Annotated in this window: 101 protein-coding genes and 3 pseudogenes; 43 read left to right on the forward strand and 61 right to left on the reverse strand. The window is 54.9% G+C overall.

Annotated elements, in window-relative coordinates; all coding sequences use genetic code 11:
- A partial coding sequence (locus L383_RS18045) for a DinI family protein (RefSeq protein WP_032628912.1) occupies positions 1–235 on the reverse strand: 235 nt, incomplete at its 3' end.
- Positions 236–334: 99 nt separating this feature from the next.
- Here L383_RS18045 and L383_RS18040 point away from each other — a divergent pair.
- Positions 335–574 carry a hypothetical protein gene (locus tag L383_RS18040; protein WP_023330253.1) on the forward strand — a complete coding sequence of 80 codons (240 nt, stop codon included), beginning with the start codon at positions 335–337 and terminating at the stop codon, positions 572–574.
- A gap of 400 nt (positions 575–974) precedes the next feature.
- Here L383_RS18040 and L383_RS24830 read toward each other — a convergent pair.
- Positions 975–1,169: pseudogene (locus L383_RS24830) on the reverse strand (PTS sugar transporter subunit IIBC); the annotation flags it as partial.
- Positions 1,170–1,346: 177 nt separating this feature from the next.
- Here L383_RS24830 and L383_RS18035 point away from each other — a divergent pair.
- Positions 1,347–2,375 carry a Mal regulon transcriptional regulator MalI gene (locus L383_RS18035; protein WP_023330256.1) on the forward strand — a complete coding sequence of 343 codons (1,029 nt, stop codon included), beginning with the start codon at positions 1,347–1,349 and terminating at the stop codon, positions 2,373–2,375.
- Between the two features lie 104 nt (positions 2,376–2,479).
- On the opposite strand, the gene L383_RS18030 is transcribed toward L383_RS18035, so the two are convergent.
- Complete coding sequence (locus tag L383_RS18030; protein WP_023330257.1) at positions 2,480–4,012, reverse strand: YdgA family protein; 1,533 nt, start codon at positions 4,010–4,012, stop codon at positions 2,480–2,482.
- Between the two features lie 99 nt (positions 4,013–4,111).
- Complete coding sequence (manA, locus tag L383_RS18025) at positions 4,112–5,287, reverse strand: mannose-6-phosphate isomerase (protein ID WP_023330258.1); 1,176 nt, start codon at positions 5,285–5,287, stop codon at positions 4,112–4,114.
- 199 nt (positions 5,288–5,486) lie between these two features.
- Between manA and fumA the strand changes: the two genes are divergently transcribed.
- Together fumA and fumC are read left to right on the forward strand one after the other, a co-directional pair.
- Positions 5,487–7,133: a class I fumarate hydratase FumA gene (fumA, locus tag L383_RS18020; protein ID WP_023330259.1), complete on the forward strand. Its 1,647-nt coding sequence runs from the start codon at positions 5,487–5,489 to the stop codon at positions 7,131–7,133.
- Positions 7,134–7,272: 139 nt separating this feature from the next.
- Positions 7,273–8,667, forward strand: coding sequence for a class II fumarate hydratase (gene fumC, locus L383_RS18015; RefSeq protein ID WP_023330260.1), 1,395 nt, complete (start codon positions 7,273–7,275; stop codon positions 8,665–8,667).
- Here the strand turns inward: fumC and tus are convergent, their stop codons facing one another.
- The 7 genes and pseudogenes from tus to rstA form a co-directional block, all read right to left on the reverse strand.
- Complete coding sequence (tus, locus tag L383_RS18010; protein ID WP_023330261.1) at positions 8,668–9,597, reverse strand: DNA replication terminus site-binding protein; 930 nt, start codon at positions 9,595–9,597, stop codon at positions 8,668–8,670.
- 73 nt (positions 9,598–9,670) lie between these two features.
- A complete protein-coding gene (gene rstB, locus L383_RS18005; RefSeq protein ID WP_023330262.1) occupies positions 9,671–10,969 on the reverse strand; it encodes a two-component system sensor histidine kinase RstB in 1,299 nt (432 codons plus the stop codon).
- A gap of 128 nt (positions 10,970–11,097) precedes the next feature.
- Positions 11,098–11,502: a DUF4406 domain-containing protein gene (locus L383_RS25645; RefSeq protein WP_050595720.1), complete on the reverse strand. Its 405-nt coding sequence runs from the start codon at positions 11,500–11,502 to the stop codon at positions 11,098–11,100.
- Between the two features lie 101 nt (positions 11,503–11,603).
- Positions 11,604–13,028, reverse strand: a complete 1,425-nt coding sequence (locus tag L383_RS18000; protein WP_023330264.1) for a protein kinase domain-containing protein — start codon at positions 13,026–13,028, stop codon at positions 11,604–11,606.
- A 737-nt stretch (positions 13,029–13,765) separates the two neighbouring features.
- Positions 13,766–13,915: pseudogene (locus L383_RS26305) on the reverse strand (SOS response-associated peptidase); the annotation flags it as partial.
- Between the two features lie 361 nt (positions 13,916–14,276).
- Complete coding sequence (locus L383_RS17995) at positions 14,277–14,537, reverse strand: hypothetical protein (RefSeq protein ID WP_014883594.1); 261 nt, start codon at positions 14,535–14,537, stop codon at positions 14,277–14,279.
- Between the two features lie 237 nt (positions 14,538–14,774).
- Entirely contained in the window at positions 14,775–15,491 is a 717-nt protein-coding gene (gene rstA / locus L383_RS17990; RefSeq protein WP_014883595.1) for a two-component system response regulator RstA, read from the reverse strand.
- A 128-nt stretch (positions 15,492–15,619) separates the two neighbouring features.
- On the opposite strand from rstA, the gene L383_RS17985 reads away from it, so the two are divergent.
- On the forward strand, positions 15,620–15,955 hold the full coding sequence (locus L383_RS17985; RefSeq protein WP_014883596.1) for a GlpM family protein: 336 nt from the start codon (positions 15,620–15,622) through the stop codon (positions 15,953–15,955).
- On the opposite strand, the gene folM is transcribed toward L383_RS17985, so the two are convergent.
- The 3 genes from folM to ydgH all read right to left on the reverse strand — a co-directional run bounded on the left by folM (position 15,952) and on the right by ydgH (position 19,227).
- Positions 15,952–16,674 (reverse strand): dihydromonapterin reductase, encoded by a 723-nt coding sequence (gene folM / locus L383_RS17980; protein WP_014883597.1) that lies wholly within the window; start codon positions 16,672–16,674, stop codon positions 15,952–15,954. The two genes, L383_RS17985 and folM, sit on opposite strands and share 4 nt — an antisense overlap.
- A 40-nt stretch (positions 16,675–16,714) precedes the next feature.
- Positions 16,715–18,097 carry an amino acid permease gene (locus L383_RS17975; protein WP_023330267.1) on the reverse strand — a complete coding sequence of 461 codons (1,383 nt, stop codon included), beginning with the start codon at positions 18,095–18,097 and terminating at the stop codon, positions 16,715–16,717.
- A 185-nt stretch (positions 18,098–18,282) separates the two neighbouring features.
- The gene (gene ydgH / locus L383_RS17970) at positions 18,283–19,227 is read right to left on the reverse strand and encodes a DUF1471 family protein YdgH (protein WP_014883599.1); all 945 of its coding nucleotides are present in this window, start codon (positions 19,225–19,227) and stop codon (positions 18,283–18,285) included.
- Between the two features lie 535 nt (positions 19,228–19,762).
- Between ydgH and pntA the strand changes: the two genes are divergently transcribed.
- From pntA to L383_RS17955, 3 genes are all read left to right on the forward strand, one after another.
- Entirely contained in the window at positions 19,763–21,292 is a 1,530-nt protein-coding gene (gene pntA, locus L383_RS17965) for a Re/Si-specific NAD(P)(+) transhydrogenase subunit alpha (protein ID WP_023330268.1), read from the forward strand.
- 10 nt (positions 21,293–21,302) lie between these two features.
- Positions 21,303–22,691: a Re/Si-specific NAD(P)(+) transhydrogenase subunit beta gene (pntB, locus tag L383_RS17960; protein WP_023330269.1), complete on the forward strand. Its 1,389-nt coding sequence runs from the start codon at positions 21,303–21,305 to the stop codon at positions 22,689–22,691.
- 107 nt (positions 22,692–22,798) lie between these two features.
- Positions 22,799–23,908: a mechanosensitive ion channel family protein gene (locus L383_RS17955; protein ID WP_014883602.1), complete on the forward strand. Its 1,110-nt coding sequence runs from the start codon at positions 22,799–22,801 to the stop codon at positions 23,906–23,908.
- 40 nt (positions 23,909–23,948) lie between these two features.
- Here the strand turns inward: L383_RS17955 and uspE are convergent, their stop codons facing one another.
- The 7 genes from uspE to L383_RS17920 all read right to left on the reverse strand — a co-directional run bounded on the left by uspE (position 23,949) and on the right by L383_RS17920 (position 31,123).
- Complete coding sequence (gene uspE / locus L383_RS17950) at positions 23,949–24,899, reverse strand: universal stress protein UspE (protein WP_014883603.1); 951 nt, start codon at positions 24,897–24,899, stop codon at positions 23,949–23,951.
- Positions 24,900–25,008: 109 nt separating this feature from the next.
- On the reverse strand, positions 25,009–25,191 hold the full coding sequence (locus L383_RS17945) for a hypothetical protein (protein ID WP_014883604.1): 183 nt from the start codon (positions 25,189–25,191) through the stop codon (positions 25,009–25,011).
- 146 nt (positions 25,192–25,337) lie between these two features.
- A complete protein-coding gene (fnr, locus tag L383_RS17940) occupies positions 25,338–26,090 on the reverse strand; it encodes a fumarate/nitrate reduction transcriptional regulator Fnr (protein WP_006174991.1) in 753 nt (250 codons plus the stop codon).
- A gap of 183 nt (positions 26,091–26,273) precedes the next feature.
- The gene (ogt, locus tag L383_RS17935) at positions 26,274–26,789 is read right to left on the reverse strand and encodes a methylated-DNA--[protein]-cysteine S-methyltransferase (RefSeq protein WP_014883605.1); all 516 of its coding nucleotides are present in this window, start codon (positions 26,787–26,789) and stop codon (positions 26,274–26,276) included.
- Positions 26,790–26,799: 10 nt separating this feature from the next.
- The gene (gene abgT / locus L383_RS17930) at positions 26,800–28,326 is read right to left on the reverse strand and encodes a p-aminobenzoyl-glutamate transporter (RefSeq protein WP_023330270.1); all 1,527 of its coding nucleotides are present in this window, start codon (positions 28,324–28,326) and stop codon (positions 26,800–26,802) included.
- Positions 28,327–28,367: 41 nt separating this feature from the next.
- Positions 28,368–29,813, reverse strand: coding sequence for a M20 family metallopeptidase (locus tag L383_RS17925; protein WP_023330271.1), 1,446 nt, complete (start codon positions 29,811–29,813; stop codon positions 28,368–28,370).
- On the reverse strand, positions 29,813–31,123 hold the full coding sequence (locus tag L383_RS17920; RefSeq protein WP_023330272.1) for a M20 family metallo-hydrolase: 1,311 nt from the start codon (positions 31,121–31,123) through the stop codon (positions 29,813–29,815). Before L383_RS17920 ends, L383_RS17925 begins: the two co-directional genes overlap by 1 nt.
- A 175-nt stretch (positions 31,124–31,298) precedes the next feature.
- On the opposite strand from L383_RS17920, the gene L383_RS17915 reads away from it, so the two are divergent.
- Positions 31,299–32,222, forward strand: coding sequence for a LysR family transcriptional regulator (locus L383_RS17915; protein ID WP_023330273.1), 924 nt, complete (start codon positions 31,299–31,301; stop codon positions 32,220–32,222).
- A 340-nt stretch (positions 32,223–32,562) separates the two neighbouring features.
- Positions 32,563–33,126, forward strand: a complete 564-nt coding sequence (gene smrA, locus L383_RS17910; protein WP_023330274.1) for a DNA endonuclease SmrA — start codon at positions 32,563–32,565, stop codon at positions 33,124–33,126.
- 38 nt (positions 33,127–33,164) lie between these two features.
- Here the strand turns inward: smrA and L383_RS17905 are convergent, their stop codons facing one another.
- Complete coding sequence (locus tag L383_RS17905; protein WP_023330275.1) at positions 33,165–34,826, reverse strand: methyl-accepting chemotaxis citrate transducer; 1,662 nt, start codon at positions 34,824–34,826, stop codon at positions 33,165–33,167.
- Between the two features lie 144 nt (positions 34,827–34,970).
- Here L383_RS17905 and L383_RS17900 point away from each other — a divergent pair, with 144 nt between their 5' ends.
- From L383_RS17900 to L383_RS17885, 4 genes are all read left to right on the forward strand, one after another.
- On the forward strand, positions 34,971–35,849 hold the full coding sequence (locus tag L383_RS17900) for an aldo/keto reductase family oxidoreductase (protein WP_014883612.1): 879 nt from the start codon (positions 34,971–34,973) through the stop codon (positions 35,847–35,849).
- A 109-nt stretch (positions 35,850–35,958) separates the two neighbouring features.
- Positions 35,959–36,393, forward strand: coding sequence for a translesion error-prone DNA polymerase V autoproteolytic subunit (gene umuD / locus L383_RS17895; RefSeq protein WP_023330276.1), 435 nt, complete (start codon positions 35,959–35,961; stop codon positions 36,391–36,393).
- Positions 36,377–37,639: a translesion error-prone DNA polymerase V subunit UmuC gene (umuC, locus tag L383_RS17890; protein WP_014883614.1), complete on the forward strand. Its 1,263-nt coding sequence runs from the start codon at positions 36,377–36,379 to the stop codon at positions 37,637–37,639. The genes umuD and umuC overlap by 17 nt, the downstream gene beginning before the upstream one ends.
- Before the next feature lie 68 nt (positions 37,640–37,707).
- Positions 37,708–38,154: a hypothetical protein gene (locus L383_RS17885; protein WP_032628920.1), complete on the forward strand. Its 447-nt coding sequence runs from the start codon at positions 37,708–37,710 to the stop codon at positions 38,152–38,154.
- A 17-nt stretch (positions 38,155–38,171) separates the two neighbouring features.
- Here L383_RS17885 and L383_RS17880 read toward each other — a convergent pair whose 3' ends face one another.
- A complete protein-coding gene (locus L383_RS17880) occupies positions 38,172–39,608 on the reverse strand; it encodes an aminotransferase-like domain-containing protein (protein WP_023330278.1) in 1,437 nt (478 codons plus the stop codon).
- 95 nt (positions 39,609–39,703) lie between these two features.
- Here L383_RS17880 and L383_RS17875 point away from each other — a divergent pair, with 95 nt between their 5' ends.
- Positions 39,704–40,471 (forward strand): arylamine N-acetyltransferase family protein, encoded by a 768-nt coding sequence (locus L383_RS17875; RefSeq protein ID WP_023330279.1) that lies wholly within the window; start codon positions 39,704–39,706, stop codon positions 40,469–40,471.
- 50 nt (positions 40,472–40,521) lie between these two features.
- On the opposite strand, the gene yajD is transcribed toward L383_RS17875, so the two are convergent.
- Positions 40,522–40,869, reverse strand: a complete 348-nt coding sequence (gene yajD, locus L383_RS17870; protein WP_006808895.1) for an HNH nuclease YajD — start codon at positions 40,867–40,869, stop codon at positions 40,522–40,524.
- A gap of 77 nt (positions 40,870–40,946) precedes the next feature.
- A complete protein-coding gene (locus tag L383_RS17865; RefSeq protein ID WP_014883618.1) occupies positions 40,947–41,840 on the reverse strand; it encodes a PhzF family phenazine biosynthesis protein in 894 nt (297 codons plus the stop codon).
- A gap of 195 nt (positions 41,841–42,035) precedes the next feature.
- Here L383_RS17865 and L383_RS17860 point away from each other — a divergent pair, with 195 nt between their 5' ends.
- Positions 42,036–43,061: an LLM class flavin-dependent oxidoreductase gene (locus L383_RS17860; protein ID WP_014883619.1), complete on the forward strand. Its 1,026-nt coding sequence runs from the start codon at positions 42,036–42,038 to the stop codon at positions 43,059–43,061.
- 110 nt (positions 43,062–43,171) lie between these two features.
- Here the strand turns inward: L383_RS17860 and L383_RS17855 are convergent, their stop codons facing one another.
- Positions 43,172–44,206, reverse strand: coding sequence for an AI-2E family transporter (locus L383_RS17855; protein ID WP_014883620.1), 1,035 nt, complete (start codon positions 44,204–44,206; stop codon positions 43,172–43,174).
- Positions 44,207–44,629: 423 nt separating this feature from the next.
- Between L383_RS17855 and mdtJ the strand changes: the two genes are divergently transcribed.
- The gene (gene mdtJ, locus L383_RS17850; protein WP_014883621.1) at positions 44,630–44,992 is read left to right on the forward strand and encodes a multidrug/spermidine efflux SMR transporter subunit MdtJ; all 363 of its coding nucleotides are present in this window, start codon (positions 44,630–44,632) and stop codon (positions 44,990–44,992) included.
- Positions 44,979–45,308, forward strand: a complete 330-nt coding sequence (gene mdtI / locus L383_RS17845) for a multidrug/spermidine efflux SMR transporter subunit MdtI (RefSeq protein WP_014883622.1) — start codon at positions 44,979–44,981, stop codon at positions 45,306–45,308. The genes mdtJ and mdtI overlap by 14 nt, the downstream gene beginning before the upstream one ends.
- A 37-nt stretch (positions 45,309–45,345) precedes the next feature.
- Here mdtI and L383_RS17840 read toward each other — a convergent pair whose 3' ends face one another.
- The 8 genes from L383_RS17840 to puuD form a co-directional block, all read right to left on the reverse strand.
- On the reverse strand, positions 45,346–46,167 hold the full coding sequence (locus L383_RS17840; protein ID WP_014883623.1) for a trypsin-like serine peptidase: 822 nt from the start codon (positions 46,165–46,167) through the stop codon (positions 45,346–45,348).
- Between the two features lie 278 nt (positions 46,168–46,445).
- A complete protein-coding gene (gene asr / locus L383_RS0123835) occupies positions 46,446–46,763 on the reverse strand; it encodes an acid resistance repetitive basic protein Asr (protein WP_032628922.1) in 318 nt (105 codons plus the stop codon).
- Positions 46,764–46,912: 149 nt separating this feature from the next.
- The gene (locus L383_RS17835; RefSeq protein WP_023330280.1) at positions 46,913–48,400 is read right to left on the reverse strand and encodes a carboxypeptidase M32; all 1,488 of its coding nucleotides are present in this window, start codon (positions 48,398–48,400) and stop codon (positions 46,913–46,915) included.
- A gap of 123 nt (positions 48,401–48,523) precedes the next feature.
- The gene (gene puuE / locus L383_RS17830; RefSeq protein ID WP_023330282.1) at positions 48,524–49,795 is read right to left on the reverse strand and encodes a 4-aminobutyrate transaminase; all 1,272 of its coding nucleotides are present in this window, start codon (positions 49,793–49,795) and stop codon (positions 48,524–48,526) included.
- A gap of 25 nt (positions 49,796–49,820) precedes the next feature.
- Positions 49,821–51,101, reverse strand: coding sequence for an NAD(P)/FAD-dependent oxidoreductase (locus L383_RS17825; protein ID WP_014883627.1), 1,281 nt, complete (start codon positions 51,099–51,101; stop codon positions 49,821–49,823).
- Complete coding sequence (gene puuC, locus L383_RS17820) at positions 51,098–52,591, reverse strand: aldehyde dehydrogenase PuuC (protein ID WP_023330283.1); 1,494 nt, start codon at positions 52,589–52,591, stop codon at positions 51,098–51,100. Before puuC ends, L383_RS17825 begins: the two co-directional genes overlap by 4 nt.
- A gap of 155 nt (positions 52,592–52,746) precedes the next feature.
- Entirely contained in the window at positions 52,747–53,304 is a 558-nt protein-coding gene (gene puuR, locus L383_RS17815) for an HTH-type transcriptional regulator PuuR (protein WP_013096835.1), read from the reverse strand.
- A 25-nt stretch (positions 53,305–53,329) separates the two neighbouring features.
- Positions 53,330–54,082 (reverse strand): gamma-glutamyl-gamma-aminobutyrate hydrolase, encoded by a 753-nt coding sequence (puuD, locus tag L383_RS17810; RefSeq protein ID WP_196238017.1) that lies wholly within the window; start codon positions 54,080–54,082, stop codon positions 53,330–53,332.
- A 226-nt stretch (positions 54,083–54,308) separates the two neighbouring features.
- On the opposite strand from puuD, the gene L383_RS17805 reads away from it, so the two are divergent.
- Entirely contained in the window at positions 54,309–55,727 is a 1,419-nt protein-coding gene (locus L383_RS17805; protein ID WP_023330284.1) for a glutamine synthetase family protein, read from the forward strand.
- 356 nt (positions 55,728–56,083) lie between these two features.
- Complete coding sequence (locus L383_RS17795; protein WP_014883631.1) at positions 56,084–57,475, forward strand: APC family permease; 1,392 nt, start codon at positions 56,084–56,086, stop codon at positions 57,473–57,475.
- A 75-nt stretch (positions 57,476–57,550) separates the two neighbouring features.
- Here L383_RS17795 and L383_RS17790 read toward each other — a convergent pair whose 3' ends face one another.
- Entirely contained in the window at positions 57,551–58,804 is a 1,254-nt protein-coding gene (locus L383_RS17790; protein WP_014883632.1) for an MFS transporter, read from the reverse strand.
- A gap of 121 nt (positions 58,805–58,925) precedes the next feature.
- On the opposite strand from L383_RS17790, the gene L383_RS17785 reads away from it, so the two are divergent.
- From L383_RS17785 to bioD, 3 genes are all read left to right on the forward strand, one after another.
- Positions 58,926–59,831, forward strand: a complete 906-nt coding sequence (locus tag L383_RS17785; RefSeq protein WP_023330286.1) for a LysR family transcriptional regulator — start codon at positions 58,926–58,928, stop codon at positions 59,829–59,831.
- 120 nt (positions 59,832–59,951) lie between these two features.
- Positions 59,952–61,172 carry a sugar metabolism global transcriptional regulator Mlc gene (gene mlc / locus L383_RS17780; RefSeq protein WP_023330287.1) on the forward strand — a complete coding sequence of 407 codons (1,221 nt, stop codon included), beginning with the start codon at positions 59,952–59,954 and terminating at the stop codon, positions 61,170–61,172.
- A 130-nt stretch (positions 61,173–61,302) separates the two neighbouring features.
- Positions 61,303–61,998 (forward strand): dethiobiotin synthase, encoded by a 696-nt coding sequence (gene bioD, locus L383_RS17775; RefSeq protein ID WP_014883635.1) that lies wholly within the window; start codon positions 61,303–61,305, stop codon positions 61,996–61,998.
- Here the strand turns inward: bioD and clcB are convergent.
- From clcB to L383_RS17735, 8 genes are all read right to left on the reverse strand, one after another.
- Positions 61,933–63,243, reverse strand: a complete 1,311-nt coding sequence (gene clcB / locus L383_RS17770; protein WP_023330288.1) for a voltage-gated ClC-type chloride channel ClcB — start codon at positions 63,241–63,243, stop codon at positions 61,933–61,935. The genes bioD and clcB overlap by 66 nt on opposite strands.
- A 102-nt stretch (positions 63,244–63,345) precedes the next feature.
- Positions 63,346–64,494 carry an osmoprotectant ABC transporter ATP-binding protein OsmV gene (gene osmV, locus L383_RS17765; protein ID WP_023330289.1) on the reverse strand — a complete coding sequence of 383 codons (1,149 nt, stop codon included), beginning with the start codon at positions 64,492–64,494 and terminating at the stop codon, positions 63,346–63,348.
- Positions 64,494–65,141, reverse strand: coding sequence for an osmoprotectant ABC transporter permease OsmW (gene osmW / locus L383_RS17760; RefSeq protein ID WP_014883638.1), 648 nt, complete (start codon positions 65,139–65,141; stop codon positions 64,494–64,496). Before osmW ends, osmV begins: the two co-directional genes overlap by 1 nt.
- 8 nt (positions 65,142–65,149) lie before the next feature.
- Positions 65,150–66,049, reverse strand: coding sequence for an osmoprotectant ABC transporter substrate-binding protein OsmX (gene osmX, locus L383_RS17755; RefSeq protein ID WP_023330290.1), 900 nt, complete (start codon positions 66,047–66,049; stop codon positions 65,150–65,152).
- An 18-nt stretch (positions 66,050–66,067) separates the two neighbouring features.
- Positions 66,068–66,778 carry an osmoprotectant ABC transporter permease OsmY gene (gene osmY / locus L383_RS17750; protein ID WP_023330291.1) on the reverse strand — a complete coding sequence of 237 codons (711 nt, stop codon included), beginning with the start codon at positions 66,776–66,778 and terminating at the stop codon, positions 66,068–66,070.
- Between the two features lie 273 nt (positions 66,779–67,051).
- Positions 67,052–67,795: a YoaK family protein gene (locus L383_RS17745; protein WP_014883641.1), complete on the reverse strand. Its 744-nt coding sequence runs from the start codon at positions 67,793–67,795 to the stop codon at positions 67,052–67,054.
- 169 nt (positions 67,796–67,964) lie between these two features.
- Positions 67,965–69,164, reverse strand: a complete 1,200-nt coding sequence (locus tag L383_RS17740; protein WP_032628928.1) for an MFS transporter — start codon at positions 69,162–69,164, stop codon at positions 67,965–67,967.
- A 50-nt stretch (positions 69,165–69,214) separates the two neighbouring features.
- Positions 69,215–70,342: an alpha/beta hydrolase gene (locus tag L383_RS17735; RefSeq protein ID WP_032628930.1), complete on the reverse strand. Its 1,128-nt coding sequence runs from the start codon at positions 70,340–70,342 to the stop codon at positions 69,215–69,217.
- A 114-nt stretch (positions 70,343–70,456) separates the two neighbouring features.
- Between L383_RS17735 and L383_RS17730 the strand changes: the two genes are divergently transcribed.
- Together L383_RS17730 and catA are read left to right on the forward strand one after the other, a co-directional pair.
- Complete coding sequence (locus L383_RS17730) at positions 70,457–71,341, forward strand: LysR family transcriptional regulator (protein WP_023330294.1); 885 nt, start codon at positions 70,457–70,459, stop codon at positions 71,339–71,341.
- Positions 71,342–71,453: 112 nt separating this feature from the next.
- A complete protein-coding gene (gene catA / locus L383_RS17725; protein WP_023330295.1) occupies positions 71,454–72,128 on the forward strand; it encodes a type A chloramphenicol O-acetyltransferase in 675 nt (224 codons plus the stop codon).
- Between the two features lie 11 nt (positions 72,129–72,139).
- Here catA and L383_RS17720 read toward each other — a convergent pair whose 3' ends face one another.
- Entirely contained in the window at positions 72,140–72,454 is a 315-nt protein-coding gene (locus L383_RS17720; protein ID WP_014883646.1) for a YebG family protein, read from the reverse strand.
- A gap of 69 nt (positions 72,455–72,523) precedes the next feature.
- Positions 72,524–72,877: a helix-turn-helix domain-containing protein gene (locus L383_RS17715; RefSeq protein WP_014883647.1), complete on the reverse strand. Its 354-nt coding sequence runs from the start codon at positions 72,875–72,877 to the stop codon at positions 72,524–72,526.
- Positions 72,878–73,213: 336 nt separating this feature from the next.
- Between L383_RS17715 and L383_RS17710 the strand changes: the two genes are divergently transcribed.
- Positions 73,214–74,389 (forward strand): efflux RND transporter periplasmic adaptor subunit, encoded by a 1,176-nt coding sequence (locus tag L383_RS17710; RefSeq protein ID WP_023330296.1) that lies wholly within the window; start codon positions 73,214–73,216, stop codon positions 74,387–74,389.
- 24 nt (positions 74,390–74,413) lie between these two features.
- Positions 74,414–77,566, forward strand: a complete 3,153-nt coding sequence (gene oqxB / locus L383_RS17705; protein ID WP_014883649.1) for a multidrug efflux RND transporter permease subunit OqxB — start codon at positions 74,414–74,416, stop codon at positions 77,564–77,566.
- Positions 77,567–77,633: 67 nt separating this feature from the next.
- On the opposite strand, the gene L383_RS17700 is transcribed toward oqxB, so the two are convergent.
- On the reverse strand, positions 77,634–78,113 hold the full coding sequence (locus L383_RS17700) for an RrF2 family transcriptional regulator (RefSeq protein WP_023330297.1): 480 nt from the start codon (positions 78,111–78,113) through the stop codon (positions 77,634–77,636).
- A 299-nt stretch (positions 78,114–78,412) separates the two neighbouring features.
- On the opposite strand from L383_RS17700, the gene L383_RS17695 reads away from it, so the two are divergent.
- Entirely contained in the window at positions 78,413–80,128 is a 1,716-nt protein-coding gene (locus tag L383_RS17695; protein ID WP_023330298.1) for a SulP family inorganic anion transporter, read from the forward strand.
- A gap of 44 nt (positions 80,129–80,172) precedes the next feature.
- Here L383_RS17695 and dmsD read toward each other — a convergent pair whose 3' ends face one another.
- The 3 genes and pseudogenes from dmsD to L383_RS17680 form a co-directional block, all read right to left on the reverse strand.
- A complete protein-coding gene (gene dmsD, locus L383_RS17690) occupies positions 80,173–80,787 on the reverse strand; it encodes a Tat proofreading chaperone DmsD (protein ID WP_023330299.1) in 615 nt (204 codons plus the stop codon).
- A 93-nt stretch (positions 80,788–80,880) separates the two neighbouring features.
- Positions 80,881–83,317, reverse strand: a pseudogene (ynfE, locus tag L383_RS17685) (selenate/tellurate reductase subunit YnfE).
- 131 nt (positions 83,318–83,448) lie between these two features.
- Entirely contained in the window at positions 83,449–83,742 is a 294-nt protein-coding gene (locus tag L383_RS17680) for a DUF1161 domain-containing protein (protein ID WP_023330302.1), read from the reverse strand.
- Between the two features lie 106 nt (positions 83,743–83,848).
- Here L383_RS17680 and L383_RS17675 point away from each other — a divergent pair, with 106 nt between their 5' ends.
- A complete protein-coding gene (locus L383_RS17675; protein ID WP_023330303.1) occupies positions 83,849–84,559 on the forward strand; it encodes a YnfC family lipoprotein in 711 nt (236 codons plus the stop codon).
- A gap of 100 nt (positions 84,560–84,659) precedes the next feature.
- Here the strand turns inward: L383_RS17675 and speG are convergent, their stop codons facing one another.
- Entirely contained in the window at positions 84,660–85,220 is a 561-nt protein-coding gene (gene speG, locus L383_RS17670; RefSeq protein ID WP_014883673.1) for a spermidine N1-acetyltransferase, read from the reverse strand.
- On the reverse strand, positions 85,220–85,558 hold the full coding sequence (locus L383_RS17665) for a DUF1283 family protein (RefSeq protein WP_008502414.1): 339 nt from the start codon (positions 85,556–85,558) through the stop codon (positions 85,220–85,222). Before L383_RS17665 ends, speG begins: the two co-directional genes overlap by 1 nt.
- A gap of 152 nt (positions 85,559–85,710) precedes the next feature.
- Between L383_RS17665 and L383_RS17660 the strand changes: the two genes are divergently transcribed.
- The 5 genes from L383_RS17660 to L383_RS17640 all read left to right on the forward strand — a co-directional run bounded on the left by L383_RS17660 (position 85,711) and on the right by L383_RS17640 (position 91,521).
- Entirely contained in the window at positions 85,711–86,037 is a 327-nt protein-coding gene (locus L383_RS17660) for a YnfA family protein (protein ID WP_023330304.1), read from the forward strand.
- Positions 86,038–86,147: 110 nt separating this feature from the next.
- Positions 86,148–87,362: a starvation-sensing protein RspA gene (gene rspA, locus L383_RS17655; protein ID WP_014883675.1), complete on the forward strand. Its 1,215-nt coding sequence runs from the start codon at positions 86,148–86,150 to the stop codon at positions 87,360–87,362.
- Positions 87,363–87,376: 14 nt separating this feature from the next.
- Positions 87,377–88,399, forward strand: coding sequence for a Zn-dependent oxidoreductase (locus L383_RS17650; protein ID WP_023330305.1), 1,023 nt, complete (start codon positions 87,377–87,379; stop codon positions 88,397–88,399).
- A 70-nt stretch (positions 88,400–88,469) separates the two neighbouring features.
- Positions 88,470–89,837 carry an MFS transporter gene (locus L383_RS17645; protein WP_014883677.1) on the forward strand — a complete coding sequence of 456 codons (1,368 nt, stop codon included), beginning with the start codon at positions 88,470–88,472 and terminating at the stop codon, positions 89,835–89,837.
- Positions 89,838–90,057: 220 nt separating this feature from the next.
- Positions 90,058–91,521: a mannitol dehydrogenase family protein gene (locus tag L383_RS17640; protein WP_023330306.1), complete on the forward strand. Its 1,464-nt coding sequence runs from the start codon at positions 90,058–90,060 to the stop codon at positions 91,519–91,521.
- A gap of 43 nt (positions 91,522–91,564) precedes the next feature.
- Here L383_RS17640 and ydfZ read toward each other — a convergent pair whose 3' ends face one another.
- A complete protein-coding gene (gene ydfZ, locus L383_RS17635) occupies positions 91,565–91,768 on the reverse strand; it encodes a putative selenium delivery protein YdfZ (RefSeq protein ID WP_014883679.1) in 204 nt (67 codons plus the stop codon).
- A 288-nt stretch (positions 91,769–92,056) separates the two neighbouring features.
- On the opposite strand from ydfZ, the gene L383_RS17630 reads away from it, so the two are divergent.
- Positions 92,057–92,488, forward strand: a complete 432-nt coding sequence (locus tag L383_RS17630; RefSeq protein WP_014883680.1) for a universal stress protein — start codon at positions 92,057–92,059, stop codon at positions 92,486–92,488.
- A 34-nt stretch (positions 92,489–92,522) separates the two neighbouring features.
- On the opposite strand, the gene L383_RS17625 is transcribed toward L383_RS17630, so the two are convergent.
- Both L383_RS17625 and ydfG read right to left on the reverse strand, forming a co-directional pair.
- On the reverse strand, positions 92,523–93,209 hold the full coding sequence (locus tag L383_RS17625; RefSeq protein WP_014883681.1) for a GntR family transcriptional regulator: 687 nt from the start codon (positions 93,207–93,209) through the stop codon (positions 92,523–92,525).
- A 91-nt stretch (positions 93,210–93,300) separates the two neighbouring features.
- The gene (gene ydfG, locus L383_RS17620; protein ID WP_023330307.1) at positions 93,301–94,047 is read right to left on the reverse strand and encodes a bifunctional NADP-dependent 3-hydroxy acid dehydrogenase/3-hydroxypropionate dehydrogenase YdfG; all 747 of its coding nucleotides are present in this window, start codon (positions 94,045–94,047) and stop codon (positions 93,301–93,303) included.
- A 142-nt stretch (positions 94,048–94,189) separates the two neighbouring features.
- On the opposite strand from ydfG, the gene dcp reads away from it, so the two are divergent.
- Positions 94,190–96,223, forward strand: a complete 2,034-nt coding sequence (gene dcp / locus L383_RS17615; RefSeq protein ID WP_023330308.1) for a peptidyl-dipeptidase Dcp — start codon at positions 94,190–94,192, stop codon at positions 96,221–96,223.
- Between the two features lie 297 nt (positions 96,224–96,520).
- The gene (locus L383_RS17610) at positions 96,521–99,091 is read left to right on the forward strand and encodes a bifunctional diguanylate cyclase/phosphodiesterase (RefSeq protein WP_023330309.1); all 2,571 of its coding nucleotides are present in this window, start codon (positions 96,521–96,523) and stop codon (positions 99,089–99,091) included.
- A 78-nt stretch (positions 99,092–99,169) separates the two neighbouring features.
- On the opposite strand, the gene uspF is transcribed toward L383_RS17610, so the two are convergent.
- Positions 99,170–99,604 carry a universal stress protein UspF gene (gene uspF / locus L383_RS17605; protein WP_023330310.1) on the reverse strand — a complete coding sequence of 145 codons (435 nt, stop codon included), beginning with the start codon at positions 99,602–99,604 and terminating at the stop codon, positions 99,170–99,172.
- 145 nt (positions 99,605–99,749) lie between these two features.
- On the reverse strand, positions 99,750–100,040 hold the full coding sequence (locus L383_RS17600; protein WP_014883686.1) for a DUF1330 domain-containing protein: 291 nt from the start codon (positions 100,038–100,040) through the stop codon (positions 99,750–99,752).
- A 71-nt stretch (positions 100,041–100,111) separates the two neighbouring features.
- Between L383_RS17600 and L383_RS17595 the strand changes: the two genes are divergently transcribed.
- Together L383_RS17595 and L383_RS17590 are read left to right on the forward strand one after the other, a co-directional pair.
- Positions 100,112–100,564 carry a MarR family winged helix-turn-helix transcriptional regulator gene (locus L383_RS17595; protein ID WP_023330311.1) on the forward strand — a complete coding sequence of 151 codons (453 nt, stop codon included), beginning with the start codon at positions 100,112–100,114 and terminating at the stop codon, positions 100,562–100,564.
- A gap of 106 nt (positions 100,565–100,670) precedes the next feature.
- Positions 100,671–101,879: an MFS transporter gene (locus tag L383_RS17590; protein ID WP_023330312.1), complete on the forward strand. Its 1,209-nt coding sequence runs from the start codon at positions 100,671–100,673 to the stop codon at positions 101,877–101,879.
- Between the two features lie 19 nt (positions 101,880–101,898).
- Here the strand turns inward: L383_RS17590 and L383_RS17585 are convergent, their stop codons facing one another.
- A complete protein-coding gene (locus tag L383_RS17585) occupies positions 101,899–102,888 on the reverse strand; it encodes a 2-hydroxyacid dehydrogenase (RefSeq protein ID WP_014883689.1) in 990 nt (329 codons plus the stop codon).
- Between the two features lie 642 nt (positions 102,889–103,530).
- Here L383_RS17585 and L383_RS17575 point away from each other — a divergent pair.
- From L383_RS17575 to L383_RS17565, 3 genes are read left to right on the forward strand one after another with little or no spacing between them, the layout of a single operon-like run.
- Positions 103,531–106,170, forward strand: coding sequence for a YdbH family protein (locus tag L383_RS17575; RefSeq protein ID WP_023330314.1), 2,640 nt, complete (start codon positions 103,531–103,533; stop codon positions 106,168–106,170).
- Complete coding sequence (locus tag L383_RS17570; protein WP_014169918.1) at positions 106,167–106,358, forward strand: YnbE family lipoprotein; 192 nt, start codon at positions 106,167–106,169, stop codon at positions 106,356–106,358. Before L383_RS17575 ends, L383_RS17570 begins: the two co-directional genes overlap by 4 nt.
- A gap of 7 nt (positions 106,359–106,365) precedes the next feature.
- The gene (locus tag L383_RS17565) at positions 106,366–106,683 is read left to right on the forward strand and encodes a YdbL family probable chaperone protein (RefSeq protein ID WP_023330315.1); all 318 of its coding nucleotides are present in this window, start codon (positions 106,366–106,368) and stop codon (positions 106,681–106,683) included.
- Here the strand turns inward: L383_RS17565 and feaR are convergent, their stop codons facing one another.
- Positions 106,684–107,592 carry a transcriptional regulator FeaR gene (gene feaR / locus L383_RS17560; RefSeq protein ID WP_023330316.1) on the reverse strand — a complete coding sequence of 303 codons (909 nt, stop codon included), beginning with the start codon at positions 107,590–107,592 and terminating at the stop codon, positions 106,684–106,686. It abuts the gene before it with no gap.
- A 240-nt stretch (positions 107,593–107,832) separates the two neighbouring features.
- On the opposite strand from feaR, the gene L383_RS17555 reads away from it, so the two are divergent.
- Complete coding sequence (locus L383_RS17555; protein WP_014883694.1) at positions 107,833–109,332, forward strand: aldehyde dehydrogenase family protein; 1,500 nt, start codon at positions 107,833–107,835, stop codon at positions 109,330–109,332.
- An 87-nt stretch (positions 109,333–109,419) separates the two neighbouring features.
- On the opposite strand, the gene L383_RS17550 is transcribed toward L383_RS17555, so the two are convergent.
- The 3 genes from L383_RS17550 to paaZ all read right to left on the reverse strand — a co-directional run bounded on the left by L383_RS17550 (position 109,420) and on the right by paaZ (position 115,162).
- Entirely contained in the window at positions 109,420–110,526 is a 1,107-nt protein-coding gene (locus L383_RS17550) for a GGDEF domain-containing protein (RefSeq protein ID WP_023330317.1), read from the reverse strand.
- 118 nt (positions 110,527–110,644) lie between these two features.
- Positions 110,645–112,918 carry a primary-amine oxidase gene (gene tynA / locus L383_RS17545; protein WP_023330318.1) on the reverse strand — a complete coding sequence of 758 codons (2,274 nt, stop codon included), beginning with the start codon at positions 112,916–112,918 and terminating at the stop codon, positions 110,645–110,647.
- Positions 112,919–113,122: 204 nt separating this feature from the next.
- On the reverse strand, positions 113,123–115,162 hold the full coding sequence (paaZ, locus tag L383_RS17540; protein WP_023330319.1) for a phenylacetic acid degradation bifunctional protein PaaZ: 2,040 nt from the start codon (positions 115,160–115,162) through the stop codon (positions 113,123–113,125).
- Positions 115,163–115,343 lie beyond the last annotated feature (181 nt).

Genomic DNA, 115,343 nt, shown 5'->3' on the forward strand with positions numbered 1-115,343 from the left:
CAGAAACCAGCCACATATCGGAATCTTCAAACATTTCCTCCAGCATGCGATTGAGCTTTTCCCGATCACTTTTGCTGGCATCGCTATTCAGGCCGTTTGCCTGCATCGGCTTAACCTTCACTTCGGCATCAGGGAAAATCTGGTGCACTCGCTTCGTTAGTTCAGCCAGGATGATCTCTCTGGCCCCTTGGAGCCCCTCAACATTTCGCTTGTCATAAACCAGTTCAACAAACATACCGATCCCCTCTTAAGTGAAAATTGCCTGTGCTTGATCTGTTTTCATAAAAATAATACTGTATATGCATACAGTCAATGTGCGAATGAGGGTTCGTTCATGCCTCGTCAACCGGATATTCGTGCTGCTTTTATTGCGGCCATAGAGCTTAACCCAAAGGGCTACCGCTATCTGAGGACAGATAGCTTCATTCAGAAGTTGAGGGGCTTTAACTGGCACTTTACTAGGGGTGATGCAAATTCGTGGATAGAGCGCAACCAGCCAGGTTTCGCTGACAAAACGACAGACGGCAGCGACAACCGTTATTGGATTTTACGCAATGTGGGGATGGCCCAGTAATGGGATTTGCATCACCTGTTAACGATTATGTCGAACGACAGCTATCGCCTGAAGTCATATGCAACATAGGCGCGGAAAGCAGAGTACTTGAAACTGATGTTGGCTTTGCCATCATTGAGCCTGCAGCGAAAAGCGCGCCCGGCGATGTGCTGCTCATTTTGTGCGACGGTCATACGCAGTTCGCCAAACTGATGGGTAAGGTGTTAATCACGGACGATGGCGAGGCGATAGAAGGCCCGGCACTGGAAGAGGTTGAGGTAATGGGGCATGGATGGGGCATAAAGTTACCGCGAAACGACGTTAGTTCATTGCACATGACAAATCGTATCGCGGCAACATAGCAGAAGTTACCGCACTTCAATCCAACATCAAGCCACTTCGTTAAAAGACTTAATAGTCTCCAGATGAAGATCGCCTGCAGTACGGGGGTACCGAGGAACGGGATCAGGGTAATGACGTCTTTACTGCTCAGTGAGCTACCGATCCCGAGCATGATCCCACAGAACGAGAGGAGTGCCACGGGCAGCATAAAGGTTTTACCCAATTGCTGGAAAAACTCCCACAGCGATATTTTTTGTGCTGCTTTCGCCGTCATAAAACGACTCCTTTATTGTTAAAATCAGTTTATCTGCTTCAATGCTGCGAGAAGATAAAACGTTTTATCAAAGTTTAGTGCGCGCTAAATCACATTCTCAGGCTTTGACTGGTAGTATAAAGATAACGTATTGATAAAACGTTTTACCGATCTCATTTCAGGGAGTCACGCCGACACATGGCTGTAGCGAAAAAAATCACCATCAACGATGTCGCGCTGGCGGCGGGGGTCTCCGTCAGTACCGTTTCTCTGGTGCTGAGCGGAAAAGGGCGCATCTCGCCTGCCACCGGGCAGCGAGTTAACGAGGCGGTTGAACAATTAGGCTTTGTGCGTAACCGCCAGGCGTCGGCGCTGCGCGGTGGGCAAAGCGGGGTGATTGGCCTGATTGTCCGGGATCTGACGTCTCCGTTTTATGCAGAATTGACCGCCGGGTTAACCGAGGCGCTTGAAGCGCAGGGGCGGATGGTCTTTCTGCTGCACGGCGGACGCGAAGCCGAGCAGCTCCTTTCCCGGCTGGATATGCTGCTCAACCAGGGCGTGGACGGGGTGATCGTCGCCGGGGCGTCGGGCGTGGGTAGCGAACTGTGCGAGCGTGCCGCCGAAAAAGGCGTGCCGCTGGTCTTTGCTTCGCGCGCCAGCTACCTGGACGAAGCGGATACGCTGCGCCCGGATAACATGCAGGCCGCGCAAATGTTGACCGAGCATCTTATTCGTCGCGGTCATCAGCGCATTGCCTGGCTGGGGGGTAAAAGTTCGTCCCTGACCCGCGCCGAACGGGTCGGCGGCTACTGCGCGACGTTGATCAAATACGGTCTGCCGTTCCACAGTGAATGGGTTGTTGAATGTGAGTCCAGCCAGAAGAAAGCGGCTGAAGCGATAAATGCGCTGTTGCGAAGCAACCCGACGATCAGCGCCGTGATTTGCTACAACGATGTGATTGCTATGGGGGCCTGGTTTGGCCTGATCCGCGCCGGGCGGCAGAGCGGTGAGGGCGGGGTGGAAACCTTCTTTGGCCACCAGGTCTCGCTGGGGGCGTTCGCCGACGTCGGTGAAAACGCGCTGGATGACCTGCCGATCGTCTGGGCCACCACCCCCGCGCGGGAGATGGGCTACACGCTGGCGGACAGAATCATGCAGCGCATCGAGAATACGGATGTCCAGGCCGGGCATCAGATTGTGGCGGCGCGCCTGGTCACCGTGAAATAAACGCCTCTGCACATCGCCCGGCGGCAACGGCCCCCGATCGTAGGCCGGGTAAGCGTCAGCGCCACCCGGCAATAAAAAACCCCTCATGAGAGGGGTTTTGACGTTTACTGCTGCGGTGCCGCCGGTTCGGCTGGCGCTGCGGGTTCAGCCGGTTCCGGCATCCCCAGCGTCGGCATACCAAACATGCCGACGAAGTCTTCCAGCGGCATTTTGTCGCCGTTGAGCGTAACCTGACCATTGGTGTACTGCAGGCTGGTGGAGATGGTATTGTTTTCCACCTTCGTGATGCGGAACATCTGGCCCATCGCCGCCAGGCCTTTCACCTGCTGGTTCGCCAGTTTACCGGCGTCTTCGTCGCCGTAGCCTTCCAGCTTCGCAATCTGGGTCATAAACTCGGTTGCCATATCCATCGGGATAGTCAGCTTGCTGTCGAGGGACTTCACGCTGCGATCCACTTCCTGCGCCAGCGTCTGCGGTTCACCCGTTGCGGTTGCCGGATCTTTCAGGAACAGAGACAGGTTGAAGTTGGTTTCGCCTTTGCTGTTTTTCCAGCTCAGAGGTGCAACGGTTACCACCGGCTCGCCTTTCAGCAGGATCGGCAGGTTGTTGAACAGCACCGCCATCGCCTGCTGCTGATACGCTTCCGGGTTCTGTTGCAGGGCGGTATTGGTCAGCAACGCCTGGCTCTCTTTGCTGTATTTCTGGCTAAATTCATGCCACGCCTGGCCGTCGATATTGCCGATCTTCAGCGAGAGTTTGCCGGTGCCCAGATCCTGGTTCTGGACCTTCAGGCTTTTCAGCGTGTAGTCCAGCTGGGTGTTGATGCTTTTCCCGTCTTTGGAAACGTCGGATTTGCCGTTGACGTCCATGCCTTCCAGCACGGCCATCTCTTTACCTTCAATCGCGATAGCAATCTTATCAACGGAGAGCGTCTGATCGCCGATACGCTCTTTAAAATCGGTCATACGGCTGTTGCCGTCGGCCTTCAGCTTATTGAAGGTGAGCTGAACTTTTTGGTTGTATTCGTTTACGGCGTTGACCAGGCCGCTTTCCGCTTCACCCGTCAGGGAGAAGACATTGCCATCCCGATCCGCGTCGACTTTGAAATTGCCGCCGCTGAAGGCGACTTTCTCATTCTCTTTCTCATAGTTCAGCGCTTTCAGAGCAATATCAGAACTCGTATCACCGGAGTAGCTGATGCGGGTGTTAATGTCGAAAGGGGATTCATTCTTTGCCAGATCAAACAACGGTTTAGTGACGTCGTTATTCACCAGCACGGTGTGAACTGATGCCATGGACGGTATCAGATTAAACGATTTCAACTGTGCCAGCGGGAGCGGACCGTGGCTGACCACTTCATCCAGCACCACGCTCTGGCCTGGCTTCAGCCAGCCGTTTTCATTACCGGCCATTGGCTTCACCACCAGCTGCATATGGCTGGTGAACACGCCGCGCTGATAGTTCTGATAGCTCAGTTCCAGACCTGCTTCCGGCGCGCTGCGCTTAATCTCTCCATTAGCCTGTGCCACCATCTCAGCCAGACGGCCTTCCAGCTGTTTCCCGGTAAACCAGGAGGCACCCGTCCAGACCACGCCTAACGCTACAATCACTCCAACCGCTACGACCGATTTTTTCATTGCGACTATCCCTAAAATGAAACCAGGCGGTAAAAACCGCCCGGAGATATTAAGCCTGCAACTAGCTTAGCAAGAGTTGTTAAAAAATTCAGTAAGTGCTTAAAGCTTATTGAAAACGCGCGCCAGGCGACCGGTGCCGCTTACGCTAACCGGAGACTCATTCGCTGCAACGAACGCTGACTCACCGGGCTTAAGTACCAGACGCTGTTCACCTTTGTGCAGCGTGGCTTCGCCTTCGACACAGAACAGGATTGCTGCACTTTCCTGCGCAATGGTGGTTTCGGTCAGGCTCAGGTCGTGCAGGGAGAAGGCAAAATCGTCCACCGGGATCGGGAAGTCCAGCTCTGCACCTGTTTTGACAGGCTGGGTGAGCAGCTCACCTGCCGGTTTTGCCACAAACTTCACGTTGGCAACCAGCTCAGGAATATCGATATATTTCGGCGTCAGGCCCGCGCGCAGCACGTTATCGGAGTTGGCCATCACCTCCAGCGCCACGCCCTGCAGGTAGGCGTGCGGGGTTTCCGCGAACAGGAACATCGCTTCGCCCGGGTTCAGTTTCACCACGTTCAGCAGCAGGGGAGAGAACAGGCCGCTGTCGTCCGGGTAGAACGCGGAAATCAGACGGATGGTTTCCCACGGTTCACCGTGCTGGCTGTCCAGCGTCGCTTTCAGAACCGCCAGCGCGTGAGATTTCTCTTCACCCTGCATATTCAGCAGGCTGGCAAACAGCTGGCTCAGCGCGTCGGCATTCGGGTTTTCAAGGAAGTGGGCGATAGCCTTGTTAGCACCCGCGACCGGTTGCAGCAGGGAAACGATCTCGGAAAATTCGCGGAATGCGTTCATCGCCAGGAACGGGGTCAGCGCAAAGACCAGTTCCGGCTTGTGATTCGGATCTTTGTAGTTACGCTCGGCAGCATCTAACGGGATACCCGCCGCGTTCTCTTTCGCAAAGCCGATTTCAGAGGCTTTTTTGTTCGGGTGAACCTGGATGGAGAGCGGCTGGTCGGCACACAGGACTTTAAACAGGAACGGCAGTTCACCGAAGCGCTGAGCAACGTTGTCGCCCAACAGCGCGGATTTATCGGCGTCGATCACGTCACGCAGGCTGCGTACCTGGCCGCTGGCGTCTGCAATTTTTGAGCTGCTCTTCGGGTGTGCCCCCATCCACAGCTCTGCCATCGGCAGATTGTTTGGGTTAGCGATACCGTAGAGATCCGTTAACGCAGTTTTACTTCCCCAGGCGTAGTTTTGCACTGAGTTAATGAGTTTTTGCATTATCAAGCCCTGATTCAATTGTGGAATTAACTTCGGGTATTAAAGCAATAAACCACATGGAAGTAACCTGTGGATGTAAAAAGTCGTACTAGTCTCAGTTTTTGTTAAAAAATTGTGTAGGATAAGCTGACTCGCTTTTAAGCCGGGCAGCGGAACATCTGCCCTGAATAAACAGACCGAAGCAGTAAGTGAGAGAACAATGTCGAATAAACCCTTCCATTATCAGGATCCTTTCCCCCTCAGTAAGGATCTGACCGAGTATTACCTGTTAACCCGCGATCACGTCTCCGTTTCTGAGTTTGAAGGACAAGAGATCCTTAAGGTGGATCCGCAGGCGCTGACGCTGCTGGCGCAGCACGCTTTCCACGACGCCTCGTTTATGCTCCGTCCTGCGCATCAGCAGCAGGTAGCCGATATTCTGAGCGACCCGGAAGCCAGCGAGAACGATAAATACGTTGCCCTGCAGTTCCTGCGTAACTCCGATATCGCGGCGAAAGGCATTCTGCCAACCTGTCAGGACACCGGCACGGCGATTATCGTTGGTAAAAAAGGCCAGCGCGTCTGGACCGGCGGCGGTGATGAAGCGGCGCTGGCCCACGGTGTTTACAACACGTATACCGAAGATAACCTGCGCTACTCGCAAAACGCGGCGCTGGATATGTACAAAGAGGTCAACACCGGCACCAACCTGCCCGCACAGATAGATCTCTACAGCGTCGACGGTGATGAGTACAAATTCCTCTGCATCGCCAAAGGCGGCGGTTCGGCCAACAAAACCTATCTCTACCAGGAAACCAAAGCGCTGCTCACCCCGGGCAAGCTGAAGAACTACCTGGTCGAGAAAATGCGTACTCTCGGTACGGCTGCATGCCCGCCGTACCACATCGCGTTTGTGATTGGCGGTACCTCGGCTGAGAGCACGCTGAAAACCGTCAAACTGGCCTCAACCAAATACTATGACGGTCTGCCAACGGAAGGTAATGAACACGGCCAGGCATTCCGCGACGTGCAGCTTGAGCAGGAGCTACTGGAAGAAGCGCGTAACCTGGGGCTCGGCGCACAGTTTGGCGGTAAATACTTTGCTCACGACGTGCGCGTGATCCGTCTGCCGCGTCACGGTGCATCCTGCCCGGTCGGCATGGGCGTTTCCTGCTCTGCGGATCGCAACATCAAGGCGAAGATCAACCGCGAAGGCATCTGGATCGAAAAACTGGAAAACAACCCAGGCAAATACATCCCGGAAGAACTGCGTAAAGCGGGTGAGGGGGAAGCGGTTCGCGTTGATCTCAACCGTCCGATGAAAGAGATCCTGGCCCAGCTTTCTCAGTACCCGGTGTCGACTCGCCTCTCTCTGAACGGCACGATTATCGTCGGCCGTGACATTGCGCACGCAAAGCTGAAAGAGCGTCTGGATAACGGTGAAGGGCTGCCGCAGTACATTAAAGATCACCCGATCTACTACGCAGGACCGGCCAAAACGCCTGAAGGCTATGCTTCCGGCTCGTTAGGTCCTACCACGGCGGGCCGTATGGACTCCTACGTTGACCAGCTGCAGGCCAACGGCGGCAGCATGATCATGCTGGCAAAAGGCAACCGTAGCCAGCAGGTAACGGACGCATGCCATAAGCATGGCGGTTTTTACCTGGGCAGCATCGGCGGCCCGGCGGCGGTCCTTGCGCAGGGCAGCATCAAGAGCCTGGAATGCGTGGAATACCCGGAACTGGGTATGGAAGCCATCTGGAAAATTGAAGTGGAAGATTTCCCGGCGTTTATCCTGGTGGATGACAAAGGTAACGACTTCTTCAGGCAAATCCAGTCGTCCCAGTGTTCAGCGTGTGTGAAGTAAGTTAAAACCTTGTCGGGTGGCGTTAGCGCCACCCGACTCCAAGAAGAGCGCACAAAGCGCCATAACGTTTCTCAGAAGTCATCAATACTTATCTCTTAAGCATGTGAGCAATCCCGACAGTGTTATCAAGGAGAAAGTAATGACAACGGTACGCCATGAGAAAGACTCTATGGGCGCAATCGAGGTTCCGGCCGACAAGCTATGGGGCGCGCAAACCCAGCGTTCGCTGGAGCACTTCCGTATTTCGACCGAAAAAATGCCCGTCTCGCTGATTCAGGCGCTGGCACTCACCAAACGTGCAGCGGCAAAAGTAAACCAGGATTTAGGCCTGCTGGGCGCAGATAAAGCCACCGCGATCATTAATGCCGCCGACGAAGTGCTGGCCGGTAAACATCCCGACGAATTTCCCCTCGCCATCTGGCAAACCGGTTCCGGTACCCAAAGCAACATGAACATGAACGAAGTGCTGGCGAATCGGGCAAGTGAACTGCTGGGCGGCGTGCGCGGCATGGAGCGTAAGATCCACCCGAACGATGACGTTAACAAAAGCCAGAGTTCCAACGACGTCTTCCCGACGGCGATGCACGTAGCGGCGGTGATCGCGATCCGCGAGCAGCTTATTCCGCAGCTCAACGTGCTCAAAACCACGCTCAACGAGAAAGCGCAGACCTTCCGCGACATCGTTAAAATTGGCCGTACTCACCTTCAGGACGCTACGCCACTGACGCTCGGTCAGGAGATTTCCGGCTGGGTGGCGATGCTGGAACATAACCTGAAGCATATCGAGAACAGCTTGCCCCATCTGGCGGAGCTGGCGCTCGGTGGCACGGCGGTCGGTACCGGGTTAAATACGCATCCTGAGTACGCGGTGCGCGTGGCGAAGGAGCTTGCAGCCATTACCGGCCAGCCATTCGTCACGGCGCCCAATAAATTCGAAGCGCTGGCGACCTGCGATGCGCTGGTTCACACCCATGGCGCGCTGAAAGGTCTGGCGGCTTCGCTGATGAAAATTGCCAACGACGTCCGCTGGCTGGCCTCAGGGCCGCGCTGCGGTATCGGTGAAATCAGCATTCCGGAAAACGAGCCGGGCAGTTCTATCATGCCGGGTAAAGTCAACCCGACCCAGTGCGAAGCCATGACCATGCTCTGCTGTCAGGTGATGGGCAACGACGTGGCGGTTAACCTGGGCGGCGCGTCCGGCAACTTCGAGCTGAACGTCTATCGTCCGATGGTGATTCACAACGTGCTGCAATCTGTTCGTCTGCTGGCCGACGGGATGGAGAGCTTTAACGAGCATTGTGCGGTGGGCATAGAGCCAAACCGCGAGCGCATCAGCCAGCTGCTGAATGAGTCTCTGATGCTGGTCACCGCACTCAATACCCATATCGGCTACGACAAGGCCGCCGAGATCGCCAAAAAGGCGCACAAAGAGGGGCTAACGCTGAAAGCTGCCGCTCTGGCGCTGGGTTATCTAACGGAGGCGGAATTTGACGCCTGGGTTCGCCCGGAAGCGATGGTCGGCAGTCTGAAATAATCATCCCGCCACATACAGGTGCAGCCGCGGAATAATCAGCTGTAGCGGCTGCGCCTGAGGCCGATAACGGTGCTGAACATTTTCAGCGTCGTAATTCAGCAGCTCACCAATATCCGGTACGATGGCGCCCTGATCGGCATCATAAAGCGCAATCAGCGGCGTCGGGCAGGCATATTGTACCTGTTTTTGCTGACCGGAATACCAGACGCGAGCGATAGGCTGCACCTTTACCGGACGCTTAATTTTGAGGCGCGTATCCGCCGGTAACGAGGCGATGCTGTGATACTCCTGCTCCAGACGCTCAATCCACTGTTCACGCGACCACGGTGCAACGGTACGCGGTGCCTTAAGACTTTTTTCCAGCTGCGCCAGCACCTCATCCCGGGTGAAGTTTTTAATGATGTGCTTATTCGCCCAGCCGAAGCGCAGCGTGGCGGGGTGACGCAGTGCGGTCAGCGTGCGGTAGGCATTAAGGGTAATTAATCCCGGAAGCTGGCGGTGCACCCACTCAAACCGGGCGGCCGGAGCGAGGCCGGACTCTTCGGTCACTATCTTCTCAAACGTTGCTTTCAGGGCGTTGATATGCGCGATCTGGTTTTCCAGCGCCTCGCGCGTGGTGGCATCGGTTTGCAGGCAGATCACGCCCGGCAGGCGCACGGCCGCCTTGCTGCTGCGCTGTTCCGACTGCTGCTGAATAAAAAGGTGGCGGTAGTGCTTCAGGGCCAGCTCAAGCGCGGCGCTGCCGATATGCTGCTTCACCTCAATGGCGTCGAGCGGATCGTGCTCCGCGCCTTTGGCGATATCGGGCAGGGTAAAGACGCGCGCGGCCAGCAGGCGGCAGGTCTGTAAACGCGCGGTCAGCGTCAGCAATTCGTGTTCTATTTCGCGGAACGTGCTGTTCAGCCGTTCGATGAGATCGTAGGTTGCCATAAGCACTCTCATTAGTTACAACATACTTATCATATAGCACAGCACGCCGGGTCAGGCCAGCGTGCGGTTAAGGTCAGACAGGGACGGGAAGGGCGATGTTATGGTACACCGGCCAGTTAAAGCAGAAGCGTGCGCCGCCGAGTTCGCTCTCCTCACAATGCACCGTGCCGCCCATGGCCTGCGCAATAGAGTAAACAATGGCCAGCCCCAGTCCGCACCCGCCGGTGGCGCGATCGCGGCTGGGATCGAGGCGGACAAACGGTTCAAATACGGTTTCTCGTGCTTCCGGGGCAATTCCCGGTCCATCGTCTTCAACTGTCAGGCTTGCCTGGTTACCCTGCAAATCCAGTCCAATCTGTAGCGTACTTTCGCTGTAGCGCATGGCGTTGTTCAGCAGGTTATCAAGCACGCGCTCCATCAGCCGCATATCGAGCGCGCCGTAATCGCCGGGTGTGACGCGCGTCAACAGCGTGCGTTGCGGGTTCACGCTCTGGACATCATCAATATGGGTTTGCAGCCAGGCGGGCAGATCTGGCGCACTGAGGTCCAGCTCGTTTTGTGGGCGGTCGAGGCGCGCGTAGGTGAGCAGCTCTTCAATCAGCGCTTCAAGCTGACCAATATCGCGGTTTAGCGCGAGTGACTCCGCTTCTGTCAGATTCTCGCTCATCTCCAGACGATAACGCAGGCGAACCAGTGGCGTGCGCAGCTCGTGGGCAATACCGTCGATTAGCTGTTTTTTACTGGCGATCAGGGCATTGATGTTATCGGCCATCTGGTTAAAGGCCACGCCCAGCCGTTCAAAGCTGGAACCGCTGTCGAAGTGAATGCGCTCGGTGAAATGCCCCTCGCCAAAACGCTGTGCGGCGGATTCCAGCTTCAGCATGTCCTGCCAGTGGGGACGCATCCAGATAAAGACCGGAAACGCGAGCGAAATGGCGATAAAGGCCATCAACGCCATGTCCAGCAGGCGCATCTGGTGAAGATAATAGAGATAAGGAACCGGCCCGACAGCCAGCACATAATGGCTGCGCGGAATACGCTGGATAAAGGTGTATTTCTCATCCAGCGCCACGATATCGCCATCGCGCAGGCGCTGCATTGCGGGCGGATCTAACTCGAAATCTTTTAATGGCTCGATGCGTAAATCAAATGACAGGTTCAGATCGAGTTCTTTGAGGGTGTTCGCCCAGTCGTGCGGCGGGATCTCTCTGAGTTCGCTCCGCATCAGATACAGCGAGCTTTTCATCAAATCGTCCAGCGACTGCCTGCCCGCACGTTCGGCGGTAAATTTATAGACCAGCCCGACCAGCATGGTCATGACCAGGAAGCAGACAAACAGTAAAAGATAAAACTGCACAAACAGCTTTTTCATTCCATCTCACATGAAAATCAGGATGTTAACTATTACTTGCTATTCTCTAAGGGCACCATGGGGACACTGCTGCATCCGCCTATGCGATTGTTGAGGAACTCAATCTGATCACCATCGAGAGCATTTATTCAAGCAGAGTACACTTTATACGTCATTTCTGCATTCTCGGGGTCCAATTGACCCGCAATAAACGCAGGGTTTGCTCCAGCAGAAAGCATCCAGCAAGCGTATGTGTTCATGACTTTAACTTGAAGTTTATAAGCGAGGTGATAATTACGCAGTTGCCCCCGGTTGCCTTCCCGGCCATCAAGCAAATGGATGCCATCAGCGCGCTTAAGCATCGACATGCAGATTGTTGTGTAATCGGCCAGTGACAGGCCATCGGAAGGAAGTACGGGATTATGGGGAATATCAACGACCACGATAAGGCGTTCTGACGCGGAATTGAATGCCGGGCGGTAGAAGTGGGGGCGATTGGTCATTGGCCCTGCGATATACACAATCATGTTGCGAACCTTGTGAAATTCAGTCATATCCCGACAAACCACTTCTGATTTATCGGGAATGGATTTACATGATAAAAAACATTTGGCAGTTAATAAGGTACTTGAGTATTTAGTCCTTATAAAAATCATTAACGTCTATAACGTGAAGCCGCATTTCCAATTAACTCCCTAAATTTTGATTCCCCCATATTCTGCCATGCATCATAAGTACTTGATGTTGCATTGTAACGGGAAGCTTTACTGAAGAAAATAAAGGATCCCTTAATATATCTGTTTACACGGCGAGCCGTTTCAGGTAATGGCTGATAATTATACTCGGAATATTCCCACGCTTCAGGTCCTGTATATTCACCTCTATCTAACTCTGTTAGATATTGATCGAATCCATTATGTGAAAGGGCCACGCCTTCAATTGGCTTTATTTCCTCAGCTTCAAGCCAAAAATAATTCCATTCTGGATCGAACCCAAAAGATTCATAGCATAGCTTTTTGGGTTTTAGTATTTCTGCAGACTGAGGGCCAACTATTAAATATATAGCCCCCGGTTCACCTGCTGATTCGACGCCTTTTAGGTCCATACCTCCACCAGAGGGATAAAACATATGATTTAATGATTTTCTTTCAGCGATGATGGAAAGGATATTGATAATATCCTCTTTATTTGTCCATTCTGCATGTGCTGGAGAACCCATTGGAAAAAGAATGTTTTGGACTTCTAACCATTCTGTAAGATTACGAGCCCCAAAATTTGCATTTAATTCTAACCATTTTATTAATTCGTCTTTAAACACTTTGATCGAAGGGCGAAGATTTGGATCGTTATCTGTTGATTTATGTAAAAGGTCTTCAAGAGGCGAAAGATAAACATCCTTCTCATAATTTGACAAAGAAAGCGTACTGCCCCGAATGAATTGGCCATCGAAACCTAATGATTGCTTCGTTAAAGCAATCCATAATGATTTTGCGAATGAGTAAACATCTGCTGGTTCCCCATCTGCTTTATAAGCAATACGCCGCATCTCTGGAGCCATTGTAAATTTAGCACCAACATCGCGTCTTTCTGGGGTAAGGTTCCCGCTTTCGGGAAATTTCACTAAACCAAAATCCGTTAAATATAGTCTGTCTGAAAAATAAAGAAAATTATCTGGTTTAATGTCACGATGGTAAATTCCCTGCATATGTAACTGTTCGAGAGTTTCAGCAAGAGGAATAAATGCTTCAATTATCTCTGAGAAATTTTTACCTTCTATAAATACAGAGAAGGGTAAAGCTAAAGGCATGACATACCATGGTTTACTTAATCGAGGATTATCTGGCAAAGAGGAGATTGTAATTGGAATAACTCCCTCAATACCGCACCTTGTAACGATATCAACCTCATTCTTGAATCGTTGATAAGTATCATCTTGAATTCGACGTAAGATTTTTAAAGCGAATTCCTCTCCAGTTTCATTATTTGCAATCTTAATTACGTCACCATTTCCACCACTGCCTAAAATTTCAACCGAATGAAATCCTGAGACTGGACAATTAGGTAATGCATCTCTCGTCATACGCACCTCTACGATCCTTAAATAAAAGATTTTATCATCAAGTGCGAGTTTGAACAGAGAAGTTCTTTAGATTTTTAATACCTTTTATCATTCGGTTTAGCTTCACTTTTATGTAGGGAGTAGTAATGCCCTTACATGTGCAACATGGCGACATGCCTCAGAGATCTGCTATTGGTTGGTTCTTAAGTTAATGAGGAGCATAAAGCAATCATCCCCTCTAACACCAGTTGAAGACCGCCATCAAGACAAGCTTTAGTGCTTTGGTTTGGAGTTAGAAGACCACCCGGAATGGTCTTTCACAGTTTTTCTATGCTCTCTGGAAATAGAATAACCATAATTCAAACAAGAGATGTGAAGATAAAAATTCTTTAATATCAAATTAATAGATGGTGATTGTGATTAAAAATGATGCTATTTGTTGTGAATATGAGTTTGCTCTCGTTCGTGGTGTTAGCACGTAGTGGTTATTGTTCACATCATGGCGGTGTCGCTGCACGTGGAAGTTATGGTTATAAGCAATGTAATGATTGAAACGAATCTCCATCATGTACTTGCGCAAACTATGACAAAGCAGATGCAGCACCCGTTCTGCAGAAACAGTCAACGTTTTATTTACCCATTATCGCTGTGTGAATCCATATCTGGGTCTGGTTTGAGTTGCATATATCGAAGGCTAATCCTGAGGTTTGTATGTACTTAAAGAAGTTGAATCAGAAGGGCTGGGTGCAATTGCCGCCACGTTCGCTTAACAGCGGTACTTTGATACCTGTCGCGACGTTGTAACTCCCGATCGGCTCTTGTTCATAGGCAATATCGCGATCACTTTCGTCATCTAGGAAAGCAAGATAATCCTCACGGGATTTTGATCAGGAAAAACGTCCGCACATAGAAACATCCAAGTCAGACTGAAAGTATAGGATAGGGGGAAAAAAGTATCGCGCACTGGTTAAGTTTTATTGATGGATTCAAGGTGATTATGTGTTTGGAGAAAGAGACGCAAAAAGGGGACATTTTAGAGGATGAGGACACAAAATGTGACACTAATTTGACTGTGTTTGTCTGTATCTGTCGGTTCATGCTCATCGTATATCCCCTTTTAATCATGGATATTGCTAATTTCAATGCGGTTCATACAAGCTTCCATAGCTTAAACTGCACAAACAGCTTTTTCATTCCATCTCACCGGAAAAACGCGATAGGCAGAATATACATGAAAAACCTCACCTGTTTTCATGTCTGTGACGCCTCTTACATTGCGTGCGCACTTCTTTTGACCTTGGCGATGAGTTTTTCCGTGACGGCCAGGCCTTCAGCAATGTGCGTATCAATCACGTCCGTTCCGAAGTCCCTGATTAAGTCCAGGAGCATTTCGTAAGACTGAATCAGTTCCAGCAGGTCAAAGAGCGCTTTTAGGTCGGTACCTGAGGGGGAGGATTGCTTAAAGGTTAGCTGATTAACAATCCATTCAAGATTGGTTTTGATGGCTTCTACTTCATGGTAGCTATACATATTTCATAGGCTTAAATCCTCACTTCAAGATTTCATGGGAGGGAATGTGCGGAACAGGTGTAAGCAGGTAGCGGGGCCGGTGCGGCCTGAAGAAGAGACAATTGAACTTTAATTATGGATTAGATAGCGTGCTTAGCAAGTATTTGTTGCGCAAACGGGTAATTAAACGCGAGAAAGAGAAGGCATCGCGATGTAATGCCTTCATTTCGAGCATGTTTGGTTAGCCGGTGAGCGTAATCAGGTTTCCCAGGCGTGCGGGGCAAACAGATAACCTTTGTTACGCACGGTTTTAATGCGGTAGGGCTCGGTGGCATTATCCTGCAACTTTTTGCGCAGGCGCGAAATCGCAACGTCGACGCTGCGGTCCATGCCGTCATAGCTCACGCCACGCAGGTTTTTCAGCAGCGCGTCACGGTCCATGATTTGCCCGGCATGCGTTGCCAGTTCCCACAGCAGGTCAAAGTCGGCGGTGGAGAGGGCGATAAGCTCGCCGGAAAGCAGCACCTGGCGGTTGATCGGATCGATAGACAGCGTACCAAAACGCATCGCTTTGTGCGGCGTCAGAGAGGGGGTGGGCGATTCGCGTTCGACACTTGCGTGCTGGCGCAAATGCAGGCGCAGACGGGCAAGCAAAACGGCAGGCGGTGTGGTTTTCAGAATGTAATCGTTGGCACCCATCTCCAGCGACAGGATATGGTTCATATCGCTGTCCAGAGAGGTGAGCAACACGATAGGACCTTCCCAGCGGGCGCGCAGGTCGCGGCAGAGGGTCATGCCGTCTTTGCCAGGCAACATGATATCCAGCAGCACCAGGTCCGGGTTTTCACGGACGACCACCTCTTCGGCCCGATCGCCGCGAGGCTCAACAATGACGTCCATATCATGTTTGCCCAGATAGGCGGCGATCAACTGCCCGACTTCGGGTTCGTCTTCAACATAAACAATCTTATTCATACAACGTCTGTTTTCGTGAAAAAAGCCAACATACACCGCGGAACCTTAACCTTCCATTAATCTTTCAAAATTAACGCCGCTTCCGTTATTCTGGCTCATATTGTTATTTGATTGTTATAGGAAAAAGTATGGGGCTGGTGATCAAAGCGGCGCTGGGAGCGCTGGTGGTGTTACTGATAGGCATTCTGGCAAAAACCAAAAACTACTATATTGCCGGGCTGATCCCGCTGTTCCCGACCTTTGCGCTTATTGCCCATTATATTGTGGCGTCTGAAAGGGGAACCGAGGCGCTACGCACCACCATTGTGTTTGGTATGTGGTCTATCATCCCCTATTTTCTCTACCTGCTTTCGTTATGGTATTTCACCGGTTTTCTACGGCTTCCCCTGGCGCTGGGCGGGGCAGTGGTTTGCTGGGGGCTCAGCGCCTGGGTGTTAATTTTCTTCTGGAGCCGCTTTCACTAGCGTAACGGGCGACCGCCGTCCACGGCAAAGGTTCTGCCGGTGACATAGCAACTGGTGAGCAGGTAATCCACAAGGTCGATCACCTCTTTCTCGCCTGGGGCTATTTTCATGAGCGACTTATTGAGCGCCTGCTGGCGATACTCCGCATCATCGTTTTCATTAAATAAAATCATCGCCGGAGCGATGGCATTCACCTTCACCTCAGGCGCGAGCTTGCGGGCGAACGAACGCGTCATGTTATCCAGCGCGGCTTTACTGGCCGCATAGGCGATGTGCTTGTCGCTGCCGCGTTCCACTACATAGTCGGTGAAGTGAATAATGTCCCCCGCAGCATGACCATGGCCACGCAGCAGATCCTGCAGGGCGTGGTTAAGCAGATAAGGGGCATTGACGTGGATCTGCAGCATCGCCGAGAGCGTTTCGCTGAGTGACGTGCCGGGTTTCTCGGCCCGCCAGGCGCTGGCGTTATGGATCACGGCGCGCAACCCCGTGGTGGTGGCTTTCACTTTCTCCGCAAAGGCCAGAATGCCCTCATCAGTGGAAAAATCGGCCTGAATACAGACGGCTCCGGCTTTGCGCAAACCCTCAATTGACGGGTATTCCGTACGGTAACTGACAATGACCGGATGGCGAAGGTTGAGAAAATGATGGGCGAGGGCGAGGCCGATACGGCGGCCTCCACCCGTGATCAGTATTGGGCGAAGCGGTGTATTTCCCATCGTATTCTCCTTTACAGTTCAACAATGGGAAAGACGAGGGCTATCCCATTAACATCCAGGTTGCCGGAACGGCAGCAACCAGTAACAGTCCGATTAAGGCCATCTCACGCCGTCTCAGCGCGTTCTCCAGCTGATGCGTGCGGCGGGCGTAGATAAACACCAGCAGACCCGGCGCATACAGCACTACCGACAGCAGCAGATGCATAGGCCCGGAAGCATACAACAACCACAGACCGTAAATACAGGCCCCGATACCCACGATATAATGCGCCGGACGCGTGGCGATTTTTAATAAATACGCGCCCACTAAGAAATAGGGTACCAGAATCATCTCTGAGGCGATGGTCAGCAGGGTGTTATAGTCTGAACCTGTGAGCCAGATCAGCACCAGACAGACCTGAACGCTAATATTGGTCAGCCAGAGAGACGCTGAAGGGGCATTATTTTGGTTTTGACGGGCAAACAGGCGTGGAAACGCTTTGTGCGTCGCGGCCAGGAACGGCACTTCAGCCGCCATGATGGTCCAGCTCAGGTACGCGCCGCAGACGGAGACGATCAATCCCGCGGCAATCACGACGTCACCCCACGGGCCAAGCATTTTCACCATCAGCCCGGCCATTGACGGGTTACGCATTTCGGCCAGTTCAGGACGCGCCACCACGCCCAGCGACAGCAGCGTGACCAGCAGATACACGCCCAGCGCCGCCAGGACGGCCAGCAGCGTGGCACGGCCCACATCACGTTTGTTACGCGCGCGGGCAGAGACCACGACTGCCCCCTCAACGCCGATGAATACCCACAGGGTGATCAGCATCGTGTTTTTCACCTGCTCCCAGACCGGAACGCCCAGCGCAATGCCGCTGAAATCAAGCGTAAACACATCAAGACGAAACGCAATAAAGGCCAGTACGATAAACAGGCCGAGCGGCACCAGTTTCGCCAGCGTTGCCACCAGGTTGATGCTGGCGGCAGTCTGGACGCCGCGCAAAATCAGCCAGTGAACTACCCAGAGCAGCACCGAGGCACCGACAATTGACTGCCAGGTATTGCCGTCACCAAACAGACGCAGTTCAGGCGTATCGGTAAAGAAGCTGAGCGCTGAGAAAACGATCACCAGATAGGAGACGTTGGCGATCACCGCGCACAGCCAGTAGCCCCAGGCGGAGCAGAAGCCGATCAGCTCGCCAAATCCTTCACGCGCATAGGTGAAAATACCGCCGTCCAGATCGGGGCGAATGCGGGTGAGCAGCAGCATGGCGAACGCCAGCAGCAATATCCCGACGCCGGTAATCCCCCAGCCGATGAGTAACGCGGCGGGGCTTGCGACGGCAGCCATGTTCTGCGGTAAACTGAATACGCCCGCACCCAGCATTGAGCTTAAAACGAGTGCAGTCAGAGCACTCAGGCCAAGTTTCTTTTCCATTGGCTTCCTGTTATGAAAAGTCCCAATCCAGAATAATTATTTCGCTGCGGCGCATAAAAATGGTGGATTACACTAAGGCGCGGGATTTTACGGAGTGTCACGAAAGCATGCAATGATGTGTGGCAGAAATTCGAAAAAAGTAACAAAAAAAGGCGGCATTGCGCCGCCTTTGGTCAATGATTTTGTTACTTGTACAGATCGGCGCTGATGGTCACGTTGTTACCACGTTCCTGCCACTGGCGGGTGATATGGTAATACTTCGCCCCTTTCTTCGCCGCACGCTTCGCGACCTGGTAAGAGACTTCCGTCATGTTGCCGTAGTTGCCGGTAAACTTGATGCTGTCGAACGGCACCATCTGTGCAGCAGTGGCTTTGTTCAGCTCTTCAATTTTGGTGCCGTCTGGCAGCGTCACGGAATAGCGGCCACCTTTCGTGGATTGCGTTTCAAAGAAACGGCCCACTTCAGCGCTTGGTGCCGCAGTCGTCGCTACGCCTGGAATTTCAACTTTCTTCGCTTCTTCGCCGCCTTTCGCTATCGCCGCGCGACCCGCTTCGGAGTCAGCAGGGATGGCATCCGGGCTCTGCAGAACGCGTTTCTTCGCATCTTCTTTATAGATGAATGCGGTAATACGCTGGTTGCCGCCCTGGTTAGCATCCACCTGGCGCACGATATAGAACGAGTAGGCCCCTTTCTCTTTCGCGGCTTTGGTGATGGCATCGTTCACTTCAGGCTGGCTGCGATAGAAGCCCTGAACGGTAACGGTGTCGTACGGTTCCAGCTCAATTGCCTGATCTTTTGGCAGCTCAACGATACCGTTAATCACACGGTTTTTCGGTGCGTCTGCTTTTGGCGCATTGTCTTTATACAGCGCAATGGTTACGCGCTGGTTGCCGCTGTTGCCATAATCAGACTGGTCAACAACGTAAAACGAGGCCGCCCCGTTTTTATCAGCGGCTTTTGATGCGGCGGCGACGGCATCGCCAATAGAATTATAACGACCCACAATGACCGTATGGTCAAAAGGTTTTAACGCTGCCGCTTGCTCTGGCGTTAACTCTGTTGCGGCATTCGCAGACAGGGCGGTCGCACAGAGAAGTGCGGACGCCAGGAGTGTGTTCTTAAGCTTCATAAAAATAATCCTTCGCCTTGCGCAAACCATGTACTGGTATTGTTGTTAATTTGAGACGGCCCCGATTATGGCATTTAAAACCCGTCGCTGTCTGCGCCATTTTTCACTGCCTGTGCTCACTGAATTAACGAATTCGATAACATTTAGTGATATGTTGAAAAAACAGGCGTTTGACAAGTAAAACTGATAAAGCATATGACTTTTACAAGTTAATTTAATGTTAATAACTTGTTCTCTTATGGCGCTATATCATGTTTTTACCGCTTCGCTTGCGCTATTTATCGGTTCTGGCGATGAATTTAAGGTAAATATCACTGTCAGTGACGCCGATCGCTTATTTTTCACAGATAAAGTAAGAAATAGTGTTTTCTGGCGGTAGATCACGGGCGCTATTTTCAGTAGGTTATAGACAGTTTGTTACTGTTTTATTTTCCGGGGTTAATCATCTCTCATCGCTATGAGAATGGCGAAAATTGATACAAACCGCGGGCATTTATCGACAAACCATCATCAAAAACCGATGGAAGGGAAAACTATGCGTATTGGGGTACCAAAAGAACGGTTAGCCAATGAAACCCGCGTAGCGGCAACACCGAAAACGGTGGAGCAACTGCTTAAGCTGGGTTTTACCGTCGCGGTTGAAAGCGGCGCAGGCAAACTGGCGAGTTTCGATGACGAGGCCTTTATCCAGGCGGGTGCGGAAGTGGTGGACGGTGCTGAAGTCTGGCAGTCGCCGGTTATTCTGAAGGTTAACGCACCGGAAGAGAGTGAGATTGCGCTGCTGAATCCGGGCACCACGCTGGTGAGCTTCATCTGGCCTGCGCAAAATCCAGCGCTTATGGAGAAGCTGGCTGCACGTGGCGTGACCGTGATGGCGATGGACTCCGTGCCGCGTATTTCGCGCGCGCAGTCGCTGGATGCCTTAAGCTCCATGGCTAACATTGCGGGTTATCGCGCGATTGTGGAAGCGGCTCACGAATTTGGTCGCTTCTTTACCGGTCAGATCACCGCGGCGGGGAAAGTCCCTCCGGCAAAAGTCATGGTGATTGGTGCGGGTGTGGCAGGGCTTGCCGCAATCGGTGCGGCAAACAGCCTCGGCGCTATCGTGCGCGCATTTGATACCCGTCCGGAGGTGAAGGAACAGGTCCAGAGTATGGGAGCCGAATTCCTTGAGCTGGACTTCAAGGAAGAAGCGGGCAGCGGTGACGGTTACGCGAAAGTCATGTCCGAAGCCTTTATCAAAGCCGAAATGGAACTCTTCGCCGCTCAGGCGAAAGATGTCGACATTATTGTGACCACCGCGCTGATTCCGGGTAAACCTGCGCCGAAGCTTATCACCCGTGAGATGGTGGATTCCATGAAGCCGGGCAGCGTGATTGTCGACCTGGCGGCGCAAAACGGCGGTAACTGTGAGTACACCGTTGCTAATCAGGTGACGACCACCGCCAACGGCGTGAAGGTGATCGGCTATACCGATCTGCCAGGCCGCCTGCCAACGCAGTCGTCTCAGCTGTACGGCACCAACCTGGTTAACCTGCTGAAGCTGCTGTGCAAAGAGAAAGACGGAAACGTCACCGTTGATTTCGACGATGTCGTGGTGCGCGGTGTTACCGTTGTCCGTGATGGTGAAATCACCTGGCCGGCACCGCCGATTCAGGTTTCTGCTCAGCCTCAGGCCGCGCCGAAAGCGGCGCCAGAGCCAAAAGAACCCGCTAAACCGGCGTCTCCTTGGCGTAAATACGCCATCATGGCGCTGGTCATTATCCTGTTCGGCTGGCTGGCTGACGTCGCGCCGAAAGAGTTCCTCGGCCACTTTACCGTCTTCGCGCTCTCCTGCGTGGTCGGTTACTACGTGGTGTGGAACGTCTCCCACGCGTTGCACACGCCGCTGATGTCGGTGACCAACGCCATCTCCGGGATTATCGTGGTCGGGGCGTTACTGCAGATTGGTCACGGCGGCTGGATCAGCTTCCTGAGCTTTATTGCGGTGCTGATCGCCAGTATCAATATTTTCGGTGGTTTCACCGTGACTCAGCGCATGCTGAAAATGTTTCGTAAAGGCTAAGGGGTAGCATATGTCTGGAGGATTAGTCACAGCCGCATACATTGTTGCTGCAATCCTGTTTATTTTCAGTCTGGCGGGGCTTTCCAAACACGAAACGTCTCAGCAGGGGAATAACTTTGGTATCGCCGGGATGGCGATTGCGCTGATCGCCACCATCTTCGGGCCGGACACCGGCAACGTGGCGTGGATCCTGGTGGCGATGATCATCGGCGGCGCGATCGGTATTCGCCTGGCGAAACGCGTTGAAATGACCGAGATGCCGGAGCTGGTTGCTATTCTGCACAGCTTTGTGGGCCTGGCGGCCGTGCTGGTGGGCTTCAACAGCTACCTGTATCACGAACCGGGTCTGGAACCGATTCTGGTCAACATTCACCTGACCGAAGTGTTCCTCGGCATCTTTATTGGTGCGGTGACCTTCACCGGCTCAATTGTGGCGTTCGGCAAACTGCGCGGTAAGATTTCGTCTAAACCGCTGATGCTGCCAAACCGCCACAAGCTGAACCTGGCGGCGCTGGTGGTATCGTTTGTGCTGATGGTCATCTTCGTGCGTACCGAAAGCGTGGGCCTGCAGGTGCTGGCATTACTGGTGATGACCCTCATCGCGCTGGCATTTGGCTGGCACCTGGTGGCGTCTATCGGTGGTGCGGATATGCCGGTGGTGGTCTCCATGCTGAACTCCTACTCCGGTTGGGCGGCGGCGGCGGCAGGCTTTATGCTGAGCAACGACCTGCTGATCGTCACCGGTGCGCTGGTGGGTTCATCTGGTGCGATCCTGTCTTACATCATGTGTAAGGCGATGAACCGTTCGTTTATCAGCGTTATCGCCGGGGGATTTGGTTCTGACGGCTCCTCTACCGGTTCTGATGAAGAAGTGGGTGAGCACCGTGAGATCAGCGCGGAAGATACCGCAGAGATGCTGAAAAACTCGCACTCGGTCATTATCACCCCGGGCTATGGCATGGCGGTGGCGCAGGCGCAGTATCCGGTCGCAGAAATTACTGAGAAGCTGCGCGCGCGTGGGATCAAGGTTCGCTTTGGTATTCACCCGGTGGCGGGACGTCTGCCAGGCCACATGAACGTGCTGCTGGCGGAAGCGAAAGTGCCTTACGACATCGTGCTGGAGATGGACGAGATCAACGATGATTTCGCCGATACCGACACCGTGCTGGTCATTGGCGCTAACGACACCGTTAACCCGGCGGCGCAGGACGATCCGCGCAGCCCAATCGCGGGTATGCCGGTTCTGGAAGTATGGAAGGCGCAGAACGTGATTGTCTTCAAACGCTCCATGAACACCGGCTATGCTGGCGTGCAGAACCCGCTGTTCTTCAAAGAGAACACCCACATGCTGTTTGGCGACGCCAAAGCCAGCGTGGATGCGATTCTGAAAGCACTGTAATTTCGCTTCACCCTGACAAACCGCTCTTCGGGGCGGTTTTCTTATTTCTGCGGTCAGCTTTTCTCCTCTGTCTATACTTTACCCTTTGTGTAAGACGAGGAGGTGTAATGCAATTTCTGTCCCGCTTCGACATCATCGCGTTGATGATGACGCCGACATTTTGGGTAGGCGTCGCCACGGTTGTCTTTGTCACGCTGCTGGTGTACTGGCTGCTGACGCGCCTGATCGCGTTCGTTAAGAAAGGGATCACCACCTGGGGCGACAAACACCCGACCACCAACCGGATGCGTTTTATCCTGAGCGATATGCTTAACAGGACGAGTCGGATCCTGCTTTTTGTCGTAGCACTTCTGTTCAGCCTGCGTTTTGTTGACTTACCCGATCATCTTTTTGGCACGGTCAGCCATGCCTGGTTCCTGGTTTTCGCGATTCAGGTGGCACTGTGGATGGATCAGGGCGTTGTGTCGTGGCTACGTCACGTCATGCTGGCACCGGGAAGTCATAAAAACCCGGTTACGCTGGTGATCACGGGGCTTATTCTCCGTGCCATTGTCTGGTCAGTGATGCTGCTGTCTATTCTTGCTAACGCGGGCGTCAACATCACTGCTCTGGTTGCCAGCCTTGGGGTGGGGGGGATTGCCATCGCTCTCGCCGTACAAACGATCCTGAGCGACGTGTTTGCCTCCCTGTCCATTGGTTTTGATAAGCCGTTTGAAATTGGTGATTTTGTGGTGTTCAACGACGTGGCGGGGACAGTAGAGCACATTGGCCTTAAAACGACCCGCATACGCAGTCTGAGCGGGGAGCAGATCGTCTGCGGCAACGCCATTTTGCTCCAGCAAACGCTCCACAACTACAAACGTATGCAGACACGTCGTATCGTCTTTACCTTTGGCGTGGCCAGCGACACGCCGCCCGATAAGCTGCGCTACGTGGGGGATATGGTCAGGCAAATCATCACCGATGTGGGTGAGACAAAATTCGATCGTGCCCATTTCCTCGGATTTGACCGCGACCGTCTGACGTTTGAAGTCGTTCATATCGTCAATACCGCGGATTACAACAAATACATGGATATCCAGCAGGAGATCAATATCCGTATTCTTGAAGGGCTGAATGCTCAGGAGATTAAGCTGGCACTGCCGAGCATGGTATTGCACGCGCCGTGGATGCAGGATGAGCCGGGTGAACAGCCGAAGCCGGTGATGGAGAGCTGAAAAAAAAAGCCCGCCGGAGCGGCGGGCTGACAGGGTTATATTAATCGTCTTCCGGATCGTCCAGCTCAATCGGCGTCTGGAACTCATCTGGCTTAATGACCAGCAGGTCACAGCGCAGATGGTCGATCACCTGTTCGGCGGTATTGCCGAGGAACGCGGCAGAAATACCGGTCCGGCCAATGGTCCCCAGGACCACAATCCCGGCCTGCAAATGTTCTGCTAAATCCGGGATCACCTCTTCAGGCAGCCCTTTCTCTACGTGCGTCATGTTCTCGTCAATGCTGAACTTCTGGCGCAGCGCTTTCATGGCCAGCAAATGCTGGCCGCGAATGGCGTCGTTATAGACGCTGGGGTCAAATTCAGGCAACTCAATGGCGATATTGATTGGGGTGACTGGATAGGCGCCCACCAGATGCACTTCAGTGTGATTGACCTGGTCAGCGAGCTGGATGGTTTCCTTCACCAGCTTCTCGTTGAGTGAATTATGATAATCCTCTTCGCTGGCGAGGTTTACCGCCACTACGGCTTTCCCGCCCTCCGGCCACGGCTGGTCTTTCACCATCCAGACCGGGCAAGGGCATTTACGCAGCAAGTGCCAGTCGGTTGGGGTGAAGATCACGGATTCCAGCTTGTCGTGCTGGTGCGCCATCTTCAGCAGCAGGTCGTGTCCACCAGCAACGACTTCCTGGATAATGGCTTCAAAAGGTCGGTTATGCCAGACCACTTTGATATCAATAGGAACCCCCGCTTCAAGGTAATACTTCGCCTGTTCACGGATCCACGCGGTACGCTGACTGATGACGCCCTGACGCATAGCGGTGCGCTCGTCAGGCGACAGAAGGGTGGTCATCTCATACGAGAAGTCATAGATCGGCAAAAACGCTTTGATTTTGCCGCCAATCCGTTGATGTAGATACACAGCACGTCGTAATGCCGGCTGATCGTCCTGATTAGGATCGATAGCTACCAGCATGTTTTGATACTTGGCCATACAGGTCTCCTTACTACTGTCACCACAGTCTGTAAGTAAAAGAGTAACCTATATATCCTGAATGAAACAGAGGAGAGCTTTTGTCAGATCAATAATTCATGAAAATTTATCAGAGGAAAAGCACCGTGGTTGTCACCGCGATAAACGCAATAAACAGCAGCACCATCACCGCTATTGCAAACGTCGTGGAGTCCTGCACGTAGGTTTTTTCCTCCCCCTTCATTGGGCCGACAAGCATGATCCAGATGAAGATAAAGGTCACTGAGGCAATCACGACTGAAACGAAAAACAAACTTTCTCTCAATTCATAACCTCAACGACAACCTTTCAGGCGCTGTGTGGGGATGTGCTACGGTGAAGACGGCTTAAAGCGGAAGTGATTATACCAGACTAATAAATCATGTGAATTTATCAGTCTGGTGATCAACATGCGGAGAGTTATGCCACGTTGCGGGCATGACCGGCAAGCACGGCCAGTGCTTCACCGTTTTCGATAGTGATGTATTTACCCTTAACGGCCAGCATCCCGCTTTTCTGGAAACGACCCAGCAGACGGCTGATGGTTTCCACGGTCAGGCCCAGGTAGTTACCGATATCACCACGGGTCATGGTCAGACGGAATTCGCGCGGCGAGAAACCCCGTTCGGCGAAGCGGCGAGAGAGGTTGTAGATAAACGCGGCCAGGCGCTCTTCTGCATTCTTTTTAGAAAGCAGCAGAATCATGTCCTGATCGCCTTTGATCTCACCGCTCATCAGACGCATCATCTGCTGACGCAGGTTAGGCATCTTACCGGACAGGTCGTCCAGCGTTTCAAACGGGATTTCGCAAACCATAGAGGTTTCAAGCGCCTGAGCAAAGCTCGGGTGATGGCCTGTGCCGATGGCATCAAAGCCCACCAGGTCACCCGCCAGATGGAAGCCGGTGATCTGCTCATCACCCTGTTCGGTGATGGTATAGCTCTTGATGGTGCCAGAGCGGATAGCATAGAGCGATTTCAGTTCGTCTCCGGCTTTAAACAGCGTCTGCCCTTTCTGAATAGGCTTTTTGCGCTCGATGATATTATCAAGCTGATCGAGTTCATGCTCATTCAGGGTAAACGGGATACAGAGCTGGCTGATGCTGCAATCCTGGCAATGGATAGCACAACCGCCAGACTGAATGCGTCGTATAATTCGCTTTTCCGGGATCATAGGTTTGCTCAAGCCTTAATTGATATTGGTCAATTTTAACATCTTTTTGGTAAGTACGTAAGCCTGACAAACCATCAATAAGGACAAGAGACGGCAATGTGTCGCCATCTTCTTGAAATTCCACAGCTTGATTATGGATTTTTAGCCTAACCGGTAGAAAATTAAGCACAAAAAGCCTGGGATCTACAGCAGAAGATATCCTTCGTGACGAAGCAACCACTCCTTGCGCTGCACGCCACCGGCATAGCCGGTCAGGGTACCGTTGCGTCCGATGACGCGATGGCAGGGAACGACAATACTAACGGGATTAGAGCCATTGGCGGCCCCCACCGCACGCGCGGCGCCTGCGCGGCCCAGCTGCTCCGCGAGCTGGCCGTAATGCATGACCTGCCCGCAGGGAATGGCCCGCAGCGCCTGCCACACTTCACGCTGGAAAGGGGTGCCAGCCGTGGCAGTGGGGAGTGTATCGATGATGCTGAGATCGCCCTCGAAGTACGCCGCAAGCTTATCGCTCAGCCCACCCGGGTTGGTGGCGCGGATACGTTCAAAACCTTGCGCCCGATAATGAATGTTCAGCAGCTCTTCCATGCGGTCGCTGTGCTCTTCCCATTCAACGGCGCGCAGACAAGACTGCTCGTCCGCGATCACCCACAGCGGCCCAAGCGGCGTCGCAATTTTATCTTCGAGTAATCTCAGCATCCTCATTCCTTTAGTTCAGCCTCGGGTAGATCCCCGGCCCAATCGGCAGGCCGACAAGATACCATGCCACCAGCATCACCAGCCATACCCCTAAAAAGATAAGCGGGTAGGGCAAAACCAGCGAATAGTAGGTACCCAGTTTTGCCTCGGGTTTATAGCGCTGCAGAAAGCCTAAAAACAGCGGGACAAACGGCGAAACCGGTGCAAGCGGGATCACTGACGAATCGGCGATGCGGAACAGGATCTGCGCAAACGCCGGATGGAAGCCCAGCATCATAAACATCGGCACGAAGATGGGGGCCAGAATCGACCAGATGGCGGAGCCGCTGGCGATGAACATGCACAGCAGGGACGACAATAGCGCCAGGCCGACAAACGCCGGTACGCCGCTTAATCCGGCAGCTTCCAGCGCGTCGGTCAGGCCCACGGCCATAAACTTGCCCATGTTGCTCCAGTTAAACATCGCCACAAACTGCGCCAGCGGGAACACCATGACGATAAAACCCGCCATCTCTTTCATCGGTTCGATCATCAGCTGCGGCAGATCGCCCTGACGGCGAATTTTGCCGGTGGCGATACCATAAGCGAGCGAAACGACAAAGAAGAAGAGAATGATCAGCGGCACAATACCCTGTATAAACGGCGAGGGCAGGACGGTATGTTTAACCGGATCGCGCAGAATACCGTTTTCCGGCACTACCATCAGCGCGACCATGGCGATGAATATCAGCGAGACAATACCGGCCACGCGCAGGCCGAATTTCTGCTCTTTGCTCAGCGTCTCCAGCGTTTCATCGCTACGGCCTTCCCATTTGCCCAGACGCGGCTCGATGATCTTGTCGGTAATCAGCCCGCCGACAATCGTCAGAACAATCACTGAGCTGGCCATAAAGTACCAGTTGTCAATTACGCTGACGTGCATTGCTGCGTCAATGGTTTTCGCCGCCTCCGTGCTGATGCCCGAGAGCAATACGTCGGTGGTGACAATCAGCAGGTTGGCGGTAAATCCGCAGCCGACACCCGCAATTGCCGACAGCAGGCCCGCCACCGGGTGCCGCCCGACGGCGAGGAAGATCAACGCCCCCATTGGCGGCATGATCACCAGCGCGGCGTCGGAGGAGATATGGCTGAAGAAGGCGATAAACAGCACCATATAGCTGGCGTAACGTGCGCTGACGTGGGATGCCATTTTTACCATCAATGCAGGCAGCAAACCCACGCGCTCTGCCAGCCCGGCCCCTAATACCAGTGCCAGAATGGCGCCCAGCGGGGCGAAGCCGCTGAAGTTTTTTATGACGTTAGGTAAAAACCAGTGCAGCCCGTCAACGCTGAGCAGGTTTTTCACCGCCACCAGGCTGCCATCGGCCGGACTTCGCACGCTCACGTCAAAGGCGGAGAGCACGGCGGTGGCAACCATCAAAATGACAATCAGATAGATAAACAGCAGGAAAGGGTGTGGCACTTTATTGCCGATCCTTTCAACCCAGCCATAGAGCTTACCGGATGGGGAATGCGAAGGTATGGATGACATACTCATGGGCGTTCCTCGGGAGTGTTGTGTTGTTGTGTTGTGTTTTTTTATTTTAAAGGTGACGGTGTCACGCCCTGTGGGATCGGACACACGTACGGTTTTTCTTGTATTTGTTGTTCGAACTCTTCACGACATTTTTTTAGCAGGGCTGCATCCTGCAGCAGATTCAGTGCCGTGGCGCCCATGACTTTCCCGGCCAGCAGCATGCCTTTGTGAGCAATGGAGGTTCGCCCCTGTGCCACCAGTTGCCAGGTATGCAGCGGCGTTCCAACGGTAAAGCAGGGGCTGAAGCACTGGGCGACCGGCATTTTCCAGCTGACGTCACCCACATCCGTTGAACCCGCCAGCACGTTATCGGTAATGGCATAGGGCGCAATCTCATCCACCAGGAGTGTCTCCTGATGACGGCGGGCAAAGGCTTTACCGGCGTCTCCGCCCGTGGCGGCTATATTTTTGAGGCTGTTCTGCAGGTCGTTGGACGTGAGCGTAGCGCGGATCTCACGGGCAAAGTCGCGCTCTTCAGCAGTCCACGCCGGCGTGCCGTAGTGTTGTAACGCCCGATACATTGCCGCCTCAAGCGTGCGGTTTGGCAGGTAGCTGGAGCAGGCTTTATCAAAGCGACACTCCACGGTGGTTTCGGTCATCATTGCCGCGCCCTGGGCGATTTTCTCAATGCGTTCGTAGATCTGCTGCGCATCGGCCATCTCCGGGGCGCGGATCAGGTACAGCACTTCGGCCTGGGCCTGCACCACGTTGGGCGAAATCCCGCCGGTATCGGTGATGGCGTAATGGACACGCGCTTTCTCAATGATGTGTTCATTAAGGAAGTTGGTGCCGGTCGTCATCAGCGTCACGGCATCCAGCGCGCTGCGCCCCAGATGAGGGGAGTTGGCCGCATGCGCCGCCACGCCGTGAAAACGCCAGGCGGCCTGAATATTGGCCAGGGTGCTGACGTTAAACATGCCGGCAAAGGCTTCCGGGTGCCAGGTGACGGCGGCATCGACGTCATCAAACAGTCCTTCCCGCACCATAAAGGTTTTGCCGGAGCCGCCTTCTTCCCCGGGGCAGCCGTAAAAACGCACCGTTCCGCTACCGCCATGCTGTTCAAGCCAGCTTTTTACCGCCACCGCACCGGCCAGCGCCGCGGTGCCCAGGAGGTTATGCCCGCAGCCGTGACCATTCGCTCCCGGCGTGGCGGATTGCGCGGTTGCACAATGCGCCTGCTGGCTTAGCCCGGCCAGCGCATCGTATTCACCGAGAAGGGCGATAACCGGTTTCCCACTGCCGTAGCTCGCAATAAAAGCGTTTGGAATACCGCCCGCCTCGCGAGTCAACGTAAAGCCTTCGGCTTCCAGCGCCCCAGCGAGTCGTTCGGCGGACCAAAATTCTTCAAAGCGGGTTTCAGGGTGATCCCAGATGGCATCGGCTATATCGGTTAGCGTCTGACATCGCGTATCGATGGCATCGGCAATAAAAGCGTAGTTCTCCTGCATTACACACCTCGCGTCCACGGAAAATTGAGCGCAGTCCGCGCCAGCGTTTCGATGGCGATAGCCATAACCTGTTCATCGAAGTCGAATTTTTCGTTGTGATGGCCGGCGCTCAAATCCGTGCCGAATACCATATACGACGCCATGCCGCCGTTTTGCTGCACGCGGGCCATCATCAGCGTGGCGTCTTCGGAGCCGGCGGGGGCTTTGACCTTATCGATAGCGCGATCAATGCCGGAAACCTGGCTCGCCTGTTCGCGCAGATAATCAACCCAGGCCGGTGTGGGCGCGCTGGAGGTGGCGGCCCCCATCAGACGCATCTCCGCCTTCACGCCGTAGAGTGCGGCCGCCCCGGTAATGACGGCCTGCGCGCGTTCAAAGACATACTGATTTATGGCTTCGCTTTCCCCGCGGGTTTCCACTTTGATGAGCGCATTCGCGGGCACCACGTTGCGGCCGCTTCCGGCCTGCATGACCCCGACGTTGACGCGGGAAGCCCCTTCACTGTGCGGTGCGATGCTGTGTAAGGCGAGAGCGGCCTGCGCGGCGGCGAGCAGGGCGTTTCGCCCGTCCTCCGGTTTTCCGCCTGCGTGTGCGGCAACGCCCGTAAAATTCACGTCGAACTTGGTGGTCGCCATAAAGTTATCGCTGCCGCAGATCGCCGTTCCGGCAGGCACGCCGGTACCGATATGGATGGCAGTAAAATAGTCCACGCCATCCAGCGCCCCGGCGGCAACCATAGCGCGTGCGCCGCGCGTCCCTTCTTCGGCAGGCTGAAAGATGAGCCTGATGGTGCCGTTGAGCTGCGCTTCATTCTGCTTAAGCACCTGCGCCAGTCCCAGACCAATGGTGGTATGGCCGTCATGCGCGCAGGCGTGCATCATTCCCGGGTTGCAGGAGGCAAAACCGTCGCGGAACGGGCGATGGCTGTTGTCCTGCGCTTCGCTTAAATCAAGGGCATCCATGTCTACGCGAAACGCCAGGGTTGGCCCCGGGCGGCCAGTCTTAAGGGTCGCCACAATGCCGGTAAATCCGCCTTCAAACGGTGCCAGCCATTTTTCGGGGGCGCCTTGCGCACGCGCTCGGGCAAATTCTCGCGCCAGCGTTGCGTCATCGGGCAATCCCATTCGGCTTTCGGCATCCACCACATCACGGCCCATCGCCAGTTCGTACCCCAGCGAATCAAGAATTTCAGCGACTTTCGCTGCAGTTCTAAACTCTACCCAGCCGGATTCCGCAAAATGGTGAAAATCGCGACGCCACGCGCTCAGCTGCGGCGTTAATGTCTGGATGTACTGCGCCAGTGTGTCCATATCTCTTCCCGTCATCATTAAAAAATGTGAACTGCTTCACGCTGTGATAGTTTTTACTTATCACTAACCGATTTTTCACAGTTTTAACCGTTCAGGAATTACCCTCGCACATCCCTTTCCATTAAAGTAGATGACAGTTTCTTTACTCTGATAAACAACGGTTATCGGTCGGGCTATGACATTTCAGATTAAATTTCATCAAATCCGGGCGTTTGTTGAAGTCGCGCGTCAGGGCAGTATTCGCGGTGCCAGCAGGACGCTGAATCTTTCGCAGCCAGCGCTGACCAAATCGATCAAAGAGCTGGAAGAGGGTATGGCGGCACAGCTTTTTGTGCGCCGGAGTAAAGGTGTTGCCTTGACCGAGTGTGGCGAGGGCTTCTACCAGCGCGCCAGACTGATTCTGGAAGAGTTGCGTGCGGCGCAGGATGATATTCGCCAGCGGCAGGGGGAACTGGCCGGGCAGATCAATATCGGGATGGGCGCCAGCGTTTCACGCAGCCTGATGCCCGCCGTTATTACGCGCTTTCATGCACAACACCCCCAGGTCAAGGTGCGGATTATGGAGGGGCAGCTGGTGTCGATGATCAATGAATTACGCCAGGGTGAGCTGGATTTCACCATTAACACCTATTATCAGGGGCCTTACGACCATGAATTTACGTTCGAAAAGTTGTTTGAAAAACCGTTTTCGGTATTTTGCCGGGAAGGGCATCCGGCGACAGGGGCAACATCCATTAATGAACTTTTGCATTATAACTGGACAATGCCGACGCCGCGGGGAAGCTATTATAAGCAATTAGAAGATCTATTTCGCCACCGCTCGCAAATACCGCGAATTGGGGTGGTGTGTGAAACATTTTCGTCCTGTATAAGCCTGGTTGCGCAAAGTGATTTTTTAAGTATCCTGCCGCAGGAGCTGGGCTCTGACCCGCTTCTGGCGCACCGTCTCGTCATTCTGCCGGTTGTCGAATCGCTTCCAAAAGCCGCGTATTATTTAATTCAGCGACGTGATTCACGTCAGACACCTCTTGCCGAATCCTTAATTACGCAATTCAGAAGGGAAGCGAGAAAAATAGATGCAGCGGAAAATTCAAAATAAAAAAACAGAGTCTGCCCGACATCAGACAGACCCTACAGTACACACAGCAGTACGTCCTTTTGCCAGTCCTGAGTATTATTTCCATGGGGCAGGTTTATTTAGTTATAACACCTTTTCCGAAAAAAGACAGGTTGACGAGTGATTGATTTCACGAATTTTTAACGTAAATCACTTATTTTACCTTCACTGAAGTTTTAGTTAAGTCTGGTTTAAGTGCGTATCACCCTTATTATATATTCGCCGGGTAAATATATATGCCGTGAGTGGGCCGCTGACGGTTATTGAGACACATGTCTGGCACAGATATAGTACCTCCCTCAGAAGTAGCCGGAGGATCCCCATGAACCCTGACGACAAATCACTTTTTCTTGACGCCATGGAGGATGTCCAGCCCATGAAGCGCTGCTCGGATATCCACTGGCAGCCGATGAGAAACGCACGGGCGCGGCAGGAGATGGATACTGAACAGCTGGACAACTTTCTGACGCTGGGGTTTCTGGAACTCCTGCCCCTTGAAGAACCGCTGACGTTCCAGCGCGAAGGGGTACAGCAGGGCGTTATAGAGAAGCTGCGTTCGGGGAAATACGACCGACAGGCCAGCTTAAACCTGTTGCGTCAGCCCGCCGAACGCTGCCGACAGATGCTGTATTCCTTTATCAGTCAGGCCCGTCGTGACGGATTACGTAACCTGATCATCATTCATGGGAAAGGGCGCGAACAGAATTCGCATCCCAATGTGGTGCGCAGCTATCTGGCACGTTGGTTAACTGAGTTCGAGGAAGTGCAGGCTTTCTGCGTGGCGCTGCCGCATCACGGCGGCAGCGGGGCATGTTACGTTTCACTGCGGAAATCCGATGAAGCGAAACAGGAGAACTGGGAACGGCACGCCAAGCGCAGCCGTTAAGGCGGTTTTCGCGGGCGAGGCGATCGCCCGCCTGTGACTCAGAAGGTTTCCCAGTGACTGTCAGGCGTGGCGTTAGCCGTTGCCGGACGCAGTAGTTGCGGCGTTTTCACATTTGCCGGACGTGAGGTGACCGCGTGTTCTTTTCCGTTCAGACGAAACGCGGCCACAGCCTGACGCAGCTGTTCGGACTGATCTTCCAGTGCCGCCGCCGCCGTAGCGGACTGCTGCACCAGCGCGGCGTTTTGCTGCGTCACGCTGTCCATTTGCGAAACGGCCAGGCTCACCTGTTCAATACCGCGGCTCTGCTCATCGGAGGCCGACGAAATCTCACCCATGATATCGGTTACGCGGGTCACGGCGGCGACAATCTCCTTCATGGTCGCGCCCGCTTCGCTAACCTGCTCAGAACCGGTATTCACCCGGCTGACGGAGTTCTCGATAAGCCCTTTGATCTCTTTCGCCGCCTGTGCACTGCGGCTCGCCAGCGTACGAACTTCGCCTGCGACGACCGCAAAACCACGCCCCTGTTCCCCGGCGCGTGCGGCTTCTACCGCGGCGTTAAGCGCCAGAATATTGGTCTGGAACGCGATGCTGTCAATCACGCCAGTAATGTGGGCAATCTGCTGGGAACTGTCGGCAATTTCGGTCATGGTGCGAACCACGTTATCCACGACGTGGCCACCACGTGCTGCGGTTTCAGAGGCATTCTTCGCCAGTAACGTAGCCTGACGGGCGTTATCGGAGTTCTGTTTAACCGTCGCGGTCAGCTCTTCCATGCTGGCGGCCGTCTCTTCGAGCGAGGCGGCCTGCTCTTCGGTGCGAGCGGAAAGATCGTTGCTGCCTGCGGCAATTTCACCTGCGCCGGTGTAGATGGAGTCGGTACTGCCGCGCACGGCGCTGACGGTAGTCACCAGAGATTGTTGCATCTCATGCAGGCCTGCGGCCAGTTGACCCATTTCATTGCGGCCAGAGAGCGCGATATTCTGCGTCAGGTCGCCCCCCGCAATGGCGCGAATATGGTTCATAATGGTGTTGAGTGGTTTTAACAGCAGGTGTTGTAACCCCTGCCAGATGACCACCAGCACGGCGATAACGGCCAGGAAAATGACTGCCAGCGTCCACTGCATTTGCGTAAAGCTGCTTTGGTTCTCTTCGGTTGCCGCTTTCAGCAGCGTGTTGTTTTCGGCGCGCCAGCGGTTGTAGACCGCTTCCATATCATCCTGAGCCTGCTGAGCATCCAGATCGCCATAGGCCTGGTAGTTGTCGGCGCGAAGATACTGAATCGACAAACGCATGACCTCATGCATCTGATTCCAGGATTTTTGCATCTCGTCAGTTAACGCCGCATTCTGGCCGTTAACCTGCGGCAGTTTCTGCCACGCTTTGTTATAGGTTTCTGCTTTAGCCAGCGAGTTACTTGCGGTATCAAGCAGTTTGTTGATCGCGGCAAGGGAAGCCGGATCGCGCTGGTTTTTCAGGTAGCGGATCGCCACGCGGGTCACGGTGACGCGCGTTTTTACCAGCGTGTTTACGCTGTCGCTCAGATTTTCCTGCTGGGCATTGAGCACGCCGGAGTTCTGGAAGTTATGGCGATCGTTGCTGACGGCGGAGTAGAACAACCCTCCCGTGACAACTTGCAGCAGACAGAATATGGTGAGGGCAAAGATAATACCGGTAATCACGTGCAGATTTTTCAGCATAGCGGTCGTCCGTTAGAGAAGAGGCAGAGGTACACCAATACTATCGTCGTATAGAATTTAAACTTTAATTTAACTCGCGCTTAACGAAGGGCTCCGGTCAGGAACCTGTTGTAAATCCGGATCATTTTTATGAGGAAGGTCAACATGAGCAGCATTGATAAAAGCGGGACGTACGCGCTCGGTACGCGGACGGTTAAACGACTGGGGTACGGCGCGATGCAGCTTGCCGGACCGGGCGTATTTGGCCCTCCGAAAGATAAAAATGCCGCGCTGGAGGTGTTACGCGAAGCCGTGGCGGCGGGGGTGAATCATATCGATACCAGCGATTTTTATGGTCCCCATGTGACCAATCAGCTGATCCGCGAGGCGCTTCATCCGTACCGGGACGATCTCACTATCGTCACCAAGATCGGGGCCCGCCGCAACGATAAAGGTGCCTGGCTGCCGGCCTTTTCCGCGCAGGAGCTGACTCAGGCGGTGCATGATAACCTGCGTAATCTGCAGGTGGATGTACTGGATGTGGTGAATCTGCGGATCATGTTTAGCGCTCACGGCCCGGCAGAAGGATCGATTGCTGAACCGCTTTCCACCCTCGCAGAGTTACAGCAGCAAGGGCTGGTACGCCACATTGGTCTGAGCAATGTCACGGCCACTCAGGTTACGGAAGCGCAGAAGATGGTGCCTGTTGTCTGCGTGCAGAACATGTACAACATAGTGAACCGCGGCGACGATGCGCTGGTGGATTTACTGGCGCAGCAGGGGATTGCCTATGTGCCGTTTTTCCCATTGGGCGGCTTTACGCCACTGCAATCCAGCGATCTGCAGGCCGTCGCGGATTCCCTTGGCGCAACCGCGATGCAGGTTGCGCTGGCATGGCTGCTGCAACGTTCCCCGAATATTCTGCTGATCCCCGGCACCTCTTCCGTGGCGCATTTGCGGCAAAATCTCGCAGCAGGAGAACTGCAACTGCCGCCTGACGCTCTGGAAACGCTGAATACGCTGGTAGGCCGATCGTTGAACTAAATCCGTTCAAACTTCAATACGTTCGGCTTCACCGCCGGAAAGCATCTTGATCCTGGCCCATAATCCGTAATACTGTATTTATATACAGTATTACGGCAGGAAAGCATTTATGGGCACTCTCTTTTCTTATCACTCTAATCAAGTCATTGAATTACCTCTCTTTCTGGAGCGCGTCGCCTGCGGCTTCCCCAGCCCGGCGCAGGATTATGTGGAGGATCGTCTCGATCTTAACCGGCTGGCGGTCAGGCACCCCAGTGCGACCTACTTTATAAAAGTGAGTGGTGACTCGATGATTGGGGCTGGGATCGGCGACGGCGATCTGCTGGTGGTCGATCGTTCGTTAAATGCCGAACATGGGGATATCGTCGTGGCGTCGGTTGCCGGTGAGTTTACGGTGAAAGAGCTACAGACCCGTCCGGTTTTGAGGTTGCTGCCGCATAATGCCCGCTATCAGCCGATTACCTTCCAGTCAGAAGATGAGCTACAAATCTTCGGCGTTGTCACTCACACCCTCAAAACGTATAAACATGTTCGCACTGGTTGATGTGAATAGCTTTTATGCCTCCTGCGAGAGGGTGTTTCGCCCCGATCTGGAGGGCAAACCCATCGTGGTGGTCTCGAACAACGACGGCTGCATTATTTCGCTGTCGCGGGAGGCCAAACAGTTCGGCATAAAAATGGGTGAGCCCTACTTTAAATTCAAGGAGAAGGGTTATCCGGCGCGGGTGTATGTTTTTAGCTCGAACTATGCGCTGTATGCCGATCTCAGCAGCCGGGTGATGCAAACGCTGACCGATCTTGCTCCGGCAATTGAGATCTACTCGATTGATGAAGCCTTCGTGAACGTGTCGGGCGTCAGCCGCTGCATGTCGCTGGAGGCTTTTGGCCATCAGATGCGCAACCAGGTCGCTAAAAATACGGGGTTGACCGTTGGGGTCGGTATTGCCCCGACCAAAACGCTGGCGAAGCTGGCCAACTATGCGGCGAAGCGGTGGTCTGCCACCGGCGGCGTGGTCGATCTATCGGATCGCGAACGACAGCGTAAGCTGCTGGCGAAGGTGCCGGTAGAGGAAGTGTGGGGTGTCGGGCGACGCATCACGAAAAAACTCAACGCCATGGGGATTACCACGGCGCTGGAGCTGGCGGAAGCGTCCTCCTGGGTCATTCGCAAACATTTTAACGTGGTAATGGAACGCACGGCGCGCGAGCTTCGCGGTGAGCCTTGTCTTGATCTGGAAGAGTTTACCCCGACGAAGCAGCAAATTATCTGTAGTCGTTCGTTTGGACACCGTATTACGCAATACGAAGAGATGCACCAGGCCATTTGTGCCTACGCGGAGCGTGCCGCCGAAAAACTGCGCGGCGAGCATCAGTATTGCCGCTTTATCAGCGTGTTTGTGCGCACCAGCCCGCATGCCGACAACGAAATTTATTACGGCAACCAGGCCTCAGTCACCCTGATGACACCTACTAATGACACGCGCGATATCATCCGTGCTGCCACGGAGGCACTGGGGCGTATATGGCTTGACGGGTATCGCTATATGAAAGCGGGGGTGATGCTGGCGGATTTTTTCAGCAGCGGCGTCGCCCAGCTGAATTTGTTTGATGATAACCGCCTGTGTGCCAATAGCGCAGCGCTGATGGAGATAATCGACAGCGTAAACCATTCCGGCAAAGGGAAGATATGGTTTGCCGGGCAGGGGATTGAGAAATCCTGGGCGATGAAGCGTGAGATGCTGTCACCGGCGTATACGACGCGGTACGCAGATTTGCCGGTGGCAAGGTAGGATATTGTCATAAACGATCGCCGCGTTATACTCACGGCGTTAATAAGAATGTATGACGGGGCAGGGATATGTACGAGAGCCTAAAAATGATATCAGTCGCGCTGCCCCTCATTGCGCTTTTCATCCTGTTAAGATTTGTTGTCAGACGTATTCGCCAGGCAAAGCGCCTTATTTCAGATCATAACGGGATGAAAAAGATATCTGCTAACCCCTCAATTTTTGGCGGGAATGCAGGTAAAACATGGTTTTATGATGACCAGTTTTTATATGAAGTTAAAAACAACGCCACCCGTAAGATTGCGCTGGCTACTATCATTAAAATCGGGCCGGGGAATATCGAGATAAATAGCCGACGGGTCTGGATTGTTATTTACCGTGACGGTGCTAATGAAAAGCAGGTGCAGTTTTATAACAATCTCACCCTCTGGAATCATAACTTCACGGCTTTTCTGACCGCGATAAAAAGAGCCAATCCTGACGCTGTCGTTAAAGAGCGCGCAATCCTCAATTTGTGAAAAAGGACCGCAGACCGTCACGGCCGCGCATCCGCCAGTTCATAACACAGCGCCCCAATCCGCTCCACGGCATTCAGCAGGCGGGGCGTCGGTTCGTTTGCGCAGTTTAGCCGCAAAAAGTGAGACAGCTCTGCGGCAGGGGAAAACAGCGGGCCGGGGCTGACGCCAATACCCAGCGCCAGCGCGCGACGATGTACCTCCAGCGCGTTGACCTGCAAAGGAAGTTCTATCCACAGCAAGTAACCCGCGGCGGGCGCGTTAACACGCGTGCCGGGAGGAAAACTTGCCTCGACTCGCGCCACGACGGCGTCTATTCCCTCCGCAACGCGACGCTTGAGCCGCCGCAGATGGCGATCGTAATCGCCGCTCGCCAGGACTTCGCTCGTTGCGGCTTCCAGCAGCGGAGCGCCTGCCCAGTCTCCGGCCATGCGGGCCTGTAAAACCTGCGGAAAGTAGCGTCCGGCGGCAATCCAGCCGATTCGCCAGCCGGGCGCAAGCGTTTTAGACAGGGAGCTGCAATAAATGACATTTCCACTCTGGTCGAACGCTTTACAGGCTGGGGGACGTTGTCCCTCGCCGACAAGATCGCCGTAAACATCATCTTCAATGAGAGGAATATCTGCCGCGTCAAGCAGGGCAACGAGTTCCTGCTTACGCGTGACGGGCATACTGGCGCCCAAAGGGTTTTGCACCGTAGGGGAGGCCAGAACGGCGGCCGGGCGGTGGCACCGAATGGCGTCCGCCAGCGGTTCCAGCAGCAGGCCCTCAACAGGATCGGTGGGGATCGATAAGGCCTTCAGACCCAAATCCTCCAGCAGCAGGAGCGTACCAAAGTAGGCTGGCTGCTCAATCGCCACCACATCACCGGGCTGGCACACGTCTCGTAGCGCAAGGCGCAACGCCTGCGTCGCACCTGCGGTGATAATAAGGTCATCCGCGCTGAAACGGGCCCCCCACTGTGCAGAACGCGCGGCAATCTTGCTTCGCAAATCACGCCTTCCCGGCGGCAGGCTATAGCTCTGACCGTGCGCGTCCAGACGTCGGCCCGCGGAGTGCAACGCCCGCTGTAGCGTCTCGCCCGGCAGCCAAGCAGGATCGGGAAGGGCTGCACCCAGAGGCACCAGACGGGCTTCTGAACTGCTGAACAGCGACCGGGCCATAGCCGACAGGGTGACGGGAACCGGGCCTGGCGGAGAACGAGAAGGCTCCACAGGCTGCGGAAGGCTTGTCTGGTGGATGTAATAACCTGAACGCGGACGTGCAACAATCAGCCCCTCGGCCTCAAGGCAGCGCAGCGCTTCAAGCGCCGTCGGAAGACTGACATGCTCGCGTTCGGCCAGTTTACGCGCGGAGATGATCTTGTCACCGGCTCGCAACGCGCCAGACGTAATTGTAAGACGCAGCATATCCGCAATACGGCGATAGTGAGGAGAGGACGGGGATGGGGCAGACATGGTATCTGTTCAGGCTAATTTTCGATAAAACTGACTATACAGCCAATAATGCACGCCATCTATAGTGTCCGACATGTTCAGGACAAGGAGGCATTATGCACAGCGATAATTTTGATATTTCCACGTATTTCAAACGCATAAACTACACTGGCCCCGCGGCTGCCGATACGGGTACCCTGCATGCGCTTATGCGTCATCAGCTTTTTGCAATCCCGTTTGAAAATCTGGATGTACAGGCGGGGAAAATTGTCTCGCTGGCACCTGACGATATTGCCGATAAGCTGTTAACACCGGGGCGCGGCGGCTACTGCTATGAGGTGAACGGGTTGTTTGCCATGGCGCTGGAGGCGTTAGGTATTCCTTACCGTTTTGTGGCGGCACGCCCGATGTTCTACCCCGTACGGCGGCCAAAAACCCATATGGCGTTAATTGCTGAGGTGGAGAGCCGACAGTGGCTTTGCGACCTCGGGTTTGGCAGCTATGGCATTCGTGCGCCAATGGCTCTGGACACGCTTGATGTTGATATCGCACAGGATTTTGACACGTTCCGGCTTAGCCGCAGCGCTGAGGGCGAATATCTGCTTCAGGCGAAGGTGGCGGGAGAATGGGCCCGTCAGTACGGCTTTGATCTCACGCCACAGGAGTGGATTGATTTCGTTCCGGCCAACTACCTTAACTCCACGCACCCGGATGCCATTTTTGTGCAGAAGCGTGTGGTGGTGCAGCATCGACCGGAGGGACGCGAGATTTTACTGGGGGATATGCTGAAAACCATTACGGCGAAGGGCACGGAAACCCGGCAGCTGGCGGAGGACGACATCCCCCGTATTCTGAAAGAGCGTTTTGCGTTGATCGCGGCGTAAAGCAGAAGGGGGCCTGTGCCCCCTGAGCCTCCCGCACCGCGGTTGAAGCATTACTTCTTCTTGTTCATCATCGCTTTTAAATCGGCAAACGGGTTAAACGTGGCGACGCCCACGTCTTTTTGCGCGTCTTCCCCGGCGACCACGGTGGTACCGTACTGATCCGCTTCGGTGTATTTCGAATGTTCGTGATCGTGGCAAAACAGGCACAACAGCTCCCAGTTACTGCCATCTTCCGGGTTGTTGGTATGGTCGTGATCGATATGGTGAACCGTCAGTTCGCGCAGATTGGAATAGACAAACTCGCGCGAGCAGCGTCCGCATACCCAGGGATAGATTTTTAACGCTTTTTCGCGATAGCCACTTTCAAGTCTCGCGTAGTTTTTGGGGATCAGAGCCATTGCTGGTTTTACCTGTGATAAAAATAGTGTGCCAATATATCCCATCAGGCACGGTAAATGTACAGGACCTTCCTCCGCTAGAGCGAGAATGTGCCTTCAAGCGTCATCACGCAATTTCCGCCAACGCGAACCACCGCCTCTCCCGACGAGGCATCGTATCCCGCGAACAGCACGCTTGCTCGTCCCATATCAACGCCCTGACTGACGTTAAGGTTAAGCGTCGTTTTATTGCGGTGCAACGCCAGCAGCGCTGTCGCAGCGGCAGTCGCGCTGCCTGTGGCAGGATCTTCTGTCATGCGGGGAGTAAACATGCGGGCCTGCACATCATGAGGTTCATCAGCATTCGTATCCAGGGTGTAGGCGTAGAGGGAAACGGCGCCATCCAGCGGTAAAGTCGCGCGAAAACCCTGTAAATTCGGCACGCATCGACGAAGCGCCTCACGAGAAGCCAGCTCGGCTATCAGAAAGGGCAGACCTACCGACGCGACCACAGGCCTATGTACCTCGGTACGGATATCTTCCGTGTTCAGGGATAAGCAGGCAGCCACGCTTTCCGGGCTGACTTCAGAGCGGCACGAGAGTGCCTCAGGCACCAGGAGTTCTGCGCCAGTGACCGTATCGTTGTCGCGCAAGAGGCGAACGGGCACCACACCGGCTATTTCCTCGAAGTGTAGCGTATCAGGCAGGCGCTGATGATTCATCGCGGCGTAATGGGCAAGCACGTAAGCCGTTCCAACATTCGGGTGCCCGGCGAAGGGGATCTCGCGCGAGGGCGTAAAGATTCGCACGCGTGCTGTATGGGAAGGATTGTCTGGCGGCAAAACGAACGTGGTTTCGCTGTAGCCAAATTCAACGGCGACCTGCTGCATTTGTGCTTTGTTCATGCCTTGAGCATCGAGTACGACGGCAACAGGGTTACCCAGAAACGGAGTATCAGTAAAAACATCCGCAACAACATAGCGTCTTTTCATTCTCTGTCCGATATAAAAGTCCTGATATAGAGATGTAACGTTAAATCAAACCGATAACCAGCCGTTTTTCACCCGACGGACCTGAAAAAAATTCAATCAATTTATTTGAATCATTCCGTTAAAGAAACGCCATTTATTCTCCACAGGTAATGCGTACAGTAGGGAGAACGCAACGCATTATCAGGACACAGAATTATGAAAAAGATCGGCTTTTTATCGTTTGGTCACTGGACGCCTTCTCCGCAGTCCGGCACGCGCTCGGCAGCAGACACCCTGCTGCAGTCCATCGACCTGGCCGTAGCAGCCGAAGAGCTGGGGGCGGACGGCGCCTATTTTCGCGTGCACCACTTTGCTCGTCAGCTGAGCTCTCCGTTCCCTCTGCTGGCCGCAATTGGGGCCAAAACGAAAACCATCGAGATCGGTACCGGCGTGATTGATATGCGCTATGAAAACCCGATGTACATGGCCGAGGATGCCGGTGCGGCGGATCTGATTTCCGGCGGTCGTTTGCAGCTTGGCATCAGCCGGGGCTCCCCGGAGCAGGTCATTGATGGCTGGCGTCATTTCGGCTATGTCCCGCAGGAAGGGGAAAACGAATCAGATATGGCACGCCGTCATACCGAGGTGCTGCTTGAGGTTCTGCGCGGCGAAGGATTTGCGAAGCCGAATCCACAGCCGATGTTTCCGAATCCACCGGGGCTGCTGCGACTGGAACCCTATTCCGAAGGGCTGCGCGAGCGTATCTGGTGGGGCGCCGGTTCGAATGCGACCGCAGTATGGGCCGCTAAGCTCGGCATGAATCTGCAAAGTTCTACGCTGAAAGACGATGAAACCGGTGAGCCGTTCCATATTCAGCAGGCAAAACAGATCCGCGCGTACCGCCAGGCGTGGAAAGAGGCAGGGCATACGCGTGAGCCGCGCGTGTCGGTCAGCCGCAGTATTTTTGCCCTGATGGACGACCGTGACCGGATGTACTTCGGTGCCAGCCGCAACGACAGCGATAGCGTGGGGTATCTTGACGAGAAAACGCGCGCGATCTTCGGACGCAGCTATGCGGCGGAGCCGGACAAGCTTATCGAACAGCTGAAAAAAGACGAGGCGATTGCTGAAGCGGATACGTTATTGTTGACCGTACCGAACCAGCTCGGTGTGGATTACAATGCGCATGTGATTGAGTCCATTCTCAAACATGTCGCACCGGCAATGGGCTGGCGCGAGTAGTCGACGCGCTGGGATAAGCCCCGTCGCCGCACGTGGCGTGAATCTTCATTTGTAACTATTCGGGCGCTTATCGCGAAGACAGGAGGATCTATACATTCCTCCTGTCAGCGCTATTTCTGGCTCATATCGCTCAGCAGCACGGCGATGCTTTGTCCGCCCTCGGTCTGTTCCAGACCAATCTTCACAATGATGGTCAGCGGAACGGAGAGCAGCATACCGACGGGACCGAGCAGCCAACCCCAGAAAATCAAAGACAAAAAGACGACCAATGTGGATAGCCCCAGCCCGCGTCCCATCATCCGTGGCTCAAGAATATTGCCGAACAGCAGGTTAATGGCCAGATATCCGGCCAGCAGAACCAGCGCATCATACAGCCCGCTGAAAACCAGCACCTGAAGGATAGGGGGGATCGCTGCCAGCACGGAACCGATGTTGGGAATGTAGTTGAGCGCGAAGGCCAGTAATCCCCAGACGAACGCGAAGCGGACGTCCAGCGCCAGCAGCATCACCCAGACGACACCACCCGTAACCAGGCTAATGGCGGTTTTCAGCACCAGATAGCGTGAGACGCTGTCCAGCGCGCGTTGAATCGCCCCCATGCCCTCAACCGGACGGACCATTATCTGCTGCAGCTTTGCCGGCAGTTGAGGCACCTCCAGCAGCATAAACACCACCGTTAAAAACAGCAGAAAAATGGAGGTCATGGCATTCGAAAGCTGCGCCAGCAGGCTGGTGACGATCGTCATGGCCGCATTGGGGTCGATATATTTAAGGAGTTCCTCAACCGAGACTTCAATACCTGCGCGTTGCAGCCAGGGTTCAAGCTGCAGCAGCGGTATCGCCAGCGACGATCGGTACTTCGGTAACGTGCGCGCCAGTTCATTCAGCGAGGTGCCGAGATAGGCAACCAGTAATACCATGGCAACAATAATCACGCTGATGAGCAGGGTAATCGCCAGCACGCGCGGGATGCGTAGCCGCGTCATGCGCCGTACCAGCGGGTTAAGGATCACCGCAATAAACAGCGCCAGAATAAAGGGCACGATGATGTCGGCTGCAAATCGCACGCCCGTCAGTATGATCACCAGCATGCCCAGCATGATGACAATTTTTAACCCGTTCAGGGTAATAATGGGTTTAGCCATGGTGACTCCGAAATACGCTTTTTATTTATAATAAAGGTGAAACGCGTTGCAATAAACTAACCAAAATCAAACGGTGTGGGTAAAGAATTGCAAAGACTTTGAGTAAAATCCTGGCTTATGGTACAAATTTAGCGTGTTTAACTACCGAGGACAATTTTCATCCGCAAAGACGAGAAGCAACAACGCGGATAATTGTAATTTTATGGACAATGTGTTCAGGACGTATTCTTCAAACAACACCGCTGTATTTTTCACCTCCTTCTGCCTGGTTGCTGGTGAGCAACACTGGCGCACCGCCCTATAGTTATCTCTTCTGCCTGAGCTGGCGCTACGCGCTTAGCTGTCTGATTTAATTTCATATTTTTTTTGGTTTGCCGCATGCGGCGGGCCACGATGGATTATATTCTCAAGCAGGAGAAAAACATGTTTTACTGGATTTTACTCGCTCTGGCTATTATCGCTGAGATTACCGGCACGCTGTCGATGAAGTGGGCGAGCGTCAGCGATGGCAATACCGGTTTTATTTTAATGCTGGTGATGATTTCACTTTCCTATATTTTCCTCTCATTTGCGGTGAAAAAAATTGCGCTGGGTGTGGCGTATGCGCTGTGGGAAGGGATCGGTATTTTATTGATTACACTCTTCAGCGTCCTGATATTTGACGAAACATTAACAACAATGAAAGTCGCCGGGTTAACGACGCTGGTCGCGGGTATTGTGCTGATTAAATCAGGTACCCGTAAACCGACCAAACAGCAGAAGGAGCAGAACCATGCAACAGTTTGAATGGGTTCATGCGGCCTGGCTGGGTTTCGCCATCGTGCTGGAAATTTTCGCCAACGTTCTGCTGAAATTCTCCGACGGTTTTCGTCGTAAAGTCTATGGCCTGATGTCGATAGCCGCGGTTCTGGGGGCGTTCAGCGCCCTGTCGCAGGCGGTCAAAGGTATCGATCTTTCGGTGGCCTATGCGCTGTGGGGCGGTTTTGGTATCGCCGCCACCCTTGCCGCCGGTTGGGTACTGTTCGGCCAGCGGTTAAATAACAAAGGCTGGATAGGACTGATATTGCTGCTGGCGGGTATGGTCATGATAAAACTCGCCTGATAACCCGGTAACCCTTTTTACCCGCAGCCGCGCTGGCTTACTCCTGAGCCAGCGCTTCCAGCTTATCGCGAAAACCGGTAACGGATAACGCCCGGTTATCGGCTCGCCATCGGTCTTTCGCCGCCGGAGCGGAGCTTTGAACACCAATCAATTGCCAGCCGTTATCGGTTTTCAGCATCAAGGGCGAACCACTGTCACCCGGTAACGTATCGCACTGGTGCGACAGCACGCTGGTTTGTGCCCAGCCCGTTACAACACAGTCGGTATGGGTGTAAAGCGCATCCAGATGATCGACCGGGTAGCCTGACTGCGTGACCTTACGGTCGGCGGCTTTCAGCGCGGCGGTGAGCGCCGCTTTATCTCCGTCGAATAACGGCAGTGGCGTAATGCCTGAAGGCGGGTAGCGCAGAATGATCAGACCAAAATCCCATGACGCTGCCGCGGGCGGTACTATCCAGCCATCACCATCCGGTTTCAGTCGTTTACCCAGAGAAGGATCAACCCGGCCTTCGATGCCGTGGATTTCATAGCGCCAGACACCTTTTTGCGACACAAACCGTAAGGCTACCGCTTTGTCTGGCTTTCCGTTAGGGGGCGTCAACAGGCAGTGGCCTGCCGTCAGGGCTAATTGCGGGGTGATCAACGTCGCGGTGCACAGGTTGCCGCTGGCGGTTTCCAGTTGTCCAATAGCATCCCAGGGGGCCTGGGTTGGGTCGGTGACGCGAGTACGATCGTCATGACCGAAAAAAAGCGTCTTAAGCTCTTTCGCGCTAATGGCGTCATCGCCGCCATCATCCGCCTGTGAAAATCCAGAAAAAAGACCAAACGTTCCCAGCAATAACACAACAGATTTACGCATATCACACTCTGGTGGGGGTAATTATGATTATTAAAAGTGAACCCTATGAAAATACTATAGACGGGACAGCACGAAAGTGGGAGTAAAATCAGCGTGCTACAATCAGGAAAGATAAAAATGGCTTGCGATGAGCGCGCATAAAATAAGCAGGAACAGAATGAGCTCAAACCGATAGCGTCGCAGCATACGCCCTCCGGATAAAAAAAACGGCGCAGAACCTTTTCCGGTTCAGCGCCGGTTTACCAACGTGCCCCGAAGGGCACGGTTAAGCTTGTACCTTACGCAGCTGGCTGAGCAGCTGGTTTAGCAGCTTCGTGTTTTACTGCTTTTTTGTGATGCTTTTTAGCGGCCTGGGCTTTCTGCTCTACAGCAGGTTTAGCGGCTTTTTTGTGGTGCTTTTTAGCGGCCTGCGCTTTCTGCTCTGCAGCAGGTTTAGCGGCTTTGTGGTGTTTTTTATGATGTACAGTTTTTGCTGGCGCAGCAGTGGTCGTTGCAGTTGGCGCAGCGGCCGCTGGTGCAGCAGTGGTTTCAGCAGCAAACGCAGCAGAAGACAGACCCATAGCAGCGGCAACAACCAGAGCTAATACTTTTTTCATGTTCATACCCTCGAATTTGGTTTTTCATTTAACCCCACAGCGGGGCCGTTGAAATAACTATATCCCTGTAAATTCGAGGTTTCCGTGAGTGATTGGTATCGGCGTGTAACCATATGTACAACGCCGGGGGAGCCTCCCCGGCGTTGTTATTACAAATAGCGCGAGGTGAGATGTTCGCGGAAGTAGCGGATATTCAGATCTTCGCCCGTCGCCTGGGTGATTAATTGCGACGTGCTGAAGCGGCTGCCGTGCTGCCAGATGTTCTGACGCAGCCACTCAAACAGCGCCGAAAAATCGCCCTCGGCGATAGAGGCCTGTAGTCCCGGCAGGGCGGTTTTTGCGGCATGGAACAACTGTGCAGCATACATAGCGCCCAGCGTGTATGACGGGAAATAACCAAACCCACCGTCGGTCCAGTGGATATCCTGCATACAGCCGTTGCGATAGTTGTCTTTGGTTGATAACCCGAGCCAGGCCTGCATTTTTTCATCCCACAGGGCGGGAATATCGTCCACCTCGATCTCGCCGTTAATCAGCGCACGCTCAATTTCATAGCGCAGCACCACGTGGGCCGGGTAGCTCACTTCGTCTGCATCAACGCGGATGTAACCTGGCTTAACGCGCTGGTTCCAGGCGATAAAGTTCTCTTCGCTGAAGGCGGCCTGGCTACCAAAGCGGGCGTGAACGGCAGGGAGCAGATGCTTCAGGAAGGCCTCGCTGCGTCCCAGCTGCATTTCAAAAAACAGGCTCTGAGATTCGTGGATGGCAGTTGAACGCGCCAGCGCCACGGGTTGTCCTGCCCAGGCTCGCGGCAGGTTTTGCTCGTAGCGCGCGTGTCCGGTTTCGTGGATCACGCCAAACAGCGCGCTGAGCAGTTCGTCCTCGTCATAGCGCGTGGTGATACGCACATCTTCCGGCACGCCGCCGCAGAACGGGTGGGCACTGACGTCCAGACGACCGCCGTTAAAATCGAAGCCGAGCATCTTCATGGCTTCCAGTCCGAGTTCACGCTGGGTAGCCGTCGGGAAAGGGCCTTGTGGCGGGACGAACGACCGCTGAGCCTGTTTTTCCACCACGTTCGCCAGCAGGTCCGGCAGCCAGGTTTTCATATCACCAAACAGCACGTCCAGGCGCGCGCTGGTCATGTCCGGTTCGAAAATATCCAGCAGGGCATCGTACGGGGTACAGCCTTTGGCCTCTGCGCGAAGGCGGGCTTCTTCACGGCTGAGTTTGACGACGTCTTTAAGATTGGCGGAAAAACCCTGCCAGTCGTTAGCGGGGCGCTGTGTACGCCAGGCGTGCTCACACTTGCTGCCCGCCAGCGATTTGGCTTCAACCAGCGATTCCGGCAGCAGGGTCGCCTGCTGGTAGTGGCGCGTCATTTCACGCAGGTTAGCCTGTTCGACGTCATTCAGATCTTCCTCTGCCGCTTCGGTCAGCCATTCGCCCACTCTTTTATCGGTAAGGAGCTGGTGCTGCAGGACGCTCATTTCCGCCAGCGCTTCCCCGCGCGCGGCACTGCCGCCGGGCGGCATCATGGTAAACATGTCCCAGCTGGCGATGGAGGAGAGATGCGAGAAGCGGGAGAGGCGCTGGAAGGTTTTCACAAGTGACTGATAGGTGGATGGATTTTGCAATTCTTATTTCCTCTTGCCAGGGATGTGTTTCAGGGAGCATACAATGAAACAGGCCAAATTCCCCAACATTTCCTCCGTGGAAACCGTCTTCCGGAAGTCCGGGAGACGGTTCTCAGTGGGCACTTATGCCTTATCACGCATAACCTGTTGCAGGATCGCCAGCGCCTGGGTGAACTGGGCATCCGGAATGGTCAACGGATAAAGGAAGCGGATCACGTTTCCGTACTGGCCGCAGATCAGTAACAGCAGGCCCCGGGAAAGTGCCTTTTGCTGAATCTCCTGCGCGATGGCGGCCGACGGTTCACGGCTCTCGGGATCAAAAAACTCTGCCGCAATCATCGATCCTCTTCCTCTAATCGCCACGAGCGCAGGGAAGGTACCCTGAATCTCCTCCAGCGTGGCGCTCAGTCGATCGCCCAGGTGACAGGCGCGCGCGCACAGTGACTCGTTGTCGATAATATTCAGCACCGCGTGCGCGGCGGCCACCGCAAGCGGATTGCCTGCATAGGTTCCCCCGAGTCCACCGGGGGCTGGTGCATCCATGATCTCAGCGCGGCCCACCACGCCGGACAGCGGCATTCCGCCTGCCAGGCTTTTGGCCAACGTCATCAGGTCAGGCTTGTCAGCGTAGTGGTCCATGGCAAACAGCTTACCGGTACGGGCGAAACCGCTCTGCACTTCATCGGCAATCATCACGATCCCGTGCTCATCACAGATGCGGCGGATGGCGGCCACCAGCTCTGGCGGCGCGACGTTGAATCCGCCTTCACCCTGAATGGGTTCAAAAATAATCGCCGCTACCTGTTTCGCCTCAATATCTGCTTTGAACAGGCGCTCAATCGCCGTGATGGCATCCTGCGTCGTGATGCCGTGCAGCTCGGAGGGATACGGTACGTGATAAACCGACCCGGGGAAGGGGCCAAATCCCAGCTTATAAGGCGCGACCTTGCCGGTTAACGCCATGGTCATATAGGTTCGGCCGTGAAAACCTCCCCCAAAGGCAATCACGCCAGGCCTGCCGGTGTGGGCCCGGGCGATTTTAATGGCATTTTCCACCGCTTCCGCGCCCGTCGTGAAGAACGCGGTTTTAGCCGGGCCCTGTACCGGGGCCAGCTCGTTAAGTTTTTCGGCCAGGGAAACGTAGCTTTCATATGGCACAATCTGGTAGGCCGTGTGGGTGAACTGGTGCAGCTGTTTTTCCACTGCGGCCACCATTTCAGGATGACGATGGCCGGTATTCAGTACCGCGATCCCGGCGGCGAAATCAATATAGTCATTGCCTTCCACGTCGGTAAGCGTGGCATTCTCCGCCGTGCGGGCAAAGAAATTACACATTACGCCTACGCCGCGCGGGGTGGCCGAAAGTCTGCGCTGATGAAATTCCTGGTTACTCATGTCAGATACCCTTTTGTCGAAATGATCAAACGCCAAGACGATCGCGCAGGCTGTAATACGCCGCGCCCATCGCCGTAAATGGAATACGCAGGCTGCGACCGCCCGGGAAGGGGTAGTGCGGGAGGTTGGCAAACGCATCAAAGCGCTCTGCGTCACCGCGCAGCAGTTCCGAAATCAGCCGTCCGGCCAGGTGGGTGCAGGTCACGCCGTGGCCGCTGTAGCCCTGCATGTAGTAGATGTTTTTATCCAGACGACCAAACTGCGGCATGCGCGACAGGGTCAGAAGGAAGTTGCCCGTCCAGCGGTAGTCGATTTTGACCCCTGCCAGCTGAGGGAAGGTTTTCAACAGCTTTGGCATCACCAGACGCTCGACATCGTCCGGATCGCGCGCGCCATAGACTACGCCACCGCCGTACAGCAGGCGGTTGTCGGCGGTGAGACGGTAGTAGTCCAGCAGGTAGTTGCAATCTTCAACACAGTAGTTATTGGGGATTAGCGTGCGGACGACCTCTTCCGGCAGTGGGGCGGTGGTCACCACCTGGGTGCCGCAGGGCATGCTGCGTTTTGCCAGTTCTGGTTCGACCTTATCGCCCAGATAGGCATTTCCGGCGACGATCACATAGCGGGCCGTCACCTGACCATGCTGCGTGCTTACCACGGCCGGGCTGGTGTGCTGAATGGCGGTCACCGGGGATTGTTCATACACCCGCCCGCCGTTAAGGCGAATGGCGTCCGCTTCGCCGATCGCCAGGTTGAGCGGATGAATATGTCCCCCGCTGCGGTCCAGCAGCGCGCCGGTATAGCGTTCGCTGTCGACTTCCCGGCGGATCGCGCTGGCATCCAGCAACTCCAGCTGCGTGTTGCCGTAGCGTTCCCAGTTGGCTTTTTGCTCTTCCAGCGTCTCCAGCTGCTTATGGTTCAGGGCAACAAACAGCCCGCCGGGACGATAGTCGCACTGGATCTGATAGCGCTGAATACGCTCCCGGATGATTTCCCCGCCTTCAAACATCATGCTCCCGAGGACTTTGGCAGCATCGGGGCCATAGTTTTTCTCAATCACGTCGATATCGCGGCTGTAGGAGTTAACCAGCTGGCCGCCGTTGCGTCCGCTGGCACCGAAGCCGATGCGCGCCCCTTCAAGGAGCACCACGTCGTAGCCCATTTCAGCGAGATGCAGTGCGGAGGAGAGGCCGGTATAGCCGCCGCCTACCACGCACACGTCACAGCTGATTGATTCGCTAAGCGTCGGGAATGGTTCGTAAGCGTTCGCGCTGGCCGCATAATAGCTGGTGGTATGTTCGGTCATGATTGAGGCTCCAGGGCAATCCAGATGGTTTTCAGTTCGGTAAATTTTTCCAGCGCGTGCAGAGACTTATCGCGGCCGTTGCCGCTCTGCTTATAGCCACCAAACGGTACGGTCATATCCCCGTCGTTATAGTTATTGACGAAGACCGAGCCTGCTTTCAGGCGACGGCTCATGCGGTGTGCGCGGGAGAGGTCGCGGGTCCATACCGCCGCGCCAAGCCCATATTCACTGTCGTTGGCCAGCGTTAAGGCTTCCTCTTCGGTTTTAAAACGGGTGACGACCAGAACAGGCCCGAAAATCTCTTCCCGGCACAGCGGGGAGGCAGGGTCGATGTCGACAAAAATGGTTGGACCTACCGCAGAAGGCCAGGATTGTGCCCGCCCGTCCAGCAGCAGCGTACCTTTCCGGGCGCCCTCGCGAATAAACGTGTGAACGGTATCGGCGTGCGCGGCGTCGATGAGCATTCCCATCGTGCTGTCGGGATCGAGCGGATCGCCCGGCTGCCAGTGGCGGGCCTGCACTTTCAGCTTTGCCAGAAAGTCATCGGCGATGCTCTCCTCAAGCAGCAGGCGGGTCCCGGCGATACACACTTGCCCCTGGTTATAAAAAATCCCGGCGGCGGTCGCGCTCACGGCCTTGTCCAGGTCCGGACAGTCGGCAAAGACAATGTTGGCGCTCTTGCCGCCAGCCTCCAGCCAGACGCGCTTCATGTTGCTTTCGCCTGCGTCCTTCAACAGCTGCTTGCCGGTACGGGTAGAGCCGGTAAACGTCAGCACCTCAACGTCCGGATGCAGGGCCAGTGCCTGGCCCGCCTCGTGGCCGTAACCGCTTATCACATTCAGCACGCCGTCCGGCAGGCCCGCCTCTTTCGCCAGCCCGGCCAGCCGCAGGGCGGTGAGGGGCGATTTTTCGGACGGTTTCAATACCACGCTATTGCCCGCGATCAGCGCCGGGCCCAGCTTCCAGCAGGCCAGCAGCAGCGGGAAGTTCCAGGGGACGATGGCGGCGACAACCCCGATCGGCTCGCGCACAATCATCGCCAGCGCGTCCGGCCCCGTAGGCGCCACTTCGCCGTAGACTTTATCCGCCGCTTCGGCGTACCAGCGAATGGCGCGCGCCGCGCCGGGAATATCGTCGCGCAGGCTGTGGCGGATGGGTTTACCGGTGTCCAGGGTTTCCAGTAAGGCCAGCTCTTCGCCGTGGCGTTCCATCAAATCGGCGAACTTATTGAGAACGTATTTGCGCTGCGCCGGTGACGCCTGCGACCAGTCGCCACGGTCAAATACCTCACGCGGAGCCTGAACCGCGAGGTCTACGTCCGCCTGCTTGCCCCGGGCCACATTCGCCAGCGTCTGACGGGTAGCGGGGTTGACGGTTTCAAACGTGGCCTTATCGGCGGCGTCACAATAGGCACCGTTAATAAATAACCGGGTCTCAATGGCACTGTTTTTTGCTTTATCCTGCCAGTAAGTCAGGTGCTGAAAATGCATATTCACTCCTTTCTTTCGCAATCAGATAAATAAAGGCATGGCCGTTTCAGGCAATACGAAGCCGTGAGGCATCCCGGGGATTAACCCGTAAAATGCCGACATCGATCGTTTTTATTTGCCCCGGCGTAAGTATTTACGCCGGGGCTGAGTGGTCGTCAGAACGTGGTGGGGGTGTGGGCACTGATAATGCGGCAGATGCCTGCCGAGGTATTGCTGAAGCTGTGCGGTATGCCGGTATTAATGGCATAGCTTTGCCCCGCAACCAGGTGATAAGGCTGGCCATTAATGGTCAGCACTATTTCACCTTCCAGTATCGTACCGATCTCCTCACCCTGATGTTTGATCCTCTCTCCGGTCGTGGTTCCAGGCTGGTAAGTTTCAAAAATCATCGCCAGCGTACGGTTCGGATTTCCGTTGTGAACCAGCTTCATCGAAACCCCCTGACTGCCTATTTCGATAAGGTCTTCCTGATTAATAACCACCTGCGGTTCATCAGGTTTTTCCGGTTCCGAAAAGAATTCCGAGAGCGACAGCCCATAGACTTTCAGCAGCTTCTGAAGCGTACTGATGGCAGGACTGACTTTATCCTGCTCGATGGTGCTGATGGCACTGTGTGTTAACCCAGACAGTTCGGCGGCACGCCGCTGCGAGAGACCCAGTTGCTGGCGGATCTCAGACAGACGTTTCCCTGGCGCCAGTCCGTCATCGCTCATAGTTGCATTTCCTTTACGGTAGTGGTCAAAGTCGTTGCTTCTCGGCAATGTGGCTTTGACAGGCGGTGATAAAACCTTCAAACAACATACGTGACAGGGCGTACTCGCTGCTGTTCCATTCGGGGTGCCATTGCACGCCGAGGGCAAAAGGATGGTCATGCACGCTGACCGCTTCAACCAGCCCGTCCGTCGAGCGGGCCTCCACGCGAAGCCGTGGTCCTAACGTTCGTGCACCTTGCCCGTGTAACGAGTTTACCCAAAATGTGTTACAGCCTGGTATTAATTGAGACAGCAGTCCTCCCTCCTGAACCTGAACTTCATGAGACGGGGCGTATTGTAGCTCAACCGGCAGTTCAGGATCTTCCCGGTGCTCAAGCAGGTCATTCTGCTCGAACAGGCGACGATACAGCGTCCCTCCCGTCGCAACAACCAGTTCCTGCAGCCCCCGGCAGATGGCGAAAATGGGGATGCGCCTTTCGAGCGCGGCGGCAATCAGCGCCATACTCAGAAGATCACGCCCGGGATCGGCGTCAGGCTCATCGCCGTTTTCACCATAAAGGTGCGGCTGCACGTTACTTGGGCTGCCCGGCAGGTAAATCCCGTCCAGGGTTGGCAGCAGAGTGGTAAGCAACTCTGGCTCTGCCAGCGCATGCGGTAAGGCAATGGGTAAGCCCCCCGCATTGATAATGGCATTCAGGTACTTTTCTTGCAGGGTCTGGGTCTCATGACCCTTAAGCCTGTTTCTGCACATCACCACGCCAATGACTGGCTTGTTCATTATATTTTCCATGATCGCCCTCACAAAGTGGACTAAATTTAGGCCAGTTTCACCTGTAAAACGGCCTTTTCGTTCAATATTTTCTCAATCTAGCAACGAGATCTGCCTTTTGCAAACTTAATTTAACATTTGACAAACAATTTATTTGCATACAGATTCGATAGGGTGGACATTATATTTGACAGTCCTGAGCAGCGAACGCAAATCCCAAAAACGGTGGTAAATCATGGAAACCAATATCGTAGAAGTTGAGAACTTTGTTCACTACACGGATGAGAGGCGGGGCAGCGCCTTTACGCAGGAGGTGAAGCGCTATTTAGAACAGTATCCGAACACCCAGTTTATCGATGTCCTCCTGACCGATTTGAACGGCTGTTTTCGCGGTAAACGTATTCCGGTTGCCGGACTGAACAAACTCGAAAAAGGCTGCTATTTCCCGGCGTCGGTGTTCGCCATGGATATTCTGGGTAACGTGGTGGAAGAGGCGGGCCTGGGGCAGGAGCTCGGCGAGCCTGACTGTGTTTGTGTGCCGGTGCCGGGCACCCTGACACCGTCCGCCGCGGACCCGGAATACATTGGTCAGGTGCAGCTCACCATGGTCGATGAAGATGGCGCTCCCTTTGACGTTGAGCCGCGGAACGTACTCAACCGGCTCTGGCAGCAGTTGCGCCAGCGCGGTCTGTTCCCCGTGGTAGCGGTAGAGCTGGAGTTCTATTTACTTGATCGGAATCGCGATGCCGAGGGTTATCTGCAGCCACCCTGCGCGCCGGGCACCGACGTGCGTAACACGCAAAGCCAGGTCTACTCGGTTGATAATCTCAACCACTTTGCTGACGTGCTGAACGATATTGATGAGCTGGCGCAGCTGCAGTTGATCCCCGCCGATGGCGCAGTGGCTGAGGCCTCGCCGGGTCAGTTTGAAATTAACCTGCACCATACGGAAAACGTGCTGGATGCCTGTGATGATGCGCTGGCGCTAAAACGTCTCGTCAGGCAGATGGCAGAAAAACATAAGATGCACGCCACGTTTATGGCGAAGCCGTATGAAGAGCATGCGGGCAGCGGGATGCATATCCACATCAGTATGCAAAACAACAGAGGCGAAAACGTGCTCGCGGACGCCAGCGGCGAGGATTCCGCGCTGCTGAAACGCGCGCTGGCCGGGATGATCGATCTGATGCCAGCGTCCATGGCGCTGCTGGCACCGAACGTCAACTCGTACCGCCGTTTCCAGCCGGGAATGTATGTGCCGACGCAGGCGTCGTGGGGACACAACAACCGCACGGTTGCCCTGCGTATTCCCTGCGGCGATCGCCATAACCATCGTGTCGAATACCGGGTGGCAGGGGCAGACGCGAATCCGTATCTGGTGATGGCGGCGATTTTTGCCGGCATTCTGCACGGGCTGGATAACGATTTACCGCTGCAGGAAGAGGTTGAAGGCAATGGTCTGGAGCAGGACGGACTGCCGTTCCCGATTCGTCAGAGTGATGCGCTGTGGGAGTTTATGCAAAACGATCGCCTCCGCGAGCGGCTGGGCGAGCGTTTCTGCCACGTGTATCACGCCTGCAAAAATGATGAATTACTGCAGTTTGAACGCCTGATTACTGAAACAGAAATCGAGTGGATGCTGAAAAACGCCTGATAACGCGCCCCGGTAAGGGGCCGCTTTGTTTCATCTCATACGTATCACCATACGGCCTGCGCGGAGCCTGGCCGAACTGTTCGCTGGCACGCCAGCTATCTCCCGGGAGTCGCGTTATGGAGCGCAGGCGGCACAGGGACTTTCTTAACGACACTGTGTGACGAGGTAGGAAATGATGCAGATGTTCAACTATCCGCAGGGCGAAGGGGGCCAGTCAGGCTTCCATGGTGAATGCGAGCCAGAGACGGTGCGCTGGTACGGTCGCGTTTGTTCTTCACAACTTCCCCCTTTGCTAAGCAGGTTTGCGTTAAGGTCAACGCGATTGCAAACCACGGTAAGCATGGGGGGGACGGTGTATGGCGACTAACACGTCTCTTGACGCGCCGGGCATGGCCGGCAGAACCCGACTGCGCAGTTCTCTTAAGCTCTGGCAGGTGGTGATGATGGGGCTGGCTTACCTCACCCCCATGACCGTGTTTGATACCTTCGGTATTGTGTCCGGTATCAGCAACGGCCACGTGCCCGCCTCGTATCTCCTGGCGCTGGCTGGCGTCATGTTTACCGCCATCAGCTACGGTAAACTGGTACGGCAGTTCCCGGAAGCGGGCTCCGCGTATACCTACACGCAGAAATCGATTGGACCCCACGTGGGCTTTATGGTCGGCTGGTCATCGTTGCTGGACTATCTCTTCCTGCCGATGATCAACGTGCTGCTGGCGAAGATCTACCTTTCCGCGATGTTCCCTGAGGTCCCGCCGTGGGTCTGGGTGGTGGGGTTTGTGACGATCCTGACGCTGGCGAATCTGAAGAGTGTTAACCTGGTCGCCAACTTTAATACCCTGTTTGTGCTGGTGCAGGTCGCGATTATGGTGGTGTTTGTCATCCTCGTGGTGCATGGCTTGCACAAGGGAGAAGGGGTCGGCACCGTCTGGTCGCTCCAGCCGTTTATCAGCGAGAACGCACATCTGATCCCTATTATTACCGGCGCGACCATCGTCTGCTTCTCTTTCCTCGGCTTTGATGCGGTTACCACGCTATCGGAAGAGACGCCAAACGCGGCACGGGTCATTCCCAAAGCCATTTTCCTGACCGCGCTGTACGGCGGGCTGATATTCATTATTGCCTCGTTCTTCATGCAGCTCTTTTTCCCGACCATCGCGCGCTTCAAGAACCCGGATGCCGCGCTGCCGGAAATCGCACTGTACGTGGGCGGTAAGCTCTTCCAGTCGGTGTTTTTATGTACCACCTTTGTCAATACGCTGGCTTCGGGTCTGGCCTCGCACGCCAGCGTCTCGCGGTTATTGTATGTGATGGGGCGTGACAACGTCTTTCCGGAGCGGGTGTTTGGTTATGTACATCCGAAATGGCGTACCCCGGCCCTGAACGTCATTATGGTGGGGATAGTGGCCCTGTCGGCGCTGTACTTTGACCTGGTGACCGCAACGGCGCTGATCAACTTTGGCGCGCTGGTGGCGTTTACGTTTGTTAACCTCTCGGTGTACAACCATTTCTGGCGGCGTAAGGGGCTGAACAAAACGTGGAAAGATCGTTTCCACTATCTCCTGCTGCCGCTTATTGGGGCGGTAACGGTCGGCGTGCTGTGGATAAACCTCGAAGCGACGTCCCTGACGCTTGGCCTCATCTGGGCGGCACTGGGGATCCTTTACCTGACATGGCTAACGCGCCGTTTCCGAAAACCGCCTCCGCAGTTTGAAGCCGGTAAGATAGAGCAGGCCTGGGATTCCTGAACGATAAACGGCACCAGTACGCTGGTGCCGTTTAGGTCGCTAGTGCGTCTTACCGGACATCAGCCCGCACGTTTATTATCTCAACCGTTGATGAAGACTTGCCCCCACCAGCAGCGCGGCACAAAGCATCAGGGCGATAAACCCGCCCACGCCGTTCCAGCCGTAGTGATGCCAGAACACGCCGCCCAGCGTCCCGGCGATGCTGGATCCCAGGTAATAGCTAAACAGGTACAGCGACGATGCCTGTCCTTTGGCTCGACGCGCGCGCGGGCCAATCCAGCTGCTGGCGACCGAGTGCGCGGCGAAGAACCCGGCGGAGAAGAGCAGCATCCCGGCAAAAATCAGCCACAGTGAGGAGAAGAGCGTCAGCAGCAGGCCGAGCAGCATTACCGCTGTGAAGACCAGCATGACCGGCCCGCGGCCGAAGCGTGCGGTCATCGCCCCGGCTTTCGGCGAACTCCACGTGCCGGTGAGATAAGCCACAGAAAGCAAACCGACCACGGCCTGATTCAGATGCCACGGCGAAAGCATCAGGCGATAGCCAATATAGTTAAACAACGTGACGAATGACCCCATCAGCAGGAAGCCCATCAGGAAAAGGCGCGGCAACCCTTTATCACGCCAGTGCAAACGGAAGTTAATAAACAGCGTTTTCGGGCGCAGAGAAATCGGGCGGAAATGGCGTGATTCCGGCAGGATTTTCCAGAACATCAGTGCAGATGCCAGCGCGAAACACCCGATAACCGCCAGCGCAATACGCCAGCTAAAGAAGTCCGTAAAGACCCCGCTCAGCAGACGCCCACTCATGCCGCCAATTGAATTCCCGCTGATGTACAACCCCATCGAAAAGGCAACGAAGCTCGGATGGATCTCTTCGCTGAGATAGGTCATCCCGACCGCGGCCACGCCGCTGAGCGACAGCCCGATCAGCGCGCGCATCACCAGAATGCCGTGCCAGCTGGTCATCATGGTCGAGAGCAACGTACAGACCGAGGCCAGCATCAGGGCAGTGACCATCACCGGTTTACGGCCAATGGCGTCGGACAAAGGGCCGGTAAAGAGCAGGCCAATTGCCAGCATCGCGGTTGAAATCGAGAGCGAAACGCTGCTGCTGGCGGGCGATACGCCAAACTCATGGGAGAGAACGGGGAGGATCGGCTGAACGCAGTAGAGCAGGGCAAACGTGGCCAGACCGGCCGAAAAGAGCGCCAGGGTAACGCGCATAAATTGGGGAGTACCACGTTTAATGAACTGGACCGGCTGCGATGCTACGGGTAAATCATTGATATCGCTTGCCGGAGAGATATCAATGGAGGTTGTACGACTCACACAGTTTCCTTGCTTAAACATCCCCGTGATTTCGGGTGACGGGTATGACCACACGATCAGGGTAGGAAAATGTAAATATTCTGTCTAATATATTAATTATCTCAAATGATACTTTAAAAATATGAATATCGAACTGCGTCATCTTCGCTACTTTGTCGCCGTTGCTGAGGAGCTGCATTTTGGCCGCGCGGCGGCACGGCTGAATATCTCTCAGCCCCCGTTAAGCCAGCAGATTCAAATCCTCGAACAGCAGGTGGGCGCGCGCCTTCTGGCCCGCACCAACCGCAGCGTGAGCCTGACGGCGGCGGGTAAGCAGTTTCTGACCGACAGCCGACAAATCCTGAGCATGGTTGATGACGCCGCCGCCCGTGCAGAGCGGCTTTACCTCGGAGAAGCCGGTGAGCTGCGAATCGGGTTTACGTCGTCCGCGCCCTTTATCAGCGCCGTCTCCCAGACGCTTTCCTCATTCCGCCGCCATTTCCCGGATGTGCATATTCAGACGTGCGAAATTAATACCCGCGAGCAAATTGCACCGCTGAATGAAGGCGCACTGGATTTGGGGTTGATGCGGAATACGCAGCTGCCGGACACGCTGGCGTGGCAGGTGATTCTGCATGAACCCCTGATGGCTATGATCCCCCTTGACCACCCGCTGGCCTCGCGTCCGGCGGTATCGCTGGCAGAGCTGGCAAAAGAACCCTTTGTCTTTTTTGATCCTCAGGTCGGAACGGGCCTGTATGACGACATTCTGGGACTGATGCGTCGCTACGATCTTGCCCCGGTTATCACCCAGGAGGTGGGCGAGGCGATGACCATTATTGGGCTGGTTGCCGCCGGACTGGGGGTCTCTATTCTTCCGGCCTCCTTTAAACGGGTACAACTGCGCGAAATGCGCTGGGTTCCCATCGCCGAAGAGGATGCCGTTTCCGAGATGTGGCTGGTCTGGTCAAAACATCGTGAACAGAGCCACGCCGCGCAGCGCTTCAAACAGCAGTTAATCAGCGCTTCAGGTGGGCAAAACCGGTAGGGAAAAGGGATAAAAATGTGCGGTAAATCACAGAGCTAAGTAAATATTTGACGACAGCTATGGAAGTGCTTCACCATAGCCCAAAGTTTATTTCGAAGCTCGAAAATAAGGGAGTACGAGGTGGTTGCTGATAGTCAGCCAGGGCACATTGATCAGATTAAGCAGACCAACGCTGGCGCGGTATACCGCCTGATTGATCAGCTTGGTCCGGTTTCGCGTATCGATCTTTCGCGCCTGGCACAGCTGGCACCTGCCAGTATCACCAAGATTGTCCGTGAAATGCTGGAAGCGCACCTGGTCCAGGAGACGGAAATTCAGGAGCCGGGCAGCCGTGGCCGTCCGGCGGTCGGGCTGGTGGTTGAGACGGAAGCATGGCATTACCTGTCACTGCGCATCAGTCGCGGGGAGATCTTCCTCGCGCTGCGCGATCTGAGCAGCAAACTGGTGGTGGAGGATCGGCTTGAGCTGCCGCTCAACGCGGAACAATCGCTCCTCGATGCCATTGTCTCCCATATCGATAACTTCTTTATCCGCCATCAGCAGCGGCTGGAACGCTTAACGGCAATCGCCATCACCATGCCGGGCATTATTGATACCGAAAACGGCATCGTGCACCGCATGCCGTTTTACGACGATGTCAAAGAGATGCCGCTGGGAGAGGTGCTGAAAAACCATACCGGCGTGCCGGTCTATATTCAGCATGACATCAGTGCCTGGACCATGGCGGAGGCCCTGTTTGGCGCGTCGCGCGGTGCGCGTGATGTGATTCAGGTGGTGATCGACCATAACGTTGGGGCGGGTGTCATCACCGACGGGCGTCTTCTTCACGCCGGGAGCAGCAGCCTGGTGGAAATCGGGCACACTCAGGTCGACCCGTACGGGAAGCGCTGCTACTGCGGGAACCATGGCTGCCTGGAGACTATTGCCAGTGTAGAAAGCGTGCTGGAGCTGGCGCAGGTCAGGCTCAGCCAGTCCATGAGCTCCTCGCTGCATGGCCAACCCTTAACGGTCGATTCCCTCTGCGCCGCCGCGCGTCAGGGAGATTTGCTGGCGAAGGATATTATTACCGGGGTGGGGAATAACGTTGGCCGCATCCTGGCGATTATGGTGAACCTCTTTAACCCGCAAAAAATCCTGATTGGCTCCCCGCTCAGCCAGGCAGCGGAGATCCTCTTTCCGGCGATCTCGGCCTGTATCCATCAGCAGTCGCTTCCCGCCTACAGTAAGAATATTGCGGTGGAAAGCACCCAATTCTCTAACCAGGGCACCATGGCAGGTGCGGCGCTGGTCAAAGATGCCATGTATAACGGCTCGCTGCTTATCCGCCTGTTACAGGGTTAACTCTTTTCCGCAGATGTACGAAAAATTGCGCTATCTCAAGCCGGGTAGCGCACGCATCCCGTAGACTTCCTCCACTGAATTATTTACCTGGTTTATATTTTCGAAGCATACCCAAGAGGTGGAGTGAGTCATGCTTAAGCGTTTCTTTGTTACTGGTACAGATACCTCTGTCGGCAAGACCGTCGTATCCCGCGCATTGCTGCAGGCGCTTGCAGCAAGCGGTAAACGCGTGGCAGGGTACAAACCGGTCGCAAAAGGGAGTAAAGAGACGCCAGAGGGATTGCGTAATAAAGACGCCCTGGTGCTGCAAAGCGTCTCGTCGCTGGAACTGCCTTATCAGGCGGTCAATCCCATTGCCTTAAGCGAAGAGGAGAGCAGCGTGGCGCACAGCGGTCTGATTAATTATCCCCTGCTGTCCGACGGGCTGGCGAACCTGAGCGAGAAGGTTGATCACGTGGTGGTCGAAGGGACGGGCGGCTGGCGCAGCCTGATGAATGATTTGCGTCCGCTCTCTGAGTGGGTCGTCCAGGAACAGCTTCCGGTGGTGATGGTGGTGGGTATCCAGGAAGGGTGCATCAACCATGCGCTACTGACAGCGCAGGCGATTGCCAATGACGGCCTGCCGCTGGTGGGCTGGGTGGCAAACCGTATCAACCCGGGCCTGGCGCACTACGCGGAGATCATCGACGTGCTGAGCGCCAAACTGCCTGGGCCGCTGGTGGGTGAGCTGCCTTATCTGCCTCGTGCCGAGCAGCGCGAGTTAGCGCAGTACATCGATCTCTCTGCCCTCGGCGGCGTGTTGGCCGTAGATCGAGTCGTGGCGTAACGTCCGCGACAGAACGGACGCCACCACACAGGCGACCAGTAAACCGGGCAGTAAAACATACTGTCCGGTCATTTCACAGACCATTAGCGCCGACATAATGGGCGCATGCGTGGTCGCAGCAAGTAGCGTTGCCATTCCCGCCAGTCCCAGCAATATTGCCGTCTCAGAACCCGGTAACCACAGCGCGAAAAGCTGCGCAAACAGCATCCCCGTCGCCATGCCGACAAACAGCGTGGGCGTAAACACGCCGCCCGGTGCACCCGAACCGCTGCTGGCCAGTACCGCCAGCAATTTACAGATAAACACTCCGGCAATCACCGACAGCAGCGGCGGGGCGAGCAGAAAAGCCTGAACCACGCTGAAGCCATTCCCCCATACCTTCGGCGTGAGGAGGGACAGCAGCCCGACGATCAACCCCCCCAGCGCCAGCTGCCACGGCGGCGAAAGTTTGAGACGCAGAAACAGTCCGTGGCTAAACGTCATCAGCCACATCAACAGGGGGCCGCAAAGACCTGCCAGCAGACCCATGGCGACCAGCAGGGCATAATCTGTCGCGGTCAGTATGCCGCTCAGATGGACTTCATAGAGCGTGCTGGCGCCGGGTGCCAGCACGCGGGTGGTCAGAAGCGCCACCACCGCCGCAATAACCACGGGGCCGAGTGAGGCCAGCATGAGCGTGCCAAACAGAATCTCTGCAATAAACAGGCTTCCGGCTAAGGGGGCATGATAAGCGCTGGACATCCCGGCCGCGGCACCACAGGCGATCCAGAGCTTCCATTCGGATTTGGGCGTAAAACGGCGAGCGAAAAAGGAGGCGGCGAGAGCGGCAAGCAGGATCATGGCCCCTTCGCGCCCGATGGCGCTTCCGCTGGCGACGACCAGCAGCGACGCCAGGGATTTTACAAGGCTGGCACCGTAATCAAACTGGCCGTCCCCGGTCTCCAGCGCCTCCATGTAATCGGTTGGTGCGTGAGGCCGCTGGGCGGTCAGTCGTTGCCATCCCCAGAGCAGTACCCCGGCGGCCAGCCCACCCAGCGCAGGCGTCAGCGCGCGCCGCCAGGACGAGAGCGATGCGGCGGCATTCACCAGGCTACCGCTGTCGTTGCTGAGAAGCAGCCACTCCAGCAGGTACATGCTGTGACGAAACACCGCAACGGCCAGCGCCGCCAGCACGCCGGTGACGGTGGCAATCAACAGTCGGCGAAACATCGCCCGGATGTCGGGGTAAGCATGAAGACGTTGCATGGGTCGCGATTACAGGGGAACGATACAATATTGTGGCGGGAAATCGCGGGGTTAGCAAAAGGTATGCGTGCGAAAGCGCCGGGCGAGGCCCGGCCAGAAGGGTTAACTGTCGCTATGAATATTCAGTGCCCGACGCGTACGCCCGGAACTCAGGTACTCGGCAATATAGTCCTGCGAAATCTCACCGTTGTAACGCCCGTCCTCATCGACGATCGGCATCCAGCTGGTATTGCTTTCATACAGACGTGACAACACGACGCGCAGGTTGTCTTCCGCCTTGCCGGTCATGCGGAACGGATGCAGGATGTCGGCACAGGTACCGCTGGCGTTGCGCGCTTCGCGACGTTTCACAAAGCCGAGCGGTTTTCCGTGCTCGTCGACCACGGTAATTGCGCGAATGTCATTGTCGTCCATCGTGGCGAAGGCTTCAGGAAGCGGCGTAGCGCTCCGCGCCGTAATGGTCGGCTGCTGGTCGGTGACGTCGCCTGCGGAGACCAGCAGCAGCCGCTTCAGCGTCCTGTCCTGGCCAACAAACGAGCCGACAAATTCATTGGCCGGTTTTGCCAGCAGTTCATCCGGGCTGGCACACTGCACGATTTTCCCCTGACGGAAGACCGCGATTCGGTCGCCGAGCTTCAGGGCTTCATCAATATCGTGACTGACCAGCATCACCGTTTTCTTCAGCTTGCGCTGCATCTCCAGGAACTGGTTCTGGATCACCTCGCGATTGATGGGGTCCACCGCGCCGAACGGTTCATCCATCAGCAGTACCGGAGGATCCGCCGCCAGGGCGCGGATGACGCCGATACGCTGCTGCTGGCCGCCGGACATCTCGCGCGGATAGCGGCTAAGAAACTTACGCGGATCCATTGCCACCATATCCATCAGCTCTTCGGCGCGGGTTTTGCAGCGCGCTTTATCCCAGCCCAGCATGCGCGGTACAACGGTGATGTTCTCTTCGATAGTCATGTTCGGGAACAGGCCAATCTGCTGGATCACGTAGCCAATATTGCGGCGCAGGGTCACCGTGTCCATCCCGCTGGTGTCTTCACCGTTAATGAGGATTGTTCCGCTGCTGGGTGTGATAAGGCGGTTAATCATCTTCAGGGTCGTGGTTTTCCCGCAGCCGGACGGGCCGAGCAGGACACACATTTCCCCTTCGGGGACGTTCAGGTTGACGTTATCGACGGCCTTAAAGGTCTGGCCATGCTTCTGTGAAAAGTGTTTGGTGAGGTTTTCCAGTTTTATCATTATCGAATCCCCTTTGGAGTCAAAACCACCTGCAAACGGTGCAGCAGCCAGTCGAGCACAATAGCTAAAAGACAAATCATCAGCGCGCCCGCAATCAACATGCGAATATCACTTCCGCCAATACCGTTGAGCAGCAGCAGGCCCAGGCCACCCGCGCCGATTACCGCGGCAATCGCCATCACGCCAATATTCATGACGACGGCGGTACGGATCCCACCGAAAATTACCGGCAGCGCCATCGGGATTTCCACCCAGCGCAGACGCTGCCAGAAGGTCATGCCGATGCCCCGTCCGGCTTCACGCAGCCCCGGCGGCAGGCTGTCGAGCGCCGTATGGGTGTTACGTACAATCGGCAGCAGCGAGTAGAGAAACACCGCCGTAATCGCGGGCAGGGCGCCGATACCCTGACCGATCAGCGAAAAGAGCGGGATCATCAGACCAAACAGGGCGATGGACGGAATGGTCAGCACGATGGTAGCGATGCCCAGTACTGGCGTTGCCAGCCATTTATGACGGACAATCAGAACGCCCAGCGGGACGCCGATGAGGATGGCTAAACCCACGGCCAGCGCCACCAGCCACAGGTGCTGCAGCGTCAGGGTTAACAGATAGTCCCAGTTATCCAGGATGTAGTGAACGGTATCCATAGCGCCTCCTACAGCAACTGTTTGCTACGCAGGAAATCACGGGCGACCTGCTGCGGTGACTGATGGTCGATATCCACCTTCTTGTTCAGGTCGGTGATAACGTCGTTGTTGAGCTGGGCGGAGAGGGTATTGAGCGCCTCTTCCAGACCCGGATTAGCCTCCAGCGTGTCTTTACGCACCACCGGAGTGACCGCATAGCTCGGGAAGAAGCCTTTATCATCTTCCAGCACCTTCAGGTCAAAGCCCTTCACGCGCCCGTCGGTGGTGTAAATCAGACCGGCGTCGACAAAGCCGTCGCGCACCGCGTTATAGACCAGTCCCGGGTCCATCTGACGGATCTGCGGGCGGTCCAGCGTCATGTTATAGGCGGCCTGCAGCGGCTTCATGCCGTCGCTGCGCCCGGCAAATTCCAGGTCCAGGCCCAGCAGCCAGTTTTTGTCCGGGTTGGTTTGACGGATCTGCTCAATCTTCGCCACCATCTCTGACATGGTGTTGATGTGTTCCGCCTCGGCGCGCTTGCGCTGCATGGCGAAAGCATAGGTATTGTTCATGTCAGCGGGCTTAAGCCATACCAGACCGTGCTTTGCGTCCAGGCGTTTCACCGTCTCGTAAGACTCCTGCGGCGACATGCGTTTGTTGATGTGGTTAAAGATGATTAATGACGTGCCGGTGTACTCCCAGGTCATATCGATCTGTTTGTTGATCATCGCGTTACGGGAAATCACCGTGGCGATATTGGTTTGCGGCTGTACATGGAATCCTTTCTTCTGTAAATACTGCACGGTCATTGCCGAGAGAATATGCTGCTCGGTAAAGCTTTTGGTTGCCAGGATCAGCGGGGCTGCCATTGCCTGGCTGGTGAAGAGCGCCGCGGCGCACAGCGCCGTCAGGCCGGAAAACAGTCTCATAAAAGCTCCTTGTTATTGTTATTGAGCGAGATGGGGGCTCATCACGCGACCCAGCGCCGCCAGCAGGGTGTCGAGGATCAGGGCGAACAGGGCGGTGGCCGCCGCGCCGAGGATCAGGGTCGGAAAATCGTTCAGGTAGATGCCGGGGAAAATCAGCTCACCGTAGCTGCTGGCACCAATCAGGAAGGCCAGCGGCGCGGTACCGACGTTGATGGCGGTGGCGATGCGGATCCCGGAGAGCATGACGGGCCAGGCGTTGGGCAATTCAACCTGAAGCAGACGCTGCCATTTGGTCATCCCGATCCCGTTTGCGGCTTCAAGTAACGATGCCGGAACGGAACACAGTCCCGTGTAGGTATTGCGCACAATGGGCAGCAGCGAAGCAAGAAACAGCGCGATGATGGCGGGCGTATCGCCGATGCCAATCACCACCATCGCCAGGGCCAGCACGGCCAGCGGTGGCAGCGTGTTACCCACGTTGAAAATTTGCATCACATATTCGGCGATACCCCGCGCGGCCGGGCGGCTCAGCAGGATACCGGCCGGAATACCGACCAGCAGGGCAAAAAACATCGACGAGAAAACCAGTATCATGTGCTGTTGCCCGAGATAAATCAGGTCAACCTGACGCGCCTTGATTGTCTCAAGTCCGATCCCCCAGATGAGAAGGGCAAGAACCACGATAATCGCGCCAACAAACAGCAGCGAACGTTTGAGTAATGGGTGCATTGCGGTGTGTCTCCCTGTGCGCATGCGTTATAGCAACCACCGGTTGCCTGTTGTTATGCCATGTTTCGGCAGGGGTAATTGACCTATAGCAAGCGTTTGGGAAGGGTTCCAGCGAAGGGGGAAAATCAGTAACCCTATGAAAAGCGTGACAACCTTAAGTCAGGCCTTATGGCGTAAGGGCTGAATATGGCGCAGGCAGAATAGTCCTAAAGCGCAGCCCATAAAGTGACAGGGTCACGTATCACGGTGTTCCTGTCACCCTGCCTGAGAGCTTTATCTGCTGAGTAGGGGGCGTACACGGCGAACACGCACTGAGATACTGATAATCGATACGGTCGCGACAACGGAGAGCATCAACCCGAGCGCCAGCATGGCGTTGAAGCCAACCCATCTGAAGAGCAGTAACCCGGCGATACCCCCGGTAATGAACGAGAAAAGGGTGGTTAAGTGGGTTTTCAACTGACTTTTTTGTGCCGCGGTATCTTTGGAGTAATCCCTGCGAAGCATGGCAACCGTGACGGAGGCCAGGGAAATTCCCGCGTCCGTCAGCGTGCCGGTAATGTGCGTCGATCTCACCCGTCCGCCGGAAAGCTGTGTGGAGGTTGAATTATGAATGCCCATCAGACAGCACAGGAAAATAATAATCTCGCGGTTGCTGGTGAGCGCATGGAAATACATCTCGTAGAGAGATACGCCGGTTAATAATATCCCTTCGACAAAAAGGATTTGGCAAAAAACCAGCCTGACGTTATGGATAATGCCCCATATCACGATAAGACGCGCAAGGATTGCACCCGCCACAAAGGAGAGAATAATCGAGCCAAAGAAAATGATATCGCTCAGATCGGTGGAGGAGACTTCGCTGGATAATTGTGAGGTGTTGCCGGTCATATGAGAGGGGAAAAAGCCAAAGGCCCCAAGGGCAATGGCGTTGAGCAAACCTGCTGAGGTCGCCAGCCAGAGAGCAAGCCGGCGATCCTCCTGGTGCGTTCGTTCTTTCTTGAGTTTAATCAGCAAGAATACCTCCGGGGTGAGCTTTGCCTGAATAATCAGGCTAGCAAAGCGTGTCGACGGGCTGTCCAGGATATTGCTTAATTATTATTCCCTCTGGCGACGTTGAGGGTTTAGTAATTAAATAAAATATCCTTACGAAAAGTATTCCAAACTGAAACCTCACGCTACGCCGTTATTTCCATGAGGCGCTTTCGCGGAGGCGTGAAAGCATAAACGTCAACGCAGCTGCACAAAGCAGCACTATGCCGCTCAGGGCAAACGTGCTCTGCCAGCCGAGGCGATCAAACACCATACCGCCCGCCGTTGAACCCAGTGCAATGGCGAGCTGGATCACCGCGACCATTAACCCTCCGCCCGCTTCGGCATCCTCCGGTAGCGTTCGGGCGACCCACGCCCACCAGCCCGTCGGTGCTGCCGTCGCCAGCATTCCCCACAAGCCTGACAGCAGGGCAACAATCCACACGTTATGCCCGGTCAAAATCAACGCGCCAGCGATGGCGGCCATCAGCAGTGGAATCGCTATTAACGTCAGGTAAAACGCTGCGTTCAGAACCAGAGTAACGAGAAGGGTGCCAACAAATCCGGCAATGCCGATGGCGAGCAAAATCAGCGATAGCCCGGAGGCGCTGACGTGCGTGACGGTCTCGAGAAATGGGCGCACATAGGTAAACAGCGCAAACTGTCCCATAAAGAACAGGCTGCAGGCTATCAGACCGACGGATACGACAGGCTGGCGAAATAGCCGAAAGACGCCTTCACCTGACGCACCGTTTTTACGCCCGCTCATATTTGGCAGGCTAACGTACTGCCACAGGAATGCGGCGATTGCCACGGGCACCAGACAAAGGAAGGCACCGCGCCAGCCAATGGTTGCACCCAGGTAGCTGCCTAGCGGGGCGGCCACGACCGTTGCCAGCGCGTTACCACCGTTGAAAATAGCCAGCGCGCGCGTGACCTGACGATTGGGAACCAGGCGAATAGCCGTTGCTGCCGACATGGACCAGAACCCGCCGATGGCGATACCGATCAGCGCGCGACCGGTCATATACGTCTGATAGTTCTTGGCGAAGGCAATAATGAGCCCCGAGAGCGCCATCAGTATCGTCATGCCCAGCAGAAGGTGTTTACGATTCATATTCCCGGCAAGCCGGGAGAGGAAGAGGCTGGTCAGTACCGCCAGCGCGCCGGAGATAGCAATGCCCTGGCCTGCAAGCCCCTCCGTCACGCCTAAATCTGCGGCAAGCGGGGTGAGCAGGCTCACGGGCATAAATTCCGAGGCAATCAGGACGAATACGCAAAGGGTCATGGCAAAAATGCCTCCCCAGTACGCATGTTCCTCATGCTGTGAAGTGGTGTGGTTTAATGTGGACATCGTCTGATTTCGCGAAGAGAGCCGCCCGTCGAAACGGGCAGCAGGGAGGTTTATTTCAGGCTGTTTTTAAAGAATTGTTCAAACTGAGCGAATGGGATCTTCCCGGCAGCATTGTCGTAGAGATCGACATGGTTGGCGCCCGGGACAATCACCAGTTCTTTCTGCTTGCTGCCGACCGCGTTAAACGCATCTTCGGCGAAATAACGGGAGTGCGCCTTTTCGCCGGTCACGATAAGCGTCGGGATAGCGATCTCTCCGGCATAGCTCAGCAGCGGCATGTTCATGAACGAGAGCGGCATAGTTGCCGTCCATGCGCCGGTTGAGTTGACGGAACGCGCGTGGAAGCCACGCGGCATGCGGTAGTAGTCATAAAACTCTTTCAGCACCGGATTCGGGTTGGCGGGCAAGGCTTCTGGCAGAATACGTTCTGACGCGGTCACTTTGCCGTTCTCGTCAACATAAATGTCATGGCCGCCCTGTGCAAAGGTGCCGTTCCCGGCATCCTTCCAGCGCTGTTCATTCAGGTACTGCAGCACAGCATGGCGATCTGCCGAAGAATAACGATCTTTGCCGTCGCCTACGCCGTGACCCATCGCCCGGCTCATGTCATACATTACGCTGGTGGCGACAGCTTTGATGCGCGTATCCATGGATGCCGCATTCAGCGCCATACCGCCCCAGCCGCAGATCCCAAGGATGCCAATGCGGTTACGGTCGACCTCTTTCTGCACGCCCAGGAAATCAACCGCGGCGCTAAAGTCTTCGGTGTTGACGTCCGGTGACGCGACGTTGCGCGGCTGACCGCCACTTTCGCCCGTCCAGGAAGGGTCGAACGCCAGGGTTACAAACCCTTTTTCCGCCAGGGTCTGCGCGTAGAGACCGCTGGACTGTTCTTTGACCGCGCCAAATGGCCCGCTAACGGCAATCGCGGCCAGCTTACGGTCGCCACGGTTTTTAGGAAGATAGAGATCGCCTACCAGGGTAATACCGTAACGGTTCTGGAAGGAGACCTTACGGTGCTCAACCCGGTCACTTTTGGCAAAGGTTTTGTCCCAGGTTGTGACCATCGAGACGGGGGCGTTAGGATTGGTGGCTTCTGCATAACTCATGGTTGTCACTCCACTTAATGATGCGCATAGCAGCATCGCAACAGACAGTTTTTGGGTGAATGTTTTCATGTATCGATACCCTGCGGTGTTGTGTTGCGGCCATTATAGTTAGCAGAATGAGTGCTGATTAGAGGCCATAATCTGCTAGAATTAATATCAAATTGTTATGAATTGCGGGGCGTAATGGCGAAGCGAGAAAACTACAATGAGCTGTATCTGTTTATGCAGGTGGTGCGGGAGGGAAGTTTCACCGCGGCTGCGCAGCGGCTTGGGCTGGCGCAATCCGGGGTGAGCCGCTCGGTGCGCGAGCTGGAGGAGCGGTTGGGCGTCCAGCTTCTCGTTCGCACCACGCGTAAGCTGTCGTTAACCCACGCCGGAGAGCAGCTCTATCAGACAGCCGAATCCGCGTTCGATGCACTTGATTCGGGTCTGGCGACCCTCGCACATTATCGTCAGACACCGTCCGGCACGGTGCGCATTAACGCCAGTCAGCACGCCATCGACAAATGCCTGCTGCCAAAGCTCGCCATTTTTAAACAGCGTTACCCGGATATCAGGCTGGAACTCATAAATGAAAGCCGCTTCGTCGACATCATCACCGAGCGGTTTGATGCGGGTGTCAGGCTGGGAGCTGAGGTCAGTCAGGGAATGATTGCGGTGCGCATCACTCCCGATATGGAAATGGCCGTAGTGGCTGCACCGGGGCACTTCAGGCGTTACGGCTTTCCCCAGACGCCAGCTGATTTAGTGGCGCATCCCTGTATTGCCTATCAGTTTGCTGATGGAAGTGATTATCAGTGGGAACTGGTCGAGGACGGGAAAAAAATCACCCATCGGCCAGAGGGGCAGTGGGCATTGTCAGACAGCTATATGGAAGCCGAAGCCGCCCGTCTTGGGCTTGGGCTGGCTTATGTTCCGCTTGAGCTGGTGGCTGATGATCTTGAAAAAGGAACGCTTATCCGCGTATTGCAGCGCTATAGCCTGCGCATGGACGGGCTGTATCTTTATTATCCGCACCGCAACGTGTCGCCGGCTTTGAGGGCCGTTATTGATACGCTGAAAATGTAATTTCTGTGAACGTGTTTTTCTTCGACATGTGAACTGCAGGCCCCTGCTTGCTTAAGTCAGGAAAAAAACTTAGGCTAACGTCAAGATCTGCTTGCTCAACAAAGGCTTAAAAATGGAAAAAATAATCCCGGAATATACGGCTGTTGATTTATCCCGTTGGGCAAGAAAGGAGCATTTTGAGGTATTTCAGGGGTTTGCTCAATCGACGTTTAACCAGACGGTGTTGGTCGATATTACCGTGCTGCTAAGCCATATTAAAAACGTTGGCTGGAAGTTTTATCCGACGATTATTTTTCTCGTTGCTAAAGTCGTTAACCGTCACCCAGAATTCCGTATGGCCATGAAGGACAATGAGCTTGTCATATGGAATGAAATTCATCCAAATTATACGATTTTCCATAATGAAACAGAGACCTTTTCATCATTATGGAGCCATTACGATGGCGATATACAGCACTTTCAGAAAACCTATTCTGAAGACATGGCTCGCTATGGCGATAATCTTGCGTATTGGCCAAAAGAAGAATCCAGGGAAAATATCTTTTTTATATCCGGCATTCCGTGGGTAAGTTTTACGAGCTTTAGCGTTAGCGTGGCTAATATGAAAAACTTTTTTGCCCCTATGTTTACGCTTGGAAAATATTACGAGCAAGAGGGCAGGGTATTATTACCTCTCGCCGTTCAGGTACATCATTCTGTCTGCGATGGTTTCCATGTGGCAAGGTTTTTTAATGAGTTACAAGAGGTCTGCGATGCGTTACCACAGCAGACCGGGCAACAGGAATGATGATGTGGCCATCAGGCCGCTTTAACCGCCCTGATTTTTTTACTGTCAGCTGCACCTGACTCGGTTTTGTCGTCAGCAGGGGTATCAAGAGCCGGGAGCTTACTGGTTCGCAAAATATGCTGCACGGCATCTTTCTGCTCGGCGAGATACAGGCCAAGATCTTCAGCCTGCGTTTCATCCATCTGCATTCCGCTTTGCAAAAGCCAGTCGGTAAACGCCTCTGCCATATCAAGCAGTTTGTCGTGAGCGTCAGCCTCTTTCTTACTGGCAAATGTCATTTTCTCTTCACCTTTTCTTACGACAACATATTTTGTTTCAACAGCCATCACGCACCTCTCATACTGTATTTATGTACAGTATAGCAGAGGCCGGAAAAAGTTGCAGCAAAATGTGCGTTACGTGTGCGCCTGCTGGGTTTCACGGCAGGCCACACTGCGCCGCCATGCGCCTGGAGCCTGGCCATATTGCCGTTTAAAACTGCGGTTGAAGGATTGCTGAGAGTCAAAACCCAACGCGATCGCCACGTTCAGAATCGGTTCGTCGCTGTGGGTTAAGCGCTCAACGGATTTTTGCAGCTTTTGCGCGCGAATGTACCCGGCGAGAGGGTAGCCCGTATGTTCTTTAAACAGTCGCTGAAGGTGCCATTTCGAATAGCCGGAGCGCCTGGCGACGGACTCAATATCCAGACGGCTATCAAGGTTGTTGTCGATCCAGTCGAGTAAATCATGCATAAATGCGCCCGTGTTCATCGGGTTACCTCCACGCAGCCTGTTAAATGGTATCTTTATCTGTTGCATTTAAAGGTGGCGCGTTTTTGCAGCAATTGCAAGTTTTATTGTTGCATTTAAATCCTTACCTGAAACGGGCCTTTTTAACATCCGACCGAATAGCACATAAAGTGCAACAATTATTCTTGCACTTAGTTAAGCGCCTTCCTACAATCGCCGCGAATAGTGTATTCGCAACTGTTACAGTTTTGTGGCGATGAACGACACAAATGGCCTTAAGCCAGCCCGGACAAAGGAAGTGGCGCGGTGCCTCCTGCCGCGTCTTGCCCGGCGGCTACAATTACCGGAATAAAAATAATGAGCCTGCAAAAAACCTGGGGAAACGACCCTCTGCATGCGCTGGGAGCGATATTGCTCTCCCTGTTGCTTGTCGGATGTGATAACAGCGTCGCGCAAAATGCTGCACCCCCTGCGCCCGCCGTCAATGCTGCTGATGTGGTTGTGAAATCCATTAGTCAGTGGGATAGCTTTAACGGCCGGATCGAAGCCGTGGAGAGCGTTCAGCTTCGCCCCCGCGTCTCTGGCTATATCGACAAAGTGAATTTCACCGACGGCCAGGAGGTGAAAAAGGGTGAGGTGCTGTTCACGATTGATGACAGAACCTATCGTGCCGCGCTGGAGCAGGCGCAGGCGACGCTGGAGAGAGCCAAAACGCAGGCCAGCCTGGCACGAAGCGAGGCTAACCGTACCGATAAACTCATCAATACCAACCTGGTATCCCGTGAAGAGTGGGAGCAGCGCCGTGCGGCCGCCATTCAGGCGCAGGCCGATATTCGCGCCGCGCAGGCTGCGGTAGACGCCGCTCAGCTTAACCTCGATTTCACGAAAGTAACGGCACCGATTGATGGCCGCGCCAGCCGCGCGTTGATCACCAGCGGTAATCTGGTCACGGCGGGCGACAGCGCCAGCGTGCTGACAACGCTGGTCTCGCAGAAGACGGTGTACGTCTACTTTGACGTGGATGAGTCAACCTACCTCCACTATCAAAACCTCGCGCGCAGCGGGCAGGGGGCGTCCAGCAATCACACTGCACTACCGGTTGAAATTGGCCTGGCGGGTGAGGAAGGGTATCCCCATCAGGGCAAAGTGGATTTCCTGGATAATCAGCTGGCGCCGAGTACCGGTACGATCCGTATGCGCGCGCTGCTGGATAACGCGCAGCGTCAGTTCACGCCGGGCCTTTTCGCTCGCGTTCGCCTGCCGGGCAGCGCTGAATTCCAGGCCACGCTTATTGACGACAAAGCGGTGCTGACCGATCAGGATCGCAAATATGTTTATATCGTGGATAAAGAGGGCAAAGCACAGCGACGCGATATTACGCCAGGGCGCCTGGCGGACGGCTTACGCATCGTGCAGCAGGGGCTGAAACCCGGCGATAAAGTCATCGTCGATGGTTTACAAAAAGTGTTTATGCCGGGTATGCCGGTTAACGCGAAAACCGTCGCCATGACCGTCAGCACCGCCCTCAACTGATCATCTGACCTGAGAATCCTACCCATGGACTTTTCCCGCTTTTTTATCGACAGGCCGATTTTCGCTGCCGTCCTGTCGATTCTGATTTTTATCACAGGATTAATCGCCATCCCGCTGTTGCCGGTGAGCGAATACCCTGATGTCGTACCGCCAAGCGTGCAGGTGCGCGCGGAGTACCCGGGCGCCAACCCGAAAGTGATTGCTGAGACCGTGGCGACGCCGCTGGAAGAGGCGATCAACGGCGTTGAGAACATGATGTACATGAAATCCGTCGCGGGTTCTGATGGCGTGCTGGTGACGACCGTCACTTTCCGTCCGGGAACCGACCCGGATCAGGCGCAGGTTCAGGTACAAAACCGCGTGGCGCAGGCCGAGGCGCGTCTGCCGGAGGATGTGCGCCGTCTGGGCATCACGACGCAGAAACAGTCTCCTACGCTGACCCTGGTGGTGCATCTGTTTTCGCCTGGCGGTAAATACGACTCTCTGTATATGCGCAACTACGCCACGCTGAAAGTGAAGGACGAACTGGCGCGTCTGCCCGGTGTCGGCCAGATCCAGATTTTTGGCTCAGGCGAATACGCGATGCGCGTCTGGCTGGATCCCAATAAAGTAGCGGCGCGCGGGCTGACCGCCTCGGATGTCGTCACGGCGATGCAGGAGCAAAACGTGCAGGTGTCGGCCGGGCAACTGGGCGCCGAGCCGCTGCCGAAGGAGAGCGATTTCCTGATCTCCATTAACGCCCAGGGGCGTCTGCATACCGAAGAAGAGTTTGGCAATATCATTCTCAAAACGTCTCAGGACGGGTCGCTGGTACGCCTGCGCGACGTGGCGCGTATTGAAATGGGATCGGGCAGCTATGCGTTGCGTTCGCAGCTTAACAATAAAGACGCGGTCGGGATCGGTATCTTCCAGTCTCCTGGCGCAAACGCCATCGATCTGTCTAACGCGGTGCGCGCTAAAATGGCGGAACTGTCCACCCGTTTCCCGGAAGATATGAAGTGGGCGGCACCTTACGATCCGACGGTATTCGTGCGCGATTCTATCCGTGCGGTGGTGCAAACGCTGCTGGAAGCGGTAGTGCTGGTCGTGCTGGTAGTGATCCTCTTCCTGCAAACCTGGCGTGCGTCGATCATTCCGCTGATCGCGGTGCCGGTTTCGGTCGTGGGGACGTTCAGCGTTCTCTACCTGCTGGGCTTTTCGCTTAATACCCTGAGTTTGTTCGGGCTGGTATTGGCTATCGGTATCGTGGTGGATGATGCCATCGTGGTGGTGGAAAACGTCGAGCGAAATATCGAAGAGGGGCTTGCTCCGCTTGCGGCGGCGCATCAGGCGATGCGTGAAGTGTCCGGGCCGATTATCGCGATTGCGCTGGTATTGTGCGCGGTGTTTGTGCCGATGGCGTTCCTTTCTGGCGTCACCGGCCAGTTCTACAAACAGTTTGCGGTAACGATTGCCATTTCGACGGTGATCTCCGCTATCAACTCGCTGACGCTCTCGCCAGCGCTGGCTGCTCTGCTGTTAAAACCGCACGGCGCACCGAAAGATTTCCCGACCCGGCTTATCGATCGTCTGTTCGGCTGGATTTTCCGACCGTTTAACCGCTTTTTCCATCGTAGCTCGACTGGCTATCAGGGGCTGGTGGGTAAAACGCTCGGCCGACGTGGCGCGGTGTTTGTGGTGTATCTGCTGCTGCTGTGTGCCGCAGGCGTCATGTTTAAAGCGGTTCCCGGTGGCTTTATTCCGACACAGGATAAGCTGTACCTGATTGGTGGCGTGAAAATGCCCGAAGGCTCGTCGCTGGCGCGTACTGATGCGGTGATCCGCAAAATGAGCGAAATCGGGATGAATACCGAAGGCGTGGACTATGCGGTTGCTTTCCCGGGGCTGAATGCGCTGCAGTTCACCAATACGCCGAACACCGGAACGGTCTTCTTTGGCCTGAAGCCGTTCGACCAGCGTAAACACAGTGCTGCGGAAATTAACGCTGAAATCAATGCGAAAATTGCGCAAATCCAGCAGGGCTTTGGCTTCTCCATTCTGCCGCCGCCGATTTTGGGGCTGGGGCAGGGGTCGGGTTATTCCCTGTACATTCAGGATCGTGCAGGTCTTGGCTATGGCGCATTGCAGAACGCGGTGAATACCATGTCCGGTGCGATTATGCAGACGCCGGGGATGCATTTCCCGATCTCGACCTACCAGGCCAACGTTCCACAGCTGGACGTGCAGGTTGACCGTGACAAGGCGAAAGCGCAGGGCGTGTCGCTGACCGATCTGTTCGGTACGCTGCAAACCTATCTGGGCTCGTCTTATGTGAATGACTTCAACCAGTTCGGGCGTACCTGGCGTGTTATGGCGCAGGCCGACGGACCGTACCGCGAGAGCGTGGAGGATATTGCGAACTTACGTACCCGTAATAACCAGGGTGAAATGGTGCCGATTGGCAGTATGGTTAAGATCAGCACCACCTACGGGCCGGATCCGGTGATCCGCTACAATGGCTACCCGGCGGCTGACCTGATTGGCGATGCCGACCCGCGCGTACTCTCGTCCGCCCAGGCGATGACGCAGCTGGAAGGTATGTCTAAGCAGATATTGCCGAACGGAATGAATATTGAATGGACGGATCTGAGCTTCCAGCAGGCGACACAAGGTAATACGGCGCTGATCGTCTTCCCGGTCGCGGTGCTGCTGGCCTTCCTGGTGCTGGCGGCACTGTATGAAAGCTGGACGCTGCCGCTGGCGGTGATCCTTATCGTGCCGATGACAATGTTGTCCGCGCTGTTTGGCGTCTGGCTGACCGGTGGCGATAACAATGTGTTCGTGCAGGTAGGACTGGTGGTACTGATGGGGCTGGCGTGTAAAAACGCGATTCTTATCGTGGAGTTTGCCCGCGAGCTGGAAATTCAGGGCAAAGGTATCATGGAAGCCGCGCTGGAGGCCTGCCGCCTGCGTTTACGCCCGATTGTGATGACCTCCATTGCCTTCATCGCCGGAACCATTCCGCTGATCCTTGGCCACGGCGCGGGCGCAGAAGTGCGCGGTGTCACCGGGATTACGGTCTTCTCGGGGATGCTGGGCGTCACGTTGTTTGGTCTGTTCCTGACGCCGGTGTTTTACGTGACGCTGCGTAAATTCGTTACGCGCGGTAAAGAGGAAAGGGAGGTTCTGCCTGCATAGGGATGTTGCAGAAAACAAAAAAGCGCCTTCACAGTAAGGCGCTTTTTTTTTCACATCAGATCAACCGTTAAAACGTTTCTTTATACTGGGCCATAAGCTCAGGTACCGGATCGCAGCCGCTGCTATCGGCTTTTTTGACCTCTTCCAGCGCGCTTGCCACGGTGTGTCGGGCTAATACCGCCAGCGAAGCCTGCTCAGCTTCTTCGGATACCGATTTAAAGTACCAGCAGGCGTTAGCGCTGACCACACAGCGAGCCGGTACGTCAGGACGCGACGCCCACAACTTTTTATCTTCAGTGACCGAAAGGTAGATGTCACGCAGGGTGATCTCTTCCGGCGGGCGCCCAAGATGAATGGAGCCGTTGCGGCCAAGCGTGGAGACGATAATTCCGTCACGCGTAAGGGGAACCATCAATTTGCGGATAAAGCTCGGGTTGGCTTCCAGGCCGTAGGCCAGAACGCCACTCGTCGAACGTTTACCTAATTGCTCCGCCATCGCTACGCTGAGGACCATCTGCAAAGCTGTCGGGAAGCGGTAATCTAACATTTCTCTGTCCTGGGTCGCGGTGAATCATGTTCTTTTTGGCACCGCAGAGGTGAATAAGCAATAAACAACAATATAACAAATAGGGTAATTTTTTTGAAGCAATCTGCGGCATTTGCGATCAAACACCCTGTTCTGGTTTAGCTAAACGTGCGGTTCGGGAAGGCAACGCCATTTTTCCTCTCTGATTGTGTTTTATCAGGAACTGAGAGGCGTCCCTCAATGCGGAGCATTTGAAAACCAGAACCACCCTGAAAAGTGTGCCAACATCTCCTGGGTAAGATCAATGTCCGGAGAATAACGTGTTCGGGAAACTGTTGTTAAACTACATGCCAGGGTTACAAAATTTGTTAGCCTACGATAAAAGCTGGCTAAAACAGGATGTTAAAGCCGGGTTATCCGTTGCGGCTGTCGCGCTACCCGTTGCGATTGCTTATGCAGAGCTGGCGGGCGTTGGGGCAATCGTAGGGCTCTATTCCTGCGTTTTACCGATGATCGCGTATGCCCTGTTTGGTTCTTCACGTCAGCTTATTGTTGGCCCTGATGCCACAACCTGCGCGGTGATTGCGGCCGTCGTGTTTCCGCTTTCTGCGGGGAATCCCGAACTGCACTGGCAACTGACAATCGTCATGACATTGATGATGGGCGGGTGGTGCTTGCTTGCCAGTAAATTTCGCCTGGGCGCACTTGCCGATCTGCTTTCTCATCCTATTCTTACGGGTTTGCTTAATGGCGTCGCTGTGACGATCATTGTCGGGCAATTAGGCAAGGTTTTAGGGATAACGCTGGATGAGGCGCAGGTTATTGAGAAAATCATGGCCTTGCCAGGCCGACTTTCAGGCAGCCATTTATTAACCATCGGGGTATCACTTCTGACGTTAGGTATTTTAATGGCTATCAAGACGTATCGCAGCCAGTGGCCAGCGCCGTTGATTGCCATTGTGATGACCACGTTACTGGTGTGGGGGACATCCGCGCAGCAGTATGGCATTGCCACTATTGGGGGGGATGGCTTCCAGTCTGGGTTACCCGTCGTTAACTGGGGGGCGTTCCAGCCAGGTCCGATGCGTGATTTAGTGATCCCGGCGCTGAACCTGGCTTTGGTCAGTTTTGTCAGTCTGATGCTGACCGCCCGCAGTTTCGCCGCAAAAAATGGCTACGAAATTAATGCTGATGCCGAGTTTCGGGCTCTGGGTATTGCGAACATTATGTCTGGGTTATCTCAGGGATTTGCTATCAGTGGTGCCGATTCCCGAACCGCGGTGAATGATTCAGTGGGGGGGAAAAGCCAGCTGGTTTCTATCGTCGCCGCCTTACTCATCGGTATCGTCGTGGTCTTTTTCACTCAGCCATTACAATTTATTCCGGTTTCTGCATTAGGTATTGTTCTAATGTATGCGTCGTGGTCATTGATTGATTTACGTGGTTTATGGAACCTGAGGCGGAGAAATAAACAGGCATTTCGGCTGGCCTTTTTCACATTTGGCTGTGTGTTAATTATTGGCGTTATCCAGGGGATCGGCCTTGCGGTGTTGCTTGGCCTGCTACAGTTCCTGCGTACCGTGTTTCGCCCTTCGGAGCACCTGCTGGGGACTGACGAAAATGGAATGATTCACTCACTAGGAAATACAACCGATATCAAAATGGTTCCCGGCGTGCTGATGTATCGATTTAACTCACCGTTGACCTATTTTAATGTGGCCTATTTTAAACGTCGGGTATTAAATTTAGTTGATGGTGCAGCTTTACAACCTAAATGGGTGGTCATTGATGCCGTTGCTTGTTTCACCTACTCAGACATAAGCGTTCTGGCAACCATTAATGAGCTTAAGCGTGACCTGAGAGGTCGACAGATTACGTTAATTCTTGCGGGCAGGAAAACGGAGTTAACGCGCTGGTTTAAAGAGAGTCGGCCAACAATGAATGACGATGACATGATTCTGGCACCAGACCTGTATCTGGCACTTCGGTTCATACAAAGTAAAGAGAGCGTGAGTGAATCAGGTGGAGAGGTTTAAACCCTAACCTGGCTTGCCCGCCAACCGCGAGCAAGCCACATCCCTTAGCGATACAGCGTCTTTTCCGCAACAGGGATAACCAGCGTGGATCGCCAGTCCGCCAGCGTCAGCTGCGCAAGCCTGCCCAGCGCGGTGTAAAACGGATGACCCGCATTGTCGACAAATACCGACAGGAAGCGGGTACTCCACGGCAGCAGGTGCCACGCCAGGAGCTGGTCGCACTCCGAATCGCGGCCATTCTCAATCAGCCACGCCGCCAGCAGCAGCAGGGTACCGAAATGATCTTCCGGTTCGTTCTGCTGCATCTCAAAAGCGATGCCGTTTTCACGCATCCACTGGCGCAGCGCAAGGGTTGAGTCACCAAACAGCACGGATTCGCGATCCAGCCAGACGGAACCCCACGGCGGCGCGGGCAGGGCATAAGGGCCAATAAACAACCGTTGCCAGGCGTCCGTCAGCGGCTCATCGGAAGACGTGGCAAAGGTATCGGCAACGGGCTGCAGCGTTTCCGGAGACAGGGGCCAGTCCTGAACCCATTTGCCAGCGATAAGGGCCTGCACCAGGGGCGCAGTCTGCTCGCTGTCAGGAGCGAAATAAAACAGCGCGCCCAGCACCCGGGCGCTGAACGCGAACGATTCACGCTGTAAGACGTCTTTCATTAAACCTTCCTTGCTTGCGCGGGGCACGCCCGCGCGACTGTGTTAATCAGTAATACACACCATAGAATAAACCACGGCCATCCGTTTCACCCCTTATACCTTCTCAATCTGTACCAGGTTGGTGTGCTGCGGGTTGCCCTTGGCCAGCGGAGACGGGCGATGGGTCGTCAGTGTGTTGATGCAGGAGCCGTGGTCGATACGATCGCCATCCATATTGGCGTCATGCCAGGCGCCCTGGCCCATGGCACTCACGCCGGGCATGATGCGAGGCGTGACTTTCGCTTCAATTCTCACCTCACCGCGATCGTTAAACACGCGCACCGTATCGCCGTTCTTAATGCCCCGTTTTTCGGCATCGAGAGGATTAAGCCAGACCTCCTGGCGGCAGGCCGCTTTCAGCACGTCAACGTTACCGTAGCTAGAGTGGGTACGGGCTTTGAAATGGAAGCCAAACAGCTGCAGAGGATACTGCGCGCGCGGGGGCATCCCAACCGTCAAATGTTGAGGCATAGACGGGAAGAGGGCTGATGGTTTCGTCTTTTGCCAGTTCCCAGGTCGCTGCAATTTCAGCCAGCTTACTCGAGTAAATTTCAATCTTACCCGATGGCGTTTTCAGCGGATTGGCTTCCGGGTTTTCGCGGAACTTTTTATACGCCACAAAGTGTCCGTTCGGATCTTTGCGCTTATAAATGCCCATTTTCTTCAGCTCATCATAGGACGGCAGTTGAGGGTCTTTTTCGAGCATTTTGGCATACAGATACTGCAGCCATTGCGCTTGCGTCCGTCCTTCGGTGAATTTCTGATGGATATCCGGCCCAAGACGTTTCGCCACTTCACTCATGATCCAGTAGATGGGCTTGCGTTCAAACTTCGGTGCGGTGACGGGCTGGAGGAAAATCAGGTAGCCCATGTTCCCGGCGTAATCGTTAGGAATAATATCTTCCTGCTCGACGGTCATTAAATCCGGCAACACGATATCGGCATACTTCGCTGACGACGTCATGAAATTATCGATGACGACAATCATTTCGCACTTGCTTTCATCCTGCAGGATATCGTGGGTTTTATTGATATCGGAGTGCTGGTTGATGATGGTATTACCCGCGTAGTTCCAGATGAACTTAATCGGCACATCCAGCTTATCTTTACCGCGCACCCCGTCGCGCAGGGCAGTCATTTCCGGTCCGCGGGCGATGGCGTCCGTCCAGCTAAAGCAGGAGATCTGCGTTTTGACCGGGTTTTCCGGCAGCGGCATCCGTTCGATGGTGATGGTATACGTCGACTCACGCGCGCCGCTGTTACCGCCGTTGATCCCTACGTTGCCGGTCAGGATCGGCAGCATCGCGATGGCGCGGGACGTCAATTCGCCGTTCGCCTGACGCTGTGGACCCCAGCCCTGGCAGATATAGGCTGGCTTCGCAGAACCGATCCCCCGGGCAAGCTTAACGATGCGATCGGCCGGTATGCCCGTAATGCGCGAGGCCCACTCCGGGGTTTTCGCCGTTCCGTCATCGCCCTGGCCGAGAATATACGCTTTGTAGTGCGCGTTAGCCGGCGCGCCTTCCGGCAGCGTTTTTTCGTCGTAGCCGACGCAGTACTTGTCGAGGAAAGGCTGGTCGACCAGATTTTCGTTAATCATTACCCATGCCAGACCGGCCACCAGCGCGGCATCGGTCCCTGGACGAATCGGGATCCATTCATCTTCACGTCCGGCTGCCGTGTCGGTATAGCGCGGATCGATGACAATCATACGCGCGTTGGACCGCTCGCGAGCCTGCTCAAGATAATAGGTAATCCCGCCCCCGCTCATGCGCGTTTCCGCCGGGTTGTTGCCGAACATCACCACCAGTTTGGTGTTTTCGATATCCGAGGTGCTGTTACCGTCATTGCTGCCGTAGGTGTAAGGCATTGCACAGGCGATTTGCGCCGTGCTGTAGGTGCCGTAGTGGCTCAGGAAACCGCCGTAGCAGTTCATCAGGCGCGCCACCAGCGACGCGTAAGGGGAGGAGCGGGTGATATTGCCGCCGACAATCCCGGAGGAGTAGTTGATGTACACCGCTTCATTGCCATATCTGGCGACCACGTCTTTCAGGCTGGCGGTGATGGTGTTGAGCGCTTCATCCCAGCTGATACGCTCGAACTTGCCTTCACCGCGTTTGCCCACGCGCTTCATCGGGTAGTTCAGACGGTCAGGGTGGTTGATGCGACGGCGAATAGAACGTCCGCGCAGGCAGGCGCGAACCTGGTGATTGCCGTAGATATCCTCGCCGGTGTTATCCGTTTCGACCCAGTACACCTCATCGTCGCGGACGTGCAGACGCAATGCGCAGCGGCTGCCACAGTTAACCGAGCAGGCGCCCCAGACGACTTTATCGTCAGCAGGTTTCATGGCGCTTTGCACTGCGGCGGCAACGCGTTTCACGCCAAAAGGCAATGAGACGCTACCGGCGGCGAACGCCAGCGATCCTATCGCCGTAGATTTCACGAGTGTTCGACGGCTAATCCCGCCGTGATGTTCGATATCGGACATGGCTCACCCCACCAATGTAATTGCGTATTATTTTTCCCGAAATGATAACCGGGCTAATGGTGGGGTGAGTGTTACTGATTTAGGGGTAGTAAATATTAATCCTTATCAAATCAAAGGGGATTGAGGGGAAATTACTGCGGTTCAGTTGGCGCATTATCCTGACTGGCGGACGCCGCTCCGCTCCCTGTGCGGGTGTACAGAATTTTAAAGGTGTCGTTGGCACAATGGCCTACCACCTGTGCGTCCGGCTGATCGGCCTGATCGTTCGGCACAATGTTCAGCGTGAACCCTGACTCCGGCACGCCGTTGTTGATGATCTTCTGCTGAATATCGCTTTTCACGCGCTCGCAGGAATCGGGTGCCGCCAGGGCGGCCGTTGAAGCACTCATTAACAGCAGGGCGGTAATCCAGGGTAACCGTTTCATCTGTCGCTCCTTTTCTCTGTGTGTAGACATTAATTTTAGCAGGCTTCGTGTAAACAACTGTATTTGCTAATATGATTGGGAATAATCTCTCTGTACGGTAATCAATGTGAAGAAATATGCAGCGATAACGCTCCTGGCAGCCACTCTCGTGGGGTGTGACAACAACTCCGCACCACTGTCGTTTACGCCGGAGATGGCGAGTTTCTCGAACGAATTTGATTTTGACCCCCTGCGCGGCCCGGTTAAAGACTTTACCCAGACGCTGTTCAACGAGAAGGGCGAAGTGTCTAAACGGGTGACGGGCACCGTGTCGACAGAAGGGTGTTTCGATACGCTGGAACTTCACGACCTGGAGGCCAACACCGGCGTGGCGCTGGTGCTGGATGCGAATTACTACATTGATGCCGAAACCCAGCAGCGCAAAGTGAAGCTGCAGGGGAAATGCCAGCTGGCCGAACTGCCGTCAGCCGGGGTGACGTGGGATACCGACGATAACGGTTTCGTGGTGGCGGCGCACGGCAAAGAGATGGAAGTGAAATACCGCTATGATGCCGATGGTTACCCGTTGGGCAAAACCACCGTCTCCGGGGATCAGCATCTGTCTGTCCAGTCGACACCGTCTAAAGACGTACGCAAAAGGATGGATTACTCGGCCGTGAGTTTGTTAAACGACAAGCCGCTGGGTAACGTGGAGCAGAGCTGCGACTACGATCGACACAACAATCCGGTGAGCTGCGATCTGATCATCACCGATGACAGCGTCAAGCCCGCCGTTGTGCGCAAGTACACCATCAAAAACACGATTGAATACTACTGAGCAATGTATTGATATTATTGCACAATGTAGGCCGGGTAAGCGCAGCGCCACCCGGCAAGAAAGACGGCGCAATTGTTGATGACAGGGGTTGTCTTCAAACTCACTGCGCGGTTGGTTTCAGCAGGCTGGCGCCTGAGGGTTTATGCCCGGCCAGGTGCTGATGCTGGAAGATGCACATGCGGATGGTATTGCGGTATTCACCGTTGATAAAGAACTCGTGGATCAGCTCGCCTTCCACCATAAAGCCCAGCTTGCGGTAGATATGGATCGCTTTCTCGTTCTCTTTGTCCACAATCAGGTACAGCTTGTAGAGATTCAGAACGTTGAATCCGTAATCCATCGCCAGCTTCGCCGCGCGTGAGGCCAGGCCTTTCCCCTGGTGCTCAGGCGAAATGATGATCTGGAACTCTGCCCGACGGTGAACGTGGTTGATTTCAACCAGCTCCACCAGCCCGGCTTTTTCGCCGCCACACTCCACCACAAAACGACGTTCGCTCTGATCGTGAATGTGTTTGTCGTACAGATCCGACAGCTCGACAAAGGCCTCGTAAGGCTCTTCGAACCAGTAGCGCATCACGCTGGCGTTGTTGTCGAGCTGATGGACAAAGCGCAGGTCTTCACGCTCCAGCGGACGGAGCTTAACGTCACACGAAGCCGACATTATGGGGCTACCGTACGGCCAGTGCGGCGGTCCAGGCAGCGCAGGGTGTTAGGCTCCCAGTAGGCATTGACGTTTGCACTTTGCTGACACTTATCGCGTGCGTCAAAAGCGACATCTTCTTTATCCCACTCTTTTTCAGCACGTTTGTTGACCTTCTGACGAAGGCTACGGGTGTCATTCCATTGTTCTTTGTCCATGGCGGCGTTCTGGCGGCTTTGCGCGCTGTCACCAGACTCAATAATGAGTTTGCTGGTTTCGGCTGTCGCAGAGGCGGCAAAAGCGAACGATGACAGCGCCAGCAGGGCTGTCAGACAAAGGCGTTTGCTTAATGTTGTCATAGCGTTTCCTTTTAAATGGGTGCAGATAATCAAGTAACCCCTTACAGATTCTACACCAAAGAGAAAAGACGGCATACCCGCAGCGCAGGTATGGAAAAGTTAACGCCATCATCGGGTATGATGTTTAAATAAATCCTCACCTGAAGTGAAATATGCTCAAAACCACGCTGCTTTTTTTTGCCACTGCGCTCTGCGAAATCATCGGTTGCTTCCTGCCCTGGCTCTGGCTGAAGAAGGGAGGTAGCGCATTATTGCTGATCCCGGCGGGCGTCGCGCTTGCTCTTTTTGTCTGGCTGTTAACGCTGCATCCGGCGGCAAGTGGGCGCGTCTACGCGGCCTACGGCGGTGTATATGTCTGTACCGCGCTGCTGTGGTTACGCGTGGTGGACGGCGTCAGGCTTAGCGCCTATGACTGGGCCGGCGCGCTAATTGCTCTGTGCGGGATGCTAATTATCGTGGCGGGATGGGGGCGGGCCTGAGCCCCCGGTTTTGTGATCGCTCGCTGATTTCATGATCATTATACTTGTATGGTAGTATTTCAATTGAGTAAATTTCCGACATCACAACGAACGATGTAAGGAAAGGAATTATGAAGATTGTCGCGGCTGACGTGTTTGTTACCTGCCCGGGGCGGAACTTTGTCACCCTTAAAATCACCACCGATGACGGGATTGTCGGCCTCGGTGACGCTACGCTGAACGGACGCGAGCTCTCCGTCGCTTCGTACCTGAAGGATCACCTCTGCCCGCAGTTAATTGGTCGCGACGCGCACCGTATCGAAGATATCTGGCAATTCTTCTATAAAGGCGCCTACTGGCGTCGCGGACCGGTCACCATGTCGGCCATCTCAGCCGTGGATATGGCGCTGTGGGACATCAAAGCCAAAGCGGCCAATATGCCGCTCTACCAGCTGCTGGGCGGCGCCTCCCGTGAAGGCGTGATGGTCTACTGCCACACGACCGGTCACACCATTGACGACGTGCTGGAAGATTACGCGCGTCATAAAGAGATGGGCTTCAAGGCGATCCGCGTGCAGTGCGGTGTGCCGGGTATGAAAACTACCTACGGCATGTCGAAAGGAAAAGGGCTGGCCTACGAGCCTGCCACCAAAGGCGACTGGCCGGAAGAGCAGCTCTGGTCGACCGAGAAATACCTCGATTTCACACCCAAACTGTTCGACGCGGTGCGCAGTAAATTTGGCTTCAATGAACACCTCCTGCACGATATGCACCACCGTCTGACGCCCATTGAGGCGGCGCGCTTCGGTAAGAGCATCGAAGACTTCCGCATGTTCTGGATGGAAGATCCCACGCCTGCCGAAAACCAGGCCTGCTTCCGTCTTATTCGCCAGCACACCGTCACGCCCATTGCGGTGGGCGAGGTGTTTAACAGCATCTGGGACTGCAAGCAGCTTATCGAAGAGCAGCTTATCGACTATATCCGCACCACAATCACGCATGCGGGCGGCATCACCGGCATGCGTCGCATCGCTGACTTTGCGTCGCTCTACCAGGTACGTACCGGTTCGCACGGCCCGTCGGATCTGTCGCCGGTGTGTCATGCCGCCGCGCTGCATTTTGACCTGTGGGTACCGAACTTTGGCGTGCAGGAATATATGGGCTATTCCGAACAAATGCTCGACGTCTTCCCGCACAGCTGGCGCTTTGATAACGGCTATATGCACCCGGGTGACAAGCCAGGGCTGGGCATTGAGTTTGACGAGAAGCTGGCAGCGAAATACCCGTACGATCCGGCGTACCTGCCGGTGGCACGTCTTGAAGACGGTACGCTGTGGAACTGGTAAACGAGGAGCGAACGATGAAAAGCATAGTCATTCAACAGCCGAACCAGCTGGTCATTGAAGCGCGTCCACGCCCGCAGCCAGGCGCAGGCGAAGTGCGCGTCAAAATCACACTCGCCGGGATCTGCGGTTCGGACAGCCACATTTACCGCGGGCATAACCCGTTTGCGAAGTATCCGCGCGTGATTGGCCACGAGTTTTTTGGCGTGATCGATGCCGTTGGCGAGGGCGTGGATCCGTCCCGGTCAGGAGAACGCGTGTCGGTTGACCCGGTGATCAGCTGCGGACACTGCTACCCGTGCTCCGTCGGAAAACCAAACGTCTGCACCTCGCTGGTGGTGCTGGGCGTTCACCGCGACGGGGGTTTCAGCGAATATGCAACGGTACCCGCAAAAAATGCCTGGCGGATCCCGGATGCGATCCCGGATAAACACGCCGTCATGGTTGAGCCATTTACCATTGCCGCCAACGTGACGGGGCAGGCCAACCCTGGTGAACAGGACGTGGCGCTGATCTACGGCGCAGGCCCGATGGGGCTGGTCACCGTGCAGGCGCTGAAGGGCGTCGATAAGGTGAAACAGGTGATTGTGGTTGACCGCATAGACGAACGCCTGGCAATGGCCCAGCGCAGCGGCGCGGACTGGGTCTTTAATAACGGCGAGCAGTCGTTGCAGGCCGCGCTGGACGAGAAAGGCATCAAACCGACGTTAATCATTGATGCCGCCTGTCATCCGTCCATTTTACAGGAAGCGATAACCCTGGCCTCGCCGGCGGCGCGCATCGTGCTGATGGGCTTCTCCAGCGAACCGAGCCAGATTGTTCAGCAGGGCATCACCGGCAAAGAGCTGGCGATTTTCTCCTCGCGCCTGAACGCCAATAAATTCCCGGTCGTCATCGACTGGCTGACAAAAGGACTGATCGACCCGGAAAAACTGATCACCCATACCTTTGACTATCACCATGTAACAGACGCCATTGAACTGTTTGAGAAAGACCAGAGGCAGTGCTGCAAGGTCCTGCTCACGTTCAACCCAGAATAATTCACGCGGTGAAGAGCCCGCGAAGACGGGCTCTATGTGGTACGCATCTTACCTTTCAGAGATAGCCATTATGACGCAAGCACAACCTCAAAGAACCACCTCCGATCTGGTGAAAGCCGCCGTTTCAGGCTGGCTGGGCACCGCGCTGGAGTTCATGGATTTCCAGCTCTACTCGCTGGGTGCCGCCCTGGTATTTCATGAAATCTTCTTCCCGGAACAGTCCGCTGCGATGGCACTGATCCTGGCGATGGGAACCTACGGCGCAGGCTATATCGCGCGTATCGTCGGCGCCTTTATTTTTGGTCGCATGGGCGACAGCATTGGCCGTAAAAAGGTACTGTTTATCACCATCACCATGATGGGGATCTGCACCACGCTGATTGGCGTGCTGCCCACCTATGCACAGATCGGGATTTTCGCGCCCGTACTGCTGGTGACGCTGCGCATCATTCAGGGACTCGGGGCAGGGGCAGAGATCTCCGGGGCCGGGACCATGCTGGCGGAGTATGCACCGAAAGGTAAACGCGGCATCATCTCCTCGCTGGTGGCGATGGGGACTAACTGCGGGACGCTGAGCGCGACCGCTATCTGGGCCGTTATGTTCTTTGCCCTCGACCGCGAACAGCTGCTCGCCTGGGGCTGGCGCGTGCCGTTCCTCGCCAGCGTCGTGGTGATGATCTTTGCCATCTGGCTGCGTATGAACCTCAAGGAAAGCCCGGTCTTTGAGAAAGTGAACGATGCGCAAACCGCGCAGCCGGACACATCGTTAGGTGCCATGGTGAAAAGTAAATCTTTCTGGCTGGCGACCGGTCTGCGTTTCGGTCAGGCGGGCAACTCGGGTCTGATTCAGACGTTTCTGGCCGGTTATCTGGTCCAGACTCTCCTGTTCGATAAAGCCATTCCCACCGACGCGCTGATGATAAGCTCCATTCTTGGGTTTATCTCTATCCCGCTGCTGGGCTGGCTGTCCGATAAAGTGGGACGCCGTCTGCCGTACATTATCCTTAATATCTCCGCCATTATTCTGGCCTACCCGATGCTGTCGATCATCGTCGATAAAAGCTATGCGCCGGGAACCATTATGCTCTCCATCATCGTTATCCATAATTTCGCGGTACTGGGGCTGTTTGCGCTGGAAAATATCACCATGGCGGAGATGTTTGGCTCGCGAAATCGCTTTACCCGGATGGCTATCTCCAAAGAGGCGGGCGGTCTGGTGGCAGTGGGGTTTGGTCCGGTGCTGGCGGGGATCTTCTGTAACATGACCGGTTCCTGGTGGCCGATTGTGGCCATGCTGGTGGCTTACTCTGTGATTGGTCTGGTCTCGGCCTGCCTGATGCCCGAAGTGCGGGATCGTGATTTGAGCGCAGCGGAAGATGCTGCGGAGGCCACGCCAAAAGAGCCTGTGGCCTACGGCACGGTATCGTCACGGCGGTAATGGTACACAGCCTGCGTGACTTGTCACACAACTTTGTCTTTGTGTCACACCACCTGAACAAAAGTTAATATAAATCAAAATCTCAAATGGCAGTATCAGTATGGTGGATGGCAGAGATTTTTTTACCCCAACTGCCATTCTAGTTGGTGTAGTCAGCAGGCGCTGCCGCTTTATAACAAGCGGCAGCGATCCACAGCTTTCTAATTAACGAGTCTTAATCATGGAAAACACGTTATTACAGGCCAAAGCGACGCTGTCTCAGTACAATCGCGACAGCCTTAAAGCACGCATTGTTCATTTAGGATTTGGCGCCTTTCACCGCGCGCATCAGGCGGTGTATGCCGACATCCTCGCGTCTGATTATGGCAGCGACTGGGGCTACTGTGAGGTCAACCTGATTGGCGGCGAGCAGCAGATTGCCGACCTGAAGGCGCAGGATAACCTCTATACCGTAGCGGAGATGTCCGCCGATGCGTGGACATCCCGCGTGGTGGGCGTGGTCAAAAAGGCCCTGCATGCGCAGGTTGACGGGCTGGAGACCGTACTGGCAGCGATGTGCGAACCGCAGGTGGCGATTGTTTCACTGACCATTACCGAGAAGGGCTACTGTCACTCTCCCGCAACCGGGCAACTGATGCTCGATCATCCATTCATCGCCGCCGACCTGCAAAACCCGCATCAGCCGACGTCCGCGCCGGGTGTGGTGGTGGAAGCGCTGGCGCGTCGCAAAGCGGCGGGGTTACCGGCTTTTAGCGTGATGTCCTGCGACAACATGCCGGAAAACGGTCATGTGATGCGCAACGTAACCTGCTCCTATGCCCGGGCGGTAGACGGCGAGCTGGCGGACTGGATCGAGGCTAACGTCACGTTCCCGTCAACCATGGTGGATCGCATCGTACCTGCGGTCACGCCTGATACGCTGGATAAAATCGAACAGCTCACTGGCGTGCGTGATCCGGCGGGCGTGGCCTGTGAACCCTTCCGCCAGTGGGTGATCGAAGATAACTTTGTGGCGGGGCGTCCTGCGTGGGAAAAAGCCGGGGCCGAGCTGGTATCAGACGTCATTCCGTTTGAAGAGATGAAGCTGCGCATGCTTAACGGCAGCCACTCCTTCCTGGCTTACCTGGGGTATCTGGCCGGTTATCAGCATATCAACGACTGCATGGAAGATAAGAATTACCGCGTTGCGGCTCACGCGCTGATGCTCCACGAGCAGGCGCCGACCCTGAAGGTGAAAGGCGTCGATTTAGGACATTACGCCGATCTGCTGATTGCCCGCTACAGCAACCCGGCTCTGCGTCATCGCACCTGGCAAATCGCGATGGACGGCAGCCAGAAGCTCCCGCAACGCATGTTAGATTCCGTGCGCTGGCATCTGGTGCATCAGAAACCTTTCCCCCTGCTGGCGCTGGGCGTGGCGGGCTGGATGCGCTATGTCGGCGGAGTGGATGAGCAGGGTAATGCCATCGAGGTGAGCGATCCGCAACTGGCGGTGATTCAGGCGGCAGTGAAGGGAAGTGCTGAAGGGGAAAGCCGCGTGCGTGCACTGCTCGGCATTGAGTCTATCTTTGGCAAAGAATTACCGCGTGAGACGGTCTTTGTTGATGCGGTGATGACCGCGTACCGGTCTTTGGTGCAAAAGGGCGCGAAAGCTACCGTGGCGCAGTACGCGTCTCAACGGTAATTCAGTACATGCCGCCGTGCGCGGCGGCATGTCAGCGCACAACTTAGTGCATACCCAGACGAATCAGCTCAATCGGCTCGAACTTACCTTCGCATCCTTCCACTTCCACCGTTTTGCTGCGGCGCACCTGCGCGGCATCCAGCCCGTCGCTGTGGATCGCTTTAATCACGCCAGTTTTGCCTGTGCCGCTAATCATCACGCGGCTGCCAGTGGTAATTGCATTGCGGTTACGGTCGTATGTCATCATGGTATTTTCTCCTCTCTAACTTATCCGTTACGGCGGTATTTCAGGTTTCACCGTTCACGGGGCATATAAATACGCCTGTCTGCAAGTGATGTTTTTGTTTTTGATCAAAGTCACACTTTTTTCTTAATGACATGAGGTGCTGACGGTTCGCGACAGCAATTTACAAAGCAGACCGTTATTTTCATTTATTGATAGTTTCAACATGGAAGCGTTTAGGATTGGTTTATATTCCTGCTGCCATTCTGGGTACAGGAAATAACCCTTTCATCGTAATAAGGAGTCAGGCTTATGTATAAGAACATTTTGATGCCTGTAGATGTGTTTGAAATGGATTTGAGCGACAAAGCGGTTCGCCACGCGGCAAGCCTTGCAAAGGCAGAGGGGGCATCAATTACCCTGGTCAACATTCTGCCTGCCAGCAGTCGGTCTCTGCTGCGCGGATTCAATGCCGATATCAAAAAGTTTGAAGAGTATATGACCGCTGAATCCGCGAAGAAAATGAACGAATTAAAAAGACTGTTTGATATTGCCCCAGAGAATATTCACAGCATGGTTCGTTTTGGCAACGTTCGCGATGAAATTATCAAGCTGAGCAAGGAGGGGAAATACGATGCGATTGTCATCGGGTCGAAAAACCCGAGCATCACCACCCATCTGCTGGGATCGAATGCGGAATCCATTCTGCGCTACGCCACGATTCCGGTGTTAGTCGTTCGCTAAACCCAACGCCGTGCCCAACAGGGTGCGGCGAATATTATTCCTCGCTAAACCACTCGCTGTTTTCCTGACGAATAAGCTGCACGGATTCGCTGATTTCCTGCAAATGCAGCGTCATCGCTTTCTCCACGCCGTCCGGGTCGCGTTTTTCCAGCGCGCTGAAAATATCGTGATGCTGTCTGAGCAGCATTTCCGGCGGGGAGACGTGATCGAGGCTCATATAACGCACGCGGTCTATAGTGGCCTTGATGTTCTCAATGGTATCCCAGGCCAACTGACAATCCGCTATTTGTGCCAGTTTCTGGTGGAATTCATCATCGAGCTGGAAGAAATCGTTGAGCTGTTTACGGTCGATCGCTATACGCTGCTGATGCAGGTTCTGCTCCAGCAGGTAACACTGGTTATCATTGATAAGCGTTGCCGCCCGGCGGGCGACCGCGCATTCAATAGCCTGGCGAACGAAACAGCCGTTACGCACCTGAGAAAGTGAAATTTTGTTTACGTAGCTGCCGCGCTGCGGGCGGATCTGAATCAGGCCGTTTTCAGCAAGCTTAATGAACGCTTCACGCACCGGCTGACGGGAGACGTCAAAACGCACCGAGACCTCTTTTTCAGAAAGCGGCGTTCCCGGCGGAATCAGGCAATGGACAATATCACGTCGCAAAATGCGATAGATTTGCTGGTTTACGGGCTGGGTGGGATTGAGTTGCGATTCAGCGGCCATGAGTTGTCATTTGTCAGAGAGTTAGCCTGAACATACTACCATTCTTTTCGAACCCGAAACAGACCCGGCCCGCAGGCCGGGTGGGGCTTATTTAGCCACGATGGACGCTAAGTCCGGCAAAACTCTGGGTGACTGGCATCATTTCCACGGTATTGATGTTGACGTGCTTAGGCAGCGTCGCCACCCACCAGACCGCTTCAGTGACATCTTCCGGCGTCAGCGCGTTAGCATTTTCGTAGGTTTTATCCGCTTTCGCATCGTCACCCTTGAAGCGCACGTTGGAGAATTCGGTGCCGCCCACCAGACCCGGCTCGATATCGGTAACGCGAATGGCGGTGCCGTGCAGATCGGTGCGCAGGTTCAGGCTGAACTGACGGACAAACGCTTTGGTCGCACCATAGACGTTGCCGCCCGCGTAAGGCCAGCTCCCGGCGGTAGAACCAATATTGATAATGTGACCGCGATTACGCTCAACCATGCCCGGCAACACCGCGCGAGTCATATAGACCAGCCCTTTGTTGTTGGTGTCGATCATGTTTTCCCAGTCTTCAACGCTGGCTTTGTGCGCGGGCTCCATGCCCAGCGCCAGTCCGGCGTTGTTGACCAGCAGATCAATGGCGCGCCACTCGGCAGGCAGGTTAGCAATCATCTCTTCAATGGCTGCGCGGTTGCGCACGTCCAGCTGTGCGGTCAGGATGCTGTCACCTAATTCGTCTTTCAGCTCCTGCAGGCGCTCCTGACGACGGCCCGTTGCAATCACCTTGTGCCCGTTGGCGACGAAGCGACGCGTGATGCATTCACCAAAACCCGCCGTTGCCCCGGTAACTAAAATAATCATCTCACTGTTCCTCAACGCTTTTTGTGTTGTACTAACATAGCACGGCCGCAGAGGGTGCGTTAAGGCAACATTTGTATGACAGCATTGCAGGTGATGGCGGCCTGGCCTACTCTGGGAAGATATCCGTTCTGAGGAGTGAAAGATGACGGCCACGAATCCTTTTTTTGAAATCAGTCTGTTGCCTTACCAGGCCCCCCATTTTGATCAGATTAACGACAGTCACTATCGTCCGGCGTTCGATGAAGCGCTGCGTCAGAAGCGGGCGGACATTGATGCGATTGTCTCGCAAACCGCCGCGCCAGACTTCAATAATACCGTGCTGGCGCTGGAGAAAAGCGGCGTTATGCTCTCGCGCGTCAGCAGCGTCTTTTTCGCCATGACCTCTGCGCATACCAATCCGTACCTGCAAGAGTTAGAGGAGCAGTTTTCCACTGAACTTGCCGCGCTGGCGAATGACATCTGGCTGAATGACACACTTTTCGCCCGCGTTGAGAGCGTCTGGCAAGATCGCGGCGCGCTGGATGCCGAGTCCCGTCGGCTGGTCGAGGAGACGTACCAGCGGTTTATTCTGGCCGGTGCGCGTCTGAATGAGACAGAAAAAGCCGAGCTGAAGGCGCTGAACACCGAGGCAGCCTCCCTGACCAGCCAGTTTAACCAGCGTCTGCTTTCCGCAGATAAAGCGGGTGGGCTGGTGGTGGATTATGCGCATCAGCTTGAGGGGCTCAGTGCAGAAGAGATCGCCGCCGCCGCGCAGGCGGCCGCGGAAAAAGGGCTTAACGACCGCTGGCTGATCTCGCTGCTGAATACGACTCAACAACCTGCGCTCTCTGCGCTGCGCAATCGGCAGACGCGTGAAAACCTGTTCAACGCAGGCTGGACGCGTACCCAGAAAGGGGATGAAAACGATACCCGCACGCTGATCCTGCGTCTGACGGCGCTCCGTGCGCGTCAGGCTCGCCTGCTGGGCTTTGAGGATTACGCCAGCTGGAGTATTGCCGACCAGATGGCGAAAACCCCCGACGCCGCGCTGGCTTTTATGCGCGGCATTGTGCCTGCCGCCCGTGCCCGTGCGGAGCGCGAACAGGCCGATATTCAGAAAGTGATTGATGACGAGCAGGGCGGTTTCACCGTGCAGGCCTGGGACTGGGCCTTTTATGCCGAGCGCGTGCGCCAGGCGAAATATGCGCTTGATGAGTCGCAGATCCGGCCCTACTTTGCGCTCAATACCGTGTTGCATGACGGCGTCTTCTGGGCGGCCAGCCAGCTGTTCGGTATCCGCTTCGTGGAACGCTTCGATATTCCGGTTTATCATCCGGACGTTCGCGTATGGGAAATTTTCGACCATACCGGTGAAGGGATGGCGCTGTTTTACGGCGACTTCTTTGCCCGCGATTCCAAGCAGGGCGGAGCCTGGATGGGCAATTTCGTCGAACAATCTTTTGAGTTTTCTGCCCGCCCGGTTATCTACAATGTCTGTAACTACCCAAAACCGGGTAACGGGGGCACCGCGTTACTCTCCTGGGACGACGTAATTACCCTGTTCCACGAGTTTGGGCATACCCTGCACGGTCTGTTTGCCCGCCAGCGCTTCGCCACGCTGTCCGGTACCAATACGCCGCGTGATTTCGTTGAATTCCCGTCGCAGATCAATGAACACTGGGCCAGCCATCCTCAGGTATTTACCCGCTACGCCCGTCACTATGAAACCGGTGAACCGATGCCGGACGCGCTGCGGGAAAGCATGCTCAACGCGACCCATTTCAACAAGGGTTATGACATGACGGAGCTGCTGGGTGCGGCATTGCTGGACATGAACTGGCACGCCATCAGTGAAGCCGTATCTGACGTCGAAGCCTTTGAAACGGCTGCGTTGAAAAAAGAGGGGCTGGACCTGCCCGCGGTACCCCCGCGTTATCGCAGCAGCTATTTTGCCCATATCTTCGGCGGTGGCTATGCGGCGGGGTATTACGCCTACCTGTGGACGCAAATGCTGGCAGACGATGGCTATCAGTGGTTTGTCGAGCAGGGCGGGTTGACGCGTGAAAACGGACAGAAATTCCGCGAGGCGATTTTGTCGCGCGGGAATAGCACTGATTTAGGTGAACTTTACCGGAGCTGGCGCGGGCACGATCCGAGGATTGAACCGATGCTGGAGAATCGTGGGTTAAGTGAATAGTGTCCATTTGGGCTGAAAAAAAGAACCGGGCGTGAAGCCCGGTTTTTTATACCCTTTAATCAGCGATATTTTAGCATGCTTTTGAAAGATAACGGGTGAAATTGAACGCGCCGATAAAAGGATTTTTTATTAATAGGGACAAAGCGCTACATTCGAGAACTGTTAATAATTTGATCTGGGTTGTAAGAAATAAAATCTTCTTTCAAATGTCTTTTTTAATTCTAAATTTTTGCCCTTTTATGCCGATAAATGAGGATAACAAAAAAATCGACGTTATAGCAGTTAAGAAGGCGAAAGATGACCCTACCTCTGACCACTCCTGGCTTTACGGATGCTGAGCATTCTAAGAGGCTGATAAATAAAACCTTTACCTATGTTGTAACGTTGCTGATCGCTATTTTTGCGGCGGCAATAATTTCTTTGTTGATAATAAAAAATAATGTTAATGAAATCAGCGATTCGCATGATGATTTCTTACTAAGAAAAGCGTTAGATACCCGACAGGAGAGCATCCGTAGCCATTTGAAAGACTATGCCGAGTGGGGGGATGCCTACAAACATCTTCATCAGAATGTTGACATGCACTGGGCATGGGATAAGCAGAATCTTGGCAAGTCTCTGTATGATAACTTTGGCTATGAGGGGGTGTTTGTTCTCTCTCCGGAAGGCGCCACGCGCTACAGCGTGATTTCAGGGAAACGGATACCTGAAGATCTGGAGCGTTGGTTGGGTCAATCCACAAAAGACCGTTTACTCAGTGAACTGAGCAAAAAAAAGGGGGTGCCGGTGTCCATGCTAACGCTTATCGACGGCATACCGGCCATTGTTTCTGCTGAATGGATAACAACGGGTGATGATTCGAGTGTGCAACCGTTACCGGGCAGGCCTTCAGTCATGGTGTTTGTCGACAAATTAACGGCTAAAAAACTCCTTGCGATTGGGCATGATGCCGCCATCAAAAATGTTCGCATTTCACCCAATGAAGTGAATAATCAGACGTCATTGACCATAAGCACGCCAAATGGTGATGTGCATATTTTATGGGACAGTGAAAATCCTGGCCAGGCGCTGATCGTTTATTTCCTGCCATTACTCATTCTTTCCGTACTGCTGACAATATCGATGACGGTGATCCTTATGCGTCATATTATGCACAAGGCGAGAATTCATGACGAAAATGCCTTTCTCCTTGAGCAGGCACGGTTGAATCTTATCACCAGTGAAAAACGATTCAGGGATGTCAGTGAAACAACCAGCGACTGGTTCTGGGAAACTGACTTATCGTTAAAGATTACATGGCTATCAGGTCGTTTCTCCACGGTAACGGGATATGAACATAGTCAATGGATCGGCCGCAGGCTGGATGAGCTCTTTCCGTCGACAAGTCACTTACTTCATGATCGTGTCCGCCACCGGGAATTAACTGGACGCTTCGAATTTAAGAATTGCCCTTATATTAACTATCAGCAATCCACGTCCTACTGCACGCTTCTGGCTAAATTTTCTTCTCAGCCTGATGGTTCGGTGGTTTTACGGGGCGCGGCAACAGATGTCTCTCTGGAAGTGGAAGCAACTAAACGTGTGGAATTTCTGTCACGGCATGATGAATTAACGGGGCTTCCAAACCGGTATCATATTAAGGAGTTTCTGGCGGGCCGGTTAGCGAATGAAGGCGTCAATAATTATCCCTTTGCAATGATTTGCCTGGATCTGGACAAGTTCAAACCCGTCAATGACATTTTTGGGCATTCCACCGGCGACGCTCTGCTTGGCGAAGTCGCCTTACGTCTTAAAAGCTGTATTCGGAGCGGTGATTTTGTTGCACGACAGGGCGGGGATGAATTTATGCTGCTCCTCGGTAACACCAGCCAGACAGACCAGATTGAAGAGGTGTGCCAGCGCATCGTGTCAGAACTCAACCGTCCTTTCACCATTGATGGCAATGATGTGACAATAGGGGTAAGCATGGGGATTGCACTGGCCCCACAAGACGGCAACAGCGCAAACGATCTTCTGCGCTATGCTGACATTGCGCTTTACCAGGCAAAACAATCCGGGAGAAACCGATGGGTCTATTATCGCCAGGATATGTCGGAAAAGCTGACCGAACGCAGAAAACTCGAACTGGAGCTGAAGACCGCCATTCGCGAAGACCAACTCTATCTGGTTTATCAACCGCGTTATAACCTCCGATATTCGAAAACAGATGCCGTCGAAGCGCTGGTCCGGTGGCAACACCCGGATCGAGGAACCATGATGCCCGATCAGTTTATCCCGTTGGCTGAAGAAACAGGGCTGATTATTAGCCTCAGCAACTGGGTCATTCGTAAAGCGTGTACGGAGGCCAAAGATCAATTGCCGGGGTTATCGGTATCAGTCAACATTTCGGCTATTGAATTCCAGGCGAGCGATCTGGCTGAAAGAGTAAAAGAAATTCTTCACGAAACGGGACTTGAACCCACCAGGCTGGAAATAGAAGTGACTGAAAATGTCACGCTTTCCGATCCAGAAAAAACGTTGCACACCATGAAAGCCCTCAAAAAAATGGGCGTACGGATTCTGATCGATGATTTCGGTACCGGCTATGCCTCTCTGAGCTATCTTCGAAAGTTTCAGTTTGATGGGCTAAAGCTCGATAAAAGCTTTATTTTTACCTTAGCGGATTCGCCACAGAACCAATCGGTAGTCGAGAAGATAATCGATTTGGGTAAAGCCTATTCCATGGAAGTGACCGCTGAAGGAGTGGAGACCAGCGAACAGCTGGCTTTTCTTAAAAAAAATAAGTGTGATGAAGTTCAGGGATATTTACTTGGTAAACCCGCTGCCATTGCCGATCTCAATTTAAACGCCAACCTGGTGAATACATAAACGCGTTTTTGCATCTTCCGCGCCCCCTGGGACAGGGAAGCGTCAGCGAAAAAAAAACCGGGCTTTTCGCCCGGTTTTTTATCTTACGACCAGCACAGGGCATTTTGCGTGGCGCACCACTGCCGCCGCATTTGAACCTAACAGATACGTTGATATGTCAGGCTTATGGGAGGCGATGATGATCAGGTCGGCGCCGATCGTGTCCGCGAGTTTTAGGATCTGATCTTTTGGCGATCCCGTAACGGCGTGCGTCTGCACCTTTTCTGGCGGAATTTTAAATTGCTTAACGATTTCATCCAGTTTTTCTAAAGCCGCATGCTGGAACTCTTTTAGCTTCGGCATCTCCACGGAGTAGGGCAGGCCTAAAGATGAATAATAAGGTAGCGAAGGAATGACCGTAAGAAAATGGACTTTAGCTGTGTTAAGTGCGGTATGAGCCTGAACGAAAGGAATCACCATATGCGTCAGGCTATCTTCGGAAATATCAATTGGAACCAAAATTGAATTGTACATTTGTCCCTCCTGAGTGTTTTTTACACAATTCAGGTTAGACCGTTAATTCCAGGAAAACAGAGAGCAGGTTGTCATAACGGAGACAAATTTCGGTTCTGTGATAGCTATACAGGCGAACGTTCCCGGCATGGGGTCAATGACGCGTTCAGCCTGTCGTGACGATGAACATCCTGGCCTGCTGGGCTAGCTGGCGTTCAGCCTTAATCGGCGCATACTTTTCTGAATGATAGAAAGCAAGCGCCTGATCTAAAGTCGGGAATTCAAAAATGCCAGCATAGGGTAACGGGGCTTCATCGCCTTCGAGTACTTCTGCAACCGAACCAAAATGCACAATTTTCCCTCCCGCTTCCTCTAACGCTAATGTGAAGCGGGGGGCAAGGCTGGCCTGTCGCGCAGGGTCAATAATACGTAAGTTGATGTGGACGAATGCGGGCATCACTGTTCCTCAAATCTGATTAATAGTGTATATACAGTATTTGAGATTGTATTGATTGTCGAGATGAAAAGATGAACAACATCGATGTGGCGCTGCTGAAGACCATTCCGGAAGTCTGTCCTGTGTTTCAGGCGCGAGCCACTGCCCGGGCTATTACACGCTATTACAACGCCTGCTTAAGACCGTTTGGTCTGACCGCAGAGCAGTTCAGTCTTTTGGTTGGGATCGGAGGTGCACCCAATGAAACCGTTGCAGAACTGGCCGCAAGGGCGGGGGTAGATGCCACCACGCTGAGTCGAAATATAGGTAGTATGGTGTCCCGCGGCATTATCGACGCGGTGGGAGGCCGGGGGCGTGCCGGTAAACGACTCACCCTCACAGCAGAGGGCTGGAGCCTGCTCGAACAGGTCATTCCGGTATGGAAGGCAGCGATGGAAGAACTGTCCCATCAGATGGGGAGCGAACAACTTAGCCTGACGACGAATATGATGAGAAGCCTGGGCAAAGCCACTGCTTCTTTATGACGCGATCCGCGACAATCCGTACCTGCGACGCGACGTACCAAACCGCGCAATGCCGGGTATACTACGTTTTAATTTTTTCAGGCGACCCTTTGTAAAGGCAGGCAGTATGTCTCTTCGTTCGCTGCGGGCGTTATGCCTGACCAGTTTTTTCATTGCGGATGTCCGCGATGGCCTCGGCCCTTTTCTCGGTATTTTTCTCACCGAACGTCACTGGACGCCTGATGATATTGGTATTCTGATGACGGCGGGTGGGCTGGCGGGTTTACTGGCCACGCTCCCGGCGGGATTCATCACCGACACCTCCCGAAACAAACGCGCTGTACTCGCGCTACTTTGCCTGTTGATCACCCTGAGCACGCTTCTGCTCTGGTTTAGCCAGCAGAGCGGCGTTGTCGCCGTTTCACAAATTATCACCGGCATCTGTGCGGCGTTTGTGGGGCCATTGATCACCGGAATTACCTTAGGGCTGACCGGCCAGAGTGGGTTCAGCGCGCAGATGGGCAAAAATGAGGCGTTTAATCATGCGGGCAATTTTATGACCGCACTGATGGCTGGTGGCATTGCCTGGTACTGGGGCGTCGGCGGAATTTTCCTGCTGATGACCTGTACGACGTTGCTAACGTTGTGTGCGCTGCTTGCCATTCGCAATAAGGATATCGACAACAATGCCGCGCGCGGGTTGTCCTCTTCAGCGAACCTGCCTGTTCCGGGCTTTGCGGTGCTGATTAAAAACCGGGCGCTGTTTGTTACCGGACTGACGCTGCTCCTGTTTCATCTGGCGAACGCTGCGCTGTTACCGATGCTCAGCATGAGGGTTGCGGCGGCACCCGCCTCAATCAACCCCGGCTTGTATGCAGCGGGCACTGTCATTATCTCTCAGGCCGTGATGATCCCCGTCGCCATTTGGGTCGCACGGAGAATAGAACACTACGGCTACTGGCGATTAATTATGCTGGCGCTGCTGGTGATGCCGGTGCGTGCGGCGCTGGCGGCGTCCACGGACGCGCCGTTGATGATGATCCCGGTGCAAATTCTCGACGGGCTGGCCGCAGGCATCCTCGGCGTCGTGGTACCGTCGTTTATTGTTGTGCTGTTGCGAGGGAGCGGGCACGTCAATGCCGGGCAGAGCGTGGTGATGTTGATGCAGGGCGTTGGGGCATCGATGAGCCCGGCGCTAACCGGCACGATAGCAGGGCATTACTCCTTTGCGACGGCATTCAGCGTGCTGAGCGCGATTGCGCTGGTGGCCGTCCTGCTCTGGTGGCGCGTTGCTCACCGAACCTGGGAAACAGACAGTACGCCGGGTGGGGCATAGCCGCCACCCGGCGTCATACTTATGCCAGCTCGTTAGGGCAGGTTTCGCCTTTTTCCAGCTGCTGCAGGTTACCCAGCGTGGTTTCTGAAATGCTGATCAGCGCTTCAGCCGTCAGAAACGCCTGGTGACCGGTAAACAGGACGTTATGACAGGCAGACAGGCGGCGGAACACGTCGTCCTGAATCACATCGTTAGACTTGTCTTCAAAGAACAGATCGCGTTCGTTCTCATACACGTCCATCCCGAGCGCGCCAATTTTCTGGGTTTTCAGCGCTTCGATAGCGGCCTGAGAGTCAACAAGGCCACCACGGCTGGTGTTGATGATCATCACGCCGTCCTTCATCTGGTCAAACGCCGCCTGGTTCAGCAGGTGATAGTTTTCCGGCGTCAGCGGGCAGTGCAGGGAGATCACATCAGACTGCGAGAACAGGGTCGGCAGGTCAACATATTCCACGCCCATCTCCAGCGCCGCGGCGCTTGGATACGGATCAAACGCCAGCAGACGCATGCCAAAGCCTTTGAGGATCCGCAGGGCAGCGACGCCAATTTTCCCGGTCCCGATCACCCCTGCGGTTTTACCGTACATGGTAAAGCCGGTCAGCCCCTCCAGCGAGAAGTTGGCATCACGGGTGCGCTGATAAGCGCGGTGAATACGACGGTTGAGCGACATCATCATGCCAATCGCATGTTCCGCGACGGCTTCCGGGGAGTAGGCCGGAACGCGCACCACCTTCAGCCCCAGCTCTTTCGCCGCATCGAGATCCACGTTGTTAAAGCCTGCACAGCGCAGGGCGATATACTTCACTCCCTGTTTTTTCAACTCTTCCAGCACCGGACGACTGCCGTCATCGTTAACAAAAATGCAGACGCCTTCACAGCCGTGCGCCGTTTTGGCGGTTTTTTCGGACAGCAGAAAGTCGAAAAATTCAAGCTCAAACCCGTAAGCTTCGTTAACATGTTGCAGATACTTTTTGTCGTACTGCTTTGTGCTATATACCGCGAGTTTCATAAGACTTTCTCCAGTGATTTTGCATTCACGTTAGCATGATTAAAATTATCTTACAATTTCTAAAATATTATTGAATTCAATAAGTTCTATGAATTATTCTAGAGCATCTTGTTACCCTAACTCCATGATATTCTTAATGCCAGAAACATCAGGAATCGGGTGGATTTTCAGGCAGAGATGGAGAGTAATGTATGCCGTTACAACTGGAGTTGTCTTTATCCCCGCCAATGTTGCCTGCCTTGTACTATTTCATTATATCTATTGCGTTTTTATTGTTGCTGTACAGAGGTAAACTCAAAGTTGAAAGAGCTAGAAAATATCCTCTTTTCATTGCTTACACCTTGTTTGTGTTAGCCAGTGCTGCCATACAACTCAACGTGTTCGCCAATGGCCAGGACTTTGTGAGCGGTTTTCTGCATATCAACTTTGACCCATGGCGGTATGACTCCGTGTATTGGGGGTCATTAATATTTGCCATGCTTTACCTCCTGGCGATACCTCGTAACAGGTACTAGCTTCGCAACTTAACGCTACAGCTTCTATCCTTAAACTTGCCTTTGGCTTCAATTGACCCGCTAAACATGCGACAATGTTCAGCATCGTCGGCTTAATTCTTTCGCTAAATCAGGATATTAACTGCCCATGAAGGGTAAATACAAAGCCGCACTTGCGCTTTTACTGCTGTTCATTTTATTGCCGCTGACGCTGCTGATGACGCTCGCTCAGTGGGTACCGACGCTTGCCGGAATCTGGCTTCCCGTCGGGACGCGTATCGCTTTCGAAGAGAGTCCTAAACTGACTCGTCATGCGCTGGTGATCCCCGATCTCCGCTATCTGGTTGAAGAGTGCGAAATTGCTCGCATTGAGAACGTGACGCTGTCACATCCGAGCCGCTGGCAGCTGGATATCGGCGCGCTGGATCTTAACTCCGTCTGCCTCAGCAAAATTCCCCAATCCGCGCCGTCGACCGTTGCCCCCAAAACGCTGGCGCAGTGGCAGGCGGTATTACCGAATACCTGGCTGACCATTCACCGTCTCACCCTCTCGCCCTGGCAGCAGTGGCAGGGTGAGCTGAAGGCCTCGCTGACCCCGTCCAGCCAGGAGATAGCCTATAAAGGCGAGCGGGTGAGCATTCAAGGAACGCTTCGCGGCCAGACGCTTTCGGTCAGCCAGTTCGATGTTCAGCTACCCGATCAGCCGCAGCCCATTAAACTGGTGGGGGAGTTCACTCTGCCGCTGGTGCCGGATGGCGTGCCGGTAAAAGGCCACGCGGTGGCGACCTTTAACGTGCCACAACTGACGTCTCTCGTCGATGCCGATCTGGACTGGGAAGACAACCGTGGACAACTGGTGGTGATGGCGCGAGACAACCCTGATCCACTGCTCGATCTGCCGTGGCAAGTTACGGCGGAACAGCTGAACATCAGCGACGGGCGCTGGAACTGGGATCTGTCCGGTATGCCGCTGAGCGGACGCGTTTCGCTTCGCGCCGATAACTGGCAGCAGGGGCTTGAGAAAGCCACCCTGACCGGGCGTTTGAACGTGCTTACCCATGGTGATGCGGGGAAAGGCAACGCGGTACTCAATATTGGGCCAGGCAGGCTCAGTATGGAAAACAGCGACATGCCGCTGCATCTCAGCGGTGAGGCGAAGCAAAACGACCTCATTCTTTATGCCAAATTGCCGGCAACACTGACCGGCAGCGTATATGAACCGCAACTCGCCTTTGAACCGGGCGCACTGCTTCGCTCGCGCGGGCGCATCATTGACTCGCTTGATATCGATGAAATCCGCTGGCCGCTGGCAGGTGTGAAGCTGACGCAGAAGGGCGTGGACGGGCGGTTACAGGCTATCCTGCGTGCCCATGAAAACGAGATGGGCGATTTTGAACTGCATCTGGACGGGCAGGCGAACGACTTTTTACCCGACAGCGGTCTCTGGCAGTGGCGCTACTGGGGAAAAGGGAGTTTTACGCCGATGCATGCCCGCTGGGATGTCGCCGGGAAAGGCGAGTGGCGTGACAAACTCATTGAGCTCACGGCGCTCTCCACCGGTTTTGACAAGCTCCAGTATGGAACCATGGAGGTCAGCACGCCGCGTCTGGTGCTGGATCAACCCGTGCGCTGGTTCCGTGACGCCGAAAAGCCGACGTTCAGCGGCGCGCTGGCGCTCAATGCCGGGCAAACCCGTTTCTCCGGTGGCAGCACGCTGCCACCGTCGGTGCTGACCTTTAGCGTCGACGGCACCGATCCGACGGTGTTCCAGTTTAAGGGCGACCTCCATGCAGAGAAAATTGGCCCGGTACAGGTGAATGGTCGCTGGGATGGTGAACGTCTTCGCGGGCAGGCCTGGTGGCCGAAACAGTCGCTCACCGTGTTCCAGCCTCTGATCCCTCCGGACTGGAAAATGACGCTGCGTGACGGGGAACTCTATGCGCAGGTGGCTTTCTCGGCGGCGGCCGATCAGGGCTTTGAGGCTGGGGGGCACGGCGTGCTGAAAGCCGGTAGCGCCTGGATGCCGGATAACCAGATCAACGGTGTCGATTTTGTGCTGCCGTTCCGCTTCAGCAAGGGGACCTGGTCCCTGGGCACGCGCGGCCCGGTTACGTTGCGTATTGGCGAAGTGGAAAACCTGGTGACCGCGCGCAATATTACCGCCGATCTACAGGGCGATTATCCCTGGACGGAGGACAATCCGCTGCTGCTTACCAACGTGAAAGTGGAAACCCTCGGCGGGAAGATTACGATGCAGCAGTTGCGGATGCCGCAGCACGATCCGGCGCTGCTTCGCGTGGACAATATCTCGTCAAGTGAACTGATCGGCGCCGTCAATCCTAAACAGTTTGCCATGTCAGGCCCGGTAAGCGGGGCGCTGCCATTCTGGCTGGACAATGAAAAATGGATCATTAAAGATGGCTGGCTGACCAACCCTGGCCCAATGACGCTGCGTATCGACAAAGATACGGCGGATGCCATCGTGAAAGATAATATGGTTGCGGGTGCCGCGATCAACTGGCTCCGCTATATGGAAATTTCTCGTTCGTGGACAAGAATCAATTTAGATAACCTGGGTGAATTAACCATGCAGGCGACCATCAAGGGAACCAGCCGTGTGGATGGCAAAAGCAGCTCCGTCAACCTGAACTATACCCATGACGAGAATGTCTTTACCCTCTGGCGCAGCCTGCGTTTTGGAGACAACCTGCAAACCTGGTTTGAGCAACACGCGGCGATACCCGGTCTCCGCAGTTCGACTGGCAAGGAAAGTGAGGAACAACAATGAAAAAGATGGCTGGTGTACTCACCGTTGCCGTTGCTGCGCTACTGACCGGCTGTACGCCGCGTATTGAAGTCGCTGCGCCGAAAGAGCCGATTACCATCAATATGAATGTCAAAATCGAACACGAGATCCACATTAAGGTCGATAAAGACGTTGAAACCCTGCTGAAATCGCGCAGCGATCTGTTCTGAGGATGCCATGAAACGTTTAGCTCTGATTCTACTGGCTCTGGGGATGAATGCGCAGGCGGCTGCGCTGACCTTAAATGATGCCCGGGCGCAGGGGCGCGTGGGGGAAACACTCAGCGGGTATATTGCCCCGATCCAACAAGATGCTGAAACGCTGGCGCTGGTAAACCGTATTAACGCGGCACGCACCGAGAGCTATCAGAAGCTGGCCGACAGCAATAATTTACCGGTCGATGAAGTGGCGAAAATGGCGGGGCAAAAACTGGTTGCCCGTGCGCAGCCGGGCGAATACGTGAAGGGAATTAACGGTAAATGGCTGAAAAAATAGCTAGCGGTGGCGCTTGCGGTATTCACCGGGCGAGACGCCAAAACGCTGCTTAAAGGCCGTTGAAAAATGGCTATGGTCGGTGAATCCCCAGCTGTAGCCAATTCCCGCCAGCTTTTCATCATCCCCGGCAGAGCGCAGCACCTGCGCACAGAGATCCAGCCGACGGTTTTTAATGTACTGCGCGACCACCAGCCCCTTCTCGGCAAACATGCGGTAGAGGCTGCGCACGGACATCCCGCTCTCGGCGGCAATCCACTCCGGGCGCAGAGAGTCAGACTGAATATGATCGTCAATCAGCGCCACGACATGCTGGAACTGGCGTTCCTTGCGCGGCTGAATCACGTCGCGTTGCTGAAACGCGGGGCGCAGCAGGCAGACCATGGCTTCGAGCGCGGCTTCGCTCTCCCGGTCACTCAGGTCGGCGTTGTTCATGCTTTCCATCAGCAGGCGATGGCTCAGCTGTACCGTTGGCAGCGAGCGAGAGAGGGCGAGCGCGCAGCTAATCTCATGGAAACGACACTGTTGCTCAATAATCTGGCGGGGTACCAGCAGCGAAATCTGGCGGGATTTTTCCTGCCAGTTGATTGAGCAGGGCCGGGAGGCGTCAAGCAGCGTGATATCGCCTGTTCGGAGCACAGTGCGACGGTCATCCTGTTCAATTTCCGCACTGCCCTCAAGCTGGAAGACGGTATAGAACCAGGCATCATTACTCTGTTTGATCTCCTGACGGGAGCGGAACAGATTTACGCCGCCGGCGGTGACGGTGCTGAGCTTCAGGCTGCGCGCATAGCTGGTCTCCAGTTCGCCGACGAATTTTCCCCCGGTGGGCTGTGCATTAAAACGCCCGCACACCTGGTTAATCTGCGCCAGCCACTGCTGATACTGTTCCTGCTCGCTTGCACACGCCATCGTTTCTCTCACTGCACCGTCAATGTTTTCGCATTGTTGCATTTATGTTGCGTTTTGTCAGAGCTCTGGGCTGACTATAGGAAAGAACACTCATCGGGAACAGCGATATAAGGTGGAATTATCACGATTTGCGGCACCTGTCACAGGTGGCAAAGCGAATGTCACAGAGACAAAAGCGAGAATGCGAAACCCCTCTTAGACTGGATGAACACCCTGCGAATAATAACGAAGGAGTATCCTATGTCTGAATCCCAGGTGGCTATTCAGCCTGCCGTGCAGCAGTTTTTAGACCGACATCATGGCCTGTGGATTGAAGGGCGTCAGGCCGCGTCGGACAGCGAAAAGCGGCTCAACGTCTATAACCCGGCCACGGGCGAGGTGATTGCCTCGACGGCCGATGCCAGCGTCGATGACGTTGACCGTGCCGTCATGTCCGGCTGGCGTGCTTTTGTTGCCCGCAGCTGGGCCGGAAAATTACCGGCGGAGCGCGAGCGGATCCTGCTCCGTTTCGCCGATCTGGTTGAACAGCACAGCGAGGAGTTGGCCCAGCTTGAAACGCTGGAGCAGGGGAAATCGATTAACATTTCCCGTCTCTTTGAAGTGGGTTGTACCCTGAACTGGATGCGCTATACCGCCGGGCTGACCACCAAAATCGCAGGCAAAACCCTCGACCTTTCTATTCCCCTGCCACAGGGGGCGCGTTATCAGGCATGGACACGTAAAGAGCCGGTTGGCGTGGTGGCCGGGATTGTGCCCTGGAACTTCCCGCTGATGATTGGGATGTGGAAAGTGATGCCTGCGCTGGCGGCGGGGTGCTCGATTGTCATCAAGCCATCAGAAACCACGCCGCTGACCATGCTGCGCGTGGCGGAACTGGCCAGTGAAGCGGGCATTCCGGACGGGGTATTCAACGTGGTGACCGGGAGCGGCGCGGTGTGCGGCGCAGCGCTGACCTCGCATCCGCATATTGCAAAGGTGAGCTTTACCGGCTCAACGGCGACGGGCAAGCAAATTGCCCGCGCGGCGGCAGATACCCTGACAGGCGTGACCCTGGAACTGGGGGGCAAAAACCCGGCTATCGTACTCAAAGATGCGGACCCGGCGTGGGTGATCGAAGGCCTGATGACCGGGAGCTTCCTGAACCAGGGGCAGGTGTGTGCGGCGAGTTCCCGTATCTACATTGAAGCGCCGCTGTTTGACACGCTGGTCAGCGGCTTCGAACAGGCGGTGAAATCCCTGAGCGTCGGGCCGGGTATGTCCCCGGAAGCATTTATCAACCCGCTGGTGTCGCGTGCGCATTGTGACAAGGTGCAGACTTTCCTCGATGAAGCGCAATCTCGCCACGCAGAGCTGATTGTCGGTAACCGTGGCCCGGAAGGGAAAGGCTATTACGTTTCGCCGACGCTGGTGGTCAACCCGGATGCCGCGCTGCGCTTAACCCGCGAAGAGGTGTTTGGCCCGGTGGTCAATCTGGTGCGCGTTGCCGATGGTGAAGAGGCGCTTCAGCTGGCAAACGACACCGAATATGGCCTGACCGCCAGCGTCTGGACGCAGAATATCAGCAAGGCGCTGGAGTACACCGACAGGCTGCAGGCGGGCACCGTCTGGGTAAACAGCCATACGCTGATCGACGCCAACCTGCCGTTCGGCGGCATGAAGCAGTCCGGCACCGGTCGCGACTTTGGCCCGGACTGGCTGGACGGATGGTGTGAGACGAAGTCGGTTTGCGTGCGGTATTAAGAAACAAGCCGGGTGGCGGCTACGCCTTACCCGGCCTACTTTCTCTGGTTTTGTAGGCCGGGTAAGCGCAGCGCCACCCGGCATTATTCAAAGCGACCACCGATCCCGCCCGGCCTCTTTCGCCCGATAAAGCGCCGCATCGGCGCGGGCGATTATTTCGGTGCCGGCTAACCCCTCCGTCATGCCGGCAATCCCCATGCTCACGGTCACATGGTCGCTGACCGTCGAGGCGCCATGCGGTATGGCCTCCGTGCGCAGCCCGTCCTGAATACGCATGGCAACCTTTTCTGCGATGTTTAGCGGGCAATTGAAAAGGATCACCACAAACTCCTCGCCGCCGTAACGTGATACGACGTCGTCCGGCGTTCGTACCGACTGCTTCAGCACCCGCGCCACGCGCGTCAGACAGTCATCACCCGCCTGATGGCCGTAGGTGTCGTTGTAGCGTTTGAAATAGTCGATATCCAGCATAATCAGCGAGAAAGGTTTCTTCTGCTCAACCGCATTTTCCAGCACCACCTCCATTCTCCGGCGGTTGGCGGTTTTGGTTAGCGGATCCTGATGCGCCAGCGCATCCAGCCGTGAGATCAGCAGTTGATTTTGCTGATTACGACGCCAGGCTTCATCAAACCAGCTCAACAGGATAAAACGCCCGCAGATCAGGATCAGGGTAAACACGCTCCAGATGATGACAAAGTGAAGGTTGAGGCCATCGTTGAGTATCCAGCTTGCGACCGGCAGGGTGATCCAGAGCGGAAGCACAAAGGCGAGTAATCCCTCAGGGTAAAAGTAGAGCGCCGTTAACCCTGCGAGTAACAAAATCACGCACAGCGGCCAGACATGGGGCAGCAGCAAATAGGTAATAAACAAAAAACAGGATACCGACCAGATGGCGCTACAGATAAAGAGCACCACGCTGATACCCGCAATACGCCGCCAGGCCATCAGGATCAACGCGGCAGAGAGGATAATAATGCCGAGCATTGAGGCATCGACCAGGGTCGTCAGTTGCGGTATATGAGGATAAAGCGGATCGCTGGCCTTAAGCAGGACGTGTCGCAGCAGGATCATCACGGCGAAGCTGACGTTGACGAACGCCAGCCAGGGCAGGTTCATCGCCAGCCCATGCATGACCATCGCGTGGCGCGTCGGCCAGGTAGCGCGTTCCAGTGTCGGTTTTTTTCTTTTTTCCATAAAGCCCTTTCCCGTCCGGGGGATAAATCATGCAGGTGAGATATCTGTAACTATAAGCAAGCATGGACGATCCTCAAACGGCAGGGCAAAAAAAACCGGGCGATTGCCCGGCGGTGGGTTATTTTTCGTCTTTTTTCTTTCCGAGCGTTGGCGTCTCGTCGAAGAAGTTCCACGGTTTAAGCAGGGCATGCACCCATTCCGTTGGCATGATCGGCCACTCTTCCGCACGGGCGACGTGGGTCGTGCCGGTGGTCATCCAGACTACGTCATCCTGATCGTTAAGCGACTCGTTATCTTTGCTGTACTGCCCCAGTCCCGTGTCGTGGATGGAGCGGTTAGGGAATTTACCTTCCGGATAGCGTTCATCCGGGTGGTAACGGGTCACCCACAGCTGTTTATCCATAAAGCTCAGGCGATGGTAGATCCACTCATCCGGGGCAAATTTCGCGCCGGTTGCCACCGGATGGGTGCCGCCCGCGTAGGGAATAATCTGATACGAGACCGGGTTGCCCATGCGGTTCTCTTTACGGGTGTTGCTCAGCAGGCGAATAGTGCCCGGGTCAAATTTCTGTGCCGCCTGCTGTTCGGTATCAATGTCGTACTGATTGACCTGCATGGTACTGGTGCGCGGGCCACCGGCGGTATTGGGTTTCACTTCCGGATCCATCGCCACCAGCTTGTTGTTAATACCATCGACATCCATATCAAGACGGAAGTTATAGATGTGCTGGTGCGTGGTGCCCACAATGTTGTGGTCAATCAACGTGCCGTATCGGGTATCGTCTTTGGCGGTGGCGTCATGCATGGTTTTGGCCTGAACGCCTTTCACGGCTTCGATACCCGTCGCGCCAGCATCAATGCCGAGGGTGCCGTTCTCATGGAATACCCAGTCGAAGATGTAATCGTAGTTACCGACGGTACTCACCCAGCGCACCACCAGTTCACGACGCTCGGCGCTGACGTTTGGCTGACCCATCTCCTGATGCTTGTATTCCGGCCCCGCATAGCGTTCGAAAATGGCGATTGCGCGCGGGATCTCCATCGGCGCGCCGGTATAGTCCGGGATGGTTTCATTGAGCATCACGGCGTTGGACGGCACGTCTTTACCCCGCACCAGCGGCGAGGTCAGGGTGCCCATGCCGTAGTCGCCGGAGTCGAGATAGGCTTTAAAGTACCAGCCCACGTCCGGATCGCCGTAAGGGACAATCATGCCGCCGAGCGACCCCTGATACATCACCTGACGTTTCTTGCCGTTGTCGTTATACGTGACGGTTGAGATCATCGGGCCCACGCGCGAGTCCAGGCTCAGGTGGAAATCCCAGTTCTGCCAGTGCACTCTGTCGCCGGTTATGGTGTAGTTCTTGCCTTCCGGTTCAATAATGTCGAGCGGTTTTTTCGGTGTCTCTATGCGGTCGCGGCCATCATAGGGACGTGGGGTCAGAGGAACCGGGATAACGGCGCCTTCTTCAATCTTCTGGATCTTCTTCTGCTCAAGGTCGACCACCGCCACCAGGTTTTCAATCGGATGTGCCCAGTAGTTGCCGTCGCCGACATCCAGATAGCTCACCACTTTCAGCAAACGGTCTTCCTGCTTAAGGCCATCTTTACCGTCGAAATAGCCGACGGTCAGCGGCGTGGTAATCACTTTTTTCGGGTCGGTTATGCCGTGCTTTTTAAGCACCTCAGCAAATTCGGTACTGTCGTTAATGATCTGCTGAACCGCGGTGAAATCATCCAACAGCACCATGCCGTGCGCGTCTTTGACCGGTTCCCAGCGCAGAATTTTTTTATCCTTCAGATCCACCAGACTCTCGATGACATGCTTTCCTTCGAGCATGACGATCTTCGCCTGGCGAGGGGCATCGACTGCCGTACCGTTGAGCACATAGTCCCACACTTTGGCTTTTTCTGGCTCCGCAAGGGCGATCTGGGTAAAGCGGGTATTCGGTTTAAAATCCGCAGAGGCTTTAACAATCTCTACGGCTTGCTTAATTTCGTCTGCCGTGAGCGCATTTAACGGGTGAGGACTTTTTTCAACCTGGAAGGTCTGATCGAGACCGGACTGGAAAACATCGTTGATGAACGTCTCTGAGATAAAGGCCTTGTTGCCTTTCATCACCACCGGCACCTCAAGCGTGAGGGTTTTACCGTTGACGATAGCGGTTTTTGCGCCCGGTTTGACCTTCACAAAGGCGCCGTCTTTCGCAATGGTGAACATCTGTGCGTAATCGTCCCACTGCACGTCTGCGCCGAAGTCCTGCAGCGTTTTGTCCATCGGGACCATATGCGCCTCGCTGCCGTGGGCGAAAACAGGGGATTGCCAGGCGCAACACAGCGCAACGGCCATGGCCAGTGCCGTTCTACGGGCAGAAAAAGAAGAATTGCTTCCCATCGTAGACCTCATCTTGTTGTGTTTATTGTGTTGTGTCAGCCTTATCCTGACAGACGCCTGAGAAAAGCGTTTGCCTGCATCTGCCAGGTTATTTGTTGCACTTGCCAGGTTAAAAAAAGAGCGGGACGGTGTCACACCCGGCAGGTCGTCGTAGGCCGGGTAAGCATCGCGCCACCCGGCAGGGAAGGCGGTGAAGGTAAGGTGTTAGAATTCACCCCGCTGGCGCGCCACCAGCGTCAGGATGGAGTAGAGCGCTACGGCCTGCTGGTGCTGGTTGAAAATCTCAACCGCCCACTCCACCACGCCCGTCGGTTTTTCTTCCGCGGTGCGCTGCTTCTTCAGCGTTTTGCGTTTGCAGGTGAGGCGCACCTGAATGGTGTCGCCCGGTTTGACCGGCTCGATAAAGCGCAGGTTTTCCATACCGTAATTGGCAATCACCGGTCCGACCCCCGCATCGACGAACAGTCCCGCTGCGGCGGAGATCAGGAAGTAACCGTGAACCACCCGTTCGCCAAAGATCGACTCTGCCGCACCAATCTTGTCCATATGGGCGTAGAAGTGATCCCCGCTCAGACAGGCAAAGTTCACAATATCCGCTTCCGTCAGGGTGCGACGCGGCGTCAGCAGGCTGTCGCCCGGCTGCAGCTCCTCAAAGTATTTTCGGAACGGATGCACGCGATCTTCCTGCACGGTTGCGCCGCGCACCCACTGCTTGCCAATGGCCGCCAGCATGGTCGGACTGCCCTGAATCGCCGTGCGCTGCAGGTAGTGCTTCACCGCGCGCAGGCCGCCCAGTTCCTCACCACCGCCCGCGCGACCGGGCCCGCCGTGCACCAGCTGCGGCAGCGGGGAGCCGTGGCCGGTGGACTCTTTGGATGATTCCTCGTTGAGGATCTGAATACGACCGTGGGCACGTGCCGCACCGGCAATGAACTGGCGGGCAAGGGCTAAATCAGCGGTAACCAGCGTTCCTGCGAGGCTGCCGCCGCCCGCGCGGGCAAGCGCCATCGCGTGCTCTGTATGGCGATACGGCATCAGCGTCGCGACCGGGCCGAAAGCTTCAGTTGAGTGCACCGCAGGGGTTTCGTCCGGCTGCGGACAGAACAACAGGGTCGGTGGGAAGAACGCGCCCGCGGCCTGTAAATCCGCTTTGCCACCCAGACGGATCTGGCATCCCGCCGTAACCAACTGGTCCACTTTCTCCTGCACGTCGGCGCGCTGTTCGGCATTCACCAGGGCGCCCATCTTCACCCCGTCCTGCGCCGGATCACCCACCACCACTTTTTCCAGCCGGGCAATCAGCGCCTGGCTGACGGCATCAATCTGATTCTGGGGGACGATGATACGGCGGATAGCGGTACATTTTTGTCCGGCTTTGGCGGTCATCTCGCGAACGACTTCCCGGATAAACAGGGCAAACTCCGGCTGCTCCGCCGTGACGTCTTCACCCAGCACGCAGCAGTTCAGGGAGTCGGCCTCCATGGTGAACGGTATCGCGTTCGCCACAATATTCGGGTGAACGCGCAGGCTTTGCCCGGTACTGGCGGAGCCAGTAAAAGTCACCACGTCCTGGCTGTCGAGATGGTCAAGCAGGTCTCCCGCGCTGCCGCAAATCAGGCTAATGGCGCCGTCCGGCACCAGTCCGCTGTCCACGATAGATTTCACCATCGCCTGTGTCACCTGCGCGGTGGCGGTGGCCGGTTTAATGATGGCGGGCATCCCGGCAAGCCAGGTCGGCGCCAGCTTTTCCAGCATCCCCCAGCAGGGGAAGTTAAAGGCGTTGATATGTACCGCCACGCCGGATTTCGAGGTCAGAACGTGGCGAGCGGCAAAACCGCCTTCTTTTGACAGCGGGATCAACTCATCTTCCGGCCACAGCGTGTCATCCGGCAGCTCCCGGCTGCCCAGGCTTGCGTAAGTAAAGAGGGTGCCGATCCCGCCCTCAATATCCACCCAGCTGTCCGCTTTCGTCGCCCCGGTCTGGGCGGAGAGGGCATAGAACGTCTCTTTTTCGCTAAGCAGGTGTTTCGCTACCGCTTTCAGCATGGCTGCACGTTCAATAAAGGTCATCTTTTGAAGCGCTTCGCCACCGCGCTCAATCGCATAGCGACGAGCGGCCGCCATATCCAGCCCTTCGCTGGTGACTTCCCACAATGCTTCGCCGCTGATGGCGTGATGAATGGCGCGTTCACGGCCCCGGCCAGACTGCCAGGTACCGGACAAGAAGCTGGCTAACTGCTGCATCGCTTATCTCCAAGTGTTACGTAATTTCACCATTAATAGTTTAATTATGAATCATAAAAAGCAAGCTGAGATTTTAATGAATTGTTAATGCTGTGATCTGGCCTGATGAATTGCAGCCCGTCAGACCGCTTTCTGCAAGGGCAAAAGCAAAAGCCTTGCGAGCACCATCACAAAACAAGGA

This window comes from Enterobacter sp. MGH 37, assembly GCF_000534515.1.
Taxonomy (GTDB): domain Bacteria; phylum Pseudomonadota; class Gammaproteobacteria; order Enterobacterales; family Enterobacteriaceae; genus Enterobacter; species Enterobacter kobei.

Bases quoted from the DNA above. Each gene is read 5' to 3' on its own strand.
- osmX (WP_023330290.1), bottom strand. From the start codon at position 66,049: ATGAGACTGTTTTCCGGCCTGACGGCGCTGTGCGCCGCGGCGCTCTTC.
- L383_RS17875 (WP_023330279.1), top strand. From the start codon at position 39,704: ATGCACAGCGATAATTTTGATATTTCCACGTATTTCAAACGCATAAAC.
- L383_RS17730 (WP_023330294.1), top strand. From the start codon at position 70,457: ATGGCGAAGCGAGAAAACTACAATGAGCTGTATCTGTTTATGCAGGTG.
- rstA (WP_014883595.1), bottom strand. From the start codon at position 15,491: ATGAATAAGATTGTTTATGTTGAAGACGAACCCGAAGTCGGGCAGTTG.
- L383_RS17865 (WP_014883618.1), bottom strand. From the start codon at position 41,840: ATGAAAAGACGCTATGTTGTTGCGGATGTTTTTACTGATACTCCGTTT.
- asr (WP_032628922.1), bottom strand. From the start codon at position 46,763: ATGAAAAAAGTATTAGCTCTGGTTGTTGCCGCTGCTATGGGTCTGTCT.
- L383_RS17590 (WP_023330312.1), top strand. From the start codon at position 100,671: ATGTCTCTTCGTTCGCTGCGGGCGTTATGCCTGACCAGTTTTTTCATT.
- fnr (WP_006174991.1), bottom strand. From the start codon at position 26,090: ATGATCCCGGAAAAGCGAATTATACGACGCATTCAGTCTGGCGGTTGT.
- L383_RS17650 (WP_023330305.1), top strand. From the start codon at position 87,377: ATGAAAAGCATAGTCATTCAACAGCCGAACCAGCTGGTCATTGAAGCG.
- fumC (WP_023330260.1), top strand. From the start codon at position 7,273: ATGACAACGGTACGCCATGAGAAAGACTCTATGGGCGCAATCGAGGTT.
- osmW (WP_014883638.1), bottom strand. From the start codon at position 65,141: ATGGATACCGTTCACTACATCCTGGATAACTGGGACTATCTGTTAACC.
- abgT (WP_023330270.1), bottom strand. From the start codon at position 28,326: ATGAGTATGTCATCCATACCTTCGCATTCCCCATCCGGTAAGCTCTAT.
- L383_RS17720 (WP_014883646.1), bottom strand. From the start codon at position 72,454: ATGGCTGTTGAAACAAAATATGTTGTCGTAAGAAAAGGTGAAGAGAAA.
- uspF (WP_023330310.1), bottom strand. From the start codon at position 99,604: ATGTACAATTCAATTTTGGTTCCAATTGATATTTCCGAAGATAGCCTG.
- L383_RS17985 (WP_014883596.1), top strand. From the start codon at position 15,620: ATGGGGCTGGTGATCAAAGCGGCGCTGGGAGCGCTGGTGGTGTTACTG.
- L383_RS17645 (WP_014883677.1), top strand. From the start codon at position 88,470: ATGACGCAAGCACAACCTCAAAGAACCACCTCCGATCTGGTGAAAGCC.
- catA (WP_023330295.1), top strand. From the start codon at position 71,454: ATGGAAAAAATAATCCCGGAATATACGGCTGTTGATTTATCCCGTTGG.
- dmsD (WP_023330299.1), bottom strand. From the start codon at position 80,787: ATGAAAGACGTCTTACAGCGTGAATCGTTCGCGTTCAGCGCCCGGGTG.
- ogt (WP_014883605.1), bottom strand. From the start codon at position 26,789: ATGCTGAGATTACTCGAAGATAAAATTGCGACGCCGCTTGGGCCGCTG.
- L383_RS17630 (WP_014883680.1), top strand. From the start codon at position 92,057: ATGTATAAGAACATTTTGATGCCTGTAGATGTGTTTGAAATGGATTTG.
- paaZ (WP_023330319.1), bottom strand. From the start codon at position 115,162: ATGCAGCAGTTAGCCAGCTTCTTGTCCGGTACCTGGCAGTCTGGCCGG.
- L383_RS17625 (WP_014883681.1), bottom strand. From the start codon at position 93,209: ATGGCCGCTGAATCGCAACTCAATCCCACCCAGCCCGTAAACCAGCAA.
- umuD (WP_023330276.1), top strand. From the start codon at position 35,959: ATGGGCACTCTCTTTTCTTATCACTCTAATCAAGTCATTGAATTACCT.
- puuD (WP_196238017.1), bottom strand. From the start codon at position 54,082: ATGAACAAGCCAGTCATTGGCGTGGTGATGTGCAGAAACAGGCTTAAG.
- L383_RS17955 (WP_014883602.1), top strand. From the start codon at position 22,799: ATGCAATTTCTGTCCCGCTTCGACATCATCGCGTTGATGATGACGCCG.
- rstB (WP_023330262.1), bottom strand. From the start codon at position 10,969: ATGAAAAAGCTGTTTGTGCAGTTTTATCTTTTACTGTTTGTCTGCTTC.
- L383_RS17610 (WP_023330309.1), top strand. From the start codon at position 96,521: ATGACCCTACCTCTGACCACTCCTGGCTTTACGGATGCTGAGCATTCT.
- rspA (WP_014883675.1), top strand. From the start codon at position 86,148: ATGAAGATTGTCGCGGCTGACGTGTTTGTTACCTGCCCGGGGCGGAAC.
- L383_RS17600 (WP_014883686.1), bottom strand. From the start codon at position 100,040: ATGCCCGCATTCGTCCACATCAACTTACGTATTATTGACCCTGCGCGA.
- clcB (WP_023330288.1), bottom strand. From the start codon at position 63,243: ATGCAACGTCTTCATGCTTACCCCGACATCCGGGCGATGTTTCGCCGA.
- L383_RS17860 (WP_014883619.1), top strand. From the start codon at position 42,036: ATGAAAAAGATCGGCTTTTTATCGTTTGGTCACTGGACGCCTTCTCCG.
- pntB (WP_023330269.1), top strand. From the start codon at position 21,303: ATGTCTGGAGGATTAGTCACAGCCGCATACATTGTTGCTGCAATCCTG.
- L383_RS17840 (WP_014883623.1), bottom strand. From the start codon at position 46,167: ATGCGTAAATCTGTTGTGTTATTGCTGGGAACGTTTGGTCTTTTTTCT.
- L383_RS17665 (WP_008502414.1), bottom strand. From the start codon at position 85,558: ATGACAACATTAAGCAAACGCCTTTGTCTGACAGCCCTGCTGGCGCTG.
- L383_RS17885 (WP_032628920.1), top strand. From the start codon at position 37,708: ATGTACGAGAGCCTAAAAATGATATCAGTCGCGCTGCCCCTCATTGCG.
- L383_RS17740 (WP_032628928.1), bottom strand. From the start codon at position 69,164: ATGTCCACATTAAACCACACCACTTCACAGCATGAGGAACATGCGTAC.
- L383_RS17565 (WP_023330315.1), top strand. From the start codon at position 106,366: ATGAAACGTTTAGCTCTGATTCTACTGGCTCTGGGGATGAATGCGCAG.
- fumA (WP_023330259.1), top strand. From the start codon at position 5,487: ATGTCGAATAAACCCTTCCATTATCAGGATCCTTTCCCCCTCAGTAAG.
- L383_RS17595 (WP_023330311.1), top strand. From the start codon at position 100,112: ATGAACAACATCGATGTGGCGCTGCTGAAGACCATTCCGGAAGTCTGT.
- manA (WP_023330258.1), bottom strand. From the start codon at position 5,287: ATGCAAAAACTCATTAACTCAGTGCAAAACTACGCCTGGGGAAGTAAA.
- tynA (WP_023330318.1), bottom strand. From the start codon at position 112,918: ATGGGAAGCAATTCTTCTTTTTCTGCCCGTAGAACGGCACTGGCCATG.
- L383_RS17570 (WP_014169918.1), top strand. From the start codon at position 106,167: ATGAAAAAGATGGCTGGTGTACTCACCGTTGCCGTTGCTGCGCTACTG.
- bioD (WP_014883635.1), top strand. From the start codon at position 61,303: ATGCTTAAGCGTTTCTTTGTTACTGGTACAGATACCTCTGTCGGCAAG.
- L383_RS17735 (WP_032628930.1), bottom strand. From the start codon at position 70,342: ATGAAAACATTCACCCAAAAACTGTCTGTTGCGATGCTGCTATGCGCA.
- L383_RS17825 (WP_014883627.1), bottom strand. From the start codon at position 51,101: ATGACCGAACATACCACCAGCTATTATGCGGCCAGCGCGAACGCTTAC.
- L383_RS17995 (WP_014883594.1), bottom strand. From the start codon at position 14,537: ATGTATAGCTACCATGAAGTAGAAGCCATCAAAACCAATCTTGAATGG.
- L383_RS18040 (WP_023330253.1), top strand. From the start codon at position 335: ATGCCTCGTCAACCGGATATTCGTGCTGCTTTTATTGCGGCCATAGAG.
- L383_RS17640 (WP_023330306.1), top strand. From the start codon at position 90,058: ATGGAAAACACGTTATTACAGGCCAAAGCGACGCTGTCTCAGTACAAT.
- L383_RS17920 (WP_023330272.1), bottom strand. From the start codon at position 31,123: ATGGACACACTGGCGCAGTACATCCAGACATTAACGCCGCAGCTGAGC.
- L383_RS17710 (WP_023330296.1), top strand. From the start codon at position 73,214: ATGAGCCTGCAAAAAACCTGGGGAAACGACCCTCTGCATGCGCTGGGA.
- tus (WP_023330261.1), bottom strand. From the start codon at position 9,597: ATGGCAACCTACGATCTCATCGAACGGCTGAACAGCACGTTCCGCGAA.
- L383_RS17700 (WP_023330297.1), bottom strand. From the start codon at position 78,113: ATGTTAGATTACCGCTTCCCGACAGCTTTGCAGATGGTCCTCAGCGTA.
- puuC (WP_023330283.1), bottom strand. From the start codon at position 52,591: ATGCATTTTCAGCACCTGACTTACTGGCAGGATAAAGCAAAAAACAGT.
- osmY (WP_023330291.1), bottom strand. From the start codon at position 66,778: ATGCACCCATTACTCAAACGTTCGCTGCTGTTTGTTGGCGCGATTATC.
- mdtJ (WP_014883621.1), top strand. From the start codon at position 44,630: ATGTTTTACTGGATTTTACTCGCTCTGGCTATTATCGCTGAGATTACC.
- umuC (WP_014883614.1), top strand. From the start codon at position 36,377: ATGTTCGCACTGGTTGATGTGAATAGCTTTTATGCCTCCTGCGAGAGG.
- L383_RS17900 (WP_014883612.1), top strand. From the start codon at position 34,971: ATGAGCAGCATTGATAAAAGCGGGACGTACGCGCTCGGTACGCGGACG.
- L383_RS17855 (WP_014883620.1), bottom strand. From the start codon at position 44,206: ATGGCTAAACCCATTATTACCCTGAACGGGTTAAAAATTGTCATCATG.
- pntA (WP_023330268.1), top strand. From the start codon at position 19,763: ATGCGTATTGGGGTACCAAAAGAACGGTTAGCCAATGAAACCCGCGTA.
- L383_RS18000 (WP_023330264.1), bottom strand. From the start codon at position 13,028: ATGACGAGAGATGCATTACCTAATTGTCCAGTCTCAGGATTTCATTCG.
- L383_RS17805 (WP_023330284.1), top strand. From the start codon at position 54,309: ATGGAAACCAATATCGTAGAAGTTGAGAACTTTGTTCACTACACGGAT.
- L383_RS18035 (WP_023330256.1), top strand. From the start codon at position 1,347: ATGGCTGTAGCGAAAAAAATCACCATCAACGATGTCGCGCTGGCGGCG.
- puuR (WP_013096835.1), bottom strand. From the start codon at position 53,304: ATGAGCGATGACGGACTGGCGCCAGGGAAACGTCTGTCTGAGATCCGC.
- L383_RS17715 (WP_014883647.1), bottom strand. From the start codon at position 72,877: ATGAACACGGGCGCATTTATGCATGATTTACTCGACTGGATCGACAAC.
- L383_RS17915 (WP_023330273.1), top strand. From the start codon at position 31,299: ATGACATTTCAGATTAAATTTCATCAAATCCGGGCGTTTGTTGAAGTC.
- speG (WP_014883673.1), bottom strand. From the start codon at position 85,220: ATGTCGGCTTCGTGTGACGTTAAGCTCCGTCCGCTGGAGCGTGAAGAC.
- L383_RS25645 (WP_050595720.1), bottom strand. From the start codon at position 11,502: ATGACTGAATTTCACAAGGTTCGCAACATGATTGTGTATATCGCAGGG.
- oqxB (WP_014883649.1), top strand. From the start codon at position 74,414: ATGGACTTTTCCCGCTTTTTTATCGACAGGCCGATTTTCGCTGCCGTC.
- folM (WP_014883597.1), bottom strand. From the start codon at position 16,674: ATGGGAAATACACCGCTTCGCCCAATACTGATCACGGGTGGAGGCCGC.
- yajD (WP_006808895.1), bottom strand. From the start codon at position 40,869: ATGGCTCTGATCCCCAAAAACTACGCGAGACTTGAAAGTGGCTATCGC.
- osmV (WP_023330289.1), bottom strand. From the start codon at position 64,494: ATGATAAAACTGGAAAACCTCACCAAACACTTTTCACAGAAGCATGGC.
- L383_RS17795 (WP_014883631.1), top strand. From the start codon at position 56,084: ATGGCGACTAACACGTCTCTTGACGCGCCGGGCATGGCCGGCAGAACC.
- L383_RS17975 (WP_023330267.1), bottom strand. From the start codon at position 18,097: ATGGAAAAGAAACTTGGCCTGAGTGCTCTGACTGCACTCGTTTTAAGC.
- L383_RS17880 (WP_023330278.1), bottom strand. From the start codon at position 39,608: ATGTCTGCCCCATCCCCGTCCTCTCCTCACTATCGCCGTATTGCGGAT.
- puuE (WP_023330282.1), bottom strand. From the start codon at position 49,795: ATGAGTAACCAGGAATTTCATCAGCGCAGACTTTCGGCCACCCCGCGC.
- L383_RS17550 (WP_023330317.1), bottom strand. From the start codon at position 110,526: ATGGAAAAAAGAAAAAAACCGACACTGGAACGCGCTACCTGGCCGACG.
- L383_RS17680 (WP_023330302.1), bottom strand. From the start codon at position 83,742: ATGAAACGGTTACCCTGGATTACCGCCCTGCTGTTAATGAGTGCTTCA.
- uspE (WP_014883603.1), bottom strand. From the start codon at position 24,899: ATGGCCAAGTATCAAAACATGCTGGTAGCTATCGATCCTAATCAGGAC.
- L383_RS17660 (WP_023330304.1), top strand. From the start codon at position 85,711: ATGCTCAAAACCACGCTGCTTTTTTTTGCCACTGCGCTCTGCGAAATC.
- smrA (WP_023330274.1), top strand. From the start codon at position 32,563: ATGAACCCTGACGACAAATCACTTTTTCTTGACGCCATGGAGGATGTC.
- dcp (WP_023330308.1), top strand. From the start codon at position 94,190: ATGACGGCCACGAATCCTTTTTTTGAAATCAGTCTGTTGCCTTACCAG.
- ydfG (WP_023330307.1), bottom strand. From the start codon at position 94,047: ATGATTATTTTAGTTACCGGGGCAACGGCGGGTTTTGGTGAATGCATC.
- L383_RS18030 (WP_023330257.1), bottom strand. From the start codon at position 4,012: ATGAAAAAATCGGTCGTAGCGGTTGGAGTGATTGTAGCGTTAGGCGTG.
- L383_RS17905 (WP_023330275.1), bottom strand. From the start codon at position 34,826: ATGCTGAAAAATCTGCACGTGATTACCGGTATTATCTTTGCCCTCACC.
- ydfZ (WP_014883679.1), bottom strand. From the start codon at position 91,768: ATGATGACATACGACCGTAACCGCAATGCAATTACCACTGGCAGCCGC.
- L383_RS17925 (WP_023330271.1), bottom strand. From the start codon at position 29,813: ATGCAGGAGAACTACGCTTTTATTGCCGATGCCATCGATACGCGATGT.
- L383_RS17555 (WP_014883694.1), top strand. From the start codon at position 107,833: ATGTCTGAATCCCAGGTGGCTATTCAGCCTGCCGTGCAGCAGTTTTTA.
- feaR (WP_023330316.1), bottom strand. From the start codon at position 107,592: ATGGCGTGTGCAAGCGAGCAGGAACAGTATCAGCAGTGGCTGGCGCAG.
- L383_RS17585 (WP_014883689.1), bottom strand. From the start codon at position 102,888: ATGAAACTCGCGGTATATAGCACAAAGCAGTACGACAAAAAGTATCTG.
- L383_RS17575 (WP_023330314.1), top strand. From the start codon at position 103,531: ATGAAGGGTAAATACAAAGCCGCACTTGCGCTTTTACTGCTGTTCATT.
- ydgH (WP_014883599.1), bottom strand. From the start codon at position 19,227: ATGAAGCTTAAGAACACACTCCTGGCGTCCGCACTTCTCTGTGCGACC.
- mdtI (WP_014883622.1), top strand. From the start codon at position 44,979: ATGCAACAGTTTGAATGGGTTCATGCGGCCTGGCTGGGTTTCGCCATC.
- L383_RS17785 (WP_023330286.1), top strand. From the start codon at position 58,926: ATGAATATCGAACTGCGTCATCTTCGCTACTTTGTCGCCGTTGCTGAG.